Source organism: Rhizobium sp. PL01, assembly GCF_033447125.1.
Lineage (GTDB): Bacteria > Pseudomonadota > Alphaproteobacteria > Rhizobiales > Rhizobiaceae > Pararhizobium.
Window position 1 is genome coordinate 229336 of record NZ_JAWQUM010000007.1, and the last position, 115343, is coordinate 344678.

The 115343-nt window shown below is 60.0% G+C and carries 105 protein-coding genes, 5 pseudogenes and 1 riboswitch (1 of these 111 running past the window's edge); of the genes and pseudogenes, 53 read left to right on the forward strand and 57 right to left on the reverse strand.

Annotated elements, in window-relative coordinates:
• Positions 1–99: 99 nt before the first annotated feature.
• The 6 genes from R6X40_RS18130 to ggt all read left to right on the forward strand — a co-directional run bounded on the left by R6X40_RS18130 (position 100) and on the right by ggt (position 5276).
• Positions 100–363: a hypothetical protein gene (locus R6X40_RS18130; RefSeq protein ID WP_318415315.1), complete on the forward strand. Its 264-nt coding sequence runs from the start codon at positions 100–102 to the stop codon at positions 361–363.
• Positions 356–700, forward strand: a complete 345-nt coding sequence (locus tag R6X40_RS18135; protein ID WP_318415308.1) for a metalloregulator ArsR/SmtB family transcription factor — start codon at positions 356–358, stop codon at positions 698–700. The genes R6X40_RS18130 and R6X40_RS18135 overlap by 8 nt, the downstream gene beginning before the upstream one ends.
• Positions 701–741: 41 nt before the next feature.
• Positions 742–1275, forward strand: coding sequence for an SRPBCC family protein (locus R6X40_RS18140; RefSeq protein ID WP_318415195.1), 534 nt, complete (start codon positions 742–744; stop codon positions 1273–1275).
• A gap of 71 nt (positions 1276–1346) precedes the next feature.
• Complete coding sequence (locus tag R6X40_RS18145; protein ID WP_318415196.1) at positions 1347–1826, forward strand: SRPBCC domain-containing protein; 480 nt, start codon at positions 1347–1349, stop codon at positions 1824–1826.
• Between the two features lie 178 nt (positions 1827–2004).
• The gene (locus R6X40_RS18150; protein WP_318415197.1) at positions 2005–3219 is read left to right on the forward strand and encodes an MFS transporter; all 1215 of its coding nucleotides are present in this window, start codon (positions 2005–2007) and stop codon (positions 3217–3219) included.
• 320 nt (positions 3220–3539) lie between these two features.
• The gene (gene ggt / locus R6X40_RS18155; protein WP_318415198.1) at positions 3540–5276 is read left to right on the forward strand and encodes a gamma-glutamyltransferase; all 1737 of its coding nucleotides are present in this window, start codon (positions 3540–3542) and stop codon (positions 5274–5276) included.
• Positions 5277–5631: 355 nt separating this feature from the next.
• On the opposite strand, the gene R6X40_RS18160 is transcribed toward ggt, so the two are convergent.
• Both R6X40_RS18160 and R6X40_RS18165 read right to left on the reverse strand, forming a co-directional pair.
• A complete protein-coding gene (locus R6X40_RS18160) occupies positions 5632–5775 on the reverse strand; it encodes a hypothetical protein (protein ID WP_412178407.1) in 144 nt (47 codons plus the stop codon).
• Positions 5776–6191: 416 nt separating this feature from the next.
• Positions 6192–7082, reverse strand: coding sequence for a LysR family transcriptional regulator (locus R6X40_RS18165; protein WP_318415199.1), 891 nt, complete (start codon positions 7080–7082; stop codon positions 6192–6194).
• Between the two features lie 139 nt (positions 7083–7221).
• Here R6X40_RS18165 and R6X40_RS18170 point away from each other — a divergent pair, with 139 nt between their 5' ends.
• The 7 genes from R6X40_RS18170 to R6X40_RS18200 all read left to right on the forward strand — a co-directional run bounded on the left by R6X40_RS18170 (position 7222) and on the right by R6X40_RS18200 (position 14081).
• The gene (locus R6X40_RS18170; protein ID WP_318415200.1) at positions 7222–7851 is read left to right on the forward strand and encodes an RraA family protein; all 630 of its coding nucleotides are present in this window, start codon (positions 7222–7224) and stop codon (positions 7849–7851) included.
• A gap of 39 nt (positions 7852–7890) precedes the next feature.
• Positions 7891–9405, forward strand: coding sequence for an ABC transporter substrate-binding protein (locus R6X40_RS18175; RefSeq protein ID WP_318415201.1), 1515 nt, complete (start codon positions 7891–7893; stop codon positions 9403–9405).
• 111 nt (positions 9406–9516) lie between these two features.
• The gene (locus tag R6X40_RS18180; protein WP_318415202.1) at positions 9517–10434 is read left to right on the forward strand and encodes an ABC transporter permease; all 918 of its coding nucleotides are present in this window, start codon (positions 9517–9519) and stop codon (positions 10432–10434) included.
• Positions 10400–11362, forward strand: a complete 963-nt coding sequence (locus tag R6X40_RS18185; RefSeq protein ID WP_318415203.1) for an ABC transporter permease — start codon at positions 10400–10402, stop codon at positions 11360–11362. The genes R6X40_RS18180 and R6X40_RS18185 overlap by 35 nt, the downstream gene beginning before the upstream one ends.
• On the forward strand, positions 11355–12986 hold the full coding sequence (locus R6X40_RS18190; protein ID WP_318415204.1) for an ABC transporter ATP-binding protein: 1632 nt from the start codon (positions 11355–11357) through the stop codon (positions 12984–12986). Before R6X40_RS18185 ends, R6X40_RS18190 begins: the two co-directional genes overlap by 8 nt.
• Before the next feature lie 17 nt (positions 12987–13003).
• Positions 13004–13558 (forward strand): chromate transporter, encoded by a 555-nt coding sequence (locus R6X40_RS18195; RefSeq protein WP_318415309.1) that lies wholly within the window; start codon positions 13004–13006, stop codon positions 13556–13558.
• Positions 13551–14081 (forward strand): chromate transporter, encoded by a 531-nt coding sequence (locus R6X40_RS18200; protein WP_318415205.1) that lies wholly within the window; start codon positions 13551–13553, stop codon positions 14079–14081. Before R6X40_RS18195 ends, R6X40_RS18200 begins: the two co-directional genes overlap by 8 nt.
• A gap of 407 nt (positions 14082–14488) precedes the next feature.
• On the opposite strand, the pseudogene R6X40_RS18205 reads toward R6X40_RS18200, so the two are convergent.
• Positions 14489–15017: pseudogene (locus R6X40_RS18205) on the reverse strand (IS6 family transposase); the annotation flags it as partial.
• A 236-nt stretch (positions 15018–15253) separates the two neighbouring features.
• Between R6X40_RS18205 and R6X40_RS18210 the strand changes: the two are divergent.
• The 6 genes from R6X40_RS18210 to R6X40_RS18235 all read left to right on the forward strand — a co-directional run bounded on the left by R6X40_RS18210 (position 15254) and on the right by R6X40_RS18235 (position 21679).
• A complete protein-coding gene (locus tag R6X40_RS18210) occupies positions 15254–15955 on the forward strand; it encodes a DUF1223 domain-containing protein (protein WP_318415206.1) in 702 nt (233 codons plus the stop codon).
• Between the two features lie 141 nt (positions 15956–16096).
• The gene (locus R6X40_RS18215; RefSeq protein ID WP_318415207.1) at positions 16097–17842 is read left to right on the forward strand and encodes a patatin-like phospholipase family protein; all 1746 of its coding nucleotides are present in this window, start codon (positions 16097–16099) and stop codon (positions 17840–17842) included.
• Positions 17839–18783, forward strand: a complete 945-nt coding sequence (locus tag R6X40_RS18220; protein WP_318415208.1) for a YeeE/YedE thiosulfate transporter family protein — start codon at positions 17839–17841, stop codon at positions 18781–18783. Before R6X40_RS18215 ends, R6X40_RS18220 begins: the two co-directional genes overlap by 4 nt.
• A 496-nt stretch (positions 18784–19279) precedes the next feature.
• On the forward strand, positions 19280–20464 hold the full coding sequence (locus tag R6X40_RS18225) for a lipase (protein WP_318415310.1): 1185 nt from the start codon (positions 19280–19282) through the stop codon (positions 20462–20464).
• Positions 20461–21045, forward strand: a complete 585-nt coding sequence (locus R6X40_RS18230) for a protein-S-isoprenylcysteine O-methyltransferase (protein WP_318415209.1) — start codon at positions 20461–20463, stop codon at positions 21043–21045. The genes R6X40_RS18225 and R6X40_RS18230 overlap by 4 nt, the downstream gene beginning before the upstream one ends.
• Positions 21046–21049: 4 nt before the next feature.
• Positions 21050–21679 (forward strand): lipase, encoded by a 630-nt coding sequence (locus tag R6X40_RS18235; RefSeq protein ID WP_412178408.1) that lies wholly within the window; start codon positions 21050–21052, stop codon positions 21677–21679.
• Positions 21680–22045: 366 nt separating this feature from the next.
• On the opposite strand, the pseudogene R6X40_RS18240 reads toward R6X40_RS18235, so the two are convergent.
• The 6 genes and pseudogenes from R6X40_RS18240 to R6X40_RS18265 all read right to left on the reverse strand — a co-directional run.
• Positions 22046–22499 (reverse strand): annotated as a pseudogene (locus tag R6X40_RS18240) (IS5/IS1182 family transposase); the annotation flags it as partial.
• Between the two features lie 116 nt (positions 22500–22615).
• A complete protein-coding gene (locus R6X40_RS18245; protein ID WP_318415210.1) occupies positions 22616–23377 on the reverse strand; it encodes an SDR family NAD(P)-dependent oxidoreductase in 762 nt (253 codons plus the stop codon).
• 3 nt (positions 23378–23380) lie between these two features.
• Entirely contained in the window at positions 23381–24205 is an 825-nt protein-coding gene (locus R6X40_RS18250) for an ABC transporter permease (RefSeq protein WP_318415211.1), read from the reverse strand.
• Positions 24205–25071, reverse strand: a complete 867-nt coding sequence (locus R6X40_RS18255) for an ABC transporter permease (RefSeq protein WP_318415212.1) — start codon at positions 25069–25071, stop codon at positions 24205–24207. Before R6X40_RS18255 ends, R6X40_RS18250 begins: the two co-directional genes overlap by 1 nt.
• A 210-nt stretch (positions 25072–25281) precedes the next feature.
• A complete protein-coding gene (locus R6X40_RS18260) occupies positions 25282–26442 on the reverse strand; it encodes a spermidine/putrescine ABC transporter substrate-binding protein (RefSeq protein ID WP_318415213.1) in 1161 nt (386 codons plus the stop codon).
• Positions 26443–26483: 41 nt separating this feature from the next.
• Positions 26484–27566, reverse strand: a complete 1083-nt coding sequence (locus R6X40_RS18265) for an ABC transporter ATP-binding protein (protein WP_318415214.1) — start codon at positions 27564–27566, stop codon at positions 26484–26486.
• A gap of 189 nt (positions 27567–27755) precedes the next feature.
• Between R6X40_RS18265 and R6X40_RS18270 the strand changes: the two genes are divergently transcribed.
• A complete protein-coding gene (locus R6X40_RS18270; RefSeq protein WP_318415312.1) occupies positions 27756–28559 on the forward strand; it encodes a helix-turn-helix transcriptional regulator in 804 nt (267 codons plus the stop codon).
• A gap of 62 nt (positions 28560–28621) precedes the next feature.
• On the opposite strand, the gene R6X40_RS18275 is transcribed toward R6X40_RS18270, so the two are convergent.
• From R6X40_RS18275 to R6X40_RS18360, 18 genes and pseudogenes are all read right to left on the reverse strand, one after another.
• Positions 28622–28912, reverse strand: a complete 291-nt coding sequence (locus R6X40_RS18275) for a helix-turn-helix transcriptional regulator (RefSeq protein ID WP_318415215.1) — start codon at positions 28910–28912, stop codon at positions 28622–28624.
• 93 nt (positions 28913–29005) lie between these two features.
• Positions 29006–29881, reverse strand: coding sequence for a glycine betaine ABC transporter substrate-binding protein (locus tag R6X40_RS18280; RefSeq protein WP_318415216.1), 876 nt, complete (start codon positions 29879–29881; stop codon positions 29006–29008).
• Positions 29882–29949: 68 nt separating this feature from the next.
• The gene (locus tag R6X40_RS18285; protein ID WP_318415217.1) at positions 29950–30834 is read right to left on the reverse strand and encodes a proline/glycine betaine ABC transporter permease; all 885 of its coding nucleotides are present in this window, start codon (positions 30832–30834) and stop codon (positions 29950–29952) included.
• 19 nt (positions 30835–30853) lie between these two features.
• Positions 30854–32080 carry a glycine betaine/L-proline ABC transporter ATP-binding protein ProV gene (gene proV / locus R6X40_RS18290; RefSeq protein ID WP_318415218.1) on the reverse strand — a complete coding sequence of 409 codons (1227 nt, stop codon included), beginning with the start codon at positions 32078–32080 and terminating at the stop codon, positions 30854–30856.
• Positions 32081–32542: 462 nt separating this feature from the next.
• A complete protein-coding gene (locus R6X40_RS18295; RefSeq protein WP_318415316.1) occupies positions 32543–32818 on the reverse strand; it encodes a hypothetical protein in 276 nt (91 codons plus the stop codon).
• A gap of 97 nt (positions 32819–32915) precedes the next feature.
• A pseudogene (locus tag R6X40_RS18300) lies at positions 32916–33059 on the reverse strand (transporter substrate-binding domain-containing protein); the annotation flags it as partial.
• A gap of 256 nt (positions 33060–33315) precedes the next feature.
• On the reverse strand, positions 33316–33906 hold the full coding sequence (locus R6X40_RS18305) for a 3'-5' exonuclease (protein WP_318415219.1): 591 nt from the start codon (positions 33904–33906) through the stop codon (positions 33316–33318).
• Positions 33907–34065: 159 nt separating this feature from the next.
• Positions 34066–34229 (reverse strand): annotated as a pseudogene (locus R6X40_RS18310) (S-(hydroxymethyl)glutathione dehydrogenase); the annotation flags it as partial.
• Between the two features lie 163 nt (positions 34230–34392).
• Positions 34393–36363, reverse strand: a complete 1971-nt coding sequence (locus R6X40_RS18315) for a 3-hydroxyacyl-CoA dehydrogenase NAD-binding domain-containing protein (RefSeq protein WP_318415220.1) — start codon at positions 36361–36363, stop codon at positions 34393–34395.
• 11 nt (positions 36364–36374) lie between these two features.
• Positions 36375–36770 carry a RidA family protein gene (locus R6X40_RS18320; protein WP_318415221.1) on the reverse strand — a complete coding sequence of 132 codons (396 nt, stop codon included), beginning with the start codon at positions 36768–36770 and terminating at the stop codon, positions 36375–36377.
• Positions 36748–37173, reverse strand: a complete 426-nt coding sequence (locus R6X40_RS18325) for an acyl-CoA thioesterase (RefSeq protein ID WP_318415222.1) — start codon at positions 37171–37173, stop codon at positions 36748–36750. The genes R6X40_RS18320 and R6X40_RS18325 overlap by 23 nt, the downstream gene beginning before the upstream one ends.
• A gap of 13 nt (positions 37174–37186) precedes the next feature.
• Entirely contained in the window at positions 37187–37741 is a 555-nt protein-coding gene (locus R6X40_RS18330; protein WP_318415223.1) for an acyl-CoA dehydrogenase family protein, read from the reverse strand.
• Between the two features lie 14 nt (positions 37742–37755).
• Positions 37756–38931, reverse strand: a complete 1176-nt coding sequence (locus tag R6X40_RS18335; protein ID WP_318415224.1) for an acyl-CoA dehydrogenase family protein — start codon at positions 38929–38931, stop codon at positions 37756–37758.
• Between the two features lie 2 nt (positions 38932–38933).
• Positions 38934–39776, reverse strand: a complete 843-nt coding sequence (locus tag R6X40_RS18340; protein WP_318415225.1) for an enoyl-CoA hydratase family protein — start codon at positions 39774–39776, stop codon at positions 38934–38936.
• Between the two features lie 11 nt (positions 39777–39787).
• On the reverse strand, positions 39788–40558 hold the full coding sequence (locus R6X40_RS18345) for an SDR family NAD(P)-dependent oxidoreductase (RefSeq protein WP_318415226.1): 771 nt from the start codon (positions 40556–40558) through the stop codon (positions 39788–39790).
• Positions 40555–42876: a bifunctional salicylyl-CoA 5-hydroxylase/oxidoreductase gene (locus R6X40_RS18350; RefSeq protein WP_318415227.1), complete on the reverse strand. Its 2322-nt coding sequence runs from the start codon at positions 42874–42876 to the stop codon at positions 40555–40557. The genes R6X40_RS18345 and R6X40_RS18350 overlap by 4 nt, the downstream gene beginning before the upstream one ends.
• Positions 42877–43081: 205 nt before the next feature.
• Entirely contained in the window at positions 43082–43606 is a 525-nt protein-coding gene (locus R6X40_RS18355; RefSeq protein WP_318415228.1) for a MarR family winged helix-turn-helix transcriptional regulator, read from the reverse strand.
• A 105-nt stretch (positions 43607–43711) separates the two neighbouring features.
• On the reverse strand, positions 43712–44476 hold the full coding sequence (locus R6X40_RS18360) for a GntR family transcriptional regulator (RefSeq protein WP_318415229.1): 765 nt from the start codon (positions 44474–44476) through the stop codon (positions 43712–43714).
• Positions 44477–44635: 159 nt separating this feature from the next.
• Here R6X40_RS18360 and R6X40_RS18365 point away from each other — a divergent pair, with 159 nt between their 5' ends.
• From R6X40_RS18365 to R6X40_RS18385, 5 genes are all read left to right on the forward strand, one after another.
• Positions 44636–45622, forward strand: a complete 987-nt coding sequence (locus tag R6X40_RS18365) for an ABC transporter substrate-binding protein (RefSeq protein ID WP_318415230.1) — start codon at positions 44636–44638, stop codon at positions 45620–45622.
• Positions 45623–45689: 67 nt separating this feature from the next.
• Positions 45690–46469 (forward strand): ABC transporter ATP-binding protein, encoded by a 780-nt coding sequence (locus R6X40_RS18370; protein ID WP_318415231.1) that lies wholly within the window; start codon positions 45690–45692, stop codon positions 46467–46469.
• Positions 46470–46474: 5 nt separating this feature from the next.
• Positions 46475–47398 carry an ABC transporter permease gene (locus R6X40_RS18375; RefSeq protein WP_318415232.1) on the forward strand — a complete coding sequence of 308 codons (924 nt, stop codon included), beginning with the start codon at positions 46475–46477 and terminating at the stop codon, positions 47396–47398.
• 16 nt (positions 47399–47414) lie between these two features.
• Entirely contained in the window at positions 47415–48662 is a 1248-nt protein-coding gene (gene kynU, locus R6X40_RS18380; protein WP_318415233.1) for a kynureninase, read from the forward strand.
• Positions 48663–48788: 126 nt separating this feature from the next.
• Positions 48789–49757 (forward strand): threonine/serine dehydratase, encoded by a 969-nt coding sequence (locus tag R6X40_RS18385; RefSeq protein WP_318415234.1) that lies wholly within the window; start codon positions 48789–48791, stop codon positions 49755–49757.
• 9 nt (positions 49758–49766) lie between these two features.
• Here the strand turns inward: R6X40_RS18385 and R6X40_RS18390 are convergent, their stop codons facing one another.
• The 8 genes from R6X40_RS18390 to R6X40_RS18425 all read right to left on the reverse strand — a co-directional run bounded on the left by R6X40_RS18390 (position 49767) and on the right by R6X40_RS18425 (position 56974).
• A complete protein-coding gene (locus R6X40_RS18390) occupies positions 49767–50453 on the reverse strand; it encodes an ABC transporter ATP-binding protein (RefSeq protein ID WP_318415235.1) in 687 nt (228 codons plus the stop codon).
• A complete protein-coding gene (locus R6X40_RS18395) occupies positions 50450–51199 on the reverse strand; it encodes an ABC transporter ATP-binding protein (protein WP_318415236.1) in 750 nt (249 codons plus the stop codon). Before R6X40_RS18395 ends, R6X40_RS18390 begins: the two co-directional genes overlap by 4 nt.
• Positions 51192–52163, reverse strand: a complete 972-nt coding sequence (locus R6X40_RS18400; protein WP_318415237.1) for a branched-chain amino acid ABC transporter permease — start codon at positions 52161–52163, stop codon at positions 51192–51194. The genes R6X40_RS18395 and R6X40_RS18400 overlap by 8 nt, the downstream gene beginning before the upstream one ends.
• 7 nt (positions 52164–52170) lie before the next feature.
• Positions 52171–53091, reverse strand: coding sequence for a branched-chain amino acid ABC transporter permease (locus tag R6X40_RS18405; protein ID WP_318415238.1), 921 nt, complete (start codon positions 53089–53091; stop codon positions 52171–52173).
• 98 nt (positions 53092–53189) lie between these two features.
• Positions 53190–54326, reverse strand: a complete 1137-nt coding sequence (locus R6X40_RS18410) for an ABC transporter substrate-binding protein (RefSeq protein WP_318415239.1) — start codon at positions 54324–54326, stop codon at positions 53190–53192.
• A gap of 39 nt (positions 54327–54365) precedes the next feature.
• Positions 54366–55202 carry a tryptophan 2,3-dioxygenase gene (gene kynA, locus R6X40_RS18415; RefSeq protein ID WP_318415240.1) on the reverse strand — a complete coding sequence of 279 codons (837 nt, stop codon included), beginning with the start codon at positions 55200–55202 and terminating at the stop codon, positions 54366–54368.
• Position 55203: 1 nt separating this feature from the next.
• Positions 55204–56823, reverse strand: coding sequence for an AMP-binding protein (locus R6X40_RS18420; protein ID WP_318415241.1), 1620 nt, complete (start codon positions 56821–56823; stop codon positions 55204–55206).
• Between the two features lie 7 nt (positions 56824–56830).
• A complete protein-coding gene (locus R6X40_RS18425; RefSeq protein ID WP_318415242.1) occupies positions 56831–56974 on the reverse strand; it encodes a hypothetical protein in 144 nt (47 codons plus the stop codon).
• A 153-nt stretch (positions 56975–57127) separates the two neighbouring features.
• Here R6X40_RS18425 and R6X40_RS18430 point away from each other — a divergent pair, with 153 nt between their 5' ends.
• From R6X40_RS18430 to R6X40_RS18450, 5 genes are all read left to right on the forward strand, one after another.
• Complete coding sequence (locus R6X40_RS18430; RefSeq protein WP_318415243.1) at positions 57128–57958, forward strand: alpha/beta hydrolase; 831 nt, start codon at positions 57128–57130, stop codon at positions 57956–57958.
• Positions 57959–58512: 554 nt separating this feature from the next.
• Positions 58513–59358 carry an inositol monophosphatase gene (locus R6X40_RS18435; protein ID WP_318415244.1) on the forward strand — a complete coding sequence of 282 codons (846 nt, stop codon included), beginning with the start codon at positions 58513–58515 and terminating at the stop codon, positions 59356–59358.
• A 47-nt stretch (positions 59359–59405) separates the two neighbouring features.
• Positions 59406–60014 (forward strand): dual specificity protein phosphatase, encoded by a 609-nt coding sequence (locus R6X40_RS18440; RefSeq protein ID WP_318415245.1) that lies wholly within the window; start codon positions 59406–59408, stop codon positions 60012–60014.
• Positions 60008–61693, forward strand: coding sequence for a metallophosphoesterase (locus R6X40_RS18445; RefSeq protein ID WP_318415246.1), 1686 nt, complete (start codon positions 60008–60010; stop codon positions 61691–61693). Before R6X40_RS18440 ends, R6X40_RS18445 begins: the two co-directional genes overlap by 7 nt.
• Before the next feature lie 73 nt (positions 61694–61766).
• The gene (locus tag R6X40_RS18450) at positions 61767–63410 is read left to right on the forward strand and encodes a Na/Pi cotransporter family protein (protein ID WP_318415247.1); all 1644 of its coding nucleotides are present in this window, start codon (positions 61767–61769) and stop codon (positions 63408–63410) included.
• Here R6X40_RS18450 and R6X40_RS18455 read toward each other — a convergent pair.
• On the reverse strand, positions 63407–64393 hold the full coding sequence (locus R6X40_RS18455; protein ID WP_318415248.1) for a LacI family DNA-binding transcriptional regulator: 987 nt from the start codon (positions 64391–64393) through the stop codon (positions 63407–63409). The genes R6X40_RS18450 and R6X40_RS18455 overlap by 4 nt on opposite strands.
• 530 nt (positions 64394–64923) lie before the next feature.
• On the opposite strand from R6X40_RS18455, the gene R6X40_RS18460 reads away from it, so the two are divergent.
• The 7 genes and pseudogenes from R6X40_RS18460 to R6X40_RS18490 form a co-directional block, all read left to right on the forward strand.
• Complete coding sequence (locus R6X40_RS18460) at positions 64924–66777, forward strand: iron ABC transporter permease (protein ID WP_318415249.1); 1854 nt, start codon at positions 64924–64926, stop codon at positions 66775–66777.
• Complete coding sequence (locus R6X40_RS18465) at positions 66777–67910, forward strand: ABC transporter ATP-binding protein (RefSeq protein ID WP_318415250.1); 1134 nt, start codon at positions 66777–66779, stop codon at positions 67908–67910. The genes R6X40_RS18460 and R6X40_RS18465 overlap by 1 nt, the downstream gene beginning before the upstream one ends.
• 43 nt (positions 67911–67953) lie before the next feature.
• Entirely contained in the window at positions 67954–69081 is a 1128-nt protein-coding gene (locus tag R6X40_RS18470) for an ABC transporter substrate-binding protein (RefSeq protein WP_318415251.1), read from the forward strand.
• A 23-nt stretch (positions 69082–69104) separates the two neighbouring features.
• Positions 69105–70244: an ABC transporter substrate-binding protein gene (locus R6X40_RS18475; protein WP_318415252.1), complete on the forward strand. Its 1140-nt coding sequence runs from the start codon at positions 69105–69107 to the stop codon at positions 70242–70244.
• Positions 70245–70334: 90 nt separating this feature from the next.
• Entirely contained in the window at positions 70335–71435 is a 1101-nt protein-coding gene (locus R6X40_RS18480) for an ABC transporter substrate-binding protein (protein ID WP_412178414.1), read from the forward strand.
• Between the two features lie 65 nt (positions 71436–71500).
• Positions 71501–72412: an inositol monophosphatase family protein gene (locus R6X40_RS18485; protein ID WP_412178409.1), complete on the forward strand. Its 912-nt coding sequence runs from the start codon at positions 71501–71503 to the stop codon at positions 72410–72412.
• 76 nt (positions 72413–72488) lie between these two features.
• Positions 72489–73109, forward strand: a pseudogene (locus tag R6X40_RS18490) (dual specificity protein phosphatase family protein); the annotation flags it as partial.
• 180 nt (positions 73110–73289) lie between these two features.
• Here R6X40_RS18490 and R6X40_RS18495 read toward each other — a convergent pair.
• From R6X40_RS18495 to R6X40_RS18505, 3 genes are read right to left on the reverse strand one after another with little or no spacing between them, the layout of a single operon-like run.
• A complete protein-coding gene (locus tag R6X40_RS18495; RefSeq protein ID WP_318415255.1) occupies positions 73290–74285 on the reverse strand; it encodes an ABC transporter substrate-binding protein in 996 nt (331 codons plus the stop codon).
• On the reverse strand, positions 74282–75673 hold the full coding sequence (locus R6X40_RS18500) for a sensor histidine kinase (RefSeq protein WP_318415256.1): 1392 nt from the start codon (positions 75671–75673) through the stop codon (positions 74282–74284). Before R6X40_RS18500 ends, R6X40_RS18495 begins: the two co-directional genes overlap by 4 nt.
• Positions 75673–76353 carry a response regulator transcription factor gene (locus R6X40_RS18505; protein WP_318415257.1) on the reverse strand — a complete coding sequence of 227 codons (681 nt, stop codon included), beginning with the start codon at positions 76351–76353 and terminating at the stop codon, positions 75673–75675. The genes R6X40_RS18500 and R6X40_RS18505 overlap by 1 nt, the downstream gene beginning before the upstream one ends.
• Positions 76354–76452: 99 nt before the next feature.
• Here R6X40_RS18505 and phnD point away from each other — a divergent pair, with 99 nt between their 5' ends.
• Genes phnD through R6X40_RS18525 form a run of 4 tightly spaced genes read left to right on the forward strand, consistent with a single transcriptional unit; the run spans position 76453 to position 81584 of the window.
• Positions 76453–77415, forward strand: coding sequence for a phosphate/phosphite/phosphonate ABC transporter substrate-binding protein (gene phnD, locus R6X40_RS18510; protein WP_318415258.1), 963 nt, complete (start codon positions 76453–76455; stop codon positions 77413–77415).
• Positions 77416–77461: 46 nt separating this feature from the next.
• Positions 77462–79306, forward strand: a complete 1845-nt coding sequence (locus R6X40_RS18515; RefSeq protein WP_318415259.1) for an iron ABC transporter permease — start codon at positions 77462–77464, stop codon at positions 79304–79306.
• Positions 79306–80406, forward strand: coding sequence for an ABC transporter ATP-binding protein (locus R6X40_RS18520; protein ID WP_318415260.1), 1101 nt, complete (start codon positions 79306–79308; stop codon positions 80404–80406). The genes R6X40_RS18515 and R6X40_RS18520 overlap by 1 nt, the downstream gene beginning before the upstream one ends.
• A gap of 35 nt (positions 80407–80441) precedes the next feature.
• On the forward strand, positions 80442–81584 hold the full coding sequence (locus tag R6X40_RS18525) for an ABC transporter substrate-binding protein (RefSeq protein ID WP_318415261.1): 1143 nt from the start codon (positions 80442–80444) through the stop codon (positions 81582–81584).
• Between the two features lie 479 nt (positions 81585–82063).
• On the opposite strand, the gene R6X40_RS18530 is transcribed toward R6X40_RS18525, so the two are convergent.
• From R6X40_RS18530 to R6X40_RS18565, 8 genes are all read right to left on the reverse strand, one after another.
• The gene (locus tag R6X40_RS18530; protein WP_318415262.1) at positions 82064–82465 is read right to left on the reverse strand and encodes a hypothetical protein; all 402 of its coding nucleotides are present in this window, start codon (positions 82463–82465) and stop codon (positions 82064–82066) included.
• 396 nt (positions 82466–82861) lie between these two features.
• Positions 82862–83926, reverse strand: coding sequence for an ornithine cyclodeaminase (locus tag R6X40_RS18535; RefSeq protein WP_318415263.1), 1065 nt, complete (start codon positions 83924–83926; stop codon positions 82862–82864).
• A 111-nt stretch (positions 83927–84037) separates the two neighbouring features.
• Complete coding sequence (locus R6X40_RS18540) at positions 84038–84697, reverse strand: FMN-binding negative transcriptional regulator (RefSeq protein WP_318415264.1); 660 nt, start codon at positions 84695–84697, stop codon at positions 84038–84040.
• Between the two features lie 6 nt (positions 84698–84703).
• On the reverse strand, positions 84704–85585 hold the full coding sequence (locus R6X40_RS18545) for a branched-chain amino acid ABC transporter permease (protein ID WP_318415265.1): 882 nt from the start codon (positions 85583–85585) through the stop codon (positions 84704–84706).
• Between the two features lie 5 nt (positions 85586–85590).
• Positions 85591–86295 carry an ABC transporter ATP-binding protein gene (locus R6X40_RS18550; protein WP_318415266.1) on the reverse strand — a complete coding sequence of 235 codons (705 nt, stop codon included), beginning with the start codon at positions 86293–86295 and terminating at the stop codon, positions 85591–85593.
• A 30-nt stretch (positions 86296–86325) separates the two neighbouring features.
• The gene (locus tag R6X40_RS18555; protein ID WP_318415267.1) at positions 86326–87501 is read right to left on the reverse strand and encodes an ABC transporter substrate-binding protein; all 1176 of its coding nucleotides are present in this window, start codon (positions 87499–87501) and stop codon (positions 86326–86328) included.
• A gap of 17 nt (positions 87502–87518) precedes the next feature.
• Positions 87519–89381, reverse strand: a complete 1863-nt coding sequence (locus R6X40_RS18560) for a branched-chain amino acid ABC transporter ATP-binding protein/permease (protein ID WP_318415268.1) — start codon at positions 89379–89381, stop codon at positions 87519–87521.
• Positions 89381–89590, reverse strand: a complete 210-nt coding sequence (locus R6X40_RS18565) for a hypothetical protein (protein WP_318415269.1) — start codon at positions 89588–89590, stop codon at positions 89381–89383. Before R6X40_RS18565 ends, R6X40_RS18560 begins: the two co-directional genes overlap by 1 nt.
• A 20-nt stretch (positions 89591–89610) precedes the next feature.
• Here R6X40_RS18565 and R6X40_RS18570 point away from each other — a divergent pair, with 20 nt between their 5' ends.
• From R6X40_RS18570 to R6X40_RS18590, 5 genes are read left to right on the forward strand one after another with little or no spacing between them, the layout of a single operon-like run.
• Positions 89611–90561, forward strand: a complete 951-nt coding sequence (locus tag R6X40_RS18570; RefSeq protein WP_318415270.1) for a MurR/RpiR family transcriptional regulator — start codon at positions 89611–89613, stop codon at positions 90559–90561.
• Positions 90562–90563: 2 nt separating this feature from the next.
• Positions 90564–91211: an isochorismatase family cysteine hydrolase gene (locus tag R6X40_RS18575; protein ID WP_318415271.1), complete on the forward strand. Its 648-nt coding sequence runs from the start codon at positions 90564–90566 to the stop codon at positions 91209–91211.
• Positions 91208–92530 carry a glutamine synthetase family protein gene (locus R6X40_RS18580; RefSeq protein WP_318415272.1) on the forward strand — a complete coding sequence of 441 codons (1323 nt, stop codon included), beginning with the start codon at positions 91208–91210 and terminating at the stop codon, positions 92528–92530. Before R6X40_RS18575 ends, R6X40_RS18580 begins: the two co-directional genes overlap by 4 nt.
• Positions 92530–93306: an N-formylglutamate amidohydrolase gene (locus R6X40_RS18585; protein ID WP_318415273.1), complete on the forward strand. Its 777-nt coding sequence runs from the start codon at positions 92530–92532 to the stop codon at positions 93304–93306. The genes R6X40_RS18580 and R6X40_RS18585 overlap by 1 nt, the downstream gene beginning before the upstream one ends.
• Positions 93303–94628, forward strand: a complete 1326-nt coding sequence (locus R6X40_RS18590; RefSeq protein WP_318415274.1) for an aspartate aminotransferase family protein — start codon at positions 93303–93305, stop codon at positions 94626–94628. The genes R6X40_RS18585 and R6X40_RS18590 overlap by 4 nt, the downstream gene beginning before the upstream one ends.
• A gap of 292 nt (positions 94629–94920) precedes the next feature.
• Here R6X40_RS18590 and R6X40_RS18595 read toward each other — a convergent pair whose 3' ends face one another.
• A complete protein-coding gene (locus R6X40_RS18595) occupies positions 94921–97152 on the reverse strand; it encodes a mechanosensitive ion channel domain-containing protein (protein WP_318415275.1) in 2232 nt (743 codons plus the stop codon).
• Between R6X40_RS18595 and R6X40_RS18600 the strand changes: the two genes are divergently transcribed.
• Entirely contained in the window at positions 97151–97474 is a 324-nt protein-coding gene (locus R6X40_RS18600) for a hypothetical protein (RefSeq protein ID WP_318415276.1), read from the forward strand. The two genes, R6X40_RS18595 and R6X40_RS18600, sit on opposite strands and share 2 nt — an antisense overlap.
• A gap of 260 nt (positions 97475–97734) precedes the next feature.
• Here R6X40_RS18600 and R6X40_RS18605 read toward each other — a convergent pair whose 3' ends face one another.
• The 6 genes from R6X40_RS18605 to R6X40_RS18630 all read right to left on the reverse strand — a co-directional run bounded on the left by R6X40_RS18605 (position 97735) and on the right by R6X40_RS18630 (position 102745).
• Positions 97735–98520: a class I SAM-dependent methyltransferase gene (locus tag R6X40_RS18605; protein WP_318415277.1), complete on the reverse strand. Its 786-nt coding sequence runs from the start codon at positions 98518–98520 to the stop codon at positions 97735–97737.
• Positions 98517–98972, reverse strand: a complete 456-nt coding sequence (locus R6X40_RS18610; protein WP_318415278.1) for a pseudoazurin — start codon at positions 98970–98972, stop codon at positions 98517–98519. The genes R6X40_RS18605 and R6X40_RS18610 overlap by 4 nt, the downstream gene beginning before the upstream one ends.
• Complete coding sequence (locus R6X40_RS18615) at positions 98969–99772, reverse strand: ABC transporter ATP-binding protein (RefSeq protein WP_318415279.1); 804 nt, start codon at positions 99770–99772, stop codon at positions 98969–98971. Before R6X40_RS18615 ends, R6X40_RS18610 begins: the two co-directional genes overlap by 4 nt.
• Complete coding sequence (locus tag R6X40_RS18620) at positions 99769–100797, reverse strand: iron ABC transporter permease (RefSeq protein WP_318415280.1); 1029 nt, start codon at positions 100795–100797, stop codon at positions 99769–99771. Before R6X40_RS18620 ends, R6X40_RS18615 begins: the two co-directional genes overlap by 4 nt.
• Positions 100794–101795 carry an ABC transporter substrate-binding protein gene (locus tag R6X40_RS18625; RefSeq protein ID WP_412178415.1) on the reverse strand — a complete coding sequence of 334 codons (1002 nt, stop codon included), beginning with the start codon at positions 101793–101795 and terminating at the stop codon, positions 100794–100796. Before R6X40_RS18625 ends, R6X40_RS18620 begins: the two co-directional genes overlap by 4 nt.
• Before the next feature lie 248 nt (positions 101796–102043).
• Positions 102044–102276, reverse strand: a riboswitch (cobalamin riboswitch).
• A 274-nt stretch (positions 102277–102550) separates the two neighbouring features.
• Positions 102551–102745, reverse strand: a complete 195-nt coding sequence (locus R6X40_RS18630) for a heavy-metal-associated domain-containing protein (RefSeq protein ID WP_318415282.1) — start codon at positions 102743–102745, stop codon at positions 102551–102553.
• A gap of 162 nt (positions 102746–102907) precedes the next feature.
• On the opposite strand from R6X40_RS18630, the gene R6X40_RS18635 reads away from it, so the two are divergent.
• Positions 102908–105412: a heavy metal translocating P-type ATPase gene (locus R6X40_RS18635; protein ID WP_318415283.1), complete on the forward strand. Its 2505-nt coding sequence runs from the start codon at positions 102908–102910 to the stop codon at positions 105410–105412.
• Positions 105413–105474: 62 nt separating this feature from the next.
• Complete coding sequence (gene cueR / locus R6X40_RS18640) at positions 105475–105924, forward strand: Cu(I)-responsive transcriptional regulator (protein ID WP_318415284.1); 450 nt, start codon at positions 105475–105477, stop codon at positions 105922–105924.
• 284 nt (positions 105925–106208) lie between these two features.
• On the opposite strand, the gene R6X40_RS18645 is transcribed toward cueR, so the two are convergent.
• The 3 genes from R6X40_RS18645 to R6X40_RS18655 all read right to left on the reverse strand — a co-directional run bounded on the left by R6X40_RS18645 (position 106209) and on the right by R6X40_RS18655 (position 110900).
• Positions 106209–109346: an efflux RND transporter permease subunit gene (locus R6X40_RS18645; RefSeq protein WP_318415285.1), complete on the reverse strand. Its 3138-nt coding sequence runs from the start codon at positions 109344–109346 to the stop codon at positions 106209–106211.
• A gap of 1 nt (position 109347) precedes the next feature.
• On the reverse strand, positions 109348–110496 hold the full coding sequence (locus R6X40_RS18650) for an efflux RND transporter periplasmic adaptor subunit (RefSeq protein WP_318415286.1): 1149 nt from the start codon (positions 110494–110496) through the stop codon (positions 109348–109350).
• Positions 110497–110744: 248 nt separating this feature from the next.
• A complete protein-coding gene (locus R6X40_RS18655; RefSeq protein WP_318415287.1) occupies positions 110745–110900 on the reverse strand; it encodes a hypothetical protein in 156 nt (51 codons plus the stop codon).
• A 435-nt stretch (positions 110901–111335) separates the two neighbouring features.
• Between R6X40_RS18655 and R6X40_RS18660 the strand changes: the two genes are divergently transcribed.
• The 4 genes in view from R6X40_RS18660 to R6X40_RS18675 are tightly spaced (at most 59 nt apart) and all read left to right on the forward strand, a layout consistent with a single transcriptional unit that may run on beyond the window.
• Positions 111336–112976: a TIGR04028 family ABC transporter substrate-binding protein gene (locus R6X40_RS18660; protein WP_412178410.1), complete on the forward strand. Its 1641-nt coding sequence runs from the start codon at positions 111336–111338 to the stop codon at positions 112974–112976.
• Positions 112977–113035: 59 nt separating this feature from the next.
• Positions 113036–113980: an ABC transporter permease gene (locus R6X40_RS18665; RefSeq protein WP_318415288.1), complete on the forward strand. Its 945-nt coding sequence runs from the start codon at positions 113036–113038 to the stop codon at positions 113978–113980.
• On the forward strand, positions 113977–114897 hold the full coding sequence (locus tag R6X40_RS18670) for an ABC transporter permease (RefSeq protein ID WP_318415289.1): 921 nt from the start codon (positions 113977–113979) through the stop codon (positions 114895–114897). The genes R6X40_RS18665 and R6X40_RS18670 overlap by 4 nt, the downstream gene beginning before the upstream one ends.
• Positions 114894–115343: the start of an ABC transporter ATP-binding protein gene (locus R6X40_RS18675; protein ID WP_318415290.1), read on the forward strand. 1251 nt of this gene lie beyond the right edge of the window; only the first 450 of its 1701 coding nucleotides appear in the window; its start codon is at positions 114894–114896; the stop codon falls past the right edge of the window. The genes R6X40_RS18670 and R6X40_RS18675 overlap by 4 nt, the downstream gene beginning before the upstream one ends.

A 115343-nucleotide genomic window follows, 5' to 3' on the forward strand; every position in this document is an offset into this window, starting at 1 on the left:
CAACGCGCACTTGGGGCGTGATTGGGATCATTAAGGTGCTGAAAATTTATCGCCTTCGCACCACGGCAAGGCGCTAGGTCAGCGATCAGGCACCTGAAGATGGACAGCCTCAAAGCGGGGACAACGTCGTCCACATTCGGTCCTTCGACATCGCATCCGGCCATCACGGCGAAATGCGGAGCGCTGTTCAGCAAAAAATGGAATCAGATCGCACCGCCGCAGGCTTTGCATGCGGAGGGGAAACAATTGGTCCGCGTCTTCTCCCTGCACATTTTTCCAGCGCACGGTCTCCAATTTGCGAGATCGCTCAACCGTATGGTTGACTATTCAAAGCCAAGCGCTTATATTCAACCACATGATTGAACAACAAGCATTGCAAATGAATTCCGTCTTTCATGCCTTGGGAGACGCCACCCGCCGCCAGATGCTGCGTGATCTGGCGCGGGGGGAGCGGACGGTGAGTGAACTGGCGGCCCCATTTCCGATTTCGCTGGCGGCGGCGTCGAAGCATATCAAGGTTCTGGAGGGCGCCGGCATGATCCGCCGCGAGGTGCGCGGGCGCACCCATCATTGCCGTCTTGAGCCCAGACCGCTTGCCAGCGCCCATGAGTGGCTGGGCTTTTACCAAAGCTTCTGGACCGATCGCCTGGATGCTCTCGACCGGCTCCTGCGCGCAGAAGACGAAAACCCCAAACCCTGATCACAGCGGCGCCCGCTGTTTGCAGCATAAGGAGACGTCCGATGAACGAGCTTGCCCCCATCGGGTCCTATGGCGTCCTGATCGAGCCTGCCACCCTGAAGATGGAGCGGCTGCTGCCCGGTCCGATCGAGCGGGTCTGGGCTTACCTGACCGAAAGCGATTTGCGCAGCCAGTGGATGGCAGCCGGCGATATGCCGATGAAGATCGATGCACCCTTCGAGTTGATCTGGCGCAACGACACGCTGTCCAATCCGCCCGGCAAGCGGCCGGAGGGCTTTGTCGCGGTTCAGCGTATGCAGAGCCGCATCACCGAGCTAGACGCGCCCCGCAGGCTTGCCATTACATGGGACGGCAGCGGCAGCGTTACCTTCGATCTGGAGCCGAGGGGCAAGGACGTGCTCCTGACCGTCATCCACCGCCGCGTGCCCGACCGCGCAGCCGTTCTGATGTTCGGCGCCGGTTGGCACATGCACCTCGACATTCTTGCCGCCGGGCTGAATGGCCAGGCCACACAGCCGTTCTGGGACGGGTGGACCCGCCTCAGAACAGAATATCACCGGCTCATGCCGGCCTGATGCAACCAGCGCTGTTCAATCCGGTGCCTGCCGGATTGGAAACGCCCAAACCCAACGAAACGGAGACAGCCATGACCAGTCAGAGTTTCACCACCAGCTTTACCGTTGATCAATCGCCGGAAGCCGCCTTTACCGCCATCAACAATGTGCGCGGCTGGTGGTCCGGGGCCATCGATGGCCCGACCGATACACTTGGTAGCGACTTCGACTATCACTTCCAGGATGTCCATCGCTGCCGGATCCGTGTGACCGAACTCACCCCCGGCAAACGCGTGGTCTGGCATGTCCTCAAAAACTATTTCAGCTTCACCGAGGATGAGACCGAGTGGACGGGCACGGACATCATCTTCGATATTTCCCAAAGGGGCACCCAAACCGAAGTCCGGTTTACCCATGAGGGTCTGGTGCCCGAATACGAGTGCTACGACGCCTGTTACCAGGGATGGAGCACCTATATCAACGGCAGCCTGCCGGCGCTGATCAAGACTGGCAAGGGCGATCCCAATAGGGGTGATCCGATGACCGCAGCGGAACAAAAGCTCGCCGGTTAACCCGCCCTTCGGCCGGCTTGCCGTAGCGCGCCGCTTTGCAGCAGGCAGATATCGCCGTAGACTTCGCCGGCACGCGGTCGAACCGCGACACGGCGGGACACAGTTGCCCCGCCGATGCCACCGGAGACGTCCGGCCCATGATTTCAGAAGCATCGCATCCTTCAAACGGAGACACGCAATGACCGCTTCTTCCTATCGCTGGGTCATTGTCGCCGCCGGCGGCCTGCTCGGCTGCCTTGCCACCGGGGCCATGTTTTCGTTGCCGGTCTTTCTCCTGCCGATCTCGCGCGATACCGGCTGGTCGGTCACCGGCATTTCCAGCGCCATGACCATCGGTTTCCTCGCCATGGCGCTCGCCAGCATGATCTGGGGCAGCCTGTCGGATCGCTTCGGTTCCCGTATCATCGTGCTGACCGGGTCGGTGATCCTCACCGCCAGTCTGGCGCTGGCCAGCAGGGCAACATCGCTGATCGAGTTCCAACTGGTCTTTGGCCTTGTCGTCGGTGGCGCTATCGCTGCCATTTTTGCGCCGCTGATGGCCTGCGTGACCGGTTGGTTCGAGACCCGTCGCAGCCTTGCCGTTTCCCTCGTCTCGGCCGGCATGGGCATGGCGCCGATGACCATGTCGCCGCTCGCAGCCTGGCTGGTTTCGGTCTATGACTGGCGACAGTCCATGCTGATCATCGCGGCCCTCGCCGCTGTTATCATGATCCCCACGTCATTTCTCATCCGCAGCCCGCCGGTATCAGCGCACGAAGGCGCAGGCTCCGCCGGCGAAGAAGGGCCGCAGGCGGGTATGACCACGCGACAGGCATTGCGCTCGCCCCAGTTCATCGTTTTGATGCTGACCAATTTCTTCTGCTGTGCCACCCATTCCGGCCCGATCTTCCACACCGTCAGCTATGCCATCACCTGTGGCATCCCGATGATCGCCGCCGTGTCAATCTATAGCGTCGAGGGATTGGCCGGCATGGGCGGCCGCGTCGCCTTCGGTCTTCTCGGAGACCGCTACGGCGCCAAGCGCATCCTGGTCATCGGTCTGCTCATCCAGGCGTTTGGCGCACTCGCCTATGTTTTCGTGCGGGAACTCTCGGCATTCTATGCGGTGGCCGCCCTGTTCGGCTTCATCTATGCGGGGGTCATGCCGCTCTATGCCGTGCTGGCACGCGAAAACTTCCCGCAGCGGATGATGGGCACCGTCATCGGCGGTACGGCGATGGCCGGAAGTCTCGGCATGGCGACCGGTCCCGTCGCCGGTGGCTTGATCTACGATACGTTCGCCACCTATAGCTGGCTCTATATCGGCGCCTGGGGCATCGGCATCGGTGCCTTCCTGATCGCCATGACCTTCCGGCCGTTCCCGAAAGTACAGCCACAGCCAGCCCACGCCTGAAGCCGTTGCAGATGGCGACGAGCGGGGGAGAGCAGGGCGGCTACGATGTGGGCCAACAACGATATGAGTAAACCTCCAAAAAGCTTGAGGCTGTGTTTCGGCATCCGATTCACCTCGCCTTAAGCGCCGACAGATTGTCCATGGCACACCGAAGAAAATCCAGGCTTAGCAACAGGTGAGGCTGCGTCGGCCGGCGCCGAATTCCAAACTGGGAGGCATACCCGTTCTCCGTCCTGCGACCATTTTCATCCTCAAAGCTGGCGTTTCCGGCCGAACTCGGCGAAGATGACTGTTCCGAAAACCGGAACCGGGAGAATACCATGCAGCCTCTACCCCGTAGCGGCGCGGTTGCCGCGCTCATCGCTTCCATTGGCGTTGCACCGGCCTTCGCCGCCTCGCCCGAGCCGGTCAGGGCCGAGCATGGCATGGTTGTCACCGCCCAGCATCTCGCCTCCGATGTTGGCATCGAGGTTTTGAAGAAGGGCGGCAATGCTGTCGATGCGGCGGTTGCCGTCGGCTATGCGCTGGCGGTCGTCTATCCCACCGCCGGCAATATCGGCGGCGGCGGGTTCATGACGATCCGGTTGAAGGACGGCAAGACCACCTTTCTCGATTTCCGCGAACGTGCGCCGCTCGCCGCCACCAAGTCTATGTATCTCGACGGCAAGGGCGAGATCGTCAAAGGCGCCAGCACTGCCGGTTATCTTGCCGTCGGGGTTCCCGGATCCGTCATGGGCCTGGAGACGGCCCGCGAAAAATACGGCACGTTGCCGCGCGAACAATTGCTGGCGCCCGCCATCCGTTTCGCCAAGGACGGTTTCATGCTCGATCAGGGCGACATCGCCTCATTGCAGAATGGTGCGAAGAAGCTGTCGCAGGACAAGGCCGCCGCTGCGATCTTCCTGAAACCAGATGGTAAGGCGTTTTCAATCGGCGAAACGCTGGTCCAGCCGGCGCTGGCGGCGAGCCTAACGCGTATTTCCGAAAGAGGCACCGACGCTTTCTACAAGGGCGCGATTGCCGATGAAATCGTCAAGGCGAGTGCCGCCACCGGCGGCGTTCTCGCCAAGGCGGATTTCGAGCAATATACGGTGCGGGAACTCAAGCCGGTGACCTGTAACTATCGCGGCTACGAGATCGCCTCCTCGCCGCCGCCGAGCTCGGGCGGCGTCATCATCTGCGAGATCCTGAACGTGCTGGAAGGCTATCCGCTGTCTTATCTGGGCTATGGCTCGGCCGAGACGGTCCATGTCATGATCGAAGCCATGCGCCATGCCTATGTCGATCGCAACTCGGCGCTCGGCGACCCGGATTTTGTCGAAAACCCGGTCGAGAAGCTCACAGACAAGGCCTATGCAAAGGAGATCCGCGAGAAGATCAATCCGTTCAAGGCTGGGAATTCCGAGGATCTGATGCCAAAGGGTATGGGTGAAAGCACAGAAACGACCCATTATTCTATCGTAGATGATGACGGCAATGCGGTCGCGGTCACCTATACGCTGAACGGTTCGTTCGGCGCTGGCGTTGTCGCACCTGGAACCGGTATCCTGCTCAACAATGAGATGGACGATTTTACCTCCAAGCCCGGCTCGCCCAATCTCTACGGCCTGGTCCAGGGTGAAGCCAATGCGATTGCGCCGAAGAAGACACCTCTGTCGTCGATGAGCCCGACGATCATCTCCAAGGATGGCAAGCCGTTCATGGTCATCGGCAGCCCCGGCGGCGCCCGCATCATCACCATTACACTGGAAGCGATCATCAACGTCATCGATCACGGCATGAGCATTCAAGAAGCGATCGACGCCCCTCGTATCCATCATCAATGGCTGCCTGACAAGGTCTACATGGAGCCCTTCGCCCTGTCGTCCGATACGCTGAAGCTGCTGACGGAGATGGGGCACGACGTGGCCATCGACCCGAGCTGGCCGATCTGGGGTCAGGCCGCCGGTATCCTTGTCGGTGGCCGCAATCTCGCTGAGATCGAAGAAGGTGGCGGCGCACGCTACAACGGCGCCATGGACAGCCGCGCGACATCGGGCGCAGCACGGGGCTATTGAGAATAGCCCTCGGTGAGCGAGAGGATGGTTTAGTGTGGGAGGAAAGCCCGTTAAGCCACGTGGCCTTCATCGCCTTTTTTCGACGGCGAACCCAGTCACATCCGTCTATAGAAACAGCGGACCATCAAAATACTCGGCGACATCTATCCGCTTCACCATCCGGCTTAGCGCCTGCTCCACCTGGAATTTTCACGCATCGGATCCCCAGATGTGGCGTCAGATTTTCAGACGACACCGGCTTTGCACGGGCGATCCGGCCGATGCTCGATTGCGAGACTCTGAACTTCGCTGACATCGTCCTTTCGGCAGTGTCGCCTTGATGTCGACGGGCGCAGAAACGGATTGTAGGCCCTTTTCATGCGAACGCCGGCAAGGCGATCCCGGTCGAGACGGCCATGGCGGCAGCGCGAATATCGCGGTGATCGGCAGCTGTCAGATGTTTGCGGTGAAGATGGAAGAGGTTGGCGAGCGGGTTTGGGTGAAGATGAAGCGCTGGCATTGTCCTGCCGAGTTGAACCGGATCATACCTTGTTCTCGCCAAGGGGGACGGGAGCAGGCTGATGCCCGCTAACTTGCCGCAAGTGGTAAGGTGGCCGGTGGTGGATGAACCGTAAGAGTGGTTCATACATCGCATTGTGGTTTCGATAAGGTGAGCGTCAATCCTTCCCTATGCGATACAAACTGACGCACTTTTTTGGGTTTTGTGTTCCGCTCAGTTTGCGCAGTTCACAGGGCTCACTGTCGCGCTTCATCAGCCTGTAGGTTCCGCTTTGAATTGACACGTGTCAACACTGCTCCTGCTCCTGCTCCTGCACCGGAACGTGGGCGGGTCTGACGCATCATGCCGCTTTGGAAAGCAGAGCGGATGAACATCAACGAAAAACTCGAGCAACGCACGGTGAAAGCGCCATTCGGTCAGGCGGCACTATTTTTTAAATGCTTTGTAAAGTCGCATAAGCTGCGGCTGATTTCGGCAATCTCTTCAAAGAAGGCGCCATTATAGTCGTTGCGGTAGGTGATGAAGTATTCGAGTTTTGGCAATTCGAATTCGGACTTCATGACGTGAAGGCGCCCATCCTCGACATAGCGGCTGAAAAACGCTTTCGGCAAAATAGTGATACCGAGACCGTAGGCTGCCAGTTCGGCCAGCGCTGCCATATTGTTGCATGAAATTGTCTTGCCGAAGGGCAAGCGAGGGTTGTCGATGACGTCGTGGAGAATAGGCCGCAGCATCGACCCGGCCGATTGAATGAGGAGCGGATATCGCAGCATCTCCTCTTTTGTGAGCACCTCTGTGCCGCTATAGATCTTCGGACTGCACATCCAGACCAACTCGATTTCGCCCAGCCGCATGTTGACGAACTGCGGGTGCTGGGTGATGCGCGGGCATATCACGAAGTCGATCTTGCGCTCGGTCAGCCGGTCTAGAAGGCCCGCCGTCAGATCGATCTCGGGTTCCAGCGAAATTCCCGGGTACCTTTCAAGAATGGTTGCCAGCAGTTCTGGCAGCCAGGAGAGGGCCACCAGGTCGGTAACCCCCAGCCGAAATCGAAAGGGTGGTGCATTCGATGTGCGGGCAGTGAGCGTCAAGCGGTCGTTGAGCCGCAGCATCTGCTCGGCGATGTCGCGGATATCACGCCCTTTGCTGGTCAGGACGGATTGCCGGCTACTGCGATCGAATAACGGAGCAGAGAAACGGCCCTCAAGTTCGCCAATGCGTTTTGAGATGGTCGATTGGGTCACATTCAGGTAGGAGCCAGCCGCTTCGAAGCTGCCAAGCGTCGCGACCCAGTAGATGGCTTCCATCTGTTTTAGCGTGACCATCGGGTCCCATGACTAAAAGCGATTTATTTACAGTAGAAATTATCGCTTTTTTGCCTGGTTTGGCAAGCGTAACCTTCTCCCGAGTTGAGCAGTCGAGGAGATGGCTGCCAAGGAGGACCATATGACGATCGAAGAACACCCGGCGACCACGCAGGTCGCACCCGAACTGGTTTCCGAATTTCGGGGTGTCGCCACCTCCATCATCAGCGACAATATGGCCCGTCTGCCGGGCGCGACCGGAATACTTCCCTATCACAAGGGTGGCCAGCTGGTCGGCACGGCATTAACCGTCAAGACCCGGAACGGAGACAATCTGGCCATTCATGCAGCCCTCAAGATTGCCCGGCGCGGCGATGTCATCGTCGTTGACGGTGGTGGTGATGTGAGCCAGGCGCTGATCGGTGAGATCATTCTCACGCATGCGGAATCGATCGGCGTGGCCGGCTTCGTCCTTGACGGAGCCATCCGCGACGTTGCGGCGATCCGCGCTTCCGACTTGCCCTGCTATGCCCGCGGCGTTACCCACAAGGGTCCTTACAAGAACGGGCCTGGTTCGCTCAACGTACCGGTTTCCATTGGCGGCCTGGTCGTTCATCCCGGAGACCTCGTCGTCGGCGACGATGACGGCATCGTGGCACTCTCACCGAAGGCCGCGCGGGATCTTCTGCCGGCAATACGCGCCCAGGAGGAACGCGAGCGCGTAAAGATCGCGGGATACAAGGAAGCGCGCCTACAGCTCGTAAAGTCCTGACCCCCTATCAAAATTCCATCGACAATGAGGAGAACGTCGTTGAATTTCTGGAAAACCATAGCGGTGGTTACATCAACCACCTTGATTGCACCGTTGAACCCGGCGTTCGCCCAGGACGCAACCGCAGTGACAATCGTCCTGCCGGCCGGGCCGGATCGCCTTGATCCGTGTGAAACGCCGCGTTCGGTGATTGGCCGCATCATCAAGCAGAACGTCGTCGAGACACTTGTCGAGCTTGATTACGACAAGCATACGACGCTGCCGCGTCTCGCTGAGAGTTGGGAACAAACCGCGCCGACCGAATGGGTCTTCAAGTTGCGCCAAGGCATCACTTTCCACGATGGCACGCCGTTCGATGCCAAAGCGGTCATCCATTCACTGGAGCGCACCAATGATCCGGCGCTCACCTGCATTACGCGCACCAAATATCTTGATGGTACCGACATCAAGGCGGCCGAAGTCGACGCGCATACGGTCAAATTCACGACGAAGACAGCCGTTCCCATCCTGCCGACATTGCTGGCGCAGTTGACGATCTCATCGGTGAAGACACCGAAAGGCGAATACACCGCCGATCCGATCGGCACCGGCCCCTACAAATTCGATCATTGGACACAGGGGGAAAATGTCGGTCTCGTGCGAAATGATACCTATTGGGGCGAAAAGCCCGTCATCGACAAGGCAACCTATGTCTGGCGTTCCGAATCTTCGGTGGCGGCTGCGATGGTTGAAACCGGCGAAGCCGATCTGGCTTTCTCGATCGCCCCGCAGGATGCAACGAACCCGGAAACGGACAAGGTCTATCCAAACTCCGATAGCGCGATGTTTCGCCTGTCCGTGGATATTGCGCCGCTCAACGATGTCCGCGTGCGCAAGGCGATTAATCTGGCAATCGACCGCAAGGCCTTTTTGGGTAGCGTCATCAGCGACAAGGCCGAGCTTGCCATGCAGCAGGTCGGGCCGAGCGTGCTGGGCTTCAATGCCAATCTGAAACCCTGGCCCTATGATCCGGACCAGGCGAAGGCACTGCTGGCGCAGGCGAAGGCAGCCGGTGTCGATGTCGATCGTGAGATCCGCATGATCGGCCGTCCGGCGATGTTTGCCAACAGCAATGAATTCGTCGAAGCGGCCGCCGAAATGCTGCGCAGCGTCGGCCTCAATATCAAGCTCGACAATCTTGAGATGACACAGTGGCTGAAGATGGCCAACAAGCCTTTCGCGGAAGATCGTCAACCCAATATTTTTCTGACGATGCACGATAACAACAGCGGCGATGCAGCCTTCACCGCATTCTTCAAGTATCATTCCAACGGTCGTCAGAGTGAGTTGTACGATGCCGACCTTGATGCCCTGATCGTCGATGCAGGTACCCAATCCGGTGAAAAACGCGCTGAAGAGTATAATGAGGTGTTCCGTCGCATCTATGAGGACATCGTCGCCGACGTGCCACTCTTTCATATGGTCAATTATATGCGGGTTGGAAAACGGCTGGACTTTACCCCGACAATCGCAAATGCCGTCGAGCTGCAGCTTGCAAGACTGAAGCTGAAGTGACGGTCAAGGCGGCGGGCGGCTGACGGCCGCCGCCAATCTTAATGGGGCTTGAACCATCGGCGCAGGCTGATTGCGTTCTACCCCGATCCACATCCGGCGGAGGAGGCTGATATGGGTTCATTCATCTTTAAACGGTCGTTGCAGAGTGTGTTTTCTCTGCTTGTCCTGATCGTCCTGGTATTTTTTCTTGCGCGCATGACCGGTTCACCGGCGGACCTCTACCTGCCGCAGGATGCGTCCGCCGAGATCCGCCATCAGTTCAATGAGCAATTCGGTTTCAACGATCCGCTCTATGTCCAGTTCGGCCATTTTCTATGGGGATTGCTACATTTCGACATGGGACAGTCCCTGCAGTTTTCTCGCCCAGCCGTCGATGTCGTGTTGCAGGCTTTCCCAACCACGCTGACGCTCGCCGCCATCACAATGCCGCTGGTTATCATCGTATCGGTGATCACCGGTTCGCTCGCAGCGTTCCGCCCCGGTGGTATTTTCGACCGTTTCGCCAGTTTCATTTCGCTCATCGGCGCAAGCACGCCGAACTTCTGGGTCGCTATTGTCGGTGTGCTGGTCTTTGCTGTGACGCTCAGGGTTTTGCCGACATCCGGTACCGGGACGCCGATGCACTGGATCCTGCCTGTCGCCGTTTTGATGTTGCGGCCGACCGGTGTTCTCGTGCAGGTCGTGCGCACTTCTATGATCACCGCGCTGTCTTCCGCCTACATCAAGACGGCGCGCGCCAAGGGCGTCGGCTCGCGCGCCATCGTGTTTGTCCATGCACTTCGAAACGGACTTCTGCCGGTGATCACGGTGGCGAGCGATCAGGCCGCCGGCATCGTCAACGGTGCCGTCATCGTCGAAACCGTCTTTGGGTTTCCAGGGATCGGCAAGCTGATGATTGATTCCGTCATGCTGCGGGATTTTGCCGTCATTCAGGCGGCCGTATTGGTCACGGCCCTGGCCGTCTTTGTCATCAACATCATTGTGGATATTACCTATGCAATCGTCGATCCACGCATCCGGTACAACTGAGATGGCAGCGCCCGTTTCCCTCGCCGTCAAGCCTGCCAGGTCATCCGCAGGCTTCAAGGAGATCTTCGGCCTGCTCTGGCAGGACAAGGTTGCCACCGTTTCAGCCATCCTTCTGCTGATCGTGTTTGCCTGCGTTCTTCTTGGTCCCTGGCTATTTGCCGAACAGGCACGTGCCGTCAATCTCATGGCGCGCAACGCCCCACCGTTCTCCATCAGTAAGGGCTGGATGTTCTTCCTCGGCGCCGACGCGCTCGGGCGCAGTCTTTTGGCGCGTATCATCGTCGCCAGCCAGAATACGATGGTCATCGCCGCCACCGCAGTGCTGCTTTCGATGGTGATCGGTGGCGCACTCGGGCTTGTCGCCGGATACAAAGGCGGATGGGTCAGTGCCCTGCTTCTGCGTCTGGCTGATGCGATCATGAGCTTTCCGTCCATGCTTCTGGCGGTCATCGTGCTATTCGTTTTCGACCCCGGCATTACCAATGTCATTCTCGTGCTTGCGGTATCACGCATCCCGATCTTCCTGCGAACGGTTCGCGCCGAGGTGCTGGAAATCAAGGAGAGGATGTTCGTCACCGCGGCCCGCGCGATGGGTGCCCGGACGGACCGGATTCTTTTCAGGCACATCGCGCCCATGATCTTGCCGACCGTCATCAATCTCGCGGCACTGGAAATAGCCTTTGTCATGCTGGTGGAGTCCGGTCTCAGCTTCCTGGGTATCGGCATACAGCCACCGGAAGTGACCTGGGGCTTGATGGTCGCCGACGGCCGCAACTATCTGGGATCTGCCTGGTGGCTAGCCTTCTGGCCGGGCGTTGCGATCATGCTCGTCACCATGGCCCTCAACCTTCTTTCAAACTGGCTCCGCGTCGTGACCGATCCGGTCGAACGCTGGCGCCTCCAGACATTGGTGGGCAGACATGACTGATCAGCCACTCCTCGAAATCAGAAACTTGAGCATCAGCTTTCCCAGCCGGCGTGGTGTCGTTCATGCCGTCGATGACGTGAGTTGGTCGGTCAATCCGGGCGAAACGCTTGCCATTTTGGGAGAGAGCGGATCGGGTAAGAGCGTCAGCGCTTCTGCGGTTCTTGATCTGGTCGATGCGCCGCCAGCCCTGATCTCAAGCGGACAGATCCTGTATCGAGGTCGCGACCTTTTAAAGGTGGCGCGTATCGAACGTCAGAGGATCAACGGCCGCAAGATATCCATGATCTTTCAGGATCCCCTTGCTGCGCTCAACCCGGTCTATCCGATCGGTTGGCAGATTGCCGAAACCTTGCGGGTGCACGGCGTCGACAGAAAGACGGCCCATGCCCGTGCAATCGAGCTGCTTCACAAAGTCGGCATCGACGACCCGGAGCGGCGCGCGCGCCAATATCCTCATCAGTTCTCCGGCGGTCAGCGGCAACGTATCATGATCGCCTCGGCGATCGCGCTCGAACCCGATCTGCTGATTGCCGACGAACCGACAAGCGCGCTCGACGTCACTGTTCAGGCGCAGGTGCTCGATCTTTTGAAGTCGCTGCAGGCGGAAAGCGGGATGGGCCTTGTTCTCATCACGCATGATCTCGGCGTCGTCGAAAAAGTCGCCGATCGTGTCGTGGTCATGCAGAATGGCCGTGTCGTCGAGACCGGAGAAGCGTCTGTCATCATGACATCTCCATCGCATCCCTATACCCGAAAGCTCCTGGACGCGATGCCGGGGCGGCATGGTTTCGAAACCCAGGTGGTCCCGATGGAAACGCGGCGCACGCTGCTCGAAGTTCAAAATGTGTCTCGCATATACGGTGTGAAGCCAGGCAAGGCGGCGGAGGCCGGTCCGAATGCGGTTCGGGCGGTCGACAATGCAAACTTTCTGCTCCGCAGCGGCGAGACACTGGGCATTGTCGGCGAGTCCGGCTCTGGAAAATCAACATTGGCGCGGATGCTTCTTGGCCTGGAGGAGCCTACCAGCGGTACGATCCGTTTCGACGGAAAGGACATGAACAGCATGACGGCAGCAGAGACCTTCAAGGTCAGACGCCGGATGCAATTCGTTTTCCAGGACCCGACGGCATCCCTCAACCCACGCATGACCGTCGGACAGATCATCTCGGAGCCTTGGGCTATCCACGCGGATGTCCTGCCGAAAAACCAATGGCGGGGCCGGGTGGAAGAGCTTCTGGAACGCGTCGGCCTGAGGCCGGACCATATCGACCGTCATCCGCACCAGTTTTCTGGAGGTCAGCGTCAGCGCATTGCCATTGCGCGTGCGTTGGCGCTCCAACCCGAGGTGATCGTTTGTGACGAGGCAGTCTCAGCTCTTGACGTTTCAGTACAGGCCCAGGTCATCGACCTGCTGAAGACGCTGCGCCGCGATTTTGGTCTATCCTACATTTTTATCGCGCATGATCTGGCTCTGGTGCGGGACTTCGCAACCTATGTCATCGTCATGTATCGTGGTCAGATTGTGGAGCAGGGGCTGACAAGTGCTGTCTATACAACTCCGCAGCACGAATACACCAAACGGCTCCTTGCCGCGAGCGAGGTTCCCATGCCGGATGCCGCATGAGATCGGTCCCTGCTGATATGCGCCTGCAGTCGGCTTCGCTTGCGGGCCTGTTTCTCGCCTGTCTGAAGATCGGCATGCTCAGCTTCGGCGGCGGTCTTTCAGGTTGGCTTTACCGGGAGTTCGTCCAGCAAAAACGCTGGATTGATGCCGACGATTTCGCCAGTAGCCTGGCAATTTCGCAGATGCTGCCTGGTGCCAATGTCATCAATCTGGTCGTTTGCATGGGCGAGCAGTTGCATGGACCTGCAGGCGCAATTTCCGCCGCGTTAGGCTTTCTCATCGGGCCGTTTTTTGCGGTTATCGGCCTCAGCATCCTGATCGATTCGATCGGCAACGCCGGGTCACTCGACGCTGCGTTGGCTGGCGTCGCGGCTGCAGCAACTGGTCTGCTGATCGTGATGTGCTGGCATGGTGTCCGCCGCGCTTCGCGTCACGTCGCCGGCCTCGTTATCGTGGTTGCTGTGGCAGTCGCCGTTGGGGTCATGAAGTGGCCGCTCCTGGCGGTGGTTGTCTGCGCCGCCCCTGTCAGCATCGCGATCAGTTGGAAGCGCGTGGGGAAGGTTGATGCGTGACGACCCCCTGATCGGTCTCCTCATGGTCTTTGTGCCATTTTCGCTGATCTCCATCGGCGGTGGTGCCAGCATCATAGCCGGCATGGAAAATCAGGTGGTGACCGCGCGCGGCTGGTTGAACTCTCAGGAATTCCTCGAACTCTTTGCCATTTCGCGTGCCGCGCCTGGCCCAGGCGTTATGCTCGCAACGCTGGTCGGCTGGAAATTGGCCGGTTGGTCTGGAGCGATCGTCGCCTCACTGGCCTTGTTCCTTCCATCGTCCGTGCTTTGCTACGCAGTCTTCCGGTGGTCCAACGCTCATCATCACAAGCACTGGCACCGTGCAATGCGCGAAGGTCTGGCCCCCGTGGGTACCGGATTGATCATCGCAGGGGTAATTTCAATATTTGGAATGACAGGGACCTGGTTTGCGGCGGCTGTTGCGTCGGGCGCTGCATGCATGCTTATTTTTTTACCCCGTGTTCCAACGCTTGCAGTTCTGCTCGTGGGCGGATTGATCGCGCTTGCACGGTACGGCTTGTGACTTACGGCTTGTGACCAGGCTGATTGCACAATACCAACTATGACGCTGAGTGAACTGGGCAGTCTATGTCTTTGTTCTTATTGCCTAGGTGCAAGAAACCGAGACCGAATCCGTTTTCCCCATAGCAGTGTCTGCTGTCGCCAAACGAATTTGATCGAAAAACCTTTATTCCAGTTGGGACGGCGCCCGATTTTCACGGGTAGCATTCCGACGGTGCGCGCGCCGATCTGCTCGCGGACGACCCGCGCAACGGGCACACAGGCCCGTAAGTCCTCACGTGGTAGCGCCGCCTTACCGTTTTCGGCGGAGTTTGCGGGCATCAGCCTGCACCCGCCCGGCACTCTTATGGTGCTCCGCTATGGGCGTCGTCGTTTTCCCGTCGAGATCACAGGAATGCGGGTTGTTCTATTTCGAACTGCCGAAAAGACTGAAACGAAGCGTTGCACGCCGCCGGCCGATCGAACCCGCTTGCATTATCCGTTCTCGATTTCGCAGTGGCAGATGAGAGTTCTCCGCTCAATTGTCCCCTTGTGCGATCGATGTTCAACGCCGGGCATGACATCCCGTCTGGCGGCACCATAGGAGCGCAATTTATCGGTGATGATGCGCTTTGGCGTTAGGCCTTTCTTTCTTCGGCGGTCCGGCCAGCAATCGCCTGGCAGCCTTGATGTTGCGGCGGTTCTGGACGATTTTGTATAAAACGTAACCGTCTTGGTCGACTTCAGCCATAGCCCATGCTTTCGACCGGCGACGGAAATCACCACCCCGTCCAAGTGCCGGCTATCCTTCGCGAGGGCCTGTTTCTGCGCAACTGTTTTGCGTAGGCCGGACCAATGTTCGGCCCCATCGGCGGATCGTTTCATAAGAAACGGCGATGCCGCACTCCGGCCGCAGGCTCAAAGGGAGCCGACAATACAGCCACGCCGCACCGGCCATGATCTGCGGTGGAAAGCGGTGTTTCTTAAAACCGATGGTGAAAGCGCTTGTCTCGCCGCAACTATCCCTCAACCGTTAAGCCAACGGCAATGTGACAACGCCAATCCGGTCAACAACGCTCTCGGGGAGGGGGTGCGCCCGCTGTCATCACTTAACCGTGAGCTTGTAACAAATCCATTCCCGTCTGCGAAGACATTCAGAGAATGTACTCAAACCATCCATCAAGGAGCGGGAAAATGAAGCGATCAAAGACATTGGGTATAGCCGGCTGTGTCGTTTTGGCGGCCTGCGGATTATCCACATCGGTGTCGGCTGGGGATCGACCACTCACCGTGGTCGAACTTTTCACCAGCCAAGGCTGCTCGTCCTGCCCGCCGGCGAACGCCAACCTCATCAGATTGAGCAAGCGCGATGACGTTCTCACCTTGAGCTTTGCGGTGACCTACTGGGATTACCTTGGTTGGAAGGACAGTTTCGGCAAACGGGAATTCACCGATCGCCAGGCCATGTATGAACCACCGCTCCGTCAATCAGGATCCTACACGCCACAGATGGTGGTCAACGGCAAGACGACAACTGTCGGAAATAGTTTTGTCGAAATCGAGCGGCTCGTTTCACAGGCAAGTCCTCTGACATCGCCTTCCGTCACGATTGGCAAGCGTACCGTCGCAATCGGCAGTGGGCGGGCTCCAGATACGGTCGCTGATGTCTGGCTGGTCAGCTACGATCCCAGTCTCGTTGAAGTGCCTGTCGCTCGCGGCGAAAACAGTGGTGCGACACTGCCGCATATCCATGTCGTCCACGGCCTGACGCGGCTCGGTGGCTGGAACGGAAAAACTGTTTCCTACAAATTTACGCCCGTATCGGGCCGGTTGAAGACCGCCATCCTTGTTCAAGGAGCGAGCGGCGGAGCCATTCTGTCGGCAGCCACTGACTGATCTGACGGAAGCGTCACTGCAGAGATCGTGTCCGTGGTGACGGATCATCCGCAGCCCTCGAAATGAATGCAAGGCTGACGAGGGTCCGCGTCTTGAATGTCGGTTTTACTGTGTAGACGAGTCAGATTGAGCGAGGGCCCGGTGTTAGAGCAACTTCCCTATCCGGCGATACGGGCGCTTTTCGCACGCGCCGAGGTCTTCGGCGGGCGCAGCTTCATTCTGGCTGGGGGAGGGCATCTCTTCGAAATCGGCAGCCCGCCCGACGACCTTTTTTTCGTGACGTCGGGCCGTCTAGCCGTGCTTCGGCCGGATCCAGAAGGGCGACTGCATTCAATCGGTATCGTCCACAGTGGTGAGATCGCCGGAGAGATGGCGTTTCTTGATGCCGCGCCACACAAGAGCCGGCTCGTCGCCCTGAGGGATTGCGAGATGACCTCGATACCCTCAGCCCGCTTCTTCGAGGAGGCAAACATCAACCCGCTTTTGATGGGGGAGCTTGCCCGGCTTCTGCTCCGGCGCATTCGTAGGGGTACCGCCCGCACCTTGAGTACCGAGGCGAACGTGATTTGCATTGCCGCGCTCGATGGGACGGATCCCGCCGTCACGGCGCAGTCCCTTTGCGCCGAACTCCGGAACCTTGCTCATTCCTGCGTCGTCATCACGTCTGAAGACGTCGCGCTCTCGAAGGATTGGTTGACCCGCGCTGAGCGCGACCATGATGTCGTGCTCCTGGTCGCTCGGGTGGAGGAGACGGTGTGGGCTGAGGAGTGCCGGCGGCAGGCGGACCGGCTGCTCTTAATCGGCAACGCCTCAAAACCACCGCCGCAGGGTTGCGCGATCTGCGAGGCCGACCCCCTGTCGGCAAGCCGGCTGGTTAACCTTGTTCTCGTCCGTGATGACCATCGCGGGCCGTCCTATACGGCTGAATGGTTGGCGGCTGTCCGTCCCTTGCGGCACTATCATGTTGTGAGAGGATCCCGAGAGGATGCTGCGCGGCTTTCGCGCGCCCTCGCCGGCTACAGCGTCGGCCTCGTTCTATCCGGAGGCGGCGCAAGGGCCTTTGCCCATATTGGCGCGATCCGGGCTTTGCGAGAGGCTGGCGTGCCGATTGATCAGGTCGGCGGAACATCCATGGGGGCTGTGATCGCGGCCGGCGTCGCGATGGGTTGGAACGATGTAGCGCTCGATGCTCATCTGCGCCAGGCCTTCGTCGCCTCGAACCCAATCGACGACATCGCTCTGCCGATCATTGCCATGACGCGGGGCCGCAAGGTGGATGCTCGGCTACGCGAGCATTTCGGAACTGTGAAGATCGAAGATCTACGCATTCCGCTGTTTTGCGTGTCTGCGAACCTGACCTCCGGCCATCATGTCAAGCACGACGATGGCGATCTCTGCGACGCCTTGCGTGCTTCCATTGCTCTGCCCGGAATCCTGCCGCCGATGGTCAAAGGCGGCGAAGTGCTGGCCGATGGAGGCATCCTTCGAAATCTCCCGACGGAGATCATGCGCTCCGTACACGATGGCTCGATCATCGCCTGCGACGTGACGCGGTCCGCCGGTCTGAACGCCGAGGAAATCAGGCCGCCGATGTCCTGGCTGCGCTGGTTTCTGTCCGGCGACTGGCGCCGTGGTCCGCCTATCGTCTCTATCCTGATGCGATCAGCGACAATCGGGACCAGCGCCGATTGGCTGGCGTCGCGCCTGGCCGCCGATCTCTATGTCGCCCCGGAGCTTGGCATGATCGACTTGCGGGACTGGAAGTCCTACCCTGTTGCTGTCGAGGCTGGATATGCCGCCATGAAGACGTCGCTCGCATCCTTGGACGGGCCAGCCACCCATCTCAGGCATCGCCGCACGATGGCTGCCGGAGACCTGCCGCTATGATCCACCTCTCCCTCCTGGCCATTGGCTGCGCACTCCTCCTCGGCTTCTTCGTCCAGCAGGCCAGCACCTGTGCCGTGACGGCAGCGAAGGAGATTGTCATCTATCGCAAGACAACGCTTTTGCGCAGCTTCCTCCTCGCGACCGGAACGGCCGGAATGATCGTCGTGACATTGGCGACCGTTGGCGGCGATCGCGTACACATCGCGGGGGACACTGTCCCTTCGGCCAGCCTCGCGCTCGGGGCTGCGGTCTTCGGTCTTGGCGCAGTGGTCAACGACGCCTGCCTGTTTGGGACCCTGTCGCGCATTGGACAGGGGCAATTGCGGTTCCTCATGCTCTTTCCGGGGCTCGCAGCTGGCTTCTTCCTTGACACGAATGCCAGGATGCCGCCGGTTCCCAACCCCGGTAATCTTTTCACGGGCCATGTCGCCTTGTCCGCGATGGCTTTCGTCGGCTTTGCGGCGGCGGCCTCTGTCTGCTTTCGCTCGCTCATGACGATCCGTCATCCCCGGCACCTCAGCCTGTCAGTCGCCATGAGCCTCGTCGGTGTTACCGGTTCGCTGCTTTACGCGCTACAGCGCGGATGGAGTTATACCGACGTCATCCGAGACTATCTGGCGATGCCGCTGCCGGGTCCCATGGCCATGATGACGCCGTTCGCCAACCCATTCGTCGCGGTCGCCATGGTGCTGGGCTCCCTCGCCGGAGGACTTTACTCCCAGAACTTCCGGGTAGAGCGACCGCGTTTGCGCACGCTCCTGCGTTCGTTCGTGGGCGGACTGCTGATGGCCGTCGGCATTTTGATGATCCCCGGCGGAAACGATACCCTGCTTCTCTCGGCAATGCCCGCCCTGACGTTATCAGGCTTGACCGCCTACACAATCATGACGGCGACCATACTTTTCCTGACGGTGGTGAGCAGGCGGCTGCGGCTTTTGTAGTCGGGCATTGAGAGCGCGCTCTGGAAATCTGAACGCCGGTGATAAGTGGCATTTCTGTCTGACCTTGGCTTAGATGCCGGAAACAGGATACACGATGACGAGACGACCGCGCCGGAACCATACCCGGCCTTCGAAGCGAAATTATCGCTTGCCGCAGCATCGTGAACTTAACGGACAGCGTTCATAAATCTCGCCCGCCGGTTTTGCTCATGCGGCCTGCACGCGTGCTATCCCGTTCCACAGCTGCATAAAGGCTGCTCGCATGTCGCGGTCATGATCGGATGGAATGTCGTGACGTGGAATGTGAAATGTGGAATGGATTTGCGATCCAGTCACGAATAGCGACAAAACGCTGGACAAGCCGGACATGATTTGGCGTTCCGCGGCGCATCGCACCCGCCCTCGTGGCGTACCCGAGCGCTTCCCGAGCAAAAACGGGTTTGCAACAACGCGCGATCAACTTGACGATCCCAATGACCCAAATTACGGTTCTGGAATGAATCAACCAGTCTTGAAACGCGCCGTTTTTTTCATCGGCGGCTACGAGCCAAAAACGCCTTCGGCGTTTTTCGGCAGACTTTTCAAACAACTCTCTCGCTTCGATGCGCTTTGGGACTATCGCTCGGACGTGTCACCTGTCGACGTAACGCAGGATAATGAGGTAGGTGTCGCAACCATCTCAACACACGCAGCCGCGGAAAACTGGTCAACCAGCACTGATTTCAATTTCCTCAGTTTGGACAAGATAGTGCTTTGCGATTTCGCCCGCCCGATGCCCATGAGGTTGCTCTGCTATTGCCGCGCCTTTGCAGATTTTCTGATTTCGGGCACAGCATTCCATTTCTTTAACAAGGCCTGGAGGTTTGGCCTCTATTTCCTCTATCCATTCCTCGTGCTGACAATCTTTGCGCTGGTCGGCTACATCGCCGCGCAGCTCACGTTCCAATGGTTCGGGCTGGCAAGCTGGCTGGTAGGCGTGTTGATTTTTGCTCTGGCTCTGTCCGTGGCGGGAGAACGATGGTCGACTAATCATCTGATGGATTTGTGGTCGTTTTCACTTGAGTTCATCCGTGGCAGGCGCGCGGATGCCGATGCATTATTGCAGCGGTTTGCCGAGACCGTCGTCGCGAAAACAAAAGCCGAAGGCTACGACGAGGTCATTTTGATCGGACACAGCACTGGTGGTCTGCTGATTGTTGATGTCGCCGCACGCTGCCTTTCAATCGACAACGCATTTGCCGGCTCCGCACGCAAAGTGGTTCTTCTCACCTTGGGATCTACGGCACTCAAAGCAGGGTATCACCCAGCCGGAAAGAATTTTCGAAAAGCTGTCGAAGTGCTTATCAAGGACGATAATTTGGCATGGGTGGAAATTCAGTGCTTGACCGACGCCATCAATTTTTACAAGACCGATCCAGTCGCAGAAATGGGTCTCGATCCCAAGGCAGGCCGGGCTTTCCCCATCGTTCGAACAATAAAAATAAGAGAAATGCTTCAGCGGGAAACATACGCACGTATAAAACGAAATCTCTTTCGCGTGCACTATCAATATGTCTGCGCGAATACAAAGCCGTACTGGTATGATTTCTTTCAGATTTGTTGCGGTCCCATTTTCCTGTTGGAAAGAGTAGAAAGCCATATTGTTGGCGGCCTTGCAACAAAAGAGGGCACATTCGTATGACGCCGACGCTTGCTGCAGTTGCATGGGCCTTTGGACTCGTTGCTTGGGTTGTTGTTCGTGTGCCGCATCAGCGTCGCGCTCGCAAGACACAGGTCGCAAGAAGCGCCAAAACTCTCCAAGATCGCTTGGCTTTGGCCGCCGCCGCCGCTGGACTGTCTGTCGTCCCCATAACGTTTGTGGCGACGGGCTTTCCAGCTTTTGCCGACTACACGTTTCAACCTTGGCTTGGCTGGTTGGGCCTTTTCATCGAGCTGGCATTTCTTTGGTTATTTTATGCCAGTCACCGACAGCTTGGGAAACATTGGTCGGTGACATTGGAAATTCGCAACGAACATAGGCTCGTGACCGACGGCCTTTACCGTTACGTCAGGCATCCAATGTATCTGTCATTTTGGCTTTGGGCTGTCGCTCAGTTTTGCCTTTTACCGAATGGCGTTGCAGGGCCGGCCGGCCTTGTGGGGGTTGCGATACTGTATTTCTCCCGCGTTCGCCATGAAGAGGCGATGATGCGAGAGACGTTTGGAACATCTTATGACGAATATGCCAGACACACCGGCCGGATCATCCCTAAACCTTGGTAACTCAATGAAAAAGTCCAAATTTCCAGTCGAGAATTCTGTCAGCCGCCGTTCTTTTTTGGGCTCAGTTCTGGCTCTTGCGTTCACCGGTTTGGACGTGAAGACGACGTTTGCTGCTGGCAAGGGGGAGCGTGGCAGAGGCCCGCAAGTCTACCTCTTACGTGGGTTGGCAAATGTTTTCTCCACAGGTCTTGATGAAATTGGCCGAAGGCTTCGGTTGGCGGGCGTCGACGCGCATGTCGAGGGCTTCACGGCTTGGCGGTCAGCCTTGAACAAAATCGTCGCTGATCGCGAGAAGTTTGGGCCGTCGCCCGTTGTTCTCGTGGGACATTCGCTCGGAGCAAACGCCATTATTTCCCTGGCCCAGGCTTTGGAAAAGCATGGTATCCGGGTGGATTACATGGCGTCCTTTGCTGCGACGAGCCCTAGCCCCTTGCCAGCAAACATCAAACGCGTCGTGAATTTCTATTTCTCCCGCCACAGCTGGGGAGAGGCATTGATGGCAGGCCCAGGCTTCAAAGGAAGGCTGGAGAACCGTGACCTATCTCATGATCCAAATGTGAATCATTTCAATATCGAGAAGCAACGCAATCTCCAGGATGAAGTTGTCAAAGGCGTTCTCCGCGCCGTAAAATAGCGACCGGAATAGCTGTACCTTTAAGGAAAGTGCTGCGTGGCACAACGTCACAATCCATCTCATGCGCGATCGTGTGACGGTCGAGCGCTGAATCCCAAGGGCCATTGGAAATGAAATCGTGGAGGGGCTTATATCGGCCGCGAGCAAGCCCCCTCTGGCATAGGTTCGATACCCTCGCGGTCACCAGACCCGTTGAGCCAGGACACGCAGATGGCCACATCTAACATCGTGTCTTATGCCCAGGTTTCTCCGGGAGTGGCTGAAAAAATTCCGAAAGCTCCGCATCCGTCTGGATGGGGATCGCCGTGTCGATGGTTGCATGAACGGGGCCCGCAAGCCGTTGCTGCGGCCTTGAACATTTCTGCTCGGGCGGCGGCATGCGAGCATTCGGTTCAAGATGGTGACGCCGATCGCGGCCTCTGCCTGCTGAGCAGGAAATGGCCGAGCGCGCAGCCGCGGCCCGATAATGCCCGTGTTTCTCCCCATCGCCGTTTCTATCAGCGCCCGGTCGCCATAGCGGGTCGATGCCCCGCCACGTCAGCCAACCATCTGGCTGCATAGATACAACGTGGCCGCCTCCTTGGCAGGATCTTGGGCATTGGGGAGCGCAACCGCGTTCAAGCGCCGGAACGACGCCCTTTGCGCCCGCGCTGTGCCGCAACACAGCATCATAGGTTGGATAGCCGTCCGAGGCTCCATCTGCTTTAAACTGGCCGATCTCGTCGTTGATCTGGTCCGGAAACGCCTCAAGCCGTGAGGCGTCGCCGGTTTCCTGATCGGTCAGGCAATGTGCATGGATCTCGCCCCTGTCTGCATCAAGCGGTCTTCGATCGCAGCCGCATAGAGCCAAAACGTTGAAATTGTTCCCTGTAATTGTTCAAGGTACGGGATTATCAAGTTGCGCGCCCTGTGAAGATTGAACCTCTGGAGGAGTTGTCAGGCGACGGCTTCGCCGCCATCGACCACCAAGATTTGTCCTGTCATGTAGGATGACCGGTCGGAGACGAGAAACAGAATTGATTCAGCGATTTCATCGACGCTTGCCCAGCGGCCCATCGGCACCTTTTCGCGGACATAGGTTTCGATTGCATCCCGGCCGCCCATCTGGGCAATGAACGGGCCGTTGAAGGGGGTATCCACCCACCCGGGGCACAGCGCGTTCACACGGATGCCGAATTTCGCATAATCGCCGGCCATCTGTTTGGTCATGGCGATAACGGCATGTTTTGTGGTGGTATAGGCGATCATCTCGCGGTCGTAGAGCACACCGGAAGAGGACGAGGTGTTGAGGATGACACCGCCACCGGCAGTCTTCATCGCCGGTATCGTAAACCGGGCAGCTATGAAGTGCGCGCGCACGTTCAGGCTCCAGGACAGATCGAAACCCCCGACTTCGACCTGTTCGAGATCGCCAGAAATCTGCACACCGGCATGATTATGCAGGATGTCGATGCGGCCATGGCGCTTGAGAACAGAGGCGATGCCCGCTTCCAGCGAGATGTCATCGGTGACGTCGAGGATCAGGCTTTCGGCGCTGCCTCCGGCATCGCGGATGATCGCCACGGTCTCACCAGCGCCTTTGGCACTCCGGTCGGCAACGGCAACATGGGCGCCTTCACGCGCCATGATCTGGGCGCCCGCCCGGCCAATGCCGGAGCCGGCGCCGGTGACGATCGCTACCCTGTCTTTCAGGATCATGGTCTACTCCCCGGGCTGCGTTTTCGTTGTCTTGTCCCGCATCAGCACACGGGCAATGAGGATCATCAGGAGCGAGGCGACCAGAACCATTGTGGCGATCGCGTTGATCTCCGGCGTCACGCCACGTCGGATCGAAGCGAAGACATAGATCGGCAACGTCGTCTTCGAGCCTGCGACAAAGAAGGCGACGATGAAGTCGTCGAAAGAAAAAGTGAAGGCAAGCAGGAAGCCGGCGAGAACCGACGGCAAGATCTGCGGAAGGACAATCTGGCGGAATGTCGTGAAGGGCGTCGCGTAGAGATCGCTGGACGCCTCGACGATATCACGGCCGAGGCTGGCGATGCGTGCCTTGACGATCATCGTCACTAGCGCCAGCGAAAACAGGCCGTGGGCGGCGATGATCGAGCCATAGCCAAGGCCAAGCTGCGGTGGCTTGTCACCTGGCCAAATCGAGGCCAGCGCCGGATTGAGGAACGAAAAAACCTCGACCAGCGCCACCAGCGTCGCAATGCCGATGACGACGCCGGGAACGACGATGGCGGCGGCAAACAGCCCATCGAAGATCGCACGGGCGCGGGTGCCGAGGCGCTGCATGCCAAGGGCTGCCATCGTACCGAAAACAGCGGCGAGTACGGCGCTGGTAAAGGCGATCATCAGGCTGTTCTGCAGGGCGGTAATCAGGAAGGTGTTTCCGAGCGCCTTGCCGTACCACATGGTGGAAAAGCCGGTAAACTCGCTGGCGTTGCGGCCGGCGTTGAACGAGAACAGCACCACCAGCGCGATTGGCGCGTAGAGGAAGAGATAGACGAAGGTGACCAGCGCGCGCATTAGACCAGATCCACCTGTCTGGATCCGGAGACTTTCCAGGCAATGCGCATGGCAACGCTGAGCACGATGACGACCACAACCACCAAGGTCACGGCGATCGCCGAACCGAACGGCCAGTTGCGCGATTGCAGGAATAGATCGACCAGGGCATTGCCGATGAAGAACACCTTTCCGCCGCCAAGCAGTTGCGGAATGAGGTATTCGCCGAGCAGAAGGATCGTCACCAGCGCGACGCCGGTCATGACGCCAGGCAAAGACAAGGGCAGGGTGACGCCGAAGAAAGTCGAGACTGGTTTTGCGCCGAGATCTGCAGACGCCTCGAGTAGCCGGCGGTCGAGCTTTTCGAGGCTGACATAGATCGGCATGATCATCAGCGGCAGATAGCCGTATACGATGCCGAGCAAAACGGCACCCGGCGTGTTCAAAAGCCGTACATCCTCGATGCCGATCATGCCCAGCAGATTGGGAATGCCGCGCGAGCCGAGGATGTACATCCAGGCATAGGTGCGCACCAAAAGGCTGGTCCAGAAGGGCACGACGACCAGCGAGACCAGCACCAGCCGGTATTTCGGATTGGACTTGATCGCCAGATAATAGGCGACGGGATACGCAACGATCAGGCACAGCAGGGCGCCAACCGGCGCGATCATCATCGTGTTCCAGAAGGCGGCGGCGCGCGAAGGAAGATTGGCGAATTGCGCGAAGGTAAAAGCCGCCTGATAGCCGCCTTCCGGCGCGCGCTCTCCGAAAGCGAAAACGACCATAGCCATGAACGGCAAAACCAGGAAGACGAACAGCCAGATGCCGGCAGGGGCCACAAGGGCTGCCGTCGTCAGCTGTCTCTTTCTGTCTGCGGTGAGAGGCATGGCTGGTCCTGTTGGTTGAAAGTTTGCCACGGGTGTGAGGTGCTACCCCCTAGCCCTTTCCCCGCATGCGGGGAAAGGGGACGATAGAAGCTTCTGCCAACAGCCTGATCGCCGCATACTCAAGGATGAGCAGGCAGGCGGAGCGTGGTGAACATTCCTTCTCCCGTCACCGGGACAAGGTCGCCGACATGCCGGACGAGGGCTCTACCCTCAAGCCGACTTGAACCTTGCCATCAGTTCTGCACGAGCCGGGTCGGTCAACGTTACCGCCGCCCCGAATTCCAGCTTGGTCAGGGATGCCTCATCGGGATAGACGATCTTGTTCGCCGTAACGTCGGATGGAAGCAGGGCAAGCACGCGGCTGTCAGTGGTCGGTGCACCGTTGGCGATGTGCTCTTTGACGGCGTTTTCCGGCGTCATCAGGTAGTCGAGCAACGCATAGCCTGCCGGCTTGTTGGCAGCACTTTTCGGTATGGCATAGAAGTCCGTCCAGATCTCGCCGCCGTCCGATCCGAGGACATAGGCGATTTCCGGCATGTCGCGGTTGAGCTGTGCACCGTCATTGGTCCAGCACATGGTCATCCAGGCATCGGTGGCGCGCATCCCGGGCTGGTAGTCGCTGTTGATACCGTAGAGGTGCGGCTTGACCTTGATCAGCAGTTCCTCTGCCTTGGCAAGTTCGTCCGGCTTGATCGAGTTGAAGGAATAGCCAAGCGATACCAGTGCACTGCCGATCGTGGTCAGCTGATAATCGTGCACCATGGCGCGGCTGTCTGCCTCGGTCATGGCGACCTCGAAGAAGTCCTTCCACGAGGTGATCTTGGTTTTGATCTTCGACGTGTTGACGGCGATGCCGGTCGTGCCCCAGTTCTTCGGCAGGGCGTAGGTCGTGCCGTCGACGGCACCTTCGGAGGTGAAGCGGGTCGATTCCGATGCCTGCGAGAAGGCCGGCAACTTCGACATGTCGAGCGGATCGATCAGACCGAGCTTCACATAGGTCGAGATGGTGTAGTTGGTCGGAACGAACAGGTCCCAGCCGGTGCCGCCAGCCTGAAGCTTTGCTAGCATTTCCTCGTTCGAGCCAAAGACATTGACTTCGACGGCAACGCCGGTTGCCTTGGTGAAAGCCTCGAAGGTTGCAGGATCATGGTAGTTCGGCCACGTGGCGAGCGACATGGTGGTGCCAAGGTCTTGGGCATACGCCGGTGAGGCGAAGATACCTGGCTGGCGGGCAAGCACGGCCGCCGCAAGACCCAGACCGGTGATGCCGAGGAAGTGGCGGCGGGTGACTGAGCCGCGCTTCAGCCGCATCCATTCGTCGGTCAGGTTTTCGGCGGTGATCGGGGCATTTTCTCTGTACCACTTTGTCATGACGCTGTTCCCTTTTTTGTCTTGACGTGTACGGCCATTCCTCAGGCCGGAAAAACATGCACTTTGCCGGGATTAAAGTTCAAAACGACCCGTTCGCCCGGTTCGACGAGATCGCTTTCCTGCACGCTGCGCCGGTCGGCTGTGACGAGGAAATCGCCAAGTCCATCGACGCTGATCTGATATTCGGCCGTGGAGCCGAGGAAGATGCGGTGGGTGACGGTTCCGTTCAGCGGACCCGCATTACCGTCCGCCTGACGTGTCAATTCGATCGCTTCTGGCCGCAGCGCCACGGTCGCGATCCCAGGCGTCAAGCCGGATTTCGCAGACAGCGCCATGCCGTTCGACAGCCGAAGTGTCGCACCGTCGGCTTCGACTGTTGCAAGGATTTTGTTGGTCTTGCCGACGAAATCGGCAACGAAGAGATCGGCGGGCGTGTCGTAGACATCCTGCGGTTTGGCCATCTGAACAATGCGGCCGGCATTCATGACGCACACCATGTCACTCATCGACAGCGCCTCTTCCTGGTCATGGGTGACGAGCACGAAGGTGATGCCAAGTTCGCGTTGCAATGTCTGAAGTTCGATCTGCATGGCCGTACGAAGTTTTTTGTCGAGCGCGGCCAAGGGCTCGTCAAGCAAAAGCACCGACGGCTTGTTGACAATGGCGCGCGCCAACGCCACGCGCTGCTGCTGGCCGCCAGACATCTCATGAATACGGCGCTTCTCGAAGCCGCCGAGGCGAACCATCTCCAAAGCCTCGCGCGCCCGGGCGGAAATCTCGGATGTAGCCAATTTCGGTCGAGCCTGCTTCAGGCCATAGGCGACGTTCTGCTCCACGTCGAAATGAGGGAAGAGCGCGTAGTGCTGGAAGACCATGTTGACGGGGCGGCGATAGGCAGGAACGCCGTTCATCTCGCGGCCATCTATGAGCACGGTGCCTTCGGTAGGCTGTTCGAAACCACCGATCATCCTCAGACACGTGGTCTTTCCACAGCCGGATGGTCCGAGCAGTGCGACGAAGGCCCCTTTCGGTACGGCCAGGTTTATGTCCGAAACGGCGGTCACGCTGCCATAAAGCTTGGTGACCGAACGAAACTCGATGTCGTTCGCTAGAGCAGCTGTCACGTCTCAATTCCCCGCGGTTTTTTTCGGAATACAGGAAGATCTAGCGACCACCTGTTTCTCACCGTCTGCCATCAACGGTGTCAGGTAAGCCATTTACGGTATATACCCCGAAAGAGGTATTTTAAGCCTGCATGAGCTGTGGAAGGTATATATCCCAAAGGCAATTGCCTTGTGTTTGGATTGGATACTGTGGTCATCGATCTCGAAACCGTCTTCAAAACGCTGGCGTCTTTGATCGGCGAAGCATCGCCCGCCGACGCCGACGCGGGGGCGAGTTTTTGCGTGCTGATGAAGGCCATGGTCAGTTTCGATTACGCCGTGGTTTTCGCCTATCGTGAAAAGGAACGCCCGCTCGATCTCTACAGCACGTTCACACCGGACGAGCATACCATCTTCGTTCGTCTGTACCAGGCTGGCCCCTATTTGCTGGACCCCTTCTATCACGCGGCGCGTGCGCTTAAGCCGGGTGTCTGGCGGATGCGCGAACTTGCACCCGACCGGTTCTTTTCCAGCGAATATTTCCGCAGCTACTACACGCAGACGGGGCTTGCCGAGGAAGTTGGGTTTTTCGTGCTCCTTCCGGAGGGCATTACGGTTGTCCTCTCTCTCATGCGGAAGGAGCAGTCCGGCGCTTTCACGGCTGCTGAATTTACCTTGATCAAAAAGGCGGAGCCGGTGGTTGCTGCGCTCGTCCGTCACAGCTGGGCAGATCTTGGTCGCCGGTTCAGTGCGGCTCTGGCCAAGCGAGGAGAAGGTAAGCGCAAGTCGCCACATCCTGCTGCCGACCGGGTGTGGCGCAATCTCAACCTGACAGAAAGGGAAGCGTCGATTATCGAGCTTGTGCTTCAGGGGCATTCGTCAGAATCTGTCGGTCTGCGGCTGGGCATCTCCACCGGAACCGTCAAGGTTCATCGCCGTAACGTCTACCGCAAGCTCGGCATCTCGTCGCAGACACAGCTGCTGTCTATCTATCTCAAGAATCTTGGCCAGTAGTGGAAAAACCCACCGGATGGATTGAATGGGCCGCGTTTGTCGCCGTAACCCCTTGAGGTCTTCTAAGTTTGAAACGGTGTGCGGGCATCTCCCTCGAGCCCCTGGGTTTGGCCGCTGAGGAGCCACGTGATATTGACCTGCAGAACACGTGCCAGCATGTCAAGACGATTGGCGCGTGGTTCCGAACGGTCGTTTTCCCAATTGCTCCAGGTGTCGTCGGTCACGCCGACAACGCTGGAGATCTCTTCAACCGAGAGACCGAGCGCATCGCGCGCAAGGGAAATACGGCCACCGATCGTATCGTCCGTGTTTCCAGTGAGCGCCAAAGGATTGAGGGTGTCATGGGGATACATTGGGCTTTGTCCTTCTTGTCTTGAGGCCACGTTTCGCAGACTTTTCCGCGAAACGTGGTTGCGCAAATGCGCTGGAACATGATGGCGGTGGTGTCAGCCTTCCTGGTCACCCACCCAGGTCTTCACCTGGTCGGGATGGTCTGTGATGTATTGATCGACGGCCTTTTCGTACGAGGTCTCCTGCGCATTGAACATCGCCGCCTCAAGATCGCCGATCGGCAGTTTCATCCGTGACAGGAAGCCGGCGACTTTCGGATTATCCACCTCGAAATCCTTGCGCGCCAAGACGTCGACATGTTCGGCCGCGCCAAGTGAGCCTTTCGGGTCAGCGAGGTAGCGAAGTTCGTACTTGCCGAACATCCAGTGCGGGCTCCAGGACGTGGCGACAAACCAATCCTGCTTGCGGATCGCCCGGTCGACCGTTGTCAGCATGCCGGCCTCGCTGGAAATCTGAAGCTTGTAGTCGTCGAGAGCGTAATCCTTAACGGCCTTTTCCGAGAGACGCGTGAGGCCTGCACCCGGATCAATGCCGTCGATGCGTCCCTTCAGCTTCGCTTTGACGTCATCCTTCTTAAGGTCCTCAATCGAGGAGATGGCATCCTGAGGCACATACGCCGGGACAACCCAGCCGAGTTTAGCGCCGTCATAAACAGTGCCAAGCGTCGTCACCTTGTCCTTCACCTTGGCAAAATAATCGGCATGGGTCTCAGGCAGCCAGGCCATCATCATGACATCGATATCGCCGCGGCTGACGCCCTGATAAAGTGGGGCGACATCGGTCTGCACGAGTTGGACCTCTTGGCCGAGTTCATCCTTGATCAGTTTCGCTGCAAGTTTGGTGACAAATTCAGCGTCGGACCAGGCGGCCCAACCGATCTTCACCGGCGGCTTTTCGTCTGCCAAGGCCGTACCGAGGGTTCCGGTGAAAATTCCGGCGGCGAGGCTCATCGTAACGAGTGTCTTCAACATGTTTGCTCCTTTTGGAAGGTTCTCATTCGACGGCCAAAGGCCGCCATCTTCAATGCAGTGCGCACGGTTCATGCCGCAGCGGGGGAGGTCACCTGGGGCTGCGTTGTCCGGCGGAAGAGGGAGCGCCAGACCCCGGCGCGGTCCTTGCCGAGGCTCTGGGTGATCCGGTCCAGGATCACGGCGAGAATGACGACGGCGATCCCGCCTTCGAAGCCGGTTCCAACATCGAGGCGCTGGATGCCGGTCAGCACTGTGTTGCCGATACCACCGGCTCCGATCATCGAGGCGATCACCACCATCGACAGCGACAGCATGATCGTCTGGTTGATGCCCGCCATGATCGACGGCATGGCGTTGGGCAACTGAACCTTGAACAGAAGCTGCAATGCAGTGCAGCCGAAGGCTTGGCCAGCCTCGACAAACTCGACGTGAACCTGCCGGATACCGAGATTGGTCAGGCGTACCACCGGGGGCATCGAGAAGATGACAGTCGCGATGGTTCCTGGCACGGCGCCGAGCCCGAAGAACATCGCTGCCGGGATCAGATAGACGAAAGCTGGCATGGTCTGCATCAGGTCGAGCACCGGGCGAACGATTGATGCGACACGGTCGTTACGGGCCATGGCGATCCCCAGCGGCAGGCCGATCAGCATGGCGACCAATGTCGAGGCGATGACCAGCGACAACGTTTCCATCATCGGCGACCACAAATCCATGTGGTCGACCAACAGCAGCGAAACGCAGGTGAACAGCGCAAAACCGATACCGACGCGCCACAGTGACAAAAGCACAAGGATCGCTAGGCCAACCGGAAAGGGCGTGGCGAGAAGCACGTTCTGAATGGCGTCCGTCACAGTTCCGATCGCCATGGCGATCAGGTCCAGCGCGGGGCTGAAATTGTCGAGGATGTAATTGACGGCGCTGTCGACGCCATCACCAAGATCGAATGTCATGAGAATACTCCGGGGCTGATCAGGCGGTGCGATCGAGCGTTTCGAGAAGTGCCGATTTGCTGATGGAACCGAGATAGCGATTGTCATCGTCGACAACCGGAACCGGCCATGCGCTCGCGGCGACCTTGCCAAGCACGTTGGAAAGGCTTTCCGCAGCCGGGATCGGCTCGATGCCGGTCAGAAAAGCACGTCGATAGGGATCGCTTGCGCCATCCTTCGTGGTTTCAATGAGAGAACGACGACTGACCATTCCATGATAGGTCTTGTCGCGGCCGAGGATGATGGCGACCTCCCTGTCGAAATGTTCCATGCGCTCGAGAGCGGCGGCGGCTGAGACGCCTTGCCGTTCAATGATGGTCACTTGCGTGTTGCGCGCCACGTCACCGGCGCGGAACACCTGCGAGACATCGACATTGCGGAAGAACGAACGCACATAATCATTGGCTGGTCTGAGGACGATATCATCCGGCGTACCGACCTGAACGACCTCGCCATTCTGCATGATGCAGATGCGGTCGCCGATACGCATTGCCTCGTCGAGGTCGTGGCTGACGAAAACGATCGTGCGGCTCTGCTCGGCCTGGAGGCGGACCAGCTCATCCTGCATTTCGGCGCGAATAAGAGGATCGAGTGCTGAAAACGCTTCATCCATCAAAAGAATGGAGGGCTCGCTGGCCAGTGCCCGGGCAAGCCCGACGCGCTGTTTCATGCCGCCCGACAGCTGGTCGGTTCGACTATCGTCATGGCCCACCAGGCCGACGGCCTTCAGCGCGGCGCGCGCCCGTTGCTTGCGATCGGCTTCGGCCATCCCGCCGACTTCGAGGCCGAAAGCGGCGTTGTCGAGCACGGTTCGATTGGGGAGAAGCGCGAAGGATTGAAACACCATGCTGATCTCGCGCCGCCGAAGCGCAATCAGCTCGCATCGTTTCATCTGGGTAATGTCCCGGCCATCGATCTCGATCGTTCCCGAGGTTGGCTCAATGAGACGGTTCAAGAGACGAAGCATGGTGGATTTGCCGGAACCCGAAAGCCCCATGATGACGAAGATCTCGCCGGCGTGAATGTCAAAGCTTGCATTGTTGACACCGATCGCACAGCCGGTCGACGCATGGATTTCCGATTTGGTTCTACCGGATTTCAGCTGTTCGAGCGCTTTATCCGGCCGATCGCCAAAAACTTTGAAGACATTCCTGACACTGATCTTGACCGGGCGATCGAGGTTCGACGGGTCACTTTTTAAAGCCATATTGTGTTGGGCCCGGCTCCGGAAGCAGGGCACTCTCCTTCGTTATGTTTGATCCCCGCAGCAGAGGTCCCGCCACGGTGGCTGGCGGCGCGGATCACAAGAAAACCGAAGTTCGCAAATAAGATGGTGCGTCGCAATTTGGCGATTATGTGGCACAGAATGATGTCAATGTCCACTAATGAAGAACAAAATTCTCAATTTTCTTCCAAAAATTGAATTTGTGGGAAAATTTTATCACAGTAACCGTTGGTCTCGCGCGGCGCTGCTTGGGCGACATGAACTGCCGAAAAATATAGCGGCTCATCGCATCACGACCTTCCGTCTTCAAAAGAGGGAGAGGTCGCTCAGGAACTGCAACAGTTAACCGCCGAAACCGAAACCGACAGGCATATCCGCCAGGGTAATTCCGAAGGGCTCGAGGCTTTTCAGGATCCAGGTCTGATTGTTGCCGATGCGGCGATTTTACTCTGCCCAGGCGGAGACGAAGCGCTTGAAGGTTTCGTCTCCGCCATAGTTCAGTGCAATGACGGATGGCGTTGACAGGATGGGTGTTGGAATCATGACGCCACCGACCGTTGCAGCCTTCTTGGAAATGACAAGGCCGTTCAGCATTGTGTTGACGAGGCTGTCGGCCTTGCCCGTCGAGACGGCAACGATCGCTTCGTCGCGGGTTTTGAAGCGCAGCACATTGGCTTTTGGCAAATACTGTTGCGTGATCAGGTCCTGGGCGTAGCCCAAGTCGACCGCGAACGTGTATTTCGGGTCGTTGAGTTCGCAACTCGTCCTTGGCCGAGATCAGAACGAAGCTGTTGTGGTATGTCGGATCCGAGAAGGAGACCGACATGGCGCGCACTGGCGTCCCGGTCACGGCAAAGGCTATGTCCACCTTGCCGCTCTGTACGTCGAGAATGGCGTTCGACCAGCTCGATTCGACCACTTCCAGTTTGACGTCGAGGGTCTTGGCGATGTCGTTTGCCATGTCGATCGCAAAGCCTTGCCATTCGCCGGTGCGCGGATCCTTGCTGAAATAGGCGACTTCGTTGAGGATGGCGGGGATGCGCAGGACACCTCTGCCGCGGATGTCGGCGATCGTGCCAGGCGAGGCGGCCGTCGTTCCTCGAACCTTTGCTTTCGTGAAAGTTCGCCGGGTCTTTCTGGCCGTGCCCGTTTACGGATGTCGGATCAGTCTACGCTCAGCCATGGGCTCGTCCGGTGTAACTTGGTGATCTACCCCGTCATCTCTTTCGACAAGTGCAGGCGTCGTAACCGCCGGAAAACAACCGGCCTGCCTTCATGCCGATCACCAGCGGAATGTCGCGGACATGCGAAAGACGCAGAGACCGGGCGATCGCGATCGCCGCCTCGGCACATATCGCAGCGTCCTCAGCTGCGTTGTGGTGGGCGAAAGTCAGACCGAGATGGTTGGCTAGGATGTTGAGTTTGTGTGATCCGAGATGTGGCCAGACCTTTTGTGCCATTTTCACCGAGCAGAGATAGGAGAGTTCCGGATAAGCCTGGTGGTAGAGATCGAGACATGAGCGCCAGACGCTGAAATCGAAGGCCGCATTGTGGGCGATCATCGTGGCGCCGCGAAAATCGTCGGCGAACTCGTCCATCACCTCGGGAAACTCGCCCGCACCCTCGACATGCTCCGGGCGGATGCCGTGAATGGCAATGTTAAAGGATGAAAAGCGCATGCCCTTCGGACGGATCAACCGCTCTTCGACCCGCACAACACGACCGTCCTCGATCCAGGCCAGTCCCACGGAGCAGGCACTGCCACGCTGTTCGTTGGCAGTTTCGAAATCGATGGCAATAGTCTTCAAGGCGGCGTCCCAGTTGGTTTTGTATGGCTTCTAGCCGCGCGCGAGTGATTATGGAAAGGAAAATTCTCAAAATAGTTGCCAACGGTTCGGATCACGGCGGCGGTTATTGCGATGTCCTCAGCCAAAATCTGGGATCTAGTACTGCGTAGACATCACCCTTCAGATGCGTTCGCCCCGGTGCATGAGATCGAACCCCTCATCGATGTCGTCGGCGGCACCGTGTGGGTGATCATCGGATCGATGTGGATCTTGCCTTCCATGGACAATTCGACGATCTCCGGCACCTCGGTGCGCCCTCGCGCGCCGCCGAAGGCGGTGCCCAGCTACGGTAATATCAGTGAGGTTCCGATCATGACCCGTTTCAAAGCCAGTCACGCCGAAAGATGTGATTTGATACACTGTTTTCGACGTCCAATACGCGGTCTCCCATCGCGATTTTGGGGAGATTACGGCACGCCGCCGACGATATGGCTCTCGCTCATGCCGTCAGTCCTTGTTGCGTTCATCGGCGAACATCGGTCCGCCCTTGTGCGGGGGAAAGCCGTAGCCGTTGATCATCACCAGATCGATATCGCCGGGACGCGCGGCGATGCCCTCGGCCAGCAGCGTCGTTCCCTCGTCAACCATGGCCTTGAGAAGGCGTGTCATAATCTCTTGCGCGATGAACACGCGGGGCCGGATATTCTTCGCTGCCCGTGCCGCTTCGATCACCATCGTCACTGCAGGGTCGGTCGTGCGCTTGCCATCGGGGTAGGCATACCAACCGAGGCCATGCCTGCGGCCGAGGCGGCCGGCCTCGCAGAGCCGGTCGGCGATCTCGACATAACGTTCGGCGGGATCACGCGTCTCGGCTAGCCGCTTGCGGCGCGCCCAGGCGATTTCGAGGCCGGCCATGTCATTGACGGCGAAAATGCCCATCGGAAAGCCGTAGGCCTCCAGCGCCGCATCGATCTCGTGCGGCAGGGCGCCGTCCTCGAGCATGAATTCTGCCGCGCGGCGATAGGCCGAGAAGATGCGGTTGCCGATGAAACCTTCGGTGACGCCGCACACGATGGCAAGCTTGCCGAGGCGCTTGACGAAGGTCAGCGCGCTTGCCAGCACGTCGGGCGCGGTCTTGGCGCAGTCGACGACCTCCACGAGCCGCATGACATTGGCGGGCGAGAAGAAATGCAGGCCGACCACGCGTGACGGATCGGCGGTCGCGGCGGCGATCGTATCGGGATCGAGGTAGCTCGTATTGGTCGCCATGATGGCGCCAGGCGCGACGATGCCGTCGAGCCGGCGAAACAGGTCCGTCTTGACGGAGAGGTCGTCGAAGACGGCTTCCACGACGAGGTCGGCGGCGGCAAGGTTTTTTGCCTCGGCCGTGGTTTCAAGCCGGTCGAGGCACGCCGCACGCCCCTCTGTGGTCATGCGCCCGGATTGCACAGCTTTGTCGAGAAGGCTGGCGATGCGCTCGCGTCCGCCGGCGGCAGCCTCCGGCGTCTGCTCCAGAGCGACGACGCGGTATCCGCTGGTCAGGGCGGAAACCGCAATGCCGGAGCCCATCAGCCCGGTACCGACAATCCCGACGGTTTCGACCCGCCGCGGCGAGACGCCGGCAAGGGCTTCGACCTTGCCGGCGTCTCGCTCGGCAAAGAAGACGTGCCGCAGCGCTGCGGATTCGGTAGAATCGCGCAAACGCAGGAACGTGGCGCGCTCCTGCGCCAAGCCCCGTTCAAGGTCGAGTTGCCCTGCGGCCTTCACGAGGCGGATGGCCTCGGCGGGGGCGGACTGGCCGCGGCTTTTGTCAAGCACCTTTGCTTCCGCTGCGCTGACAGCGGTTGCGTCCGCGGCGGGAACGTCGATGTTGCCGGTCCGACGAAGCGGCCGTCCGGCATTTTCGCGCACGGCCACAATGGCGGCAGTGACGGGATCGGCAGCGACGGCATCGGCGAGACCGAGAGTGACGGCTTCGTTCGCCTTCACCACGCGTCCCGTCCCGATGAGATCGATGGCTGATATCGTGCCGATCAGGCGCGGCAGGCGCTGGGTGCCGCCGGCGCCCGGAACGATGCCGAGTTTCACCTCCGGCAGGCCGAACGCGGCGGTTTCGCCGGCAATGCGACCATGGCAGGCAAGCGCTACCTCGCAGCCGCCGCCAAGCGCCGCGCCGTGCACGGCGCAAAAAACCGGCTTTTCGAAGCGCTCGATGCGGTCGTTGACGTTGGGAAGTGTAGGCTCGACCGGTGGTTTGCCGAACTCCTTGATGTCGGCCCCGCCGATGAAGGTGCGGCCGGTGCCGGAGATGACGATGCCGGTGATATCCGTCGCGGCTGCGGCATGATCCAGCGCTGCGATGAGGCCGGACCTCACATGTGCCGAAAGGGCGTTGACGGGGGGATTGTCGATGGCGACGACAAGCACGCCTTGGTCAAGACGGGCGGAAACGCTCTCAGAAAAACGCATCTCGGACATTTCGGAAAGCCTCACAGGGGGATGACGGCCGTGGCCTGAATCTCGATCTTGGCACGGTCTTCGACCAGCGCGACCACCTGCATCGCTGCCATGGCGGGATAATGCCGGCCGATGGTGTCGCGATAGGCCTGGCCGATGCCGCGAAGGTTGCCGAGATATTCCTGTTTGTCGGTGAAATACCAGGTCATCGTGGTGATATGGTGCGGCTCGGCACCGCCCGCGGCGAGCACGGCGACGACGTTCTTTAGCGTCTGGCGCACCTGCTCGACGAAATCGTCGGTCACGAACTGCGATTGTTCGTTCCAGCCGATCTGGCCGCCGACGAAAAGCGTGTGGCCCGTCGCCGCCACGCCGTTGGAATAGCCGATGGGCTTTGCCCAGCCTTCAGGTTGCAGGGTCGTGTGCATGGGGCATCTCCAGCTGTTGTTTCTGCGTGGCGCGGATAGCGTCCGGCCAGGCAGGTGAGGCGTTTGTGTCGATCGAGGTGGTGACGATGCGGTGCTTTGCAGTCCACAGCACAGCGTCTGTTGCTGAAACCGCATGCTGCAGGTCGCGCGGGGAACGGGCGATGGCGGAGCGCGAGCGCGAATCCAGTTCATCGCCCTGAAAGCCGGGGCTACGAAAAGTGAGGTCGAGGCGTACCGTCGGCACGCTTATCCGCCGCTCGCCGTTCATCGCCCGCCAAGGCAAACCGAGCGAGGCGAAAAACTCCTCCAGAACCCAGACAAGGATGTTGAGGTAGGACGGGAAATACGCGATCCCACAGGGCGCACAATCTCCAATCCGGAGCGGCTTGCTGATCGTGAACATCGGTCCCTGATCCTCAGTTCGCGAAGGCGGCGATGCCGTTGATCGCGCGCCCGAGGACCAGGGCATGGATGTTGTGCATGCCTTCATAGGTGTTGACCACTTCGAGATTGACGAGGTGACGGGCGACCGGAAACTCGTCCGATATGCCGTTTGCGCCGAGCATGTCACGGGCTGCCCGGGCGATGCCCAGCGCCTTGCCGCAGGAGTTGCGTTTGACGATCGAGGTCAGCTCGACGGGCGGGTTGCCCTCGTCCTTCTGACGCCCGCGACTCAGGCAGGCCTGTAGGCCGCGGCTGATTTCCGTCGCCATGTCCGCCAGCTTCTTCTGGATCAGCTGATTGGCGGCCAACTCTTCGCTGACCATGGGGCCGAGTAATCCGAGTTCGCCCATCTCGGAGAAGATCGAGGGATCGGACTGCTCGTGCAGGAATGCGTCCGGGACGCCATGAGCAAGCCGGTCTTCGGCGTGGCCGCGTGCGGTGTGGCGCACCATCCGCTCTTCATCCGTCAACTGGGCATCGAGATCGAACGGATCCTGCCAGTCAAACAACGCCTTCGAACCGTGCATGTCGAACCTTCCCCTTATCGTGCAGCGTCCTTCATCAGCTCGCGGCCGATGATGAGCTTTTGAACTTCCGTCGCACCCTCGTAGATGCGCAACGCCCGGATTTCGCGATAGAGCCGCTCGGTGATCTCCCCGGTGCGCACACCCCGGCCGCCGAAGAGCTGCAGGGCCTGGTCGATGACCCATTGCGCATTTTCCGTCGCGGTCATCTTCGCCATCGCGGCTTCGCGCGTCGTCGGCAGCTTCTGTACGTCGCGTCTCCAGGCTGTTCGGCAGGTCAGCAGTGCTGCGGCATCGATGGCGGTCGCCATCTCGCCGAGCGTGCTTTGCGCGGTCGGCAGATCAGCGAGCGTCGCGCCGAACATCTTGCGGCTCTTGGCATGCGACACCGCCTCGTCGAGTGCCCGGCGGGCAAAGCCGGTCGCGGCGGCGGCAACGGATGGGCGGAAGACGTCGAGTGTGCGCATGGCGATCTTGAAGCCTTCGCCCGGGCTTCCGAGAAGCTGCGCGGCCGGGATGCGGCAATTGTCGAAGCGGATGCGAGCGAGCGGATGCGGGGCGATCGTCTCGATGCGTTCGACGATCGTGAAACCGGGCGTATTAGCGAAGACGACGAAGGCGGAAATGCCACGCGTGCCAGGTGCTTCGGAGGTTCGGGCGAAGACCGTGTAGAGATCGGCGATGCCGCCATTTGAAATCCAGGTCTTTTCGCCGTCGAGTATAAAATCGTCGCCGTCGCGCCGGGCGGCACAAGCCATGGCCGCGACATCAGAGCCCGCGTCGGGCTCGGAAAGGGCAAACGCGGATATCCATTCGCCGCGCGCGACCCTGGGCAGGACCGCCTCTTTCAAGGCTGGCGTACCGGACAGACTGATCGCGCCGGTACCGAGGCCCTGCATGGCGAAGGCGAAGTCGGCGAGCCCGTCGGCATAGGCCAGCGTCTCGCGCACGAGGCAGAGCGCCCTGCTGTCGATTTCTTCGCTTGCACCACCGAAAGCTTTCGGTACGCAATGACGGAGGAGTCCAGCGGCACCAAGCGCTGCGACCAGATGGCGGCAGGCGGCGTCGACATTGCCGTGATCGACGCCGTCGAGGCCGCCCTTGGCGACAAAGCTGTCGAGGTCTTTCGCAAGCGCGCGGTGGCTCTCGTCGAAGAATGGCCAGTCGAGATGATCGCGGGTCGGCGCGCGCATGGTCAGTTTCCCTCGAAGGCGGGTTTCGCCTTGGCGGCAAAGGCTTCGAAGGCCCGCTGGAAGTCGCCCGTCGCCATGCAAATCGCCTGGGCCTGTGCTTCCGCCTCGATGATCTGGTCGATGCCCATCGCCCATTCCTGGTCGAGCATCTTCTTGGTCATCGCATGGGCAAACCAGGGACCGTCGGCAACGGTGCGAGCGAATTTCTGCGCTTCGACAAGCAACGAGGGACGCTCGTGCAGGGCGTTGTAAAAGCCCCAGTTCAGGCCCTCCGCCGCGCTCATGACGCGGCCGGTGAAGAGCAGTTCGGCGGCGCGGCCCTGGCCGATGATCCGCGGAAGGATGCCGCAGGCGCCCATGTCCGCGCCGGCAAGCCCGACGCGCGTGAACAGGAACGCGGTCTTGGCGTCCGGCGTCGCGACACGGAAATCGGCGGCCATCGCCAGGATGGCGCCGGCACCGGCGCAGATGCCATCGACAGCAGCGATGATCGGCTGCGGGCAGGCGCGCATCTGGCGTACCAGCTCGCCCGTCATGCGGGTAAAGTCGAGAAGATCGGGCATTTCCATACGCGTCAGCGGCTCGATGATCTCGAACACGTCGCCGCCGGAGGAGAAGTTGTCCTTCGCGCCGGTCAGCACCACGGCGCGCACGTCGCTGGCGCGCGTCAGCGACCGGAACAGGTCGCAAAGCTCTTCATAGCTTTCGAAGGTCAGCGGGTTCTTTTTGTCCGGGCGGTTGAGCGTGATCGTGGCGACACGGCCGTCGGCATCGGTTTCGAACAGGAAGTGTTTGGCTTCGTGACCCTTGAAGGGGCGCTTCTTGGCCTGCATGGGGTTGGTCATGTCTGATATCCCTAGAGAACTTCGCCGCCGGCGACCGCGATGGCCTGGCCGGTGATTGCGGTCGCCTTTTCCGAGACGAGCCAAGAGACTGTGTGGGCCACCTCACCAGGCGTCACCAATCTGCCTTGCGGATTGGCGCGGGCAAGGCTGGCGCGGGCGTCCTCGCGCGTGCGGCCGGTCTTCTGGCTGATCGTATCGAGCGCGCCGTCGATCAACGGCGTGTAAGTGAAGCCGGGGCAGACGGCATTGACGGTGACATCGGTGCGGGCAAGTTCGAGTGCCAGCGCCCGCGTCAGGCCGATGACGCCGTGCTTGGAAGCGCAATAGGCGGACACATAGGCATAGCCAGTGAGCCCTGCCGTGCTCGCGACATTGACGATGCGACCGTTCCCGGCGCGGCGCACGGAGGCGAGCGCCGCATGCGTCACCAGATAGACGCCCGTCAGGTTGACGGTAAGAACGCGTTGCCAGAGCGCGAGGTCAGTCTTCTCAAACGGTGCGGACGGTGCCTCGCCGGCGCAATTGACCAGGACGGCGATATCGCCGGACTCTGTGATTGCGGCCGCAAGGCCGCGCTCCACCGAAGCGGCGTCGCTGACGTCAAACCCGTCATGGACAAAAGCCTCTCCGCCCGCCACGCGGATGTCGTCACGCACGGCCTCCAATGGGGCCGCTCGCCGCCCGGCGAGGCTCACGACATGACCGTCGGCCGCCAAAGCGAGCGCGATGGCCTTGCCGATACCGCTTCCGGCGCCTGTGACGAGAGCGTGCCGCTTGTTCATGGCTTGCCCGCCGTCGTTGCCGCGCGGGCGAGGTTGTTGACGTACTGTGCCCGGGCCGAACGGTACTGTTTCGGCCAGGGCTGGCCGTCATAACCGATCCGTGCTGCCTCATGCAGGACGAAGGACGGGTCCGCCAGATGCGGGCGGGCAACGGCGCAGAGATCCGCCCGGCCGGCCGCGATGATCGAATTGGCGTGATCGGCCTCGGAAATCGCCCCGACGGCTATGGTCGGGATCTGGATTTCGTTGCGGATCTTGTCGGAGAACGGCGTCTGGAACAGGCGGCCATAGACCGGCCTTTCCTCCTTCACCACCTGGCCGGAGGAGCAGTCGATCAGGTCGGCCCCGGCCTCCTTGAACAGGCCGGCGAAAATGGCAGCATCGTCTGGTGTGTTGCCGCCATCATGCCAGTCATGGGTCGAGAGGCGCACGGAGATTGGCTTGTCCTCAGGCCACACCTTGCGGATGGCGTGGAACACTTCGAGCGGAAAGCGGGCGCGAGCGGCATGGTCGCCGCCGTATTCGTCCGATCGTTGGTTCGTCAACGGCGACAGGAAGCTCGACAGCAGATAGCCGTGCGCTGCGTGCAGCTCGATAATGTCGAAGCCGAGGTCGCGGGCTCGTTCGGTCGCCTGCACGAAGTCATGAATGACGCGGTCCATGTCGGCCCGGGTCATTTCGCGCGGCACCTCAGAATGGGCGAGGTAAGGCAGCGCCGAGGCTGAAATCAACGGCCACCCGCCTTCGGAAAGAGGCTGGTCTATGCCCTCCCAGGCGAGCTTCGTGGCGCCCTTGCGTCCGGCATGGCCGAGCTGGAGGCCGATCTTGGCGGGTGTCTGCTGGTGCACGAAATCGACGATGCGCTTGAAGGCCTGTGACTGTTCATCGTTCCACAGGCCGAGGCATCCGGGCGTGATCCGCGCATCGGCCGAGACGCAGGTCATTTCCGGAAAGACGAGTGCAGCACCGCCCATGGCGCGCGCGCCGAGATGCACGAGGTGAAAATCGCCCGGCAGTCCGTCCGTCGCCGAATACATGGCCATCGGCGACACCACGATGCGGTTGCGAAGTGTCATGCCGCGGATCTTCAAGGGTGTGAACATCGGGGGCGGGACGGCGCCGTTTGCCATGGGTTCGGCGCCCGCCCGTTCGGCGAACCAACGCTCGAACCCTTCGAGCCAATCCTTGTCGCGCAGGCGCAAATTCTCGTGGCTGATGCGCTGCGAGCGCGTCAGCATCGAATACATGAATTGTTCCGGCTCAAAAGTATCGGCATAACGCGTGCCGACCACTTCGAACCATTCCATGGCATTGCGCGCGGCATTCTGGATACGGGCGACGTCGACGCGGCGCACGTCCTCGTAAGCCGAAAGCACGGCCGGGATGTGGGCCTTGTCATGGCCGAGAATGTCGAACTGCCGGGTCAGCTCGATCGCATCGTCGATGGCGAGCTTGGTTCCCGAACCGATGGCGAAATGGGCGGTGTGGGCACTGTCGCCCATCAGCACGACGTGGCTGTTGCCGTTGAAATGGCTCCACTTGTCGCAGATCAACCGGCCGAAATTCAGCCAGGCGGAGCCGCGCTGGTGGCGTGCATTGGTCATCAGCGCGTGGCCGTCGAGCGTGCCGGCGAACAACTTTTCGCAGAACTCGATCGACTGCTGCTGGTCCATCTCATCGAGCCCGTGGGCCTTGTAGACCTCGTCCGTGGTCTCGACGATGAAGGTCGAGGTGGTGTCGTCGAAGCGGTAGATATGCGACTGGAACCAGCCATGTTCGGTCCGCTGGAAATCAAAAGTGAAGGCGTCGAAAAGCTTGTTTGTGCCGAGCCAGATATAGCGGTTCGGTCGCACGACCATGTCGGGCCGGAAAGTGTCGGCATATTTGTGGCGAATGCGCGAATTGACGCCGTCAGATGCGATGATCAGGTCCGCGCCGGCGAATTCCTCGTCGCTTTCCACATCGCGCTCGAAAAGCAGTTCGACGCCGAGTTCCAGGCAGCGATCCTGCAGGATGTTGAGCATCTTGCGGCGGCCGATGCCGACGAAGCCATGCCCTGACGTGCGGATCTTGCGGCCCTTGAATACCAGTTCGATGTCGTCCCAATGGTTGAAGGAGACCTCGATCGCTTCCGCCGTCTCCGGATCCCACTGGCGCATCGACTGCATGGTGGCATCCGAGAAGACCACGCCCCAGCCGAACGTATCGAAAGCCCGGTTTCGCTCGACGACCGTGACCTGGTGTTCGGGGTGCTGGCGCTTCATCAGCAGCGCGAAATAGAGACCGGCAGGCCCACCACCGATACAGACGATCCGCATGTCGTTCTCCTCCCGAGGTCCGGCTGCGTAGTGCACTGTTCGAGAGGCCGTTGGCCGGCATCTCGGACCGTGAGAAGCAAGGTGGACTCGTTCAGAAGAAATTTCAAGCTTAAAATTGTTTTTGACGTGCCGGTGCGTTTGCGCACGCGTCGAATGCTGCGATGTGCTGTTTCAACGGGGAGTCAGAAAAAGGAGAAAGAGCGCCTCATGGGCTCTTTGCGAGAGACGCGATGATGGAGCGCTTCAATTTGGCAAGCTCGTCCATCAGGACACCATTGTCCTTCGGCGCGAGGCCGGCGAACAGGTCCGATATCCAGTCGGCATGCCGTGCCGCCATCTTTTCGAATTCGGCGCGACCGAAGGGGGTGAGGGCGATGATCTGCACACGCCGGTCCGTTGCAAGCGTCGTGCGGCTGATATGTCCGCTCTCGGTCAAGCGTTCAACCAGGACCGTAATGTTGCCCGGCGAGACCATCATGCGCTTGGAGACCTCGCCGAGCACCATCCCGTCAGGCGCGCGCTCGAGTTGGGCCATCAGGTCGAAACGCGGCAGGGTCGAGTCGAATTCCTCCCTGAGCCGTCGCCGGACTTCGTTCTCGATCAGCGTCGAACAGGTTAGCAGGCGCAGCCAGAGCCGAAGCTCGACGCGATGATCGTGCGGAGCCTCAAGGACTTTGGTCTCGCCATCCAGCCAATCCGGCGCGATGTCGAACTTGTCGTCACCCATCATTGCAAACGCCCGCTTTCCACCCTTCACCACGCGCGAAGGACACTATCTCGCCGCCTTGCCTTTTAGAGATGTTTCCCGCTCTTGGACAGGCCGGATGTCGCGCCATCATTTTATTGGGTGGACCAGCAGCGGGTGGGGTGAGGGATGGCCGCCATCCTCCGACTGGGCAAAGACATTGATCGTAAAGCCGATGTGATCGGCCATCAATGTCTTGGCGCGCGCGACGTCGCGGTCAAGGGCTGCTTCCATGAGTTCGGTATGATGCTTGATCGCCATGGCGTCGTGTAGCGCGGCGACGGCTTCCTGGTATCCCTCGTTCATGCCCTCTGCCGCCCTCAGTGTCGGGGCGAGGCTGAGGAAGCGGTGGTGGCGGCGAAGCTGGTCGGAAATCGTCGCCTGGAAGCGCGCGAGCCAGCTCGACCTTGCGGCACTGATCAGAGCGGCGTGGAAGGTAGCGTGCTTCTCGTCCCACTCGTCGATCTCGCTTTCAGAGACGTTCTCGATGGAGAGCTTGCAGCGCGACAGCCGATAATGCGCAGTGACGACCGCGGATTCCCAGGCGCTGTCGCCATTCTCGATCGATTCGAGCAGAAGGGGGATCTCGACAACCGACCGTGCACGGGTGAGATCCTCCAGCGCCGCACGCGAAACCGGAGCAACGGCAAAACCGCGATTGCTGATGGTGGTGACGAGCCCTTCGGCTTCAAGCCGTGACAAGGCTTCGCGCAACGGCGTCCAGCCGATCTCGTAGCGGTCGCGCAGCGCGCTCAGCTTCATCGGCGCACCGGGGCTGAGCCGCGTCGTGAGGATGTCGCGCCGTAGAAGCCGGTAGGCCGATTCCGTCTTGGTCGATTGCTCAAGATCTTGCATCACGTTCCCTTAACGTCTGCGTGGGATCAGCACAAATATATATAGTTTCGCCACTATAATCAAAATATATATATTTATTTGACAAGAAGCCGGGCCGCCGCCATGATCCCTGCAAGCCGCTGAGGAACGGCGGTCGCTTATCGTATCTGGGAGGATTTCATGGGCAGATTTACAAAGACGTTATTTTCCGGACTGTTCGTCGCCGGTGCTCTGGTGCTGGGCGCCGGATCGGCGGCGGCTGAGCCGATCCGCATCGGCATTGCCAACTTCGGCGAACATCCGCAGCTGAGTGCATCGATCGCCGGCTTCAAGAAGGCACTGGCGGAAAACGGCTTCGTCGAAGGAACCGACGTCGTCTATAGCGAGAGCCACACCAACTTCGACGCATCACTTGTACCGCAGATGATCGCAAAGCTTCAGGCCGAGCAGCCGAAGCTGATCTATACGATCACGACCCCTGTTTCGCAGATCGCCAAGAAGGCGCTTGCCGGTTCCGGGATTCCGGTGGTGTTTTCCGCCGTCACCGATCCGGTGGCCGCCAAGCTGGTTCCCTCCTGGGAGGCCGGCGACGAGGGCATGACTGGAGCGACGGACCTTCAGGACGTCGCCGCCGTGATGGAATTCACCCACAAGCTGCTGCCTGACGCCAAGCGCTTCGGCGTGCCTTACAATCCGGGCGAAGCCAACGACACGGCACTGCTCGACAAGATCAAGGAAGCAGCACCGGCCGCCGGATTCGAGGTCGTTGCCGTCGGCGTCGACAACGTCAACGACATCCAGCAGCGTATCGCCTCCTTCGCAGGCAAGGCCGACGTGATCTATACGCCGGCGTCCAACCTGCTCCAGCCGGCGATCGCCGCCGTTTCGGCCGCCGCGCGCCAGGCGCAAATCCCGATCGTCAATTCCGACGACGGTGCCGTGCGCGAGGGCGTCGTTCCGGCGAGCTTCGCCGTGAACTACGAGCAGGTCGGCCTGGCGGCTGGCAAGATCGCCGCCGAAATCCTCAAGGGCAAGGACCCGAAGTCCATCGCTCCGTGGCGCCCGGCCTATGAGGACCACAAGCCGCTGATCTCGAAGAAGACGCTTGCCGCCTTTGGCCTGGAAGTGCCGGCATCGCTTGCTGATTGCGGCTGCCTGATCGACTGAGGCAGGTTGGTGTCAACAAGTGACGGCGCGTGAAAGCGCCGTCACTTCGCGTAAAGAGGGGGAGCCAATGCTGGAAATCAAGTCGGCCCGAAAGGTGTTCTACAAGGGGCAGGCAGATGAGAAGGTCGCTCTTGACGACCTCAACCTGCGGCTCGAAACAGGGGAGTTCGGCGTCGTCATCGGCTCGAACGGCGCGGGCAAGAGCAGCATGCTCAACGCCATCTCCGGGGCCCTCGTTCTCGACACCGGTAAGGTTCTCATCAACGGCGACGATGTCACAGCTATACCCGTGCATAAACGCGCCATGCGCCTCGCGCGCGTGTTCCAGGACCCGATGAAGGGCACTGCCGCCTCGATGACGGTGGCGGAAAACATGCTGCTGGCAGACCTGAGGGCCAACAAGCGAACGCTGCGTCGCGGTCTCAATCCGGCACGGCTTGCCGCCTACAAGGAGCGCTTGTCGCTGCTCGGCCTCGGTCTTGAAAACCGTCTCGATACGCGGGTGGAGCTGCTGTCCGGCGGGCAGCGGCAATCGCTATCGCTGATCATGGCGGTCGGCGGTTCGCCGGCGCTTCTGCTGCTCGACGAACACACGGCAGCGCTCGATCCGCGCACGGCCGACATCGTCATGCAGGCGACGATCCGTGCCGTCGAAGCCTTGAAGCTGACGACCCTGATGGTGACGCACAACATGCAGCACGCCGTCGATTTCGGAAACCGGGTCATCATGCTCGACGCCGGTCGCGTGCGTCTCGAAATCGCCGGCAAGGAAAAGGTCGCGATCACGGTCCCGGACCTGATCGGCCATTTCTCCGTCAAAACCGACCGTATGTTTCTGGCGAGCTGATGATCATGGATTTTCTTCAAAACACCGTCTCGAGCTTCATTGCGCTGGTTCCCGTCACCCTGGCGCAGAGCCTGATCCTCGCCTTCGTCGTGCTGGGGATCATGATCCCTTTCCGTATGCTGAGCTTTCCGGACCTGACCAGCGAAGGGGCGTTCCCGCTCGGTGGTTGCGTCTGCGGCGTGCTCATGGCCGCCGGAATGTCGCCCTTGGCGGCGATCGCCGCTGCCCTGATCGCCGGTTTCGTCGCCGGTTGCTGCACGGCCTTCATCCATCTGCGCTTCCGGATCCATACGCTACTCGCCGGCATCCTGATGATGACGATGCTTTATTCGATCAACTTGCGCATCATGGGCCGTTCGAACATTTCGGTCTTCGGGTCGACGACCGTCTTTGACTGGGTACCATTCCTGCAGCCCGGCTTTCCAGCGAGCAAGATCGTCATGGCCGGCGTGATCGGTCTTCTGGTCTTCGCACTGCTGCTGCATTTCTTCCGCACCGAAAAAGGCACGGCCGTCCGCGCCGTCGGGGCCAATCCGGATATGGCCGAAGCACAGGGCATCAATGTCTGGCTGGCGACCATCGGCGGCGTCGGGCTCGCGGGCGGCTTCTCGGCGGTGGGCGGCGCGCTGATGGTGCAGTCGCAGGGTTTTGCCGACGTCAACATGGGTCTCGGCATCCTGATCAACGGCCTTGCAGCCCTGATGATCGGCGAGGCCATCGTTGGCAAGAACAGTGTGCCACGCCAGCTCGTTGCCCCCTTCGTCGGTGCCATCGTCTATTACCAGCTCGTCTCCTTCTGCCTCGCCGCCGGCATGCCGCCGCCGGATCTGAAGCTTGCGACAGGCCTGTTTGTGCTCGCCATGCTGGCCCTGCCCAGCCTCAAGCGAAGCCGCGGCCCAGCGCCCGCCCGTGAAACCATTCGTGAATAATCCAAGGACCGCCCCCATGTCTGCACTTCCTGATTTCGCTGCAATCGAGGCCATGGACGAGGTTGATGGGCTGCGCGCGATGCGCGACCGGTTCATCCTGCCAAAAGGCCTCATCTACCTCGATGGCAACTCCCTTGGAGTTGCCTCGCATGCCGCCTTCGCCGCGCTTCACAAAGCGGCAACCGAGGAGTGGGGGCAGGACCTCATCCGTAGCTGGAACACCGCAGGCTGGTTCGACATGCCACTGGCGCTGGGCGACCGCGTGGGACGTTTGATCGGCGCGGCCGCCGGCCAGACTGTCGTCTGCGACACGACGTCGGTCAACATCTACAAGACCCTGCACGCGGCAATGGCGCTCAGGCCCGACCGATCGGTGATCGTCAGCGAAGGCGGCAGCTTCCCGACCGACATCTACATGGCCGAGGGGGTTGTCTCGACTCGTCCGGGTACGTCGCTGCGGCTGGAAGGCGTCGATGCACCGGCGATTGAAGAACTGATCAACAGTGACGTCGCCGTGGTTCTGGTCAATCACGTCAACTACAAGTCGGGCGAATTGCGCGACATGGCGGCTTTGACACGCAAGGCGCATGAACACGGCGCGCTGATCATCTGGGATCTCTGCCACACGGCCGGTGCGTTGCCGGTCGATCTTGACGGTGCGAATGTCGATTTCGCCGTCGGCTGCACTTACAAGTACCTCAACGGTGGCCCCGGCGCGCCGGCCTTCATCTATGCCGCCGAACGCTACCATGGCGATATCAGCCAGCCGCTCAGCGGCTGGTGGGGCCATGCGCGACCCTTCGCCTTTGAAAAGCACTATGCGGCCGGCCAGGGCATCCGCCGCTTTCTGTGCGGCACGCAACCGATCCTCTCTCTTCGCGCGCTGAAGGGCGCGCTCGACATCTGGGATGAGGTCGACATGGAGGCGCTGCGCGCAAAAAGCCTCGGCCTAACAGACCTGTTCATCGCGCTCGTCGAAGCCAGATGCGGCGCCTATGGCCTTGAGCTGGAAAGCCCACGCGACCGGGCAAAACGCGGCAGCCAGGTCTCGTTCAGCCATCCGAATGCCTATGCGATCATGCAGGCGCTGATCGCCAGCGGTGTCATCGGCGATTTCCGCGCACCCTCGACCATCCGGTTCGGCTTCACGCCGCTCTATGTCAGCTACATGGATGTGTGGAATGCGGTCGTGATCCTCGAAGACATCCTGCGCACCGGATCGTGGCAGGATGCGCGTTTCGCCGTCCGCTCTGCCGTGACCTGATTTTGCGGCGGCGGGAAATTGGCCCCGCGCCTTCTCCCCGCTTGCGGGGAGAAGGCTGCCGTCAGGCTGGATGAGGGGCAGTCCACCCATATCCGGTCGCCTTGCTCTCATCCGGGAAACCTCGCCATGACCGCACCACGCCGCCCGACACTCGAAGAGATCGCCGAGGCCCGTGCGCGCATCGCACCGCATTTTGCGCGCACGCCGCTGGTCAAGCTCGACCTTGGGTTGGCGGACCGGCAGATCTTTCTGAAACTGGAGACCCTGTCTCCGATCGGTGCCTTCAAGCTCCGTCCGGCGCTGAACGCCGTGTTGTCACGTGATCCCGCATCCCTTCGCGACGGCATCGCGGTCACCAGCTCCGGTAACATGGCCTATGGCATGGCGTGGGCCGCCCGCCTCGTCGGCGTGCCGATGGTGGCCTACATGTATCGCGGCGCGCCGCAAACCAAGATCGACGGGGTGCGAGACCTTGGCGGCGAGGTTCGCTTCGTCAGCGCGCAAACCTGGTGGGATTATATTGTCGGTGCCGCCCGGCCGGATGCGCCGGAGCTGTTGATCAATCCAGTGACCGATCAGGCGGTGCTGGCAGGCAACGGCACCATGGGCATGGAAATCGTCGAGGATCTGCCTGACGTCGATGTGGTGCTGACCCCATACGGCGGCGGCGGCATGACAGCAGGCGTCGCCAGCGCGCTCAAGGCGATGTCCCGGCGCGCGCGCATCTTCGCGGTCGAGGACGGCAGCGCTGCGCCGGTCCGTGCTGCTCTCGAAGCCGGACATATCGTAACGATAGAAACCCGGCCGTCTTTCATCAAGAGCATCGGTGGTCCGTCGCTGGTGCCGCAGCTCTGGCCCGTCGCGCGCGACCTGATCGACGGCGCCATTTCCGTCAGCCCTGCCGAGGTGACCGAGGCGATGCGGCTGCTGTTCAGGAAAGCCAAGATCGTCGCTGAAGGCGCGGGCGCCGCTTCTCTTGCCGCCGCGATCGCGCGACCCGATCTGACGGGGAATATTGTCTGCGTGATTTCCGGCGGTAATATCGACGCGGCGGCCTATTCCGTTGTGCTCGGCGGCGGCATTCCGGCCGCTTAAGCCAAGACGTCAGACGCCGAGATAACGGTCCTGAAGTTCTGAAGTCAGTGCCGCCGGCGCCCCTTCGAAAACGGTCGTGCCTTTCTCCAGCACGAAGCATCTGTCTGCCACGGGCAGTAGTTCCGACAGCGTCTTGTCGACGACGAGGATCGACTGGCCTGCGGCCTTCAGCGTGCGGATCGCCGACCAGATGTCCTGGCGGATGACGGGCGCGAGACCCTCGGTTGCCTCGTCCAAAATGACGAGGCGCGGATTGGTCATCAGGGCGCGGCCGATGGCGAGCATTTGCTGTTCGCCGCCGGAGAGCGTGCGGGCATATTGATTGCGCCGCTCGCCAAGGCGGGGAAAGAGGTCGACGACTTTTTCGAAGCTCCAGTCGCTGCCGCGCGCCGTGGCGACGAGGTTCTCCATGACCGTCAGGTTGGGAAAGCAGCGTCGTCCTTCCGGCACGAGGCCGAGGCCGAGTCTTGCGATCCGGTGCGGTCGCATGCCGAAGATCGCCGTGCCGGCAAAGCTGATCGCGCCTGAACGCGGGCGCACGAGACCGATGATCGAGTTGATGGTCGTTGTCTTTCCCATGCCGTTACGCCCCATCAGCGCAACGACTTCGCCTTCCCTGATATCGAGATCGACGCCGAACAGCGCCTGCGAGGCGCCGTAGAAGGTTTCGAGGCCTTTGAGCTCAAGGAGGGTCACGCGGCGTCTCCGAGATAGGCGCGGCGCACGTCGGGGTCGCTGCGGATTTCATCGACCGTTCCCGTCGCGATGATGCGGCCATAGACGAGGACCGATATGCGGTCAGCCAGCGCAAAGACCGCATCCATGTCGTGCTCTACCAAAAGCATCGGCGCTTCGTGACGCAATTCGTCAAGGAGCGACGTCAACTGCTTGGAGCCCTCGGGTCCCATGCCGGCCATGGGTTCGTCGAAAAGGAAGGCTTTTGGCGAAAGCGCGAGCGCGATGGCGATCTCAAGCTGCCGGCGTTCGCCGTGCGAGAGCTCGCCCGCCGGCAGGTGGGCACGTCCGGCCAGGCCGACGCGCTCCAGCATGACCATTGCCGGATCGGTCAGGGTCTTGTCGTTCGCCACTTGCCGAAGGAACCGGAAGCTGCTGGCCTGCTTGGACTGCACTGCCAGCATGACGTTGCGAAGGGCGGAGAACTCCTGGGCGAGCGAGGAGACCTGGAAACTGCGCGCCAGGCCGAGCCGCGCCCGCGCCGCCATGTGAAGCCCGCCGATATCCTGGCCGAGAAAACGGATCGTGCCGCTGTCGGCCGTAAGCGATCCGGCGATCTGGTGGATGAGCGTGCTCTTGCCGGCACCGTTCGGGCCGATCAGGGCGTGGATCTGTCCGGGGTAAAGGTCGAGGCTCACGCCATCCGTGGCCTTCAGCGCGTTGAAGGACTTGCGCAAATCGCGGATTTCGAGAATGGGCTCAGGCATGACGCGGCTTTCCCGACAAAAGGCCCAAAAACCCGCCGCGTGCGAAGAGCACGATGCCGAGCAGAATGAGGCCGAGGAAGAACTGCCAACGCTCGGTGATGCCACCAAGCACATTTTCCAGGCAAACGAAGACCATTGCGCCGGCGACGGGGCCGAACAACCGGCCGTTGCCGCCGAGGATGATCAGCACCATCAACTCGCCCGACATGTGCCAGGACAACATCGAGGGGCCGACGAAGCGGTTGAGGTCGGCATAGAGCGCGCCGGCAAGGCCGGTGATCATGGCCGAGATGGTAAAGGCGACGAGCCTGACGTAAAAGGGCTGGATGCCGACGGCGGCAAGGCGCGTACCGTTCTGTCGTGCCGCCTGCAGGGCGCTGCCGAAACGCGAGCCCTCGACGAGCCGGAATAGAAGAAGCGTTGCCATCAGCACGGCGAAGCAGATGAGGAAATAGGGCAGGGGCTTGGTGGTGTTGATCCCGGGGAAGGCGTTGCGCATGGAGATCGACAGGCCGTCCTCGCCGCCATAGGCCGGCCAGGAGACCGCGAAATAATAGATCATCTGCGCGAAGGCGAGCGTGATCATGATGAAATACACGCCGGTTGTGCGCAGGCTGATCGCGCCGATCGGCAGGGCCACGAGGCCGGCGACCACCACGGCCACCAGCCAGATGATCGGCATCGAGGTCGTCCCGGGAATTCCCAATACAAGCAGTTCGGCATTGAAGGCATGCGTTGCTAGGATGCCTGCAACATAACCGCCGATACCGAAGAAGGCGGCGTGGCCGAAGGACAACAGTCCGCCAAGACCGAGCGCCAGGTTGAGGCCGACAGCGGCGAGTGCGAGTACGACGACGCGGGTCGCGAGCGTCACGTAGAAGGGTTCGCCAATGCTGGATGCGACGAGCGGGAGGCCAAGAAGCAGGAGAGCGAGCAGCAGGTTGATGGTGGTTTCGCGGGTCATTTGGGCCTCACGACTGGGCCGCGAACAGGCCGCTTGGCCTGAAAGCGAGAATGAGGGCCATGACGACATAGATCAGCATCGAGGCCAGCGCCGCGCCGATCGTGGCCGCCTGGGCGGCGGGCATGGTCAGCGCAAGCAGCGAGGGCAGCAGGAAACGGCCCATGGTATCGACCACGCCGACGATGACGGCGCCGACGAGCGCGCCCTTGATGGAGCCGATACCGCCGATGACGATAACGACGAAGGCGAGGATCAACACTGGTTCGCCCATCCCGACCTGTACCGACTGGAGCGCGCCGACCAGGGCGCCGGCAAGGCCGGCGAGTGCTGCGCCGAGCGCGAAGACCATCGTGTAGAGCGTGGTGATATCGACGCCGAGGGCGGCGATCATCTCACGGTCGGACTCACCGGCACGAATGCGCATGCCAAGCCGGGTCTTCGAGATCAGCAGGTAGAGGCTGGCGGCGACAACAATACCAACGGCGATGATCGCCAGGCGGTAGAGCTGGTATTGCCCACCGCCCGGCAGCGGCACCGCGCCTTGAAGTTGCTTGGGGATGTCGAGATAGAGCGGGAACGAGCCGAACAGCCAGCGCGCGCCTTCCGACAGGATCAGGATAAGGGCGAAGGTGGCGAGCACCTGGTCGAGATGATCGCGGTCGTAAAGCCTTCGGATAACGACGATCTCGATGAGTGCGCCGACGCCGGCGGCGGCTGCGAGGCTGGCGATCAGGCCCAGCCAGAAGGATCCGGTGGCGGCCGCGACCGTGGCGCAGGCGAAGGCGCCGATCATGTAGAGCGAGCCATGGGCGAGGTTAATGAGGCCCATGACGCCGAAGATTAGTGTCAGGCCGGCGGCCATCAGAAACAGCATCACGCCGAGCTGAAGCCCGTTGAGCAGTTGTTCGATCAGGAGTGCAGTCAACACGGCGTCGGTCCAGGCTTCGGGTCGGTCGGGAGCGCATGGGGTATCGTCCGGGCGCCGGCGGGAAGCCGGACGCCCGAACGATCAGGCATGAAGGGACGTTACAGCCCGCACTTGTCGGCGTAGGCGTCCTTATGGTTTTCAAAAGCGGTCGCGATGATCTTGTTGGTCAATACGTCGCCATCTTTCACCACCTCGCGTACATAGATGTTCTGGATCGGGTGCTGGTTGGTGTTGAAGGCGAACGTGCCGCGCACAGACTTGAAGTCCGCCGCCTTCAGCGCTGCGCGGAAGGCATCCTTGTCCTTGACGCTCGCCTTGGAAAGCGCCGAGAGGATCAGGTTTGCGGTATCCCAGCTCTGCGCCGCATAGACAGATGGCAGGCGGTTGTATTCGGCCTTGAAGCTCTGGACGAAGGCCTTGTTGACCTCGTTGTCGAGATCCGGAGACCAGCTGGCGGAGTTCTTGACGCCAAGCGCCGCATCACCGACGGCTGGCAGCACGTCCTGGTCGAAGGAGAATCCCGGACCCATAACCGGAATGCCGACGCCTGACTGGGCATACTGCTTCATGAAGGCAATGCCCATGCCGCCCGGCAGGAAGAAGTAGACGGAATCGGCGCCCGACGCGCGGATCTGCGCGATCTCGGCCGCGTAGTCGGTCTGGCCGACCTGAGTGTAGATTTCGCCGGCAAGGCTGCCCTTGTAATAGCGCTTGAAGCCGGTCAGGGCATCCTTGCCGGCCGGGTAGTTGGGCGCGAGAATGAAACTGTTCTTGTAGTCCTTGTTGGCGTACTCGCCCATGCCTTCGTGGAAATTGTCGTTTTGGTAGGCGACATTGAAGTAGTTCGCATTGCAGTTCGCACCCGCCAGCGCCGAGGGGCCGGCATTCGGCGACAGGTAGATGACGTCCTGCGCCACCGCGTTCGGCACGACCGCCATGGCGAGGTTCGACCAGATGATGCCGGTCATCAGGTCCACCTTGTCGCCCTGGATCATCTTTTCGGCAATCTGCACCGCCAGTTCCGGCTTCTGGGCATCGTCTTCCACGACGAGCTCGATGTCCTTGTTGCCCGATTGCTCGATGGCGAGCTGAAAGGCATCGCGCATATCGATGCCGAGGCCAGCACCACCGCCCGAAAGCGTGGTGATGACGCCGATTTTCACCGGTTCGGCGTAGGCGAAGCTGGACGTTGCGAGCGAAAGGCCGAAGAGGCTCAATGCCAGAATACGGTTCATGCTGTTCTCCTCATATAGTTCGGTTTTTATTGTGTTCTATCAAAGGTCTGTACGAACATGCCATAGCTCGGGGAAGAGTTCCACTTCGAGCATCTTCTTGAGATAAGACGCACCCGAAGTTCCGCCGGTTCCGCGCTTGAAGCCGATGATGCGTTCGACTGTGGTGACGTGATTGAAGCGCCAGCGCCGGAAATAATCCTCGAAATCGACCAGTTTTTCCGCAAGCTCGTAGAGCATCCAGTAGCGTTCCGGGTTGCGGTAGACGGTCTGCCAGGCGGCGAAGACCTTGTCGTTTTCAACGCGTGTCTCGCGCCAGTTGTCGCGTTCGGCTTCCTCTCCGACATCGAACCCGTTGCGCGCCAGGACCCGGATGGCTTCATCATAGAGCGATGGCGCGGAAAGGATCGTCTCCAGCCTCTCCATGATGTCGGGGCGATGGGCATGCGGGCGCAGCATGGCGAGGTTTCGGTTGCCGGCCAAGAACTCGATCGCCCGGTATTGCCAGGACTGGAAACCGGAGGACTGTCCAAGCGAATCCCGGAACTGGGTATATTCGCTCGGTGTCATCGTCCTCAGCACATCCCAGGCGTTGTTCAGTTGTTCGAAAATGCGGGCGACCCGCGATAGCATCTTGAACGCTGGCTCCAGCCGATCGTCCCTGATCGACCGGATCGCCGAACCGATCTCGTGCAGGGCAAGCTTCATCCAGAGTTCGGAGGTCTGGTGCTGGATGATGAACAGCATCTCGTCATGCGCTTGCGAAAGTGGCGCCTGTGCGGTCAGGATCTTCTCCAGCCCGAGGTAGTCGCTATAGGACATGCGCCCATCAAACGACATTTGCGCGCCTTCCTGGGAAGGGTCGTAGGGCTTGCTCATTTCAATTCTCCGGCCGCAGGCGGAACCGCTGGATCTTGCCCGTCGCCGTCTTCGGCAAGGCGTCCAGGAATTTGACCGACCGCGGATATTTATAGGGGGCGATGATCGCCTTGACGTGGTCCTGTAGGCGTTTGATCGTCGTATCATCCGCCGAAACGCCGGGGATCAGTACGACGTGAGCCTCGACGATCTGGCCGCGTTCACCATCCGGTGCGCCGATCACGGCGCATTCGGCGACTTCAGGATGCGCGATCAGGGCCGCTTCTACCTCAGGCCCGGCGATATTGTAGCCAGCGCTGACGATCATGTCGTCCGAACGGGCGGCGAACCGGAAGAATCCGTCCTCATCCTGGAAGAAGGCGTCGCCGGTGATGTTCCAGCCGCCGCGGACATAGTCGCGCTGGCGCGCATCAGACATGTAACGGCAGCCTGTCGGCCCGCGCACAGCAAGCTTGCCGATTGTACCGCGCGGCACGTCGTGCATCTCGTCGTCGACGATCCGCGCCTCGTAGCCGCCGACGGGCTTTCCCGTCGAGGCGGCCTTGCGATCCTCGAAACGGTTGGAAATGAAGATGTGCAGCATCTCGGTGGCGCCGATCCCGTCGAGGATGGGCTTGCCGGTCTTTTCGGTCCACTCGTCGAAGACCGGACCGGGCAGCGTTTCGCCGGCGGAGATCGCCACGCGCAGGGACGAGAGGTCCGCGCCGGCATCCATCGCCTTCAGCATGGCCCGATAGGCAGTGGGCGCCGTGAACGAGATCGTCGCCTTGTAGGTCTCGATGATCTCGACCATCGAGGCGGGCGTTGCCTGTTCGAGGAGCGTTGCTGCCGCCCCGAAGCGCAGCGGAAAGATCGCAAGACCGCCGAGGCCGAAAGTGAAGGCGAGCGGCGGCGAACCGACGAAGATGTCGTCTGGCGTCACGCCAAGAACTTCTTTTGCGTAGCCGTCTGCAGTCGCCAGGAGGTCGCGGTGGAAATGCATGGTCGCCTTCGGCACGCCTGTCGTGCCTGACGTGAAGCCGAGAAGCGCCACGTCGTCGCGGCCGGTGCGAACGGCGTCGAAGATGACTGGCTTGTCGAGAGCGGCCCGGTCGAGTTCAGCGTCGTGGTTCGCGGTCCCGTCAAAGCCGACGACCTGCTTCAGAAAACGGCTGTCCTTGGCGCAGGCGATCATCTCGTCCATCAGGCGCGTGTCGCAGAGCGCCAGGCCGATCTCGGCCTTGTCGACGATCTTGCCGAGTTCGCCGACGCGCAGCATCGGCATCGTGTTGACGACGACGGCACCTGCCTTGGTCGCTGCGAGCCAACAGGCGACCATGGCCGGATTGTTGGCCGAGCGGATGAGGACGCGGTTGCCGGGTTTTACCCCGTAGTTCTCGACGAGTGCATGCGCCAGCCGGTTCGACCAGTCAGAGAGCTCCTTATAGGTGCGCCTCCGCCCATTGCCGATCAGCGCGGTCCGGTCGCCGACCCCTTTGGCAACCATCGCATCGGTCAGTTCGACGGCTGCGTTAAGATGGTCCGGATACTCGAAACCCTCGAGCAGGAAATCCGGCCACTCTTCCGGCGGCGGAAGGTTGTCGCGTGTAAACGTGTCGACATGTGCGGTCGGTCCAAGCATATGGCGGCTATTCCCCTGTTCCTATCGTGCCTGTGGCCCAGGCATGTTCAAAGCCGGCGAGATGGTCTGTGGTCGCGAAAAGCCGTTCGCCCGGGCGGATCTCGCCTGGCCGCGTCGTCGCGCCGGAAAATGCATCAATGGTGATGGGCACAGCGAAGACCTCCACTTCTACGCTGAACATGGAGCAGCATTGCATCTGTCAAAAATTATTTCAAGCCTAAAGTTTCTCGCCCGGTGGGCATTGCCTTTCTCCACTGTCCGGGCGATTTCTATGGCGCTTGCAAGCAAGGGGAGGAGTGTAGCGATGCTGGAATACCGCATTTCGGATTGGGATGACGCCTATGCCAATGGCGTGAACATCGCCCGCGGCGACCGGTGGCCCGAGGCCTGGGTCAAGCCCGCCGAAGCTTTCCGCGGTGCGTTGCATTCAAACGGACGCGCGAAACTCGACATCACCTATGGCGAGCGGCCGCGCAACCGTATGGACCTCTTTCTCCCCGACAGTTCGGCCAAGGGGCTGGTCGTCTTCGTGCATGGCGGCTTTTGGTTGCAGACCGACAAGAGCGTCTGGTCGCATCTGGCCGCCGGTGCCGTCGCGAGCGGCTACGCCGTTGCCATGCCGTCGTACACGCTATGTCCGGAGGTTCGCATCGCGGAGATCGTGACCGAAGTCGCCGCGGCCATCGGGGAAGCCGCAAGGATTGTCGAAGGGCCGCTGATGTTGACCGGGCATTCGGCCGGCGGCCATCTCGCCAGCCGGATGGTCACGGCGACATCGCCTCTTGCGCCGCACGTCCAGCAACGCGTCCGAAACGTCGTCTCCATTTCCGGCCTGCATGACCTGCGCCCGCTTCTGTCCACCGCCATGAATGAAAGGCTTGCCATCAACGAAGCGGAGGCAATTGCAGAAAGCCCGGCGCTGCTGCGGCCGATGCCGAATGCCCGCATCACCTGCTGGGCGGGAAGCAGCGAACGCTCGGAATTCCTGCGCCAGAACGCCTTGCTCGCCAACATCTGGACCGGCCTCGGCGCCACGACCGCTACGGTCGTCGAGCCGGACAAACACCATTTCAACGTGCTCGACGGCCTCGCCGATCCAACCCATGCTCTGGTGCGGACCCTGCTATCGGAGTGAAGATGCCGATGCAGGCCCTCAGTTATCGTGGTGTAGCGTAGCGTCTATCGCAGCCCGGCTCTGTCGGCTCGCTTTTCTTGATGCACGCCTTGGCGAGAACGCCAAAGTCATTACCCCTTGCGCCCAAGACCGCTATTGCCAGCCCTCAATCGGTGCTCAGATAGCCGAGATCGAGATTAAGGGCCTGATGGGCTGGCAGAAATCGACGGGCTATAACCGGCGCAGCCGTGTGGTGGCGCAAATGGGCGAACAAAAGAGCGTCATTGGTCGAGCCGTGAGAGCAGGAGACTTCAAAATCAGCGGACCGAAGCCAGGATAGGTGTCTATGCCGTCACCAGAATGAAAGAACTTGGCCGTCCGAAGTTCGAGCGCACCGCCTGAAATCCGCCGGGTTAGGAGGGGCTCAACAAATTTTGACTGCTGCAACACGGCCGTCAACGCCAGCGATCCATCAGGTATGACAGTGCCTATCGCATCAAACAATCGCGCTTGAAAACATTGAACACGTGTGCAATATGAACACGTGTTCAATGTGTGTTTTATGGTCGGAGTCCATGGAATCAATGCCCTATCCAGCTACTTTGGAAGCGCGTGCCGACCTGTGCCGCGATGTTATTCGCTCTGCGGGAGAGCTTGTCTTGAAAGGGTTTCACGGCGAGACGACGCGCAGTTACTCGATGAAGGGTCCTCAGGACTTCCTGACGGTGACGGATGCCGCCTCGGAAGCGCATATTCGGGGTCTGCTTTCGGCGCATTTTCCAGATGACAGCTTCTTCGGCGAAGAGGGCGGCGGTGACATTGCCGAGCGTGTCTGGGTGGTCGATCCCGTCGATGGAACTGCCAATTTTGCCCGCGGGATTCCGCATTTTTGTATCTCCATCGCCTATGTCGAGAATGGCCGCACCGAAATCGGCGCGATCTACAATCCTGCTCTCAATGAGCTCTATTTCGCCCGCCGTGGCGAAGGAGCGACGCGCAACGGGCTACCCATAAAGGTCGCTCAGACGGAGCGCTTCGATGCGGCCTCCATTGAGATGGGATGGTCGACCCGTGTGCCGAATGCCACTTATCTCGATGTCGTCAAAAATCTGCTCGATATGGGCACCAATGTCCGCCGCGCAGGATCGGGGGCTTTGGCACTCGCCTATGTCGCCGATGGACGCTCGGATGGTTACATCGAATTGCACATGAATTCCTGGGATTGCCTTGCGGGCCTGCTGCTGGTCAGTGAAGCCGGTGGCGCGGTCTGCCCGTTCCTTGATATCGGCAGCTTGGAGGGGGGCGGGCCGGTGCTCGCCGCCGGTGCGGGTCTCGCGCAGGGCGTCAGCAAGGCGTCGAATATCCCGCTGGCGTCTGCACAGGCGCAGGACCGGCAGCTGGCAACAACGGCTTGGTCCTGAAGGGTCAGTCTGAGAAGAGCGCGCCTCGTGTGTGCGAAGGAGTGGAAATGGATGGACCTGTTTATGCCCGGCCTGCGATCAGCCTGATTGGCGAAGGCCTCGGCCCGCATGGCGCAACGATCTATATCGGCGGCAGCGATGGCGCGCGCGATCTGGCGCTCCTTCGGCGGCATGGCATCACCACGGTCGTCAACTGTGCCGTCAATCTCGATATCAATTTTGTGCCGGCGGCGGCCGAAGAGGGCGATCTGCGTGCGACTGGCTATGGCGACGTTAGGTACTACAAGCTTGGACTGATCGACGGCGAAGGCAGCCCGGACACAATGATGCTCGGCGCCTATTATATTCTCGACGGCGCGCTCAGGCAGACAATGCCAAAACGGGAGACCTATCCCTTTCCGGATGGTGGCAACGTGCTCGTCAATTGCCGTAGCGGCCGCAGCCGCTCGGTCTCGCTGGTCGCCCTTTTTCTTCACAAGCAGCAGCCGCACCTTTACCCCACCCTGGATGATGCAGTCGCGGTGATCCGCGAGAAACGGGACCTGCGGCCGGATGAATGGTTCGAGACACCGAAACCGATGCTCTATGCCGCTGCGCGCCGCGCCTCCGAATGGATTGATGTCATCGAAGGCAGAAAGCAGACATCATCATGCTGACAGGCAGTCTGCCGTCCGTCGCTGTCATTGCCGATGCCCACTTCCATGACACGGGGGCCGATTTCGGTTTTCCTGGCATCGTGATCGACGGGCGGCCGATAACCATGCGGAGCTGGTCGGATACGCGCCAATCTACCCGTGTCTTTAACGAAAGCGCCGATGCGTTCCATGCGGCACTCGACGAGGTGCGGCGCCGCAACATCCGCCATGTGGTGTTGCTCGGTGACTATACCGACGACGGGCAGCGGACCACCGCCGAAACGCTGAGGGGTATCCTGCAACACCACAGCGCGGCCCACGGCACCGCCTTCTACGCACTGCCGGGGAACCACGACATCTTCGGTCCGCGCGGCCGCCATCACACCAAGGAATTCCTGACGGAAAACGGCAAGGGTCTTTCGGTCTCCAGCGATGCTCTTCTGGCAAGCGAGCATGTCGTCTTCAATGAAGGAATGTATTGCGAGGGCTATCCCGCCGGTCTCGACCCGATGGCGGCCTTCGGCTATTTCCGCCAGCCGGACTATCTCCACTGGGAAACGCCGTTTGGAGGCTCCGATGTGCCCGAAGACCGTCTCTATGAGGTTCGCTCGCCCGGCGGGAATAACGTCTACCAGCTGATGGATGCATCCTACCTCGTCGAACCGGAGCCTGGGCTCTGGCTGCTGATGATCGACGCCAACATCTTCGAGCCGCGCGATGGCCTGTTCGAGACGGGCGAAGAAGCGGCCTTTACCGACAGCACATCGGGCGGATGGAATGCGCTCTTGCGAGCCAAGCCCTTCATCATCGACTGGATTGCCAGCGTCAGCCGCAGAGCGCAGGCGCTTGGCAAGGCGCTGCTGGCCTTCTCCCACTATCCTGCACTCGACCCCTTTGATGGCGCGACAGGCGCCGAAAGCACGCTGTTTGGCGAAACCAATGTTGTGCGCCGCACGCCGCGCAAGGCGGTCGAAGATGCGCTGTTGCAGGCGGGGCTTTCCGTCCATTTTAGCGGGCACCTGCATGTTGAAGGCGTCACCCGGCGCGGGGGAGGGGATCGGTCGCTCACCAATGTTGCCGTGCCGTCGCTCGTGGCTTTTCCGCCCGCGTTCAAAGTCGTTCATCCCTCACACAAGGCGATCGCCATCGAAACGGTGGAAATGTCCGCGTTGCCGGTCAACACCCGCATTTCCAAGGGCTATGCGCAGGAAGCCGCATTTGCCGCGGAGGGGCAGGATCCGGCCTTCCTGTCGGACAATTACGGCGCCTTCCTGCGCGGCCACAAGCGCGCGCTGGTGCGGTATCGTTATTTCGCGAAGGAATGGCCGGACGGTATCGTGACCGTGATCCAGGATCAACGGGTAGCGACTGTTCTTGCCTCATTCGGTGGGGAAGCAGGGAAGCCTTCCGGTGGCTCCTTGTCCGCCGCCTTGCCGATGCTGGATCTGATCGCGGACTGGTATTGTCTGCGGCAGGGCGCAGTTCTGGCACTGCCGCATATCGAGCCCGAAAGGCTCGTCCTCTATCGCGGATTGGCTAAGCGCTTCGGACGCGAACCGAACGGCCACGACGGTTCCCTTGAAAGCTTCCTCAGCATTTTCTTCGGCGCCCTTGGGATTTTTCTCGACCGTGCCGAGCGCGGTTCGCGAGCGGTAACGATCCAGATCGCACCGCGGCGGCACGAGCTTCTGGCGGTATGACCGCGGCCGCTCTTCTGGTTGGCAATATTCCAATGTGCTGCAGGTCCTGCAGCTCATGGCGAGAGGTGATCTGATGGATTCGGTCATTATCAGCATCAATCTCTTCGGCGCCGTTGCGCTGCTGCTGTTTGGGCTGGGCCAGGTCAAGGACGGCATGACACGCGCCTTTGGTGCAAAGCTGCGCATCGGTCTCGCTGCCGGTACCCGAGGCGGGCTGCGCTCCTTCATCGCCGGCTTCATCGCCACGGTGGCCTTGCAGAGTTCGACGGCAACAGCCCTGATGGTGGCTTCTTTCGTGGAGAAGGATCTGATCGTGCCGGCCATGGCACAGATCGTGTTGCTTGGGGCCAATGTCGGCACCGCAACAACCGCATGGATCGTTGCCCTTGGCCTCGGCTGGCTTTCTCCAATGCTGATCCTTGCCGGCGTCATTCTCTCGCGCACCAAGTCAACGCCGCGGCAGGGGGCGGGCTCAGCTCTTGTCGGGGTCGGCCTGATGCTGCTCTCGCTGCACTTACTCTCTGCCGCGACGGATCCCATACGCCAATCCCCGGCACTCAGCCTCTTCATCACCATGCTCGGCAATGCGTGGCCCGTCGCGCTGATTTTCTCGGCGGTGCTGGCCGTACTGGCGTCCTCAAGTCTTGCCATCGTCGTTCTCATCCTGTCGCTCGCTGCAAACGGCAGCATCGATACCAGTCTGGTTATCGTGCTGGTTCTCGGCGCCAATCTTGGAGGCGCTGTGCCGCCTGTGCTGACAACGCTGAAAGCGGCGGCCGCTGCCCGCCGAGTTACCCTCGGCAATCTCATCGTCCGAGCCATCGGCTGTGCCGCTGCCCTTCCTCTTGCCGGATACGGTGCGGAATTGCTGGAGATGTCGCCTTTCTCGCACACCAATTTCGCTGTTGATGCGCATCTCCTCTTCAATCTGGCCGTTGCCCTTCTGGCCTGGCCATTGTCGCCGCTGCTCTTGCGTGTAACCACTGCGCTTCTTCCCCAGGAGAAGGAAAGCGAAGGCGATCGCAGCTATCTCGATAGTCACGACCTCCATCGGCCGGTCGCAGCACTTGCCGGAGCAAGCCGCGAAGTCATGCTGGTGGGCGACCTGATCGAGCGCATGCTGACGCAAGCCGGTGAAGCCATGCGCCATAACGACGTGTCGAGGCTTGCCGATATCAGCATGCTGGAAGGACGGGTCGACCGCATCCAGCACGGGATCAAGGTCTATGTCTCCAAGGTCGGTCAGGATGGGTTGAGCGGCAAGGACCATCGCCGCGCGATGGATATCGTCGAATATGCCATCAACCTCGAGCATATCGGCGATATCATCGAAAAAGGCATTCGCCCGGAAATCGCCAAGAAGATCAATCTCGGCCTGCAATTCTCCGACGACGGCAAAATTGAGCTTGAGCACCTTTTCACCATCACGCTCGACAATATCCGCATGGCTCAAACGGTTTTCGCGACACAGAATGCCGAGCTTGCACGCCGGCTGGTCGAGGTGAAGGAAGACGTGCGGCGGCTGGAAAAACAGTCGTCCGAGCGGCACCTGCAACGCCTTCGCGACGGCCGGACGGATAGTATTCAGACGAGCTCGGTGCATCTCGACATGCTGCGTGATCTGAAGCGTATCAACGCCCATATCGCTTCCGTCGCCCACCCAATCCTCGACCAGAGCGGCCTTCTGAGCGAAAGCCGCATCAAGCAGGCAGGCTAACGGGCAGTGATGCGCTCGACCAAGGAGACTGGTACGATTTGAAGTCGCGTCTCTGGTTCGTCGCTGGCGAGCGCCGTCAGGACCTTTTCAGTCAAAGCCTCGAAAGACTGTCCGACAGTTGTCAGTTGATAGCTTTTCCAGCCGGCCTGGGGGATGTCGTCAAAGCCGACGATCGACAGATCCTCCGGCACGCGACGGCCCATTTCCAGACGCGCTGCATCCATAAAACCCAGCGCAAGCAGATCCGTGACACAGAACGCGCCGTCAATTGCCTTGTCGCCTAGCAGGTCGCGGCCTGCCTGATAGCCACTTTCATAGCTTGTCGTACCGTCGGACCAGGGAACGACCTCGACGTCTTCAAGAGCCATGCGCTGGCTGAAAGCCGTGGCGCGCCGCACCTGTGCCGGTGTCTGGCTGCCGCTGGATATCACCGCGACTTTCCGGCATTTGGCCTCGATCAGCCGCATCGCGGCGAGATCGGCACCATGGGAATCGTCGCTCAGCACCATGTTGGTATCCGTGCGGTCTAGCTTCTGATTGATCAGGATGAGCCTGACGCCATTGGCCATGCATTCGTCGATAATCGATGCCGGCGGTTCACCGGAAAGGACGACGATCGCCTGCGCACGGAATTCGAAGAGAAGCTCGATGAGCGGCGCGATATCCTTGCGGGCGTCTGCCGCATTCAGCAAAAGACATTGTAACCCGCGCCGCAAGAGGCCGATGCTCAGGAGGTCAAGCTGCTTGGAAATGAAGGGAGATCCCAAATTTGCGCCCACAACGCCAATCAGGTTCGAGCGATCATTGTTAAGGCCCTGCGCCAGCCGATTGACGCGGTAGCCAAGATCCTGAGCGGCCTTGATGACCTTGCGCCGAACCGCCTTCGACACGCTACCGCCGGGGGTGAACGTGCGCGAAACGGCCGAGCGCGAAACACCCGCTTTCTTGGCCACCTCCTCGGCCGTTACGAAGCCTCTTACCATTCATGTCCCCAATGCAAATCAAGTCTCTGATATTACTGGCCACATCGCACCGGTTTTTCCAACCTAAAAGTTTGTGCCTATGCCCGGCGGGAGTGGCGAGAAATTTGCACGCCGCAGCCTCTGAAGGCGCACGCGCTCTCACATAATTTCAACGCAATTTGAAAGAAGCGGCACGCGTTCGCAGAGTACATCGAATATTGTGCGGTGCGCTCATAAATAATGACATTAAATCAATTAGATAAGTTAATGACCGCGTGTGCATTTTTTCGTTGACAAAATTGCCTCGTCAATAGATCATGCATTCTACGGTGATCCATAAAACGGAATTTTTATTCCATTTTCTGAAGACAACGGTGCCTCTGGGAGGAGCTGCATCATCACCGTTAAGCAGGCCGCGAGGTCTGATGCTGGAGGATTGAAACCATTGTCCGCGCCCGAGCGCGTCGTGCCAGCCTGCCGCAGGCTGGCGTCAGGCGTCCGAAGGTATCTGCCGGAGTGCAGGGGCAATGCTGTGGCTACGAGGAAATAGAATGGCACTTCTCAGTGAAACGACGAAAGTGGAGGGTCTGGTTCGAAAGCCGGTTACCGCGCCTTCGGCATGGCAGACCTGGCGATACCGCTCAAAGGTCGCGCTTCGGGAGCCGACGACGCTTGTCGGCATTCTGACGGCTCTGATCTTTACCTATCTGATCGTTGTTCCGATCATCTCGATCGTGCTCGACGCAGTGCGTGTACAATTCGGGCATGAGCGGCGTCTCGGCAAGGACGTCGGCGAACTCACGCTTTATTATCTCGATCGGGCCTTCTTCTCGCCGGTCGCGACCGACCTGTTCTGGCGTCCCCTCTTCAACACCCTTACCGTTGCGCTCGGGGCTATCTCGTTGTCGCTGGTCATCGGCACCGTGCTTGCCTGGCTGATCAGCCGTACCGACATGTTCGGCCGCCGCTGGTTTGCAACGGCTCTGATCGTGCCCTATATGCTGCCCGCCTGGACGTTTGCGCTTGCCTGGACAACATTGTTCAAGAACCGCACGATTGGCGGCCAGCCGGGCTGGTTCGAGGCCATGGGCGTGACGCCACCGGATTGGGTTGCCTATGGCCGCTTTCCGATCACGATCATTCTGGCACTTCACTACACGCCTTTCGTCATCCTGCTGTTCGGCTCGGCGCTTCGCCGCTTCGATTCGCAGCTGGAGGACTCGGCCCGAATCCTTGGCGCCCACCGTTACCAGGTCGCCGTGCAGGTGATCCTGCCGTTGATGCGCCCGGCGTTGATGTCCGCAATGGTGCTGATTTTCGCAAAGTGCCTGGGTGAATTCGGTGTTCCCTATGTGCTCGGCCTTCCGGTCAAGTTCGAGGTTCTCTCGACCTCGCTGTTCCGCAGCATTGCGTCCCGCCAGACCGGTGTTGCCGGGGTCGTGGCCGCATCGATCATGCTGATTGGCATCATCACGCTGATGATCGATGCACGGTTGGTGCGCGAAGCACGCCGCTTCGTCACCATTGGTTCAAAGGGATCGATGAACCGGCAGAACCGCCTTGGCAAGATGCGTCTTCCAGCCACCGGCTTTGCGGCGGCGATCTTCATCCTCTCAGTCGGAATGCCGTTGCTGACGCTTGCGCTTTCGACCGTCATGAAGATGCCGGCCAAATTTACGCTCGATAACTTCACCCTCGACTACTGGATCGGTACCGACCTTCATACGGTGGCATTGCAGACCGGTATCCTGCTTAGCCCCGAGCTTTGGGCTGCGGCCAAGAATACGCTGATGATCGTCGGGCTTGCATCGCTGGTGTCCGGTGTCCTCGGTTTGCTCGTCGGCTATGTCGTCATCCGCACGCCAGTCCGCGCCCTGTCGGTCTATCTGCGCCAGGTCACCTTCCTGCCCTATCTGGTTCCGGGGATTGCCTTTGCAGCCGCCTATCTTTCTTTGTTTGCGGTGCCGCGTGGCCCAATGCCGGCGCTTTACGGCACTGTGACAATCCTTGTTCTGGCTCTGATCGCCGACCAGATGCCTTACGCCTCGCGCGCCGGCATCTCGGCCATGACCCAGCTGGGAAAAGACCCGGAAGAGGCGGCCCAGATCGCCGGTGCCGGCTGGTTCCGCCGGATGATCTCGATCGTCATCCCGATCCAGAAGGGATCGCTGGTGACGGGCGTACTCCTGCCGTTCATCTCGGGCATCAAGGGGCTCAGCCTCTTCGTGATCCTGGCTGTGCCGAGCACCGACGTGCTGACCACCTATTCCCTGCGACTGGTCGACTACCACTACACGCAGGCCGCAAATGCCGTGGTGCTGATCATCGCCGCCATCGCCTATTTCGGCACGCTGGTGGCCCAGAAGCTGACCCGTACAAATCTTGCAGAAGGACTTGGAAGCTGATGCCTACCATCAACCTGCGCGGCGCGCAGAAAAACTACGGGGTAAACTCCGCCAATGCGGTCTCCGATCTCGACCTTGAAATCCTCGATGGCGAATTCATGTGCCTGCTTGGTCCCTCCGGCTGCGGCAAGACCACGACGCTGCGCATGATCGCCGGCCTCGAAAACCTGTCCGGCGGTGAAATCCGGGTCGGAGACAGGGTGATCGACTCCGTCGCGGACGGCATCTTCGTACCCCCGGAAAAGCGCGAGATGGGTCTCGTTTTCCAGAGCTATGCGCTCTGGCCACACCTGACGATCGAGCGCAACACCGATTTCGGCTTGCGGCTGCGCAAGCTGCCGAAGGCGGAACGCGAGGCTCGTGTCGAGCGCGTCATGCAGGCGCTTGATATCGCCAAATACCGCGACCGCTACCCGTCGCAGCTTTCGGGCGGCCAGCAGCAGCGCGTGGCGCTGGCTCGCATGCTCGCCGTCAATCCCGGCGTGCTTTTGCTCGATGAGCCGCTGTCCAATCTGGACGCCCGGCTGCGGCTCGAAATGCGCGCCGAGTTGAAGCGGTTGCACAAGGAATTCAAGACGACGATCGTCTTCGTCACCCACGACCAGTGGGAGGCCATGACCTTGGCAACCACGATTGCCGTCATGAACGAAGGCACGCTGCAGCAGATGGGCACGCCAAACGACATCTACGACCGCCCGGCCAACCGGTTCGTCGCGGAATTCGTCGGCAGCCCGCCAATCAATATCCTGACTTTCGGAAAACCGGGCGTCTCGGATATCGCCGACAAGGCGGAAGCCTATTTCGCAGCCCGCTATCCCCAGCTGCGCGGCATCGGCTCCATCGGCATGCGGCCGGAAGCCATGGGCTATACGGCCAGGCTGGAGGACGTGCCGCAGGGCAGCTTCTCCGGCGAAATGACGGTGACCGGCGTGCTGCCGACCGGGGGCAGCTGGATTCTCGAATTGAGGAGCGAGAACCACACGCTGTTCCTGACCACCCATGCCCTGCCGCGCGTCGATAGCGGAGATCGCGTCTTTTTCCATGTCCCGGCCGAGGCCCTGCATGCGTTCGATGCGGACGGTCAGCGGATAACCGAAGCCGACGCGTTGCTGAGGAACAGCACTTACAACTGAGACGACAAGTCAACGAACTGATGCTTGCTGAAGGAGGAGCAGTATGAAGCAGAACACGACAGGCGGCAGGAACACCCTGCTATGTGCAACGGCCATTTTGGTCTTGTTTGGCAGTGGGGCGAAGGCGCAGGAGCCTTTCGACCTCAAAGCGCTGATCGAAGCGGCCAAGCAGGAAGAGCCGATTACGGTCTATGACAGCACCGGCAAGATCGTCGAAATGGCGGAGAACTTTGCCAAGAAATACGGCGTCGGTGCGGAAGGTTCGAAGGTCAAGGCGTCGGCCCAGCTCGAAATGATCATTCGCGAGGCCCGCGCCAACAATATCCAGGGCGACGTCTCGATCATCAGTGATGCGCCAGCCGCCATGGCCCAGCTGATTCCGCAGGGATTTGCCGAAAGCTGGCTGCCCCCGGATCTCGCCAAGACCATCCCGGCCGAGTACCAGGACCCGCTGACGGTCGTCACCAGCGCCAACGTTTGGGCCTACAATACTGAACTGTTCGACAAGTGCCCCGTTTCCAATATCTGGGAGCTGACCGAGCCGAAGTGGAAGGGCAAGGTTGCCATGCAGGATCCGCTCGGCAAGGCATCCTATGTCGACTGGTTTAACCAGATGGCCAAGCATGGCGACGATAAGGTGGCTTCCGCCTACAAGGAACTCTACGGCAAGGATCTACAGGCGGGAGAGACGAGCGCAACCGCAGCCTGGGTCAAGGCACTCGCGGCCAATGGACCGCTGCTCACCGATGCCGATGCCGCTGCGGCAGAAGCTGTCGGCGTCCCCGGCCAGAAAGAAGCCTTCATGGGCCTGATCAGTTCGGCGAAGTTCCGAGACAATGCCGACAAGGGCATGAAACTCGGCCTTTGCAAGGACCTGAAGCCCTGGCTCGGCTGGCTCTATCCCGGCGTCGGCCTGATCACCAAGGGCACCAACAGCCCGAACGCTGCCAAGCTCTTCATCCACTATGTCATGACCGAAGAAGGCATCGCGCCGCAGGGGATCGACGGCAAGATGTCGACCAATACCGAGGTCAAGCCGCCGGCCGACGAGCCGTCGGGCATCGGCGCCGTTCTCGATCAGGTCCTGCCTTACAGCGTAGCGACCAGCCTCGACGACTGGGATGCGCGCGAGACCTGGCAGGACTTCTGGCGGCTGAATTATCAGAAATAACGGCGGAACACGGAGCAGATATCATGACCCAGACCAGACAGGCAAAGAAACGGAGGCGGCAGTTCGCCGTCTCCGCCCTGGCCCTTATCCTTGCAGCGGCGGTCGGCGGCGCTGTTCATGCCGAAGAGACCTTCAATCTCGATGCGCTTATCGAGGCGGCAAAGAAGGAGCCGCCGATCACTGTCTATGCCGTGACCGGCAAGATCGTCGATACGGCCGAGGCCTTCACCGCCAAATACGGCGTTCAGGCCAGCGGCAAGAAAGTCAACGAAGCAACGCAGGTCGAACTGATGATCCGCGAGCATCAGGCGGGCAACATCGTCGGCGATGTCAGCGTCGCAACCGATGTCGCCTCCGCGATGGGTGAGCTTCTGCCGGAGGGCATCGCCACCAGCTGGACGCCGCCTGACCTGGCAAGCGATATTCCGGAAAAACTGCGCAACCCGCTCGTCGTTGTTTCCGATCCGCATGTGTGGACCTACAACACCGAAAAATACGACAAGTGCCCGATCACCAACATCTGGCAGCTGACCGAACCGCAGTGGAAGGGCAAGCTCGCCATGCTCGACCTCTTCGACAAGCCGCTCTGCGCCGATTGGTTCAACCAGATCGAAACACATCACAATGCGGATGTCGCCAAGGCCTATGAAGACCTCTACGGCAAGAAGCTGGAGACCAGCGAAAAGAGCGCAACCGCAGCCTGGGTGAAAGCCTTTGCCCAAAACGAACCGTTGCTTTCGGACTCGAGCACTGTGGCGGAAGCCGCCGGTGCGCCGGGACAGGCTGAGCCTTTCTTCGTCATCACCTCGACGGCGAAATACCGCGACAACGAGGCCAAGGGTTTGAAGCTTGGTCTATGCTCGGGCGTCCAGCCGTTCTCGGGCTTCCTGTATCCCGGTTTTGGCCTCATCGCCGGCCAGACGAAGAGCCCCAATGCGGCAAAGCTATTCGTGCGTTACCTGATGACCGAAGACGGCATCGCGCCGCAGACAGCCGATGGCAAGATCTCCGGAAACACCAAGGTCGCCCTGCCGGCGAACGAACCGTCGGGCGTTGCCAAGCATCTCGATGAACTGATGGCCTTCGACGCGGCAACGGCCGCGGATGATCTCGACAAGCGTGAGAGCTGGCAGGATTTCTGGCGTGTGAACTACAAACAATAAACCCGGGCAGGCGAAGGGCCGCACGTCCGTGGCCTGCCTTCACCACTTTCCTTGGGAGGGGAAACGATGACGAAAAACAAATACCGGACGATGACTGCCATGACCGCCGTCCTGATGGCGGGTCTTTCAGCCATCCCGGCGGCGGCAGAAGACGCCTTCGATCTCGATGCGCTGGTTGCTGCCGCAAAGCAGGAAAAACCGATCAACATCTATGACAGCACCGGCAAGATCGTCGAGATGGCTGAAAATTTCAGTACCAAATACGGGCTGAAGGCGACGGGCATGAAGGTCTCGGCCAACAGCCAGCTGGAAATGATCATCCGCGAAAGCCAGGCCAGCAATGTGCAAGGGGATGTGGTGCTGATCACCGACGCACCGGCGGCCCTTGCCCAACTCCTGCCGGAGAAATTCGTCGAGAACTATCTTCCGGGCAACATGACCTCCAAAATTCCGGCGCAGTTCCAGAGTCCGCTGGCGATCTCCACCAATGCCAACGTCTGGGCCTACAACACCGAAGCAACCGACAAGTGCCCCGTAACCAACATCTGGGAACTGACGGAGCCGAAGTGGAAGGGCAAGGTCGCCATGGTCGACCCTCTGACCAAGGGCAACTACACCGATTGGTTCAACCAGCTGGAAACGCATGGTACCGACAAGGTGGCTGCTGCCTACAAGGCATATTTCGGTAAGGATCTCGAAACGAGCGAAAAGAGCGCGGCGGCTGCCTGGATCAAGGCGCTTGCCCAAAACGCCCCGCTGGCGACGGATGGTGACGACCCGGTTGCAGAAGCTGTCGGCGCGCCCGGACAGAAGGAACCCTTCTTCGGCCTCCTCAGCTCTGCCAAGTTCCGCGACAACGCGGACAAGGGCTACAAGCTCGGCATCTGCGCCGATCTCGATCCCTGGGTTGGCTGGAGCTACATCAAGCTCGGCCTGATCGCCTCCAAGACCCAAAGCCCGAACACTGCCAGGCTCTTCGTTCACTACATCCTGACAGAAGAAGGCATCGCGCCGCAGATGAAGGACGGCAAGCTGCCGACCAACACCGACATCAAGATGCCGGATGACGAACCATCGGGGCTGATGAAGGTCGCCGACAAGCTGTTCGACTATGATTCGTCTACCGGTCTCAACGACTTCGATCGCCGCGAAGAGTGGCAGGATTTCTGGCGCGTGAACTACACGAAATGACCCACTTGCCGGCGCGGCCTCCACCGCGCCGGCCTTTTTTACCGAACGAATGACTGGATATGCCGATGCCAAGCTCCTCCCCACCCGAACCGAAACCCGTCAACGAGGAGGTGCTTTCCCGCTCGACGCAGCTGATGGAAATCGCGAAATCGGCAGCACTTGCCGTGCGCGATCCGCTGCTTCAGGCCTTCCGCTCGGATATGGCCGTAGATTACAAGGTCGATCTCCACGACATCGTCACCATCCATGACAAACGTGCGGAAGCCACCATCCGAACGTTCATCCTTAAACATGAGCCCAACTCGGCGATCATGGGCGAGGAGGGCGGTCAGACTGGTAACGGTGAAATCCAATGGTATGTCGATCCGATCGACGGCACCGCAAACTTCGCCCGTGGCCTGGCCTTCTGGTGTGTTTCAATTGCCGCTGTCATCGAGGGCGAAGTCGTTGCCGGCGCCATCTATGATCCGGTCGCTGATCTGATGTTCGCAGCCGATCTCAAGGCTTCCTATCTGAACGGCGCGCCGCTGCACTCCCGCTCAACCGGGGAGGAGACCCGCGCTACCCTGATCACCGGCTATCCGGTCTCCCGCGATTTCCGGGTCGATGGGCGAGATGTTGCCCTTGCCAATCTGGGTGAACTGGTCGAGACGTTTTCTACAGTGCGACGTCCGGGAAGTGCGGCCCTTAGCGTCGCCCATGTCGCCGCTGGCTGGGCGGATGCCGCCGCAGGCTTTGGCGTCAATGCCTGGGATGTCGCCGCAGCCACGCTCATTCTCAAGAATGCAGGTGGCCGATATGAACCGCTGACGCTGGGCAAGGTGGCGGAAGGTTCTGCCGATTTCCTCTGCCCCGGCTATATCGCAACCGGGGAGGGGGCCAACTACCCAACACTTGCGCGCGTCGCGAACTCCATTTCCGAACGCCGCATAGCAAAGATCGCAGGACGGCGTAGCGACAGTGCGGCTCACGCCTGAGCCTATGCGGGGCTTTACCTGAATTGAAACCACGGAATGGCAGCCGCCAGTGGATCGGCGCCTGCGGAGAAACGACATGCAGAAATTGGAACAGGACCTCGCCCATCAACCGGAATCGCGCGAGCTGCCAAAACTCAGTCTCATTTATGAACAGCATCCGCTTTATGGCGTTGACCTGTTCATTTCAGGCAAGGAAGGCGCAAGCGACCTCAACCTTTTGCGCAGCAAGGGTATCACCACGGTCGTCAATTGTGCCGTCAACCTCGACTTCAATTTTGTCGAGCAGCCGCAGGTCGTCTCGGACCACGAAGGCAGCGTCTACGGGCCGGGCGAAATTCGCTATTTCAAGATCGGCCTGATCGACGGCGAGGGCAATCCCGAGACCCAGATGGTCGCCGCCCATTATATCTTGCGCGCCGCCCTTGAGCAGATCCTTCCGGAGAAACCCTCCTATCCGAGGCGTGAACGCGGCAGCGTACTGATCAACTGCCGCGGCGGCCGCTCCCGTTCTGTCGCCGTTGTCGCCCTGTTCCTTCACCTGACATTGCCGCAGGAATTCCCGACGCTCGACGACGCCATAGGGTTTGTTCGCATCAAGCGCGAGCTGCCGGAAAACGAATGGTATAAGGCGCCCAAACCCGTTCTCGCCGACGCCGCGCGCCGGGCGGCCGGTTGGATTGCCATGATTGACGGCGCGCAGCGAAAACCCTGTCGCGCTCACCGCTTGGTTGGGCGCGATAGTCTTGCCGCCGAGTGTCCTTCGTCACTCCGCCAGGAACAACGGCGAAGCCGTTTGGGAATTCCCGGTTTTTGATGGCGGGATTACCGAGGCATCATGGTTTCCCAACAGACTCTAGGATTGTGGCATGCAGCCCCATCAGTTGACGACCATCTGGAACCAGATGTCGAGGAACTTGCTGCGCTTGATCGTATCGCGGAATACGAGAAGCTCCGGGCCGAGTTCGATGCTCTGGAGATTTTCAAGGCCCGCGAAGCCTGCGGGATAATTGAAACCTGCCTCCAAGAGTGCCGGCTTGCTCTCCGGCGAAAGCAGGGTGTGGAGGACGACCCGCGCGTCGCGCAGGTTAGGCGCGCCCTCCGGCATGAATGCGACCCACGGAACGGCAAGTATGTAGTCCTGAGGCGCTATGATCTCCATGCCTTCCAGCATGTTTCCGCCGATGGGCAGCGCGGAGAGCGGCACATTGTACAAGACATCCAGTTCACCGGCCTGGAGTGCCTCCATCAGATCATCGGTCGTATCGTAGATCCGCGCGTTCGCCCCGCCAAAGGCACGCATCAGCCGCCAGTAAAGCGAGGTCCGTATTGAGTCCTGCGATGCCAGCAGATAGCTGACATCATCAATGCCGATATTGACGATGCCAATCCGGCGGGACAGTCTGCTGCTGTTCTGCTCCAGTGCGCGCACCAGTTCGATGCGGGTCCGGGGCATGCGGTCGGCAAACGCATTTCGGCGCAGAACGATGACAGCGGGATCCGACCAGAAGCCAAACACTTCATTGCGCCATTGTGCAGAGGCGACGGGTCCGCTCGCCTCATCGGGCGCGGCATACCCTTCGTTGGCGACGGAAACAGCAATGTCTGGCGACGAAAGGATGGCGATGTCGAACGGCGCATTGACGGACCGTTTGGCCGCCGCGGCAATCTGTGCGGAGGAGAGCCGTTGATAGGTGAGTTTCACCCCGGGTAGGCGCCCCACCAGCGCGGCCATCAACGGTGCCATCCGTTCTTCGGAGACGACACCCGCCAATCGTATCGTTCGTTCCTGCGCAAACGCCACAGCCGGATTAAACCAGCACACTAGCCAAAGGCAAAGTGCCGCATTTCGCAGCCAGACAGCTCGGGACCTCATGAGATCTCCCCATCTGCAACAACCGGCAAAGTGACCTCGACGATAAGCCCACCGCCTGCGCGATCGGCAATGGAGATTGCACCACCGAACGCCACGGCAATATCCCTGGCGATCGGAAGACCAAGACCCGTGCCCGGGTGCCGGTTATCCGCCCGAGCGAAGCGTTGAAATACCTTGCCCTTCGAATTGTCCGGTATTCCGGGACCTCTGTCCATCACCTGGAGCAAGGCCTTGTCTTGCCGTATGGCAAGGCGCACCCGTGTCGGGCCGGGGGCATGGATGAAAGCATTCTCGACGATATTGCGAACCATTTCCCGCAGGACGACGGGTTCCGCGATGATCGCGACAGGCATCTCCGGTATATCCAGGACCAGAGATTGGAGCCAGTTTGCATAGGCGCTCTCTGCTCTCAGCATCTGCAGGGCGTCGCTGACGGCCGTGCGGAAGTCGACGATTTCGCGCTCCTGTGTTTCCAGACGGTGCATCGTCGTCGCTTCGGACAGCAGCATGTTTGCCAGCAGCCCAGCCTCGCGGGCGTTGTGGTAGATGCGGGAAAGCCGCCGCTTCACCTGCGGGTCCTCCGCCTCGTCAAGCCCGACCTCCGCCTGGGCCTGAATAGCGGCCAGGGGAGTCCGCAATTGATGCGCGGCATCCGCGGTGACACGCTTGACCCCGTCGAGCACCGAGCCCAGCCGATCCATGAAGTCGTTGAGCGCGGAAACGAGGGCCGAGACTTCGACCGGCACTTCCTTTTCAATACGGCTGAGGTCGGATGGCCGCCGCGCCCGCAGATTGCTTTCAATCAGACGCAACGGCGAAAATGCCGAACGGACGGACACGAGAATAAGACCGCCCGACAGGAGCGCAATCGCGACAGCCGGCAGCATTCCCTTGAAAGTCAGTTCTCCGGCAAGCTCCTGGCGTGCTTCCCTGGTTTCCGCGACAACGACGCCGATCCAGCCGCCGGTTCCCGTCACCGTATCGGCACGGTAACGCTGCACGGAAGCGATCCGCACCGGGTCTTCCCTGTAGAAGGAATCGTAGAGATGCAAGGCTCGATCCTGCACAGCGGGTGTGTCGAGGCCCAGAATGGGTGAGCCTGTCACCAGGCTGCCATCGGGTGCGGTCACCTTGTAGAAAACGCGGTTGAGACGGGACGTTCCAAGAATGGCAAACGCCGAATAGGGGATATCGACCGTGACCTCGCCCTCTTCAATGCCAACAGTATCAGCAATGGCCAGCGCAGAGGCTGTCAGGACACGATCAAAGGCCTCATCAGCTGCGCGGCGGGCGTAGGCGCGAACCGTCACGGCAAGCACGGTTCCGATAATCAGAAAAAGACATGTGGTGCTGATGAGCAGCCGCCGTTCGATCGACCGGCGCGCCATCACCTCACCGCATTGAGTTTACCGCGCAGCATGTATCCGGCGCCGCGGTGCGTGATGATCTCGACATTGACGTCTTCCAGCTTCTTGCGGACACGCGAGACCAGCAATTCGACAGCATTTGGCGTTCCGACATCGTCATGGCCAAAGAGCTTTATGTAAAGCCTCTCCTTACTGACGGTATTGCCCGCATGCGTTGCGAGCGTCTCCAGAACCTCGAATTCGCGCCGTCCCAACTCAAGCGGCTTGCCATCCACGCGCGCTGCACGGGCAGACATATCCACCTCGAGCAAACCGACCCGGATAAGCGAATTGGCAAGCCCCTGATGCCGGCGTGTCACAGCCCTGAGCCTCGCCTCGAGTTCGCTGAGATCGAATGGCTTAACGATATAGTCGTCCGCGCCAAGATCGAGCAGGCTGATCTTGTCATCCAGCTGGTTACGCGCGGTGATGACGAGGACAGGCGTTGGCGAATTGCGCCGCCGCATATGTGCCATCACATCGAAACCGCTTCGACCGGGAAGGTTGATGTCGAGGACCACAACATCAAACGCGCCATGAATGGCCAATTCTTCGCCGGAGATGCCATCATGGGACAATGTCACATGATGTCCTGCCCGCGAGAGCTTTGCTTCGATCGCTTCGGCGATATCGATGGAATCTTCTATGACCAGAATACGCATGAGGCTGACAGGACTCTGACAGGAATTTCGGGATATCTCTCCTCCTATAGCAAGTGCTTTGCCGAACGCGAGACGGTAAAGCACTGAGGGAGGAGAAAAATGAAAAGCCACCGCACCCTTGCGGCATGCGCAATGCTGGTCATCCTGTTGTTGACCGGTAATACCGTTGCTCATGCAGAATCGTGTCGTCAGCGTGTAGGCCTGGACCAGGCCTATTGCGACGCCGATGGTGACCTTGTGGCAGATTTTCCCCTGGATCAGTCCAAATGGCGCAATCCCGATACACTCGTCTGGGGATTTACCCCGATCGAGGACCCGGCGGTCTACGCTCAACTCTTTCGACCATTCACCAAGCATCTTTCCGCCTGTCTGAACCGGCAGATCGTTTATTATCCCGTGCAATCGGTTTCGGCGGAGATCGGCGCGATGCGGGCCGGCCGGCTGCATTTTGCCGGCTTCTCCACCGGCCCGACAGTTGAGGCCGTCAACACCGCAGGCGCGGTGCCGTTCGCCACAAAAGGACAGAAGGGCGCGGTGCGCGGCTACCATCTTGTTGCGATCGTGCGCGCTGGCTCGCCCTATCACATGCTCGCAGACCTCAAGGGCAAGCGTGTCGCACATGTCTCGGCAGCGTCGAATTCCGGCAATCTCGCACCCCGGGCCTTGTTTCCGGTCAACGGACTTAAGCCAGATCTCGACTACCGACCCATCATGTCCGGCGCGCATGACAAGTCGGTCATGGGTGTCGTGTCGGGCGACTACGATATGGCCGCCGTCGCATCGGATGTCCTTGAGCGCCTGGTGGAGCGCGGTGCGATCGACCGGAAAGCCATACGGGTGCTCTATGAAAGCCCGCTGTTTCCGACATCGGCTTTCGCCTATGCCCATGATCTTCATCCAGACCTGGTGGAAAAACTGAAGGCCTGCTTCTTTGCCTTCCACTTTCCGCCAGAGATGACCGCCGCCTTCAACGGCGATGAGGAATTCCTGCCGGTCCGCTACGACACGGAATGGCAAACGGTTCGCGAGGTCATCGCCGCAGTCGGCGCCTTACCGGACTGAGACGTCTCAAAACACCTTTCCCTTTCGCATGACAACAAGTGAGCCCATGACCCTGCAAACCACTTTGCCGGAGGACCGTCCACGTCCTCAAACGGCCACAGCCTGGACAAGGCTCTCCTATTTCATACGCGTCAACAGCGCGGACCCGACACTGCTGCTCGCCCTCTCGCTGTTGGCCCTTTTTGCCTATCTGATCTTTGCGCCGATCGTCCTTTTGCTCAGCGACGCGATAACCGTGCATTTTGCCGATGTGGCGCGCAGCAAGCAGCCGCTCGGCGAGCTAACGATTTACTACTTGCGCCGTGTACTCTTCTCGCCAATCTCGCGGGATCTTTTCTGGTGGCCGCTTGCCAACACCGCGATCATATCCGCCGCAGCGATCATCATCGCATTCCTCGTCGGCGCGCCGATTGGCTGGCTGCTCAGCCGCACCGATCTCATCGGCAAGAGATGGTTTTCCACGGCGCTGCTGCTGCCCTACATGTTGCCGTCCTGGACGTTCGCCCTTGCGTGGCTGACACTGTTCAAGAACCGCACGACCGGCGGGCTTCCCAGCTGGATGGAGACTTTCGGTTTCACGCCGCCGGACTGGCTCGCCTATGGCGCCCTGCCAATCGCACTCATCCTTGCCTTGCACTATGCGCCGTTCGTTATCCTGTTGTTCGGCAACGCGCTGAAGCAGTTCGACACGCAGCTTGAGGATTCAGCACGCAGTCTCGGCGCGGGTCCCATCATCGTGGCGCGCAGGATCATCCTGCCGCTGATGATGCCCTCGCTGGTTTCGGCCGCGACACTGATCTTCGCCAAGTGCCTTGGGGATTTCGGCGTCGCCTATGTGCTTGGCGTCCCGGTCGGTTTCGACGTGCTTGCGACATCGCTGTTCCGCGCCATCTCGACCAGCCAGGCGGGTGCATCCGCCGTGCTTGCCGGTGTCATTGTCCTGATCGGTACCATATCCGGCATCATCGACATGCGTCTTCTGAAAGAGGCCAAGCGTTTCGTCACCATCGGCTCAAAAGGAGCCATGGTGCGCCAGACGCCGCTCGGCAAGTGGCAGGCTCCGGCGGTTCTTTGGGCGCTCGTCATGTTCGCCATTAGTGCCGGCATCCCGCTGATCGCCCTGGCGCTGACGACAGTGATGCGGGTCCCGGGCTCCTTCAACCTGGACAATTTCACACTCGATTACTGGATCGGCACGGATCTTGGCACCACTGCGCTGCGCCAGGGCATCCTGCTCACCGGCGAGTTCTGGATGGCGCTTTGGAACACCGTCTGGATGGTCGGACTTGCCGCCACCGGCGCTGGCGTTCTCGGCCTGCTTGTCGGCTATAGCGTCGTGCGGTCGCCCGTGCGCTTTGTCTCCGTAGGGCTGCGCCAGATCACCTTTCTGCCCTATCTGGTCCCCGGCATTGCCTTTGCGGCTGCCTATCTGTCGATGTTCGCCGTGGCGCGCCCGCCGCTGCCGGCACTCTATGGTACGCCGTTCATTCTGGTGCTTGCCATCCTGGCCGACCAGATGCCCTTCGCCTCCCGCGCCGGTATCTCATCGATGATGCAGCTGGGCCGGGAGCCGGAGGAGGCCGGCCAGATCGTCGGCGCCGGCTGGTTCCGCCGCATGCGATCCATCGTCCTGCCGATCCAGCGCGGCGCTCTGGTCTCGGCAATCCTGTTGCCCTTCATCTCCGGCATCAAAGGGCTCAGCCTGGTCGTCGTCCTTGCCGTTCCCGGCACAGACCTTCTCACCACCTACGCAATCCGCCTTGTCGATTATGGCTACAGCCAGGCTGCAAACGCAGTGGTCCTGATGCTCTGCGTCGTCGCCTTCACCGGCACGATGCTCGTCCAGAAAATCGGCAAGAGCAACCTCTCAGACGGGATCGGAAGCAAGTAATGTCCAGCATCACCTTGGAAAACATCGGTAAAAGCTACGGCCGCGGCATGCCCGCCGCGATCGGCAATCTCAGCATGGAAATCGGCAAGTCAGAGTTTCTCTGCCTGCTCGGCCCGTCCGGCTGCGGCAAGACGACGACCTTGCGCATGATCGCAGGTCTGGAGCATCCAACCGATGGACGCATTCTCGTGGACGGAAAACCGATCGTGTCGGTGGAGGAAGGCATCTTCACCGTGCCGGAAAAGCGGAACATGGGTCTGGTCTTCCAGAACTACGCCCTGTGGCCGCATATGACGATCCGCCAGAATGTCGAGTTCGGCCTCAAGCTGCGCAAGGTTGCCGCCGCAGAATGCGATGCGACGGTCGACCGGGTCATGACCAAGCTTGGCATTGCCAAATATGCCAGCCGCTACCCGGCCCAGCTTTCCGGCGGTCAGCAGCAGCGCGTCGCGCTGGCCCGCATGCTGGCGCTCAACCCGTCGATCATCCTGCTCGACGAGCCGCTCTCCAACCTCGATGCCAAACTCAGGCTGGAAATGCGAGCGGAACTAAAGCGTATCCACGCGGAAGCCGGCTCGACCATCGTCTTCGTCACCCATGACCAGTGGGAAGCCATGACACTTGCGACGACCATCGCCGTCATGAGCGAAGGTGAATTACAGCAGGTCGGCACGCCTGATGACATCTACGAGCGTCCCGCCAACCGTTTCGTCGCAGAGTTCGTCGGCAGCTTGCCCATCAACATTGTCGAGATGGATGCCACACCGCAGAGCCCGCTGCTCGTCTGGGTCCAGTCACTTCTCACGCATTTCGGCCTGGCGGGAGCCCCCATCGCCTCGGCCGGTATTCGGCCGGAGGCCGTGCGCATCGGCGCGCTTACCGACGGCGAAGCGGCACGATTGGCCGCTGGGCGCGGAACTATCGTCGACATCGTTCCGACGGGCGGCAGTTGGATTGTCGAACTCGACACGGACGGAAGCCGCTTTTTCGCCATCGCCACCGAGAACCCACGCCGGGCGGCGGGCGAAATTATCCATTTCTGGGTCGAGAGGCAGCATCTGCATCTTTTCGACCGGGAGAAGAAACGCGTCGCCGTTTGACCGGCACGCGAAACCAAAAGCAACGAAGGAAAGACATGACGAAAACACTCATCGGCCTACTGACGGGCGCTTCCGCTCTGGCGATCGGCTTGACGCATGCAATGGCCCAGGAGCCGAAACAGATCGGTATTCCGGATAGCGAATATTCGCTGGAGGCATTGATCGAGGCAGCGAAAAAAGAAGCGCCGATCACGGTGATCGACGCGACCGGCAAGATCGTCACGATGGCCGAGAATTTTTCGGCAAAATACGGCCTGAAGGCGACCGGCGTGAAGATGAGCGGTCAGGACCAGGAACAGGTCATCGCCCGTGAAGCGACCGCCGGCAACGTGCGCACCGACGTGTTCAACATGAGCAACCTGCCGTCGGTGACCAGCCAGATCCTGCCGCAGGGCCATGGCATCTCCTGGCTTGCCCCTGATCTCAAGGACAAGATCCCGGCCGCGTATCAGAGCCCGGCGATCACCAGCAACAATCCGTGGGTGTTCGCCTACAACACCGACGTTCACGGCGAAGCCTGCCCGGTCAGCAACCTCTGGGCGCTGACGACCGAAGAGTGGAAGGGCCGCGTCGCGATCCCCGATCCGCTTTTGCGCAACGAGACCATGTTTTGGTTCAACCAGATCGCCACTCATGACGACGCCGCCATGCGCCAAGCCTACAAGGCCCAGTTCGGCGAAGAGCTGAAGACCGAGGAAACCAGCGCGACGGCCGAATGGGTCAAGCGTTTGGCTCAGAACAAGCCGATGGTCACCCGCAGCGACACCGATGTCGGTCCTGTTATCGGTGCTCCTGGTCAGGAAAAGCCACCGATCGGCTTCCTCAGCGTCGCCATTTTCCGTGACGCCAAGAAGGACGGTTACGGCATGGGCATCTGCAAGGAAATGAAGCCTTGGATCGGCCAGCTCACGCCACGCGTCGCAGTGATCGCCGCCGGCACTAAGAGCCCCAACGCGGCCAAGCTCTTTGCCCGCTTCATGATGACGGAAGAAGGCATGGCGCCGCAGCTCGGCGACGGCAAGATCTCGACAAACATCGAGGCCAAAATGCCGGAGAAAGAAGTATCCGGCATCGCCAAATACGCCGATCTTCTCTACGTGAACCACTCCGAAACCGCACCGGACGACTTTGCCAAGCTTCAGGATTGGCAGGACTTCTGGCTGCAGCATTCCCGCTAAACACCCTTCGCCCCACGCCTGCAAAGGCGTGGGGTTCCTCATTCAGCATCGTTTTGGAGGTGCCGTGGGGCCGTCGGGTCTGGATGGCGCCCGTTTTGCCATGCGATTTTAGACGGCGTTTGAGCTTGGCGGGACAGGTGCAGTCATGCCGCAAGACCGCACACGTCGATCGCCGAACGTTACAGTGTCCAACGAGGAGCTGATTGCACGCCAAAGTTTCGAATTCTGGGAGGCGCGCATTTGCACCGGCGGGAAGCATTCGTCACCGCCTGGTGAATTGATCCAATATCTCGGAGTTGCTGGAGCAAAGCGATGCGGCCCGGCCGACGAGATTCATGCGTGCTCGATAGCCCGGCTGCTCTCGCATTGAGGTTAACCAGCCTTGCGAATACGCAGCGGCGAGCAGCTTGCTTGATCTGAATGCTGCGCCAGTCCAGAATCAAGAACATCAGTTAAGCGTTCGGTCGCAGGATCTGCCCTTACTCGGCCGCGGCTAGAAATAATCTGTTCTGCGAAGATGATGCCAAAGCACGCACCCTGGCATCCGCCTTGGCGATCAGCTGGTAGAACTCATCCTGTGCTTCCACATCCAGCTGAATCACGGCATTGACGTCATCTGGCGTATCGCAAACGCAGGCAACCGCTGAAATCGGGCAGGTTCCGCCGGGGTATCGCTTTCCGTTGCCACTGTAGGCGCGGCGTGCCCAACGCTCGGAATAAACCGTTTCCTCGCGATCAAGATGCAGGATGGTCCCCTTGCAAGCAGTGACAATAGCGGCCTTGCCGTAGGCAAACCAGTGGTAGTTCAGCCTCCGCAGTATATACTTGCCAGTGATATCTTCACCGGAAAGTTCAGCCGGGTCTTCTATCATTCTAATCATGATCGCTTCCTTGAGTGGGAGCAATATCGGTTATGTTCGCGCCCGCAGCAAGTCAAAAAAGGCTGATTTCGGAGGCACTTAGTCACAAAGTGTTTCCGTTTCTTACATTGCCGTCAGAATATATTACTGCCTTGCTGCGCGCCAACGGCGCAGAAAACGCGGTTATCGCAAAAGAACGCGGGCCATAGGGCTGGCCCGCACCGCAGCGGTGCCACTGCTAAAATCGGTTCATTTGATACATTCGTCGGCCCAGAGGCAGCGAGGGGAGGAAGAAAATCAAGCGACAGCGCTGACCCTTTCCCCGCCTCCATTTTCAATTGAAGCAGCCACCAGCCCTGGACATAGCGCTGCCGATCAGCAAGATGCCCATCGCCCGTGTGCGGTAATCAGGCCATTTCAGTCATTTTTTTCCTGTTGTGACCGTTGCAGCATGCCGAACAGGTCGCGAGGGTCATCTGGGTCGGCGATCATGTCGAGATCCTGGTAGAATCCCGTTCCGTCCAACTTGCCCCGGATATAGCGGAGCGCCGAGAAGTCCTCGATGGCAAACCCGACGCTGTCGAACAACGTAATCTGACCGGCGTCGCGGCGGCCGGCGGTCTGGCCGGTCACGACCTTCCACATCTCGGTGACGGGGTATTCCGGAGGCATTTGTTGGATCTCGCCCTCGATGCGTGTCTGCGGGGTGTATTCCACATAAGTGTCGGCCCGCTGCAGGATGTCGCGATGCAGCTCGGTCTTGCCGGGGCAATCACCACCGACGGCATTGATATGGACGCCTGCACCGATCATGTTGTCGGTTAGAATGGTGGCAAGCTGCTTGTCGGCTGTGCAGGTGGTGATGATGCCAGCGCCTTCGATTGCCGATTGCGACGAGGCGCACGCGGTCACCTTCAAACCGGAGTGAGCAAGGTTGCGGGCAGTTTTTGCTGTCGCCAGTGGATCGATGTCGTAGAGTTGCACGTGGTCGATGCCGCAGACTGCCTTGAAGGCCAACGCCTGAAACTCAGCCTGCGCGCCGTTGCCGATGATAGCCATGGTGCGCGCGCCTTTCGGTGCAAGGTGCCGTGCGACCATCGCGGACGTAGCAGCGGTGCGAAGCGCCGTCAGCAGCGTCATCTCTGTCAGGAGCACAGGATAACCGGTCGAAACTTCCGCCAAAAGCCCGAAGGCCGTGACGGTCTGCAGGCCCTGCGCCATATTCTTCGGGTGGCCGTTGACATATTTGAAGCTGTATATCTCCCCGTCCGATGTCGGCATCAGCTCAATGACGCCCTCCTTGGAATGGGAGGCAATGCGCGGCGTCTTGTCGAACAGATCCCAACGCCGGAAATCGGCCTCGATGACATCGGCCAATTCCACCAGCACGGTCTCGATGCCGACGGCATGAACAAGGCGCATCATGTTTGCGACACTGACAAACGGGACGAGAGCTTTTTCCGATGGGAGGAGCGAGTGCATTGAAATATCCTTTTGAGCATGCGCGGCGCGTCGAAGCGATTGTGCGGCGGGCATGGATTTAGAGAGCGGTGTTTGAGCGATGAAGCCAAGCCGGTCTGGAAAATGATTATATCATTCCGGTGCGATAACGCCGCTTTCCGCTTGCGGCTGGCGGCTGGAATTGTGCCGCGTCATTGCGTCGGACAGCGCAGGATCGTTGCCAGACAGCGCTGCGATCGCGGCATTGGTGTCGTAAAGCCGTTCATCCTGACCCATTTTGAATTTTGCCTCCATCCTGCTGGCCGGAAGGCTGAAACCAAGGATATGCGGCATGCGGCGCTCCATGCCGCCGGGCCCGAGTTCGCGCATTCGCCAGCGGTCGTCGCGCCCGTCTTCCAGCAGCTCCACCAGTTCCAGAAGGTGACGTGCTGTTGCGTGGTCATCCAGAACCTTCGGTTTTCCGTGGCAATGGACAACGGCGAAATTCCAGGTCGGAGCACTGTCGCGGACCGGTTGTGCCGGATACCAGGACGACGAGATATAGCCGTGCGGTCCCTGGAAGATGGCAATCGTATCGTGCCCGGCCGCGATCAGCGCGCTTTGCGGATTGGCGCGCGCCAGATGCGACACGAGAGCGGGACCACCGCTCTCCTGCCGTTTCAGAACAAACGGCAGATGTGACGCGACGAGCCCGTCCGGTCCATGGGTGACGACGGTGGCAAACACCGTCTTTTCGATGAGTGAGAATACCTCGTCCTGTGAGAGCGGGGCATATTCCGGCTTGGTATACATCGGGTTCTAGCTTCTCTGGGCAGTAACTGCGGGAATGAGGCCGTTCGGGCGGACGAGCAGCACGACGATGACACCGGACAGGACGATGGCGTCGCGATACGGCGCAAGCTCCGGTGGCAAGGTAGCCTGGAGCAAAACTTCAATGATCCCCAACAGAAAGCCGCCGGCAACTGCGCCACGCAAACTGCCGAGGCCACCAACTACGGCGGCGATAAAAGCCTTCAGCACCGGCGTGAATCCCATGAGCGGATCGACAGAGGCACGCTGGGCGATCCACAACATCGAAGCGATACCAGCCAGAAGACCCGACAGCAGAAACGCGGTTGCGATGATGCGGCTGGCGGGAATACCCATCAGGCGCACGACATTGAAGTCTTCGGCAGCAGCCCGCATCGCCGTACCGGTTACCGACCGCTTCAGGAAAAGCTCCAACGAGATCAGTGCCAGAATCGAGATGGAAATGGAGATCGCCGGGCCGACACCTATGGTCAAACTGCCGATGGAGAACGCACCAGTCATCCAATCGGGCATGGCGACAGGTTGCGGCCGTGCCGAAACGCCATTTTGAAAGAATACTTTAAGCAGGCTGGATACGGCAAAGCTGGTCAGCAGAAGGCTGGTGACGCTGGCGCCGCGCATGGGCCTGAAGGCAACGCGCTCCATCGCAACGGCGGCAAGCGCGCCGGTGCAAATCGCAACGATGACCGCTGCAGGAAACGGAACCCCCATGAAAAGTGACCCGAGAAGCGCGTAGCCAGAGACAGTCATCAACTCGCCATGGGCAAAGTTGATCAGCCCGACGATCGAGAAGACAATGGCAAGACCGAGCGCCAAAAGGGCGTAAACACCGCCGAGACTGATCGCATTGATGATTTGCTGGATGATCATGATGGTCACGCTCCGAGATAGGCTTGGCGGACGAGGTCGGAACCGGCAAGTTCCCTTGCCGTGCCGGAAAGCACGGCTTCGCCATTGGCAAGAACCGTTGCCTTGTCGGCGATTTCAAGCGCAAGCGCGACGTTCTGCTCGATAAGCAGGATGGTCAGCCCTTTACGTCTGAGACTGGCAATCAGGTCGAACACGGTGTCGATCAGCTGCGGTGCGAGACCCAATGACGGCTCGTCGAGCATCAAAAGCCTGGGCTTGGACATCATCGCCCGGGCAATCGCCAGCATCTGCTGCTCACCGCCCGACAGATTGCCACCGCGAATCCGATAATAGCGCCGGAGAATGGGAAACAGTTCCAGCATCTCTTCCTCGCGCGTCTTTGCCTCGGCCGACGAAAGATGCATCGCGCCACCAAGCCGCAGATTCTCGGCCACGGTCAGGCTACCGAAGATGCGGCGTCCTTCCGGCACCAGAACGACGCCCTTGCGGGCAATCTGTTCGGGAGCAAGGCCGGAAAGCTCGTCGCCGTCAAACAGGACTTTGCCCGATGAAGGGGTGACCAGGCCAGAAATGGCAGCCAGAGTGGAGCTCTTGCCGGCGCCATTGGCGCCGACAAGAGCTACGATTTCGCCTTTCGCAACGGAAAGATCGATGCGGTTGACCGCATCCACCTCCCCATAGCGCACCCGCAAGGCCTCGACATTGAGCATGGTGTATTTCCTTTGCCGGAAAAGCCTTTGTTACGGAGCGGGCACTTCTTCGGCGACAGGCACGATGGTCGACACGTATTTCGGCGTGCCAGCCTCATACCGCATCAGAACGACGGCACGCAGCGGCATGCCAGTGGTGCCGGCATAAGTGATCTTGCCGGTGATGCTGTCGAAGTCTTTCAAGCCGGCCATAGCCGTGCGAATTGCGGCGGAATCGTCCGAACCGGCAATCCGTGCCGCCTCGTCGAGGATCAGGCCAATCTCGTAGCCGTTGACTTCATAGGTCGATTCCGGTGCGTGACCGACAGCCTTCTCGAATGCGGCGTTAAAGGCTTCAAGCTTGCTGCCTGGCTGGGCATAACCCGCCGCCGTGAAGACGACGCCATCGACGAGCTTTCCAAGGCCTTTGATTGTTGGCGTATTCAGCGCATCGGCGCCGTAAACCGGAATATCGACGCCTGCTGCGCGCAGCTGCTGGATGAAGGCCGGGAAATCCGGTTCATAGGCGGCGGTCATGATCAGATCTGGTTTCTCGGCGAGCCCCTTGATCTTGGTTACCTCGGCGGAGAAATCCGGCTGACCCATGGTAAAAGTGCCACGCCCGACAATCTTGCCGCCCTTGGCTTCGAAAACCTTGCCGAAATATTCCGGCAGATTGGCTGTGTAGGTGGCGTCGGGCGAGGTCAGCAGATAGACATTTTTCTTGCCCTCCGAGATGGAAAAATCGGCAATGGCCGTTGCCTGCAGATTATCGCCGGGATAGCTGCCAAACATCACGTCACCGACTGCGCCCGTCAGGATGGGCGCCGAACCGCAAAGGGTGATCGTTGGAATGCCGAGCGGTTGCGTCAGCTGGCCGACCGAAATCGACGGATCGGCGTCGCACGGGCTGATCATCACTTTGGCGCCTTCATCCAGAAGTTCCTGCGCCACGGTTGCCGTCTGGGCGGTGTCAGAGCGCGTGTCCTTGACGATCAGTTTGACCTTATACTTGCCGCCGAGGCCACCCTTGGCGTTGATCTCGTCGATGGCCATCTTGAAGCCGGCAAGCGCGGGCTGGTCATAAGGCGCAAGGCCACCCGTCTGTGCCGTGGCGGCACCAATGATAAAGTCGTCGGCAAGTGCTGTGCCTGAAAACGTTGTGGCAGAGACGGCCGACAGCATGAGTGCTGCGGCAAGGCGGCGGGTATGATGCAAATCAGACATTATCAATGTTCCCTTTTTTATTGTGAAAGTGCGGTTGCAGGCTCTGAAGTGACTGTCTTGGCGCCGCGGCTGCCGAGATAGGCGGCGATCACGGCAGGATTGCTGCGAATATCTTGCGGTGCGCCATCGGCAATGACCTTGCCGTGATCGATGACGACAATGCGTTCGCACAGGTTCATCACCAACCGCATGTCGTGCTCGATCAGGATGATGCCGATGCCGCGGTCGGCGCGGACTGTGGCAAGAATTTCGACCAGGCTGGCGGTCTCGACCGCATTCATGCCGGCTGCCGGCTCGTCCAACAGAAGAAACCGCGGCTTCAGCGCCAGCGCCCGGGCAATCTCCAGCCGGCGGCGCAGTCCGTAGGCCAGGCCCTCGGCATCGCGGGTAGCATGTTCGGCCAACTCCATGCGATGAAGTTCGCGCCAAGCGGCAGCTTCTGCAGATGCGAGGTCTGGCTCCACCTGACGGGCGGCCACCAGCACGTTTTCGAGCACCGTCATCCGCGAGAAGATGCGGATGTTCTGGAAGGTTCTGGCAATCCCGGCCCGGGCGAAGCGGAAGGCAGAATGGCTTGCGAGCGGGGCATCGACGGTGACTTCGCCTGAGCTTGGCACCACGTCGCCAGAGATCATATTAATGAAGGTCGTCTTGCCCGCGCCGTTCGGTCCAATAATGCCGGTGATCATATCTGTACGGAATTCGAGCGAGATGTTGTCGACGGCAAGAACCCCAGCGTAGCGGCGCGACAGGCCCTTGGCCGCGATAATGCCGCCAGACGTGATGCGCTTCGGCTCGGGAGCCAATTGCGGGCCTACAGACTGCGCGTCATCCCTTACCCGTCGCAGGATATTCAGCTCGCTGCGGCCGAACAGTCCATCCGGGCGACGCCAGATAATGAGGATCATAGCGATGGCGAGCACGCCCTGCGTCAGTCCGAAAAGAGCCGGCAGTTCGATACCGAAAACCGTCGATCCGCCTTCCATGCGCCGTACAACCTCGATCACCACCGTGGTGACGATGACGCCCGCAAAAGCCCCGAGCGACGAATTCATGCCGCCGACGATCAGCATTGCCAGCATGGTGAAACCGAGGTCAAAGTAAAAATCCTTCGGCGAAAATGCACCGAGAAACTGGGCGAACAGGGCGCCGGTAACAAAGGCGACAATGACACTGACGAGCCAGGAGGCAAACCAGGCGAGACGCCGGTTGACACCAACGGCTGCAGCGCCGCGTTCGTCATTGGCTGCGGCCCGGGCTGCAAGTCCCAAAGGGCTCTCGCGGAAGACGCGCGCCACCAGCAGGCCAAGCGCGGCAATGGCCGTGGCGGTCCACAACCCGACTTCGCGCGGGACGCCATAGAAGGGCTGGCTACCCCGGGTGATTTCGCGTGCCGCGACTAACAACGTGTAGATGATGATCAGCAATGCCAGCGTAGCGATGGAGGCGCCCGACCCGGACAGCCGCAGCAAGGGTGTGCCAGTGATCGCGCCGATAGCGATGCCGATGATCGCTGCGACAGCGAGTGCTGCCAGGAAGGGAAGCTGGTAACCGGCCAGAAACTCCGGCAACTGCTTCAGTGCCGTCTGTTGCAGGGCCACGGGCATGGTCAAAATGCCGGTGATATAGGCCCCGAGGCCCAAAAAACCGGCATGCCCAAAAGAGACAATTCCCGTATTGCCCGAAAAAATCTGCAGACTGAGAACCGCCGTCAACATGATTGCGGCGTATGTCACCACCCGCTGAGCCGCAGGCCCTCCAAGGAAGAAAACCGAAACGGCGATTGCCAGGACAATCATGATCATCACGGTGGAATCAGCCAGTGCACCGCGCATGACTGCCGGCAGGATGTAGCTGCGTTTTGGTGCAGGGCCGGTCATCAGGCCGCCACCACGAGATCGGCTTCAGCCATGGAGAAACCACCGGCAAAGGCCAATGCGCCATCGTCATATTTGATCATTGTTCGTTCCCGTGCAGCGTTTTGCGGCGTTGTCCGAAGGTAAGTCCAAAAATTAATTGATGTCAACATCTCTTCAGAATTGACGTTATCTATTTTTTCTGCAATTTTTTCTACAGTGACAAAAAGCAATCGGGAGCATCCGGAAGACAATGAGCATCAGAGATTTGCTTCTGAATGGCGGTCAGGCCTTGACCCCTTCGGAGGAGAAAATCGTTCGGGTTCTGCTGACGGATTACCCGACCGCAGGCCTTGCAACGGCGACAAGTTTGGCCAAGCGCGCCAATGTCAGCGACGCCACCGTCGTGCGCCTGGTGATGAAGCTCGGCTTTGAAGGGTTCCCGGATTTCCAGTCAAAACTGCTGGCCGAAGTCGAGGCCCGGCTGCATTCACCGTTGCTGATGATGGAAACGAAACGGCCGGACGTATCGGCCGGCGAAGGCAAGGAAGGTGCTGCCATCGCCTATATGCGCTCTGTTGCCGCCGCCATGGACAAGGCCGTGTCGGCAACGCCGATCAATACCTATGATCGGGCTGCGCGCACCATCATGGAGGCCAAGGGGCAGGTCGTGATACTCGGCGGCCGCTTCAGCCGCCATGTCGCCGGCATGCTTGCGGGGTATCTCGCACAGTTCCGCACCAATGTACGCGACATTGGCGCTCTCTCCGCGGGGCAGTTCGACGAACTTGTGGATCTCGGCAAGCGCGATGTTCTCGTCGTCTTCGACTACCGGCGTTATCAGCTTGATGTCGTCGCTTTCGCCGGACAGGCCGCGGCGCGCGGCGTGCGGATCGTTCTGTTCACCGACCCCTGGCTTTCACCGATTGCCGACAGCGCCGAAGTGGCGATCATCAGCCCGCTGGAAGTCGCATCGCCCTATGACACTTTGGCGCCGGCCATCGCCCAGATGGAAGCGCTTGTCACCCACATCCTCTCCACCATGAGCGACCAGACCCGGTCGCGCATCGAGGAGCTGGAAAGCGTACGGCGTGAAAATGCGGTCACCCTCGACAATGCCAAGATGCTGGCCACGGTGTCGAAGGCCGACGAAAACCATTCCCGGGATTTTCCCGGCCCGAAAACCACGAGGCAGGAGACTTGACGATGACGACACTCGATTTGCGGCGTGATGCCGATTACGTTGCCGGTGAAACCGCGCTTCTGCTGGTCGATCTGCAGCGGATCTGGCTGGAGCCAGGCCTTGAGCCATCGCATCCTGAGCGCGGTCCGGATCACTATTTCTACACCGAGACTGGCAGCCGTACGGTTCCGAACAACGAGAAGCTGCTGGCAGCGGCCCGCGCAAATGGCGTGGAAGTCGTCCACACCATTATCCAGAGCCTGACCGAGGACGGTCGCGATCGTTCGCTCGATCACAAGATGACGCCAATCCACATCGCGCCAAGCCGGCCTGAAGGCCTGCCGGTGCCCTCCCTGATGCCGGTCCGCAACGAAATTCTCCTGCCGAAGACATCATCCGGCGTCTTCAACTCGACCAATATCGATTACGTGCTGAAAAACCTGAATGTTCGCCATCTCATCATCACCGGCATCATGACCGACCAGTGCGTGGACATGGCGGTGCGCGATGCGGCCGACCGGGGCTATCGCGTCACCTGCGTTGCGGATGCCTGTGCATCGGCAACGCAGGCCCGCCACGATGGCGCGCTCAAGGCCTTTGGCGGCTATTGCTGGGTTAGCGATACGCAAACCGTCGTCAGCCGCTTCAACGCATTGGGAAAATCTGCATGAACCCCGTTGTCGAACCGCTTGTCGCCATCGTCACCACTGACCTATCTGCCGTCACACGCGGCCGCTCCGTCACGCAAAGCCGCCTCGAAAAGGTTGCCGGCACCGGGATAGGCTGGCTCCAGGCGAATATCTCCCTGACGCCGTTCAACTCGATTGCCAATCCGAACCCATGGGGGTCGTCAGGCGATCTGCGCATCCTCCCAGATCTGAACGCACGTTATCGGACATCCCTGACCGGTGCGGAAACGCCATTCGACATGGTGCCTGGCGATATCGTCGAACTGGATGGTAAGCCTTGGTTGGGTTGCACGAGGACGATGCTGCGCGACGCTCTCGCCGACCTGAAGGCGGCCACAGGCCTGTCCGTTGTTGCCACATTCGAACAGGAGTTTCAGATTTTCGGCGCTGATTTCCGCGCAGCCCATTCTCTCTCGATGGAAGCGCTGCGCCGTGCCGATCCTTTCGCGCCTCAGCTGATGGCCGCCCTTGAACAGGCGGGCGTATCGCCCGAGGTGATCATCGCAGAATTCGGCGACGATCAATTCGAGGTTACCCACGCACCAACCGATGCGCTCACAGCTGCGGACCGCTGCGTGGCGATCCGCGAGATTACCCGCGAACTGACCCGGAATTTCGGCTGGGAAGCGACGTTCGCACCCAAAGCGGCGCCGGATGCTGTCGGCAACGGCGTGCATATCCATTTCAGTTTTGTTGACGTCAATGGTGATCCCGTCACCTACGATCCGGCGCTGCCGGGCCGTCTCTCCGCCAAGGCAGGCTCCTTCTGCGCCGGTGTGCTGCGGCATCTCCCGGCTCTGACGGTGCTGACCGCTTCAAGCGTATCGTCTTATTACCGGCTGAAGCCGCACAGCTGGAGTTCATCCTATACCTGGCTTGCCGACAAGGACCGTGAGGCAACCCTGCGGATCTGCCCGACAGTCAGCATCGGCGGCAGGGACCCGGCGCGCCAGTTCAATATCGAATATCGTGCTGCCGATGCGACAGCCAATCCTTATCTGTCGCTGGCTGCCATCATCCGTGCGGGTCTGGAGGGTCTGAAAGCCAACCTGCCAACGCCTCCCTTGGTGACGGGAGACCCATCCGAAATGACCGCCGAGGAGCGTCAGTCTCTCGGTCTGGTGCGACTACCGGAGACGCTGGAAGCCGCCCTTGAAGCCCTGCAGGCTGATACTGTTGTTACCGGCTGGTTCGCGCCGGTTTTTATTCAGTCCTTTGCAGGCGTCAAACGGGCGGAGATCGCCCGCTTCGCTGGCATGGAACCCGCCGCCATCTGCGATACCTACCGGAAGCTTTACTGATGACCGAGCCCCTGCGCAAAACCCATGCACCGGATTGGCCACCACCGGTGGAAATACGCAATGAGGCCGGCACTTCGGACATCGTGCTGCTTTGCGAACATGCTTCGAACCATATTCCAAAGGAGTTCAACCAACTCGGCCTGGACGGCACGGACACCAGGCGCCATATCGCCTGGGACATCGGTGCTGCTGAAGTCACACGCCGGCTGTCGGCTGCGCTGCATGCCCCGGCCTTTCTTAGCAGCTATTCGCGGCTGCTGATCGATCTCAACCGGCCACTCGACAGCGAAAGCAGCATTCCGGCGCGTTCGGAAAGCACTGATATTCCCGGCAATGCAGGTCTGACGCCGGAGGAGCGCGCCCGGCGCGCGGCACGGATCTTCACACCCTTTCATGACCGGGTGGCCGCTCACGTCTTGCAACGTGAAGAAGCGGGACGCCCGGCCCGCATCGTCGCCATACACTCCTTTACGCCGGTTTTCTTCGGCAAGGCGCGCCCTTGGCATGCGGGCATTCTTTACGACACGTCGGCCGCCTTTGCGCAGGCCGTGATTGGCGGATTGCGCAGAGATCCATCTCTCAACGTTGAGGCCAACGTGCCTTACGTCATCAGCCGGGACGAGGACTACGCCATCCCGGTCCACGGACAGGACCGCGGCCATGAGGCCATCCTTATTGAGATCCGCCAGGATCTGATTTCATCGCCCGAAGGTATTGATGAATGGGCTGATCGTCTCACACGCGCGCTCGTGGCTCCTTTAGAGAGCGAAAGATGATGACATCGCCCACACTGTCGTTGCGCGAGCGCGATGCCCGGGCGATTGCCGAGATCGGCCGTCTGCGATTCTCGCCGCTCAGTTTGACGGGCGGCAAGGGAAATCGCCTGATCGAGGAAGGCGGACGATCACTGCTCGATCTTTCCGGATCGGCAGGTCCAGCCATTCTCGGTTACGGGCATCCGGCGATTGTCGAGGCGGTGGAGAAATCCATGCGCGACATGGCGGGGGCAAGCCTGCTGCTCTATGCCAATGAACCCGCAGTTTCATTGGCGGAAACGCTTCTACGCATCGTTCCGGGTGATGTAGATCGGCGCGTCTGGTTCGGTCATTCCGGGTCGGACGCCAACGATTGCGCTTTGCGGGTGGCGGTTGCTGCCACCAAGCGTCCGCGCATCATTTCCTTCATCGGATCCTACCACGGCAATCTGACCGGCTCGATGGGCATCAGCGGCCACACCGCCATGACCCATACGTTGCCGCGCGCTGGTGTGCTGCTTTTGCCCTATCCCGATCCGTTCCGGCCGCAGTTTTCGGCGGATGCGGTTCTCGCTCTGCTGGATTACCAATTCGAAACCACCTGCCCACCCGATCAGGTCGCTGCGATCTTCATCGAGCCACTGATGTCGGATGGCGGCATCATCGTGCCACCGGCGGGGTTCCTTAAGGCGCTGCAGGAGCGGTGCCGCCGTCATGGCATCCTCATTGTCGTTGACGAGGTCAAGGTCGGGCTCGGCCGCAGCGGCATGATGCATTGTTTCGAGCACGAGGGCCTCGAGCCAGATTTGGTGATCTTTGGCAAGGGGCTGGGCGGCGGTCTGCCGCTGTCTGCCGTGGTTGGTCCACAATCCATCATGGATCACGCACCGGCCTTCGCTCTTTTGACAACTGCCGGCAATCCCGTTGCGACAGCTGCAGGCGGCGCAGTGCTTCGCGTGATTGAGGAAGACGGACTGATTGAACGGTCCGCCCGGATCGGCACCCTGTTTGCCGATGGACTGCGCGCCCTGAGCACAAAGCACGCGACGATGGGCGATGTGCGCGGCCGCGGGCTGGCGGTTGGCATGGATCTGGTGAAGGACCGGCAGACACGTGAACCGGTACATCCGAGCGTTACCGCCAAGATCATCTATCGCGGATACCAGCTGGGGGCCGCTTTCACCTATGTAGGGCTGAAAGCAAATGTGCTGGAGTTCATGCCGCCGCTAACGCTCAGCGAGGATGAAGCGGCAGAGGGAGTGGCCATTGTCGATCAGGCGATGACGGATGTTGCGAATGGCAGGGTTGCCGATGCCGACGTCGCTTCCTTCATGATGTGGTAAGCGAGACGGGGGTAAACCTTGAGTCTCGGGTGGAAACAGATCCCAAAAGACAGGCGCGCCTTCATCCGCCAGCAGAAACTGTTCTTCGTCGCCACCCCGCCTGCGGAGGGTCGCGTCAACCTCTTGCCCAAAGGGTGTCGGCAATCCCATCGAGGCCATCGCGCGGATAGAAACGCTTGCACTATGGCATCCATGGCCCCACGGATCTGCATCGACCGGCTCATGATGAGGCAGGAATCCAACAATGGCCCCTCGTATGGAAACTCGAAACTGGCGCAGATCTCTGTACCACTCAATTCTCGAGATCTTCAGCATCCGCGGCCGCCATGGATACCGGCGACGGCATGGTACTATTCTTGTCTTTACGCACGGCCTTTTGATCATGCATCGAAACGAAAGCCGGCGGAGCGTTGCCATTTTTATCCACGCCGAAATAGATCGTTTGATGCGGAAACGGGATTTCAATTCCGCGGGCATCGAAGACGCGTTTCACGGCGCCATTCAAGGCGCGGCCAACAGCCCATTGTTTCCCTGGCAGGGTCTTGATGCGCACACGAATAATCACTGCGCTATCGGCGAGCTCCTGGATGCCGAACCATTCCATATCACCAAGAATGACAGCGTTTGAATCCGGATCACCACGCAAATCCTCGAACGCTTCGAACATCGCAAGGCGCGCGTCCTCGACGTCCTCGCGATAGGCGATGCCGATATCGCCAACGTGATAGGAGAAATCACGCATCAAGTTGGTGACCATTTCCACCGAGGAAAAGGAGATGATGTGGTAAGCGCCCCTGACGTCGCGAAGACTGACCGAACGGATCGTCAGGCGCTCGACAGTGCCGGTTGTACTGCCCACTGTGATCACGTCGCCGACGTTGATTGCATTCTCGAGCTGGATGAACACACCATTGATGACATCCTGGACAAGCTTTTGCGCACCAAACCCGATTGCCAACCCGAGCACGCCTGCCGATGCCAGCAGTGGTGCAATATCCAGCCCCATTTGTGACAAGGAAAACATGAGTGCGATCACGACAATCGCAATCGTAACCGCATTTCTGAGCAGAGAAAGAAGCGTCGTTTCGCGCGATGTCGCGATCGAACCGAAGGCCGGGTTGAGGCGATAATCAACCCAGGAGCTTAAAGCAAGCCAGAGACTATAGGCGACAAGCAGGATGACGAAGACCGAAGCGATCGCACCGGTAAAAGCCAATCCCGGACGTGATTGCATAATTGCGACCAAGTCGAAAATCCCGATCACCGACAGCACGGCACCGAGAACCAGCATCATGATAACCAGTCGAAGGATCGTCAGGAAGCGTGGGACGAGACCGTTGACGCGCCGCTCCAGGAGGGGAAGCCGTTCATTAACGTTTTCCGGAAGAGTGACGCCTTTGGTAACTGCCCGCGCCAGCCAATCGGCGACCACAAAGCCGACAATGATGGCGCCGAACGCCTGGGCGCTGGCGGCGAGAACAGAAAACAGCCGGTCTGCTGGCCCGATCAGCACCACGAAAAACAGAAACGCGAGATAGACGAGCACCGGCCAATGCCATCGTTTGGCAATGAACCGGACCCGGCGGTGGCGGGGGGCATGATCCGGTGTTTCCAGAAGCCAGTTTGTCACGGCCTGTCTGTTCATCAATGTCGCCGTGATGGCGATGATCAAGGCAAGAAGTGCGATAAGCGCGGAGAAGGCCTGTCCAGATGCGCCTGAAACCGCATCTGCGAGAATCGGCTGAAGAAGCAGTTGCCCATAGCCGAGAATGCTGATGAGCAACGCCAGAATCCGGCTTGTTCGCCGGGCCGCCTGATCGGATATCCGCACCAACCGGAGTTCGCCGGCCGAGGGCGACAGAACAGTTCTGACGGCCACCTTTGCCAGTTGTACGACCGTGAACGCATTCAGATACAACGTCTGCTGGATATCCATCCGTCCCAGTTGACCGAACACGGTCAACGCCGCCACATACCCGGCGCCCCAAGCTGCCACGACAATACCGACATCGAGAATTGCCGACATCACGATCAGAATGGCTTTTTCAAAAAAGCCGGCGGTTAGCGCGCGTCGGCCGAAAGAACGGTCAATTCGCCGCGTCATCAATCTCAAAGTGGCAAAGACACCGTATGTGACCACAATCACCAAGGCCAGATCACGCAAGATCAGCAGCAGTACCTCGCCTTCGGCAACATTCAGGTTGGCAAAGGTGGCAGGCGCTGCAGCCAACTGCGTTGAAAAGGCGATCACCGAGGAAACAGTTCTTTCGGCAAATTGCCGTGTGACTTCTGCTATCCTCTGGCCGATGGAGCTGTCTGGCGTCGTATTCAACGGGGCCGGCTCAAGAGCAGAGGGCGCGGCGGCGCTGGCTGCCTTCTGCAATTCGTCCAGAAAAACCGCCCGCATCTTGTCGTCTCGCAGAACGTCGATCAGGTCCTGGAGCTTTGAGGCCTGTGAGGGGTGCTCCTGCGACACGCCTTGGATCGCAGGCTGTTGCGCGGTCGCCGGAGCAATTCCAGCCATGAATGTAATGATTAAAAAACAGGCCGTTCTCAGCAACGAAAGCGCCATCGGTTCCCCCCAGTATTCATTTCATACGAATGCAATTTTTGCAAAAATTCATGAAAAGCATAAGGGAACCACCTTTTGGATCAACCTTTGGATGGGATTTTCTCGTCGGAACGGCCGACGCGCCGACCGGAACCGTGCGTCAGATCACGCCCTCGCAGACATCGTCTTTCCGTCTGACGTCAGATATTGGCAAAGAAAATTGGGTTTGTTCCGTCAATACGCGAAAGCGGCGATGCCACGCTGCGTAACTTGCTTTGGAAACGGGGAGGGGTGAGTCGAAGAGAAGCCGGAGTGCCAAAGCAGGAGGATTTTGCGTAAGCACTTGAGACCGAAACAGCCCGTCCGACGCAGACTTCTGGCTGAACGCAGAACAAGACAGCCTTGGATATCGGCGTTGGCCTTTCGATGCCGTGGCGTGCTGGATTGGCCAGAGCCGTGATCAGGTGATGGATGCGCCGATAGATGCCGTCGCCATGGAGGATATGGCGGAATGGTCTTTGACGCCTGGTAGCGTACGGCCTTCACCGCCCCGGCCTATGCTGATTTGGTGCAGGATAGGACGAACTTGTTGTAGACCAGAGTGCGAAGTTTGTTACGGATATTGGCACGGTCACGTTGACCCCGCGCGATCGATCGCTGCGAAGTGACTTCAATATCGGCGAAGCCCGCCCGATCAAGCAGCGGGACGACGGCGGACGGTGAGAGACCGTTGCTGAATGGAAGCCTCTGCATGATCTCGGTGTGCCGTGCACCCAGCCCGCCGTCGAGATGTGTGCTTGCGCCCGTGACCCGGTCCATGACCGCGATGATGCGCAGTGCCAAACGCCCCAGCCTGCTGGGTCCAGCCCAGTTTCCGTCGAAGAACAGCAGCTTGCCATCAGGTCGCAGCACACGATGCCAGTCGGCGAAGGCCATGGCCGGGTCAGTCAGCGTCCAGACGAGGTGACGGTTGACGATGGCATCGTAGCTTTCGTCGGGCTCCATCGTGTTTTCCGCGTCGGCGAGAATGAAATATGCCCGCGCATTGCCCTGGTGCTTGACCTTGGCGGTGGCCAGCATGGGTTCGGAGAAATCCAGCGCCGTCACCGTATGCCCCATCGATAGCAGGACACGGGTGACCTCACCTGTACCGCAGGCAAGCTCCAGAATCTTGAGCGGCTTGTCACCCAGTTGCGCGCGGATCGCGTTCGCCCAGGCGTCGAACTCGGGTCCTTCGGGAATGCGATGCCCAAAATCCTGATCGAAGGTCTTCGAGCGTTCAGACCAGTAGGCTCTAATATCTTCCTTGAGATCCGCATTCGGCCGATAAGTGCTGTTCATTTCCCGTCGGCCTTTGCGTCGACGCCGGCGAACATGGCATCGAAGCGCGCCCGGGCACGTGCCGGGACGTCGAACGCGCGGATATCGTCAGACAGTGCGGCGTCTCCCACCCTGATCAGCATCACCATGCCCATGCCGAAATGCGGCGAACACTTGATTCCATAGAAGCCGTCCTGATCGAATGTGACCTCAATCTCCTCGTTGATTTTTCCTTTGAACCCTGGATAGCCGTCCGGAACCATGCCGTCGATCGATGCGGCATTGTGGCTCTTGTTGGTGGCGATGAATTTGACGCGGTCGCCGGATTTCAGTTCCAGATAGTCGGGTTCGAACACCATCGATCCCTTGTCTCCACGATTGCGCATCTTGACCTCGAATGTTTCGGCCGAGGCAGGAAAAGCAGCCGACAGAATGAGAGTTGCGGCCAATACGGCTCTGGCGATCGCAGTCATGATAGTCTCCGGAGGGGCTGTTGGGCGGGAATGGAGGGGCCGGGTGGGCGGTATCGTATATGGCAGCCTGCATCGCCCTCATGTTCGATATCGGCATCGATACCGAACACGGACTTGATGCGCTGGGCTTCCAGAACCTGGCGTGGAGATCCCAGCGCCACCAGCATGCCGCTCTTCATGACGGCAATGCGATCACAGAACATGGCGGCATGGTTGAGGTCGTGCAGTGCGGCGACCACGGTCAAATTTTGCTCTTTGACCAGATGCAAAAGACCGATCTGATGACCGATATCGAGATGATTGGTCGGCTCATCCAGCAGCAGGATCGAAGGCTGCTGGGCGAGGGCGCGGGCAATATGAAGCCTCTGGCGTTCGCCGCCAGACAGCGTGTGCCACCAGCGTTTCGCAAATCTCTCCATATCGACATTGCGGATTGCCTCGTCGACGATGGCATCGTCTTTGCCCGACCATGCGGACAGGGGCCCGAGATGCGGCGTACGGCCAAGTTCCACGGCTTGGCGCGCCGTGATCCGCTCGGCGGTCTCGGCCTGCTGTTCCACAAGCGCGATCCTCTGGGCGATTTCGCGACGACCGAGGGTCTGGAGCCGTTGTCCGTCGAGCAGGACTTCGCCGGAGCGCGGTTTTCGGATGCCGGAGAGTAGCGACATCAGACTGGTTTTTCCCGAGCCATTGGGGCCGACGATGCCCAGAAACTCGCCCGGCGCGACATCGAGCGAGACATCCTGAAGGATGGTGACGCCCCCGGCAGACCAGGAAACATTATGCGCCGAGAGTTTCATGCTGAGACCCGCCTGCGACCGAGGATAAGAGCAAAGGCCGGCGCACCCACCAGCGCGGTAATGACGCCGATTGGCAGGACCTGGCCGGGAATGATGACGCGGGAGATGATGTCCGCCGCGATCATGAACACAGCGCCGATCAGGGCGGAAGCCGGGATCAGCAATCCATGTCTCACACCGACGACCATGCGGGCCGCATGCGGAATGACGAGACCCATGAAGCCGATCGAGCCGACAATGCTCACCATCACCGCCGTCATCAGCGCCGAAATGCCGATCAGCACTGCATAGACGCGGCGGACATTGATACCGAGCGAGGCGGCCGATTCCGAGCCGAAGGTGAAGGCATCCAGTGCACGCGCCTGCCAAAGGCAGACAGCGATCCCAACGACCACGCAGGGGAAAGCGAGCCAGACATCAGTCCATCTGACGCCTGAGAGATTGCCGAGCAGCCAGAACATGATGCCGCGAGCCTGTTCCGCATTGGCTGCCTTGGTCACGATGAAGGACGTCAATGCATTGAAAAGCTGGGAGCCGGCCACACCGGCAAGAATGATGGCGCTGGTGCCGCGCCCTGCTCGCAAGGCTAACAGGCTGACAAGACCGAAGGCGACAAGCGCGCCGAAGAATGCCCCCGCAGGCATGGTCAGGAAGCCCGCCCCAAATCCGAGAATGGCAACGCCGACCGCGCCTGTCGAAGCGCCGGCGGAAATGCCTAGAATATAGGGGTCGGCGAGCGGATTCCTCAGCAGCGCCTGCAAAACTACGCCGGACACCGCGAGTGCCGAACCGCAACACGCAGCAACCACGGCACGGCTCATCCGGTAGTTCCAGACGATACCCTGGTCGATGGGATCAAGCGGGTATCCTGCGTTCCACAGGCGGTTTGCGGCCGTCTTGGCAACAATCTCCATCGGAATTGCGGTCTCGCCGATGGCCGCGCCCAGCCAGAGCGCAGCGAGCAGAATGACAAGCGCCAGCAAAATGGCGCCTGTCTTCGACAGCGATGAAATGATCGCGATCACCTGTTGAGCCCGGATGCCGCGATCGCATCGGCCAGGACTTCGATGCCTTCGATCGTACGGATCGTCGGGTTCATCGACTGTGCGTCCATCTCGACGACACGACCATCCTTGACGGCGGCCATGAGGCTGGCGACAGGGTCTGTCTTCAGGAACTCAAGCTTGACGGCGATGTCATCGGCGGGGAAGCGGCGACGTGTCAGCTTTCCGGCGATGATGAACGTCGGATTGGATTTCGCGATGGTTTCCCAGCCGACCGTCGGCCATTCCTCATCGCTCTCGATGACGTTCTTGACGCCGAGCGTGCGCAGGATATAGCCCGGCGCGCCGTACTTGCCTGCGACATAGGGATCAATGTCCGTTTCGGCGCTCGAGAACCAGAATACGGCCGAAAGCTTGTCGTTGGCGGCAGAAATCTTCTTGCGGGCAGCGTTTTCGCGCGCCTTCAGATCGGCGATCACCTTCGCACCCTGATCCTGGACGTCATAGATTTTGGCGAGTTCTGCGATTTCGCGATAGATTAGGTCCATGTCGAAGGGTTTCAGCCGGACACCGTCATCGCCGGCAGAATTGTCCTTTCCGTTGCAATCCGACGGAGAAATATAAGCCGGAATGCCAAGCTCTTCGAACTGTTCAGGCTTTCCGACGACCCCTTCAGGTCCAATCATCCACTGGAATTGGGCCGTAACCAGATCAGGCTTTTTACCGATGACACTCTCGAAGCTCGGATCGTTGTCGGCGAGCCGCTCGATCTTGGAATTGATCTCCTCATATTGCTTGAGGACCGGGCCGATCCAAAGCGCGGTGCCGACGACCTTCTCGTGAACGCCGAGCAGATAGAGAATTTCGGTGGTGCTCTGACCGATCGAGACTGCCCGCTCTGGCGCCTTGTTGATGGTGATCTTGCGGCCGCAATTGTCGAGCGTCAGCGGATACGCGGTCTTTTCCGCGAAAGCCTGGGTCGCTGCGAGCGAAACAAAGACAGCGGCGCTGGCCAGCATGGCAATCGATTTGAGTACGAACATATGGTCCTCCGGATGACTTACGCTTCAAGGCGGATTCGGTGAGGGCATGGGACATTGCGACCTGCAGCACCGCGCGCGATGCAATCGGTCGCCAAAGCCTTTCAGCCCGAAATGAGACAGATGCAGCGGGATGGGAAATCCGGGAGAATGCGCGTGAACGCGCTGCAGGTTCGGTTGGAAACCGTCATCACTATCTCCTGTACAGGGCATCCCCGCCCGTGACGTTGGATCGATCTTATGACGGCAGGTCTCCTGGCTCACGGATGTCTGCTCTCATCTGCCTTCCCGGAATTTCTTCCAGTGGCATGACACCTTCCGGCGTCACAAGGATGATAGGCAATCCGCTTACAGTTGCGGGGGCAGCCACGGTTTCGGTCCCTCTTGGGTCGTCCTCACCGTGTTCCCTATTAATCCCCTCAGAGTCATCACTCGGGGAACCGTCGGTGGCGAATTAGCACCGAGTTTTGGGCCGCGTCAACGTAAACTGGAGGTTGTCAGCAAAGTTTTTCCCGCATGCCCGAGTGATGCTCCCACGACGGCAAACCGATGTCTCAATCGCGCCTCTTAATGGTAGGTGAGGGGTGATTTCATGAGCCTATCAAGACGCCATTGGCCGTTATCAGCTATCGGAGAATTGGGACGCCGGTGCTCAACCGACGCCCCCGCGGGCGCGAAAACGCCCGCGCACGCGATAAAGAGCGGCGTATCTTTGTTCTTGATGCCGCCTTCGCTCAGTTCGTTGTTGCCGGATAGCCGGCTTCTTCGAGAGCCTTTTGAAGGGCTGCTGAGGTTGCTGTTGTTTCGACCTTGACAGTGCGTGCGGCGGGATTGGTCTCGATCCCGGCATTGGGGTCGATGGACTGGATCGCCTTGGTGACGGATCTGGCGCAGCCGCCGCAGGTCATATTTTCGATTTTGAGGTCCATTGACATTCTCCTTGTTTGGGACTGATGACGTGGAAGATGGGGCTTCCAACCATGGGAAGGTCAAGTGGCGTTTAACGGGAAAGTTTGCTATTGACCTTCCCATGGTTGGAAGCCCCATCTTCTATCCGAACCTGAATTTCGGAACGAGAAAAGGAGGCGGCTATGAATGCCCCCGTTCGATCAACAGACTTGTTTTCAACGCTATCGCTACCCATCGAGGGCATGACCTGCGCGTCCTGCGTCGGTCGTATAGAACGAGCATTGAAAGCCGTCCCCGGCGTTGAGACCGTATCGGTCAACCTGGCGACGGAACGCGCGAGCATCACGACCACGTCGGCAGTTCCCCGTGCAAAGCTTGTCGAGGCTGTCGAAAACGCCGGTTATTCCGTGCCGGTTAAATCTGCCGGTGCGGCAGGTCCCACGGAGCTATCGATCGAGGGCATGACCTGCGCATCCTGCGTTGGCCGCGTCGAGCGCGCGCTGAAGGCAATCCCCGGCGTGACGGAGGCAATCGTCAATCTGGCGACAGAGCGGGCCACGATCCGCGGAACCGCCGATGCGGCGGCCCTGATTGCCGCGATTGAAGATGCCGGTTACGACGCAAAGGTCATCGGCACGGCCGCCGGCTATGGCGGCGAGGGCGAGAACGCCGAGCGCGCAGAAAAGAAGGACGCAGAGCGGCGTGAACTGACCCGTGACTTTACCATCGCAGCGGTGCTGACGGCGCCGATCTTTCTGATCGAGATGGGATCGCATCTGATCCCGGGCGTACATGGCCTGATCGAATCGACGATCGGCATGCAGTGGAGCTGGTACATCCAGTTCGCGCTGACAACACTGGTGCTGTTCATTCCGGGCATCCGGTTTTATGACAAGGGACTGCCGGCGCTCTGGCGGCTTGCTCCCGACATGAACTCGCTCGTGGCCGTCGGTTCGCTTGCAGCCTATGGCTATTCGCTGGTCGCAACCTTCGCGCCCGGCTTCCTGCCGCCTGGAACGATCAACGTCTATTTTGAAGCCGCCGCCGTCATCGTGACGCTTATTCTGCTCGGCCGCCTGCTCGAGGCCCGCGCCAAGGGCCGGACATCCGAAGCGATCAAGCGCCTGGCCGGGCTTCAAGCCAAGACGGCGCGCGTCCGCAAGGACGGCAAGACGGTCGATCTGCCGATCGGTTCGGTTGTATCAGGCGATATCGTCGAGGTTCGCCCCGGTGAACGTCTGCCCGTCGATGGCGAAGTGGTCGAAGGCGCCAGCTATGTCGATGAATCGATGATTACCGGCGAGCCGATCCCGGTTTCCAAGTCGGCGGGCAGTCAGATCGTCGGCGGCACGGTCAACCAGAAGGGCGCGTTCGCGTTCCGTGCCACGGCGGTCGGCGGCAATACGGTACTGTCGCAGATCATCCGTATGGTCGAGGAGGCTCAGGGCTCCAAGCTGCCGATCCAGGCGCTGGTCGACAAGGTCACCATGTGGTTCGTACCGGCAGTCTTTGCGGTCGCGGCGCTGACCTTTGCGGCCTGGCTCTCGTTCGGCCCGTCGCCGGCGCTTACCTTCGCGCTGGTCAATGCGGTTGCCGTGCTGATCATCGCCTGCCCGTGCGCCATGGGTCTGGCAACGCCGACCTCCATCATGGTGGGCACCGGCCGGGGCGCGGAACTCGGTGTGGTGTTCCGCAAGGGAGAAGCCCTCCAGTCGCTGAAGGATGCCAAGGTCGTGGCGCTCGACAAGACCGGTACTCTGACTGCGGGCAAGCCGGCCCTGACCGATCTGGAACTGGCGGATGGCTTTAACCGTCCGGCCGTCCTCAGTCTTGTCGCGGCCGTCGAGGCCAAGTCGGAACATCCGATTGCCAGTGCGATCGTGGACGCTGCCATTGCGGAAGACATTTCGCTGCCAGCCGTTTCGGACTTTGAATCCGTGACAGGCTTTGGCGTCAAGGCCAAGGTTGACGGCAAGCGTGTCGAGATCGGCGCCGACCGCTACATGGTCGAACTCGGCCTTGATGTGGCAGCTTTCTCCAAGGTCGCAGAACGTCTGGGCGACGAGGGCAAGTCGCCACTGTATGCCGCAATCGACGGCAAGCTCGCGGCAATCATCGCCGTGGCCGACCCGATCAAGGAGGCAACACCTGCGGCGATCAAGGCCCTGCATGCTCTTGGCCTCAAGGTCGCGATGATCACCGGCGACAATGCCCGCACGGCAAAGGCGATCGCGGCGCGGCTCGGGATCGACGAGGTGGTGGCGGAAGTGCTGCCGGACGGTAAGGTCGATGCTGTTCGCCGGCTGAGGGCCAAGTATGGCAAGATCGCCTTCGTCGGCGATGGCATCAACGACGCCCCGGCGCTGGCCGAAGCGGACGTGGGTCTCGCCATCGGCACAGGCACGGACATCGCCATCGAGGCGGCGGACGTGGTGCTGATGTCGGGCAGTCTACAGGGCGTCCCGAACGCGATCGCCCTGTCAAAAGCGACGATCGGCAACATCCGGCAGAACCTGTTCTGGGCGTTTGCCTATAATACGGCTCTGATTCCGGTTGCGGCGGGCCTGCTCTATCCGGCCTACGGCATCTTGCTATCGCCGGTCTTTGCCGCTGGCGCCATGGCACTATCGAGTGTGTTCGTGCTCGGCAATGCACTGCGGCTGCGCAGGTTCAAGATGGTGCACTGACAAGCTGCGGCAACCGTCCCCATATTCGGGCCGGCTGCCGCGCCATTCCAGGGAGAAGACTGATGAACATCGGACAGGCATCAAAAGCATCGGGCGTTTCGGCCAAGATGATCCGCTACTACGAGCAGACCGGCCTCATACCGGCCGCTGACCGGAAGTCGTCCGGCTACCGCGATTATTCCGACACCGACGTCCATATGCTGCGCTTCATCCGCCGCGCACGTGATTTGGGGTTCTCGGTTGCCGAGATCAGCGATCTTCTTGGCCTGTGGCGAGACGACACCCGGCAAAGCGCCGAGGTCAAGCGCCTGGCACAGGGCCACATCGACGAACTGCACAAGAAGATCAAGGGCCTTCAGGATATGGCCCATACGCTGACAATGCTGGTCAATACCTGCAACGGCGACCACCGCCCCCATTGCCCAATCCTGCAAAGCCTCGAGACCGGGCTGGAGGACGAGGACCTGTCCATCCAGCCTCGCTCCGGTGCCGTCGCACGCCTGTCGCAATAATGGGCTGTCTTGCAGGCCGCGCGCTTTACCCGGTCGCTCAGGCATTAGGGGGATCGTTGACACGCAATGTCCTCGCTCGTAGACCTCATGTCTGGTGAGCGAGGATGACGCCACGTGCGGACAGCGTATCCTCCGCCATGGGAAAGCTTTGCGGAAACCGTCGCGCTACATGTAAAACCTCCTTGATAGGACAACCATCATAGAGACTGGCCCGCTGAGAAGTGCCGTCAAAATGAAGACCGACAGGAGATGCCTGGTCAGGAAATGAAGTACCGGGCTATGGTTCATTCGGCTCCCTTTGTCCCAGGCTGTTCATTTCCGGCGATGCTGCGCGTCTGCATCGCACGCGAAAGCCAGCGCGTCAGGCTATCGATGTAGGACAACATCACCGGGACCACGATAAGGGTCAGGATGGTGGAGCTAACAAGTCCGCCGATGACGGCATGTGCCATTGGCGCTCTTTGCGCGCCCCCGCCAGCGGCTGCCATCGCAAGCGGGATCATGCCAAAAATCATGGCGAGTGTCGTCATGATGATCGGGCGAAACCTAACGGCCCCGGCACTGACCAGAGCATCGGTGAGGGACAATCCCCGGAGACGTTCCCGATTGGCGAAATCGACCAACAGAATGCCGTTTTTGGTGACAAGGCCCATGAGCATGATGAAGCCGATCATCGAGAACATATTGATTGTACTACCAGCGAGCAGCAGGCCAATCAAAACACCGATCAAGGATAGGGGAAGTGCGGCCATGATCGCGATCGGTTGGGTAAAACTCGCAAACTGCGACGCCAGGACAACATAGATAAGAAGCACTGCCATGATCAGAGCTTTGATCAGGTTGCCGGTCATTTCCCCAATCTCTTCGGCGTCGCCCCCAAACGTTATTTGGTAGCCAGCCGGCAATTTTTGCTCTGCAATGACGGCGTCCAGTTCTACCATGATGTCACCGGATGCCCGGTTAGAGATATCGGCCGAAACCAGAATTTCCCGTGACATGCCCAAACGGCGAATTTCAGAGGCAGTTTGTACGACCGCGATGTCGGCGACCTGATCCAGCTGGACCATTTGTGGACGGCCGTCCGCGTCACGGTTCGGGGTCGTCATCATAAGCTCGCCAATGGCAGCGGCACTGGCCCGTTGGTCGTATTGAAGCCGGGCGACAATGTCATAGGTGTCTCCAACCGTATCCGTCCAGGTGGAGACAACCTCACCACCAACGAGAGGTGAGAGCATTCCAGCCAATTCAGAGACGCCGATCCCAAGGTCGCTGGCCTGTTCACGCTTCAGCTGGACTGAAAGGATGGGTTTTGCTTCTTTGGCGCTTGAATTGATGTCGACCACTCCGGGAATTCGACGCATTCTGGCAACCAGGTCCGCGCCAATCTTTTCCAGCACTGCGAGATCGTCACCCAGTACGCTCAACTGGATCGGGCTCGCACCTCCACCGAGGCCACCTTGGGTGATGGAGATTTGAATTCCGGGTATGAGGGAAAGACGCTTACGGACCGGATCTGCCAACATGACAGGCGTGCGCTTTCGTTGCTTCTGAGGTTGGAGAGTGACAAGAACCACAGCTTTATGTTTGCCCGCCGCACTGCCGGTGTTGATCATCGAGTAAAGAGACGCGACCTCCGGAAATTCATGCAGTGCCTTCTCGACCTGTCCAACTTTGGCGTTCGTGTAATCCAATGACGAGCCTGCCGGCACCGTCACGTTGATTTGAAAGCGGCCGACATCCGCAGTCGGCACGAACTCGACACCGACCAATGGAACCATGAAAATGCTTCCGACGAACACGCCGCCGGTCAAGACCAGGGTCGTCAGGCGATGTTGCAACGTCCACCGGATGATCCCCCGATAGCGATCGGCGAGCCTCTCAAAAACATGATCGAAACGCGCAATGAGCCGGCCAATCCAACCGCGTTTTGCATCTGGTTCAGCATCAGGATCATGCCAGACGCTGGAGAGCATCGGGTCGAGCGTGAAGGCGACGAAGAGCGAGATCAGCACGGCGGCGGAAACGGTCACCCCGAACTCGTAAAAGAAGCGGCCAACCATCCCGTCCATGAACGCGACGGGGAGAAAGACCGCCACGATGGTAGCGGTCGTTGCTGTCACCGCCAACCCGATTTCATTGGTTCCGTCGAAGGCCGCTCTCAGATGGGATTTGCCCATATGAAGATGGCGCGTGATGTTTTCGCGTACCACGATCGCGTCATCGACGAGAATCCCGATCGAGAGTGTCAAGGCAAGCAGGCTCAGCGTATTGAGCGTAAAGCCCAGGAAGCTGATGACTGCGAGGGTCCCCACCATCGCGATTGGAAGGGTAAGTCCTGTGATCACCGTACTTCTCCACGAATTGAGGAAAAGGAAGACGATAGCAACCGCCAGTGCCGCTCCTTCAATCAGCGTAGACCGGACCTGAGTGAGCGATTCCTGAATGGGGATTGAGGTGTCGGTGATGATCTGAAGCTGTATGTCTTTGGTGTTTAGTTCAGCGTTCAATTGATCAAGCCGCTTGCGGATGTCCGCCACGACCTGGACGGTATTTGCATTCTGGATTTTGACAATATCCATTGCGAGGGCAGTTTTGCCATTGTAGATCGCGCGACTTTCGAGATCCGCCGAGCCGACCTTCACCGTGGCGACATCGCCGAGATAGACTGGGCCACCGCCGCGCCGGGCGACGATCATGTCCAGAAAATCCTTGGGTTCCGACGTTCGCCCCTGAACTTGAATAGTGCGCTCCGCAACATGGCTGACGATGCTTCCGGCAGACATGTTCTGGTTGCTGGTTCGCAGACTGTGGATGACCTCGGCAACACCGACGCCCAGGGCGCGCAGCCGCGTTTCATCAATGACGATGTCTACCTGCCGTTTCTGGTCGCCGACCAGAGTGACCTGTCCAACACCAGGAACTGTGGTGAGTTGGCTAACCACCCGCTTGTCGGCAATGGCTGTCAGCTCCGGCACCCCAAGCGATGCGGAGCTGACAGCAATCGAAAGTATAGGCGTGTCCGCTGGGTTCGCCCGCGACACGACGGGCGTTTCTGCCCCTTTCGGAAAGTCAGCTTCAAGGGCTGCCACTTTTTCGCGGACGTCTTGAGCCGCATCCGCGCTTTGGACCTCGAGCTTAAACATCGCGACGACGACGGATTTTCCTTCGTAGGAGGTCGATGTAACCTTATCGAGGCCACTGATTGTGTTCAATGCTTCCTCGACCTGTCTGGTCACCTCTCTCTCAACCGTCTCTGGTGTCGCGCCAGGATAGCTCGTCGACACAACAACAACGGGAACATCTATGTTTGGAAATTCGTCGATCCCGAGACGCCCGTAGGAAAATGCACCGAATACAAGCAACACGACCATCATCATGGTGGCGAACACCGGGTGGTTGATCGAAATGCGGGTCAGAAACATGTCAGCCAGCCTCTGAGATCGTGACAGGAGTGTGCGGTTGGAGCTCAGGCAGCGGCACGGTGACGATCATGTCACCGGCTGCCAGACCATCGGATATCTCAAGGCTCTCCCCCTCGTCCCACTTCGACCCCACGGTCACCGGTTGCCGAACCAGATATCCCTTTTCCAGCTTCAGGACATAGGCTCCCGTTTCGCCCTTCCGCAACGACGCTGCGGGGATGACGATTCTATCCTCATTTTGGCGAAGCAGGATCGAGCCGGTGGCGAACATTCCACCCACCAACTGCCTACTGGGGTTGGACAGCCTGATGTAGACAGGCACTAAGCGTGTGCCATCGTCTGCGACGGGGCTGATCCGGACCACGCGTCCGCTGAATGATTGTTTGCCAAACCCGTCAATCTGCAGCTCAGCCGTTTGTCCGGTGGAAACACGGGGCACGTCGCGCGTGGAGACCAGCACTTTTGCTTCCAGAGTGGTCGTGTCGACAATGGTGAAGAGTTCCGCGTCCGCGCTCACACGAGCGCCCTGATCAACCGACCGCTTCGAGACGACACCATCGAAAGGTGCGAAAACCTGAGCGTCGTGCAAAGCCGTACGCGCCATGTCCACCTGGGCCGAGAGACCTCGAAGCCGGGCTGTTGTGGAAGCGATCTCGCTTTTTGCCTTGTCGAGACGGTCCTCGGCGGCCACGTTCTTTTGAACGAGCTGGACAATCCTCGTGAGTGTTTGCATCGCCAGAAGCAATTCAGCGTGAGCAACATCGTGGTCGCTTTCACGCTGTTCGAGCGCGGATTGCAGCTCATTCGTCTCGAAGCGAACCAAGACATCGCCAGTTCTGACGGCTTGGCCCTCGCGCGCGCTGATATCCTGAACCTTCCCACTGTCTCTTGCGCGCAGGACGACACGATTGATGGGCCGAAGCTCGCCACTGACACGCAACCGCTCAACCATGCGTGCGGGATTGATGCTCGTGACCTCCATACGGGCAAGCTCCAGTGGCTTGTCGAGGCGGGGGGCCGTCACAGCCTCTTTCACCTGCTCGTTCGACCCGGACGCTCCCCATGCGGGTTCGGTATAGCGCACAGCAAAATAACCTATTTCCAAGACGAGCCCGGCGACAACCAGCCTCTTCGCCCACTTGAGAGCCATAACTACGGTTCCTTTTTTCCAAGCCGTAACCGATCTCATTATCGCGAACCGTCGAGGTTCATCGGGTGGCTGTTCAGTTTTCTAGGCGCCCATAATTGCCGCTATATTACCGGGGGTTTTTATCCAGGTTCAGGACCTATAAAATGACCTGCCGGACTTTCTGGCCTGCTGCCAGGTTTCCTGGAGGCCGAGTTAAGGTGTTCCTCCTGAAACCGGAGAGCATGAATGCAAGCACGAATATTCAGCCTCTATGAGAAGCTTGTAGCGGTGAAGCTCGCCGGGGAATGCGGGCCATTGTCGCGCTCATGCACCGCGACGACCGGCATTTTGAAGAGGAGGAAGACGACAGACGCCCAGGCACCGGTAAACCACGAGCCTACGGGGTCCGTGAAGCGCGATTTCATGCCCGGCGTCGGACATCGTTCGCACAATGCTGAGCAACCGGGCGGTGAATTCCCATCAACCGACCGACCAAGGGACGTATTGTAAAAGGACTTATGTCTGCCCGGTTCCATTCATGATCCGTTCGCCAAGCTGTTCATTATACCTCGGCGCGATGTTCCAGCCGACCGTCATCGCGGGCTTCACACCACCGCCGCACAGATGTGGAGCGGGACCGCACGCCTACAGGCCGCATAGCGAAAGCGATGGGCGGGATTTCAAAACGGTGGCCGTCGGATTTTCGATGCCGCTAGGGCCCTTGTTGCCGAGAAATGGCGTTCGGCGATCCCTTTCTTCCACGGGGTGCAGATAAAATAGAACACTAATTCAATAGAATATATTGATAAAAAACCCGGTTGGTCTACCCTTTTCCTCAGCTTACAATTTGAGGATATTCAATGGGAATTTCGGGAAAATTCAAGGCGGCAACCGCAATCAGTGCGGTCTTAATGTCGCTGGCTTCGTCCGCCGCCTTTGCGCTGGATACTGCCAAGCCGGAGCAGGGCGGAACGCTAATCTATCTGGAACAGCAGCCGCACACCAACCTGTATCCACCGGCCGGCGGCTTCTATCCGAATGGCGGCGTGCTCAACCAGATCACCGACAAACTGACCTATCAGAACCCGAAGACGTTGGAGATAGAACCCTGGGTCGCCGAATCCTGGACGGTCAACGACGGCGCCACGGAATACACATTCAAGCTGCGCAAGGGCGTGACCTTCTCCGACGGCTCGCCGCTTGATGCCAATGCCGTGGCCAAGAACTTCGATACGTTCGGTCTCGGCAACAAGGAGCTGAAGCAGCCGGTCTCCGAAGTCATCAACAACTATGATCGCAGCGAAGTCATCGACCCGTTGACCGTCAAATTTTATTTCAAGAAACCATCACCAGGCTTCCTGCAGGGAACATCGGTCATCGGTTCAGGCCTCGTTTCTCTGGCGACCCTGGCGCTGCCCTTCGAGCAGCTTGGCGATGCCACCAAGATCATCGGGTCCGGACCGTTCGTCGTCGAAAGCGAAACGCTTGGCAAGGAACTGTCGCTGAAGGTGCGCGAGGACTACGTTTGGGGGCCGGCAAAGATCGAACATCAGGGCCGTGCCTATCTCGATGGCATCAAATACGTCATCACCGGCGAAGACGGCGTGCGTATCGGCGCTCTGCTGTCTGGACAGGCAGACTTCATCCGCCAGGTGCAGGCCTATGATGAGGCGCAAGTCGAGGGGCAGGGCTACAAGATTTACGCAGCACCGACACGTGGCGTCAACAACAGCGTCGTCTTCCGTCCGGACAACCCGCTGGTTGCCGATGTCCGCGTCCGCCAGGCGCTGCTGCATGGCACCAATGCGCAGGAAATCATCTCGACGTTGTTCTCGGCCAACTATCCGCAGGCCAAGTCGATCCTCGCCTCGACGGCTCAGGGTTATGTCGATCTGTCAGCAAAGCTGACCTTTGATCCGGCCAAGGCGACAAAGCTACTTGACGAAGCCGGCTGGATCGCGGGCGCCGACGGCATCCGCGAAAAGGATGGCCAGCCGCTGGTGTTGACGGCTTATGAATCGCCGCCACAACCGCAAAACAAGGCAACTCTGCAGCTCGTCTCCCAACAATGGGCCAAGCTCGGCGTGACGCTGAACGTTCTGGCTGGCGACGCCGGCAGCAGGACCGTCGATGATCTCGATCCGGCTAAAACCCCGGTCTCGCCTGCCATGGTCGGCCGTGCCGATCCGGACGTGATCAAGAGCCAGTACTATCCGAAGAACCGCGATGTGCTGCGCCAGAAGGGTGGTCCGAGCGACAAGGTCAAATCCTTCGTCGATGACAAGCTGAATGGTTTGCTCGAAGCGCTCTCTTCTGAGCCAAACCGCGAAAAACGGCTGTTGATTGCCGGCGAGGTGCAGACCTACGTGCTCGACCAGGCCTATGCGATCCCGATCTTCGAAGAGCCGCAGGCCTATGCGGGCGCGCCTTATCTGCAGGGCGTCGATTTTGAAGCTGTTGGCCGCCCGCGCTTCTACAGCACCTGGCTTGCCGAACACTAAAGGCTCCAAGTTGGCCCGGTGCTTTGCCGGGCCAGCTGCAACGACAAGGCGGATAACGAATGGCAAAATACATTTTCTCGCGGGTGGGGCAGGCGTTGCTCGTCCTTTGGGCAGCGTTTACGATTTCCTTCGTGCTGCTGCAGGCAATGCCCGGCGATGCGGTGCTGATCAAATTCCAGAACCCGGAATATGGATTGAGCGCCGAACAGATCGCCGATATCCGCGCCGCCTACGACGCCGATGGCTCGGTCGTGCTGCAATATGTCCACACGATCGGTAATTTCCTCACCGGCGACTTCGGTTATTCCCTGCAGGCCGGCGTCGCGGTCAGCGCCCAGTTGGCGGCCAACCTGCCATCGACGATCCGGCTTGCCGGGCTTGCCTTTGCCGCCGCAACTCTGCTTGCGATGATCATCGCGGTCCTGTCCAATCTTCCCGGCTTTGGCCGTCTGCGCTCCATCATCCAGTCGCTTCCGTCGCTCTTCGTTTCTATCCCGACCTTCTGGCTCGGCATCACTCTGATCCAGATTTTTTCCTTCCGGCTCAGGCTGGTGCCGGTGATCAATCCGGGTCAGTGGGAAGGGTTGGTCCTGCCTGTTCTCACCATCGCACTGCCGATCTCAGCACCCATGGCGCAAATCCTCCTGCGCAACATCGACGAGGTGCTGACGCGGCCATTCGTCTCCGTTGCCCGTGCCAAAGGTGCTTCGCACACCTTCGTGCTCTGGCGGCATGTCGCCAAGAACGCCTTCCTGCCTGTGCTGACCGTCGCCGGCGTGCTGTTCGGCGAGTTGCTGGCGGGAGCTGTCATCACCGAAACGGTGTTCGGCCTCAACGGCATCGGCAGCCTGGCGGAACAGGCTGTCAATTTTCAGGACGTGGCGGTGCTGCAAGCCATTGTGGTGATCTCTGCCGCAGCCTTCGTCACCATCAACCTCGCCGTCGATCTGCTCTATCCGGTACTTGATCCACGGTTGAAAGCAAAACTTGGGGGCGTGGCATGACCATTCTCGATACGACCGAACGGCATCGCAATATCGACAGCCCAAATCCGCTAGACTGGATTTCCCCGGCACCTGCCGCCGCGGCAACCATCGGGGAACCTGCGAAAGCGCGCTCCTACGCTATCCGGATCCAGCCGGGTCTGGTCCTTGCCTATATTATACTCGCAATCGCGCTGCTCTGGGCTGTCGCGCCCGGCCTGTTCACATCCTATGACCCGGTTCAAGGCTTGCCGGGCCAGCAGCTGAAGGCGCCAAGCACGCTCCATCTCCTCGGAACGGATTCCCTCGGCCGCGATCTCTATACGCGCCTCGTCTATGGCGCCGTTCACTCACTGTCCGGGGCAATCGCCGCCGTGGCGATAGGGTTGTTCGTCGGCACCACCCTCGGTGTGATCGCTGGCTCGGTCGGAGGTTGGATCGATGAGGTCATCATGCGCCTCGTCGATGTTCTTCTATCGATCCCCGTGCTGCTTTTGTCGCTCAGCATCATCATCCTGCTTGGTTTCGGCACCGTCAACGCCGCCATCGCCGTCGGTTTCACCTCGATTGCGAGTTTTGCCCGCCTCGTCCGCTCGGAGGTCGTCAGCGTCCGGCGCAGCGAATATGTCGAGGCCGCTTTCGGCAGCGGCGGTACCTTCTTCAAGGTCCTTTGGCGCCATGTCCTGCCGAACTCGCTGACATCGGTGATCGCCTTCACCGCGCTTCAGGTCGGCTCCGCCATCCTGCAGATTTCCACTCTCGGTTTCCTCGGCTACGGCGCACCGCCGCCGACACCGGAATGGGGCCTGCTGATTGCCGAGGGCCGCAACTACATTGCAACCGCATGGTGGCTGACGGCAGCACCCGGCATCGTGGTGGTGCTGGTGGTTCTCTCGGTCAATCGCGTAAGCCAGGCAATCGGGAGGGCGCAGCAATGACCATTTCTCATGGAGGCCGCTTGGAAGGCACTGTTCTTCCGTCTCCGGTTCTGGACGTGTCCGGCCTGACCATTTCCTATCGTGACCAGAGCGGCACGCGGACTGCCGTTCATGGCATCGACTTCAGCGTTGCTCCCGGTGAGGTGGTGGCTCTCGTCGGCGAATCAGGATCCGGCAAAAGTTCGACAGCCCAAGCCATCATCGGCCTTCTCCCGGATAATGGACGGCTCGAAAGCGGCAGCATCCGGCTAAACCGCCAGGAGATTGCCGGCTGGCCGCAGAAAAGGCTCGACGGCATACGCGGATCGGTGATCAGCCTTGTGCCGCAGGACCCGGGCAATTCGCTCAATCCGGTCAAGACGATCGGCAAACAGGTCGCGGAAATCCTTGTTATCCACCGCAAGGCTTCCAGCGCTTTAGCCGATGCGCGTGCCATCGAACTGCTC

Excerpts from the sequence above, each read along its gene's own strand:
- R6X40_RS18130 (WP_318415315.1), top strand. The coding sequence starts at position 100 with ATGGACAGCCTCAAAGCGGGGACAACGTCGTCCACATTCGGTCCTTCG.
- R6X40_RS18135 (WP_318415308.1), top strand. The coding sequence starts at position 356 with ATGATTGAACAACAAGCATTGCAAATGAATTCCGTCTTTCATGCCTTG.
- R6X40_RS18140 (WP_318415195.1), top strand. The coding sequence starts at position 742 with ATGAACGAGCTTGCCCCCATCGGGTCCTATGGCGTCCTGATCGAGCCT.
- R6X40_RS18145 (WP_318415196.1), top strand. The coding sequence starts at position 1,347 with ATGACCAGTCAGAGTTTCACCACCAGCTTTACCGTTGATCAATCGCCG.
- R6X40_RS18150 (WP_318415197.1), top strand. The coding sequence starts at position 2,005 with ATGACCGCTTCTTCCTATCGCTGGGTCATTGTCGCCGCCGGCGGCCTG.
- ggt (WP_318415198.1), top strand. The coding sequence starts at position 3,540 with ATGCAGCCTCTACCCCGTAGCGGCGCGGTTGCCGCGCTCATCGCTTCC.
- R6X40_RS18160 (WP_412178407.1), bottom strand. The coding sequence starts at position 5,775 with ATGCCAGCGCTTCATCTTCACCCAAACCCGCTCGCCAACCTCTTCCAT.
- R6X40_RS18165 (WP_318415199.1), bottom strand. The coding sequence starts at position 7,082 with ATGGAAGCCATCTACTGGGTCGCGACGCTTGGCAGCTTCGAAGCGGCT.
- R6X40_RS18170 (WP_318415200.1), top strand. The coding sequence starts at position 7,222 with ATGACGATCGAAGAACACCCGGCGACCACGCAGGTCGCACCCGAACTG.
- R6X40_RS18180 (WP_318415202.1), top strand. The coding sequence starts at position 9,517 with ATGGGTTCATTCATCTTTAAACGGTCGTTGCAGAGTGTGTTTTCTCTG.
- R6X40_RS18185 (WP_318415203.1), top strand. The coding sequence starts at position 10,400 with ATGCAATCGTCGATCCACGCATCCGGTACAACTGAGATGGCAGCGCCC.
- R6X40_RS18190 (WP_318415204.1), top strand. The coding sequence starts at position 11,355 with ATGACTGATCAGCCACTCCTCGAAATCAGAAACTTGAGCATCAGCTTT.
- R6X40_RS18195 (WP_318415309.1), top strand. The coding sequence starts at position 13,004 with ATGCGCCTGCAGTCGGCTTCGCTTGCGGGCCTGTTTCTCGCCTGTCTG.
- R6X40_RS18200 (WP_318415205.1), top strand. The coding sequence starts at position 13,551 with ATGCGTGACGACCCCCTGATCGGTCTCCTCATGGTCTTTGTGCCATTT.
- R6X40_RS18210 (WP_318415206.1), top strand. The coding sequence starts at position 15,254 with ATGAAGCGATCAAAGACATTGGGTATAGCCGGCTGTGTCGTTTTGGCG.
- R6X40_RS18220 (WP_318415208.1), top strand. The coding sequence starts at position 17,839 with ATGATCCACCTCTCCCTCCTGGCCATTGGCTGCGCACTCCTCCTCGGC.
- R6X40_RS18225 (WP_318415310.1), top strand. The coding sequence starts at position 19,280 with ATGAATCAACCAGTCTTGAAACGCGCCGTTTTTTTCATCGGCGGCTAC.
- R6X40_RS18230 (WP_318415209.1), top strand. The coding sequence starts at position 20,461 with ATGACGCCGACGCTTGCTGCAGTTGCATGGGCCTTTGGACTCGTTGCT.
- R6X40_RS18235 (WP_412178408.1), top strand. The coding sequence starts at position 21,050 with ATGAAAAAGTCCAAATTTCCAGTCGAGAATTCTGTCAGCCGCCGTTCT.
- R6X40_RS18245 (WP_318415210.1), bottom strand. The coding sequence starts at position 23,377 with ATGATCCTGAAAGACAGGGTAGCGATCGTCACCGGCGCCGGCTCCGGC.
- R6X40_RS18250 (WP_318415211.1), bottom strand. The coding sequence starts at position 24,205 with ATGCGCGCGCTGGTCACCTTCGTCTATCTCTTCCTCTACGCGCCAATC.
- R6X40_RS18255 (WP_318415212.1), bottom strand. The coding sequence starts at position 25,071 with ATGCCTCTCACCGCAGACAGAAAGAGACAGCTGACGACGGCAGCCCTT.
- R6X40_RS18260 (WP_318415213.1), bottom strand. The coding sequence starts at position 26,442 with ATGACAAAGTGGTACAGAGAAAATGCCCCGATCACCGCCGAAAACCTG.
- R6X40_RS18275 (WP_318415215.1), bottom strand. The coding sequence starts at position 28,912 with ATGTATCCCCATGACACCCTCAATCCTTTGGCGCTCACTGGAAACACG.
- R6X40_RS18280 (WP_318415216.1), bottom strand. The coding sequence starts at position 29,881 with ATGTTGAAGACACTCGTTACGATGAGCCTCGCCGCCGGAATTTTCACC.
- R6X40_RS18285 (WP_318415217.1), bottom strand. The coding sequence starts at position 30,834 with ATGACATTCGATCTTGGTGATGGCGTCGACAGCGCCGTCAATTACATC.
- proV (WP_318415218.1), bottom strand. The coding sequence starts at position 32,080 with ATGGCTTTAAAAAGTGACCCGTCGAACCTCGATCGCCCGGTCAAGATC.
- R6X40_RS18315 (WP_318415220.1), bottom strand. The coding sequence starts at position 36,363 with ATGTCCGAGATGCGTTTTTCTGAGAGCGTTTCCGCCCGTCTTGACCAA.
- R6X40_RS18320 (WP_318415221.1), bottom strand. The coding sequence starts at position 36,770 with ATGCACACGACCCTGCAACCTGAAGGCTGGGCAAAGCCCATCGGCTAT.
- R6X40_RS18325 (WP_318415222.1), bottom strand. The coding sequence starts at position 37,173 with ATGTTCACGATCAGCAAGCCGCTCCGGATTGGAGATTGTGCGCCCTGT.
- R6X40_RS18330 (WP_318415223.1), bottom strand. The coding sequence starts at position 37,741 with ATGCACGGTTCGAAGGCGTTGTTTGACTGGCAGGATCCGTTCGATCTC.
- R6X40_RS18335 (WP_318415224.1), bottom strand. The coding sequence starts at position 38,931 with ATGCGCGCGCCGACCCGCGATCATCTCGACTGGCCATTCTTCGACGAG.
- R6X40_RS18340 (WP_318415225.1), bottom strand. The coding sequence starts at position 39,776 with ATGACCAACCCCATGCAGGCCAAGAAGCGCCCCTTCAAGGGTCACGAA.
- R6X40_RS18345 (WP_318415226.1), bottom strand. The coding sequence starts at position 40,558 with ATGAACAAGCGGCACGCTCTCGTCACAGGCGCCGGAAGCGGTATCGGC.
- R6X40_RS18350 (WP_318415227.1), bottom strand. The coding sequence starts at position 42,876 with ATGCGGATCGTCTGTATCGGTGGTGGGCCTGCCGGTCTCTATTTCGCG.
- R6X40_RS18355 (WP_318415228.1), bottom strand. The coding sequence starts at position 43,606 with ATGATGGGTGACGACAAGTTCGACATCGCGCCGGATTGGCTGGATGGC.
- R6X40_RS18360 (WP_318415229.1), bottom strand. The coding sequence starts at position 44,476 with ATGCAAGATCTTGAGCAATCGACCAAGACGGAATCGGCCTACCGGCTT.
- R6X40_RS18365 (WP_318415230.1), top strand. The coding sequence starts at position 44,636 with ATGGGCAGATTTACAAAGACGTTATTTTCCGGACTGTTCGTCGCCGGT.
- R6X40_RS18370 (WP_318415231.1), top strand. The coding sequence starts at position 45,690 with ATGCTGGAAATCAAGTCGGCCCGAAAGGTGTTCTACAAGGGGCAGGCA.
- R6X40_RS18375 (WP_318415232.1), top strand. The coding sequence starts at position 46,475 with ATGGATTTTCTTCAAAACACCGTCTCGAGCTTCATTGCGCTGGTTCCC.
- kynU (WP_318415233.1), top strand. The coding sequence starts at position 47,415 with ATGTCTGCACTTCCTGATTTCGCTGCAATCGAGGCCATGGACGAGGTT.
- R6X40_RS18385 (WP_318415234.1), top strand. The coding sequence starts at position 48,789 with ATGACCGCACCACGCCGCCCGACACTCGAAGAGATCGCCGAGGCCCGT.
- R6X40_RS18395 (WP_318415236.1), bottom strand. The coding sequence starts at position 51,199 with ATGCCTGAGCCCATTCTCGAAATCCGCGATTTGCGCAAGTCCTTCAAC.
- R6X40_RS18400 (WP_318415237.1), bottom strand. The coding sequence starts at position 52,163 with ATGACCCGCGAAACCACCATCAACCTGCTGCTCGCTCTCCTGCTTCTT.
- R6X40_RS18410 (WP_318415239.1), bottom strand. The coding sequence starts at position 54,326 with ATGAACCGTATTCTGGCATTGAGCCTCTTCGGCCTTTCGCTCGCAACG.
- kynA (WP_318415240.1), bottom strand. The coding sequence starts at position 55,202 with ATGAGCAAGCCCTACGACCCTTCCCAGGAAGGCGCGCAAATGTCGTTT.
- R6X40_RS18420 (WP_318415241.1), bottom strand. The coding sequence starts at position 56,823 with ATGCTTGGACCGACCGCACATGTCGACACGTTTACACGCGACAACCTT.
- R6X40_RS18430 (WP_318415243.1), top strand. The coding sequence starts at position 57,128 with ATGCTGGAATACCGCATTTCGGATTGGGATGACGCCTATGCCAATGGC.
- R6X40_RS18435 (WP_318415244.1), top strand. The coding sequence starts at position 58,513 with ATGGAATCAATGCCCTATCCAGCTACTTTGGAAGCGCGTGCCGACCTG.
- R6X40_RS18440 (WP_318415245.1), top strand. The coding sequence starts at position 59,406 with ATGGATGGACCTGTTTATGCCCGGCCTGCGATCAGCCTGATTGGCGAA.
- R6X40_RS18445 (WP_318415246.1), top strand. The coding sequence starts at position 60,008 with ATGCTGACAGGCAGTCTGCCGTCCGTCGCTGTCATTGCCGATGCCCAC.
- R6X40_RS18450 (WP_318415247.1), top strand. The coding sequence starts at position 61,767 with ATGGATTCGGTCATTATCAGCATCAATCTCTTCGGCGCCGTTGCGCTG.
- R6X40_RS18455 (WP_318415248.1), bottom strand. The coding sequence starts at position 64,393 with ATGGTAAGAGGCTTCGTAACGGCCGAGGAGGTGGCCAAGAAAGCGGGT.
- R6X40_RS18460 (WP_318415249.1), top strand. The coding sequence starts at position 64,924 with ATGGCACTTCTCAGTGAAACGACGAAAGTGGAGGGTCTGGTTCGAAAG.
- R6X40_RS18465 (WP_318415250.1), top strand. The coding sequence starts at position 66,777 with ATGCCTACCATCAACCTGCGCGGCGCGCAGAAAAACTACGGGGTAAAC.
- R6X40_RS18470 (WP_318415251.1), top strand. The coding sequence starts at position 67,954 with ATGAAGCAGAACACGACAGGCGGCAGGAACACCCTGCTATGTGCAACG.
- R6X40_RS18475 (WP_318415252.1), top strand. The coding sequence starts at position 69,105 with ATGACCCAGACCAGACAGGCAAAGAAACGGAGGCGGCAGTTCGCCGTC.
- R6X40_RS18480 (WP_412178414.1), top strand. The coding sequence starts at position 70,335 with ATGACTGCCATGACCGCCGTCCTGATGGCGGGTCTTTCAGCCATCCCG.
- R6X40_RS18485 (WP_412178409.1), top strand. The coding sequence starts at position 71,501 with ATGCCAAGCTCCTCCCCACCCGAACCGAAACCCGTCAACGAGGAGGTG.
- R6X40_RS18495 (WP_318415255.1), bottom strand. The coding sequence starts at position 74,285 with ATGAGGTCCCGAGCTGTCTGGCTGCGAAATGCGGCACTTTGCCTTTGG.
- R6X40_RS18500 (WP_318415256.1), bottom strand. The coding sequence starts at position 75,673 with ATGGCGCGCCGGTCGATCGAACGGCGGCTGCTCATCAGCACCACATGT.
- R6X40_RS18505 (WP_318415257.1), bottom strand. The coding sequence starts at position 76,353 with ATGCGTATTCTGGTCATAGAAGATTCCATCGATATCGCCGAAGCGATC.
- phnD (WP_318415258.1), top strand. The coding sequence starts at position 76,453 with ATGAAAAGCCACCGCACCCTTGCGGCATGCGCAATGCTGGTCATCCTG.
- R6X40_RS18515 (WP_318415259.1), top strand. The coding sequence starts at position 77,462 with ATGACCCTGCAAACCACTTTGCCGGAGGACCGTCCACGTCCTCAAACG.
- R6X40_RS18520 (WP_318415260.1), top strand. The coding sequence starts at position 79,306 with ATGTCCAGCATCACCTTGGAAAACATCGGTAAAAGCTACGGCCGCGGC.
- R6X40_RS18525 (WP_318415261.1), top strand. The coding sequence starts at position 80,442 with ATGACGAAAACACTCATCGGCCTACTGACGGGCGCTTCCGCTCTGGCG.
- R6X40_RS18530 (WP_318415262.1), bottom strand. The coding sequence starts at position 82,465 with ATGATTAGAATGATAGAAGACCCGGCTGAACTTTCCGGTGAAGATATC.
- R6X40_RS18535 (WP_318415263.1), bottom strand. The coding sequence starts at position 83,926 with ATGCACTCGCTCCTCCCATCGGAAAAAGCTCTCGTCCCGTTTGTCAGT.
- R6X40_RS18540 (WP_318415264.1), bottom strand. The coding sequence starts at position 84,697 with ATGTATACCAAGCCGGAATATGCCCCGCTCTCACAGGACGAGGTATTC.
- R6X40_RS18545 (WP_318415265.1), bottom strand. The coding sequence starts at position 85,585 with ATGATCATCCAGCAAATCATCAATGCGATCAGTCTCGGCGGTGTTTAC.
- R6X40_RS18550 (WP_318415266.1), bottom strand. The coding sequence starts at position 86,295 with ATGCTCAATGTCGAGGCCTTGCGGGTGCGCTATGGGGAGGTGGATGCG.
- R6X40_RS18555 (WP_318415267.1), bottom strand. The coding sequence starts at position 87,501 with ATGTCTGATTTGCATCATACCCGCCGCCTTGCCGCAGCACTCATGCTG.
- R6X40_RS18560 (WP_318415268.1), bottom strand. The coding sequence starts at position 89,381 with ATGACCGGCCCTGCACCAAAACGCAGCTACATCCTGCCGGCAGTCATG.
- R6X40_RS18570 (WP_318415270.1), top strand. The coding sequence starts at position 89,611 with ATGAGCATCAGAGATTTGCTTCTGAATGGCGGTCAGGCCTTGACCCCT.
- R6X40_RS18575 (WP_318415271.1), top strand. The coding sequence starts at position 90,564 with ATGACGACACTCGATTTGCGGCGTGATGCCGATTACGTTGCCGGTGAA.
- R6X40_RS18580 (WP_318415272.1), top strand. The coding sequence starts at position 91,208 with ATGAACCCCGTTGTCGAACCGCTTGTCGCCATCGTCACCACTGACCTA.
- R6X40_RS18585 (WP_318415273.1), top strand. The coding sequence starts at position 92,530 with ATGACCGAGCCCCTGCGCAAAACCCATGCACCGGATTGGCCACCACCG.
- R6X40_RS18590 (WP_318415274.1), top strand. The coding sequence starts at position 93,303 with ATGATGACATCGCCCACACTGTCGTTGCGCGAGCGCGATGCCCGGGCG.
- R6X40_RS18600 (WP_318415276.1), top strand. The coding sequence starts at position 97,151 with ATGAATGTAATGATTAAAAAACAGGCCGTTCTCAGCAACGAAAGCGCC.
- R6X40_RS18595 (WP_318415275.1), bottom strand. The coding sequence starts at position 97,152 with ATGGCTGGAATTGCTCCGGCGACCGCGCAACAGCCTGCGATCCAAGGC.
- R6X40_RS18605 (WP_318415277.1), bottom strand. The coding sequence starts at position 98,520 with ATGAACAGCACTTATCGGCCGAATGCGGATCTCAAGGAAGATATTAGA.
- R6X40_RS18610 (WP_318415278.1), bottom strand. The coding sequence starts at position 98,972 with ATGACTGCGATCGCCAGAGCCGTATTGGCCGCAACTCTCATTCTGTCG.
- R6X40_RS18615 (WP_318415279.1), bottom strand. The coding sequence starts at position 99,772 with ATGAAACTCTCGGCGCATAATGTTTCCTGGTCTGCCGGGGGCGTCACC.
- R6X40_RS18625 (WP_412178415.1), bottom strand. The coding sequence starts at position 101,795 with ATGCTGGCCAGCGCCGCTGTCTTTGTTTCGCTCGCAGCGACCCAGGCT.
- R6X40_RS18630 (WP_318415282.1), bottom strand. The coding sequence starts at position 102,745 with ATGGACCTCAAAATCGAAAATATGACCTGCGGCGGCTGCGCCAGATCC.
- R6X40_RS18635 (WP_318415283.1), top strand. The coding sequence starts at position 102,908 with ATGAATGCCCCCGTTCGATCAACAGACTTGTTTTCAACGCTATCGCTA.
- cueR (WP_318415284.1), top strand. The coding sequence starts at position 105,475 with ATGAACATCGGACAGGCATCAAAAGCATCGGGCGTTTCGGCCAAGATG.
- R6X40_RS18645 (WP_318415285.1), bottom strand. The coding sequence starts at position 109,346 with ATGTTTCTGACCCGCATTTCGATCAACCACCCGGTGTTCGCCACCATG.
- R6X40_RS18650 (WP_318415286.1), bottom strand. The coding sequence starts at position 110,496 with ATGGCTCTCAAGTGGGCGAAGAGGCTGGTTGTCGCCGGGCTCGTCTTG.
- R6X40_RS18655 (WP_318415287.1), bottom strand. The coding sequence starts at position 110,900 with ATGAAATCGCGCTTCACGGACCCCGTAGGCTCGTGGTTTACCGGTGCC.
- R6X40_RS18660 (WP_412178410.1), top strand. The coding sequence starts at position 111,336 with ATGGGAATTTCGGGAAAATTCAAGGCGGCAACCGCAATCAGTGCGGTC.
- R6X40_RS18665 (WP_318415288.1), top strand. The coding sequence starts at position 113,036 with ATGGCAAAATACATTTTCTCGCGGGTGGGGCAGGCGTTGCTCGTCCTT.
- R6X40_RS18670 (WP_318415289.1), top strand. The coding sequence starts at position 113,977 with ATGACCATTCTCGATACGACCGAACGGCATCGCAATATCGACAGCCCA.